Source organism: Bradyrhizobium sp. USDA 3650 (genome assembly GCF_054057395.1).
This window is the reverse complement of the sequence record NZ_JBSRZG010000001.1, coordinates 508,279-623,621: the sequence shown is the minus strand read 5'-3', so window position 1 is coordinate 623,621 and position 115,343 is coordinate 508,279. Positions and strand designations below refer to the sequence as shown.

95 protein-coding genes, 4 tRNA genes and 5 pseudogenes (2 of these 104 only partly in view) are annotated in these 115,343 nt (G+C 64.7%); 71 read left to right on the top strand and 33 right to left on the bottom strand.

What is annotated here, in order from left to right; all coding sequences use genetic code 11:
* Positions 1-55: the 3' portion of a DUF192 domain-containing protein gene (locus tag ACVIN2_RS02980; protein ID WP_456764431.1), read on the top strand. Its footprint begins 431 nt before the window's first position; 55 of the gene's 486 nt are visible here — the last part of the coding sequence; its start codon lies beyond the left edge, outside the window; it ends in the stop codon at positions 53-55.
* Positions 56-168: 113 nt separating this feature from the next.
* Positions 169-245: transfer RNA gene (locus ACVIN2_RS02975), tRNA-Pro, on the top strand.
* A 366-nt stretch (positions 246-611) separates the two neighbouring features.
* On the opposite strand, the gene ACVIN2_RS02970 is transcribed toward ACVIN2_RS02975, so the two are convergent.
* Entirely contained in the window at positions 612-770 is a 159-nt protein-coding gene (locus ACVIN2_RS02970) for a hypothetical protein (protein WP_456764430.1), read from the bottom strand.
* Positions 771-1,077: 307 nt separating this feature from the next.
* On the opposite strand from ACVIN2_RS02970, the pseudogene ACVIN2_RS02965 reads away from it, so the two are divergent.
* Positions 1,078-1,274 (top strand): annotated as a pseudogene (locus ACVIN2_RS02965) (hypothetical protein).
* 41 nt (positions 1,275-1,315) lie between these two features.
* Here ACVIN2_RS02965 and ACVIN2_RS02960 read toward each other — a convergent pair.
* Positions 1,316-2,485 (bottom strand): OpgC domain-containing protein, encoded by a 1,170-nt coding sequence (locus ACVIN2_RS02960; protein ID WP_456764429.1) that lies wholly within the window; start codon positions 2,483-2,485, stop codon positions 1,316-1,318.
* A gap of 259 nt (positions 2,486-2,744) precedes the next feature.
* Here ACVIN2_RS02960 and ACVIN2_RS02955 point away from each other — a divergent pair, with 259 nt between their 5' ends.
* The 3 genes from ACVIN2_RS02955 (at position 2,745) to ACVIN2_RS02945 (ending at position 4,370) form a co-directional block, all read left to right on the top strand.
* Positions 2,745-3,050: an ETC complex I subunit gene (locus tag ACVIN2_RS02955; RefSeq protein WP_007591346.1), complete on the top strand. Its 306-nt coding sequence runs from the start codon at positions 2,745-2,747 to the stop codon at positions 3,048-3,050.
* Positions 3,051-3,311: 261 nt separating this feature from the next.
* Positions 3,312-3,797: an Lrp/AsnC family transcriptional regulator gene (locus ACVIN2_RS02950; protein WP_456769635.1), complete on the top strand. Its 486-nt coding sequence runs from the start codon at positions 3,312-3,314 to the stop codon at positions 3,795-3,797.
* A gap of 273 nt (positions 3,798-4,070) precedes the next feature.
* Entirely contained in the window at positions 4,071-4,370 is a 300-nt protein-coding gene (locus tag ACVIN2_RS02945) for a DUF3551 domain-containing protein (RefSeq protein ID WP_027569935.1), read from the top strand.
* A gap of 85 nt (positions 4,371-4,455) precedes the next feature.
* Here ACVIN2_RS02945 and ACVIN2_RS02940 read toward each other — a convergent pair whose 3' ends face one another.
* Positions 4,456-5,484 carry an AraC family transcriptional regulator gene (locus ACVIN2_RS02940; protein ID WP_456764428.1) on the bottom strand — a complete coding sequence of 343 codons (1,029 nt, stop codon included), beginning with the start codon at positions 5,482-5,484 and terminating at the stop codon, positions 4,456-4,458.
* A gap of 157 nt (positions 5,485-5,641) precedes the next feature.
* Here ACVIN2_RS02940 and ACVIN2_RS02935 point away from each other — a divergent pair, with 157 nt between their 5' ends.
* The 4 genes from ACVIN2_RS02935 to ACVIN2_RS02920 are packed head-to-tail and all read left to right on the top strand — an operon-like array spanning position 5,642 to position 11,319.
* A complete protein-coding gene (locus ACVIN2_RS02935; protein ID WP_456769634.1) occupies positions 5,642-6,769 on the top strand; it encodes an isovaleryl-CoA dehydrogenase in 1,128 nt (375 codons plus the stop codon).
* Between the two features lie 24 nt (positions 6,770-6,793).
* On the top strand, positions 6,794-8,398 hold the full coding sequence (locus ACVIN2_RS02930; RefSeq protein ID WP_027517803.1) for a carboxyl transferase domain-containing protein: 1,605 nt from the start codon (positions 6,794-6,796) through the stop codon (positions 8,396-8,398).
* Between the two features lie 4 nt (positions 8,399-8,402).
* Positions 8,403-10,406, top strand: a complete 2,004-nt coding sequence (locus tag ACVIN2_RS02925; protein WP_456764427.1) for an acetyl/propionyl/methylcrotonyl-CoA carboxylase subunit alpha — start codon at positions 8,403-8,405, stop codon at positions 10,404-10,406.
* Between the two features lies 1 nt (position 10,407).
* A complete protein-coding gene (locus tag ACVIN2_RS02920; protein WP_456764426.1) occupies positions 10,408-11,319 on the top strand; it encodes a hydroxymethylglutaryl-CoA lyase in 912 nt (303 codons plus the stop codon).
* A 113-nt stretch (positions 11,320-11,432) separates the two neighbouring features.
* On the opposite strand, the gene ACVIN2_RS02915 is transcribed toward ACVIN2_RS02920, so the two are convergent.
* The 4 genes from ACVIN2_RS02915 to ACVIN2_RS02900 form a co-directional block, all read right to left on the bottom strand.
* Positions 11,433-12,359: a dihydrodipicolinate synthase family protein gene (locus tag ACVIN2_RS02915; protein WP_456764425.1), complete on the bottom strand. Its 927-nt coding sequence runs from the start codon at positions 12,357-12,359 to the stop codon at positions 11,433-11,435.
* 73 nt (positions 12,360-12,432) lie between these two features.
* Complete coding sequence (locus tag ACVIN2_RS02910) at positions 12,433-13,416, bottom strand: TRAP transporter substrate-binding protein (RefSeq protein ID WP_456764424.1); 984 nt, start codon at positions 13,414-13,416, stop codon at positions 12,433-12,435.
* A gap of 23 nt (positions 13,417-13,439) precedes the next feature.
* Positions 13,440-14,705, bottom strand: coding sequence for a TRAP transporter large permease (locus ACVIN2_RS02905; RefSeq protein WP_456764423.1), 1,266 nt, complete (start codon positions 14,703-14,705; stop codon positions 13,440-13,442).
* A complete protein-coding gene (locus tag ACVIN2_RS02900) occupies positions 14,705-15,313 on the bottom strand; it encodes a TRAP transporter small permease (RefSeq protein ID WP_456769633.1) in 609 nt (202 codons plus the stop codon). The genes ACVIN2_RS02905 and ACVIN2_RS02900 overlap by 1 nt, the downstream gene beginning before the upstream one ends.
* 204 nt (positions 15,314-15,517) lie before the next feature.
* Between ACVIN2_RS02900 and ACVIN2_RS02895 the strand changes: the two genes are divergently transcribed.
* Positions 15,518-16,210 carry a GntR family transcriptional regulator gene (locus ACVIN2_RS02895; protein ID WP_456764422.1) on the top strand — a complete coding sequence of 231 codons (693 nt, stop codon included), beginning with the start codon at positions 15,518-15,520 and terminating at the stop codon, positions 16,208-16,210.
* Between the two features lie 119 nt (positions 16,211-16,329).
* Here ACVIN2_RS02895 and ACVIN2_RS02890 read toward each other — a convergent pair whose 3' ends face one another.
* From ACVIN2_RS02890 to ACVIN2_RS02880, 3 genes are read right to left on the bottom strand one after another with little or no spacing between them, the layout of a single operon-like run.
* Complete coding sequence (locus tag ACVIN2_RS02890; RefSeq protein WP_027517811.1) at positions 16,330-17,688, bottom strand: TRAP transporter large permease; 1,359 nt, start codon at positions 17,686-17,688, stop codon at positions 16,330-16,332.
* Positions 17,685-18,239: a TRAP transporter small permease gene (locus tag ACVIN2_RS02885; protein ID WP_027517812.1), complete on the bottom strand. Its 555-nt coding sequence runs from the start codon at positions 18,237-18,239 to the stop codon at positions 17,685-17,687. The genes ACVIN2_RS02890 and ACVIN2_RS02885 overlap by 4 nt, the downstream gene beginning before the upstream one ends.
* Positions 18,236-19,258, bottom strand: coding sequence for a TRAP transporter substrate-binding protein (locus ACVIN2_RS02880; RefSeq protein ID WP_247286133.1), 1,023 nt, complete (start codon positions 19,256-19,258; stop codon positions 18,236-18,238). The genes ACVIN2_RS02885 and ACVIN2_RS02880 overlap by 4 nt, the downstream gene beginning before the upstream one ends.
* Before the next feature lie 339 nt (positions 19,259-19,597).
* Here ACVIN2_RS02880 and ACVIN2_RS02875 point away from each other — a divergent pair.
* Positions 19,598-19,841: pseudogene (locus ACVIN2_RS02875) on the top strand (pentapeptide MXKDX repeat protein).
* A gap of 151 nt (positions 19,842-19,992) precedes the next feature.
* Here ACVIN2_RS02875 and ACVIN2_RS02870 read toward each other — a convergent pair.
* On the bottom strand, positions 19,993-20,340 hold the full coding sequence (locus tag ACVIN2_RS02870; protein WP_007591299.1) for a DUF6481 family protein: 348 nt from the start codon (positions 20,338-20,340) through the stop codon (positions 19,993-19,995).
* A 268-nt stretch (positions 20,341-20,608) separates the two neighbouring features.
* Between ACVIN2_RS02870 and ACVIN2_RS02865 the strand changes: the two genes are divergently transcribed.
* The 3 genes from ACVIN2_RS02865 (at position 20,609) to ACVIN2_RS02855 (ending at position 22,143) form a co-directional block, all read left to right on the top strand.
* Positions 20,609-20,845: a hypothetical protein gene (locus tag ACVIN2_RS02865; RefSeq protein ID WP_456764421.1), complete on the top strand. Its 237-nt coding sequence runs from the start codon at positions 20,609-20,611 to the stop codon at positions 20,843-20,845.
* A gap of 76 nt (positions 20,846-20,921) precedes the next feature.
* Positions 20,922-21,170, top strand: a complete 249-nt coding sequence (locus ACVIN2_RS02860) for a membrane protein (RefSeq protein ID WP_456764420.1) — start codon at positions 20,922-20,924, stop codon at positions 21,168-21,170.
* A gap of 184 nt (positions 21,171-21,354) precedes the next feature.
* Positions 21,355-22,143 (top strand): hypothetical protein, encoded by a 789-nt coding sequence (locus ACVIN2_RS02855; protein WP_456764419.1) that lies wholly within the window; start codon positions 21,355-21,357, stop codon positions 22,141-22,143.
* A gap of 106 nt (positions 22,144-22,249) precedes the next feature.
* Here the strand turns inward: ACVIN2_RS02855 and ACVIN2_RS02850 are convergent, their stop codons facing one another.
* Positions 22,250-22,411, bottom strand: coding sequence for a hypothetical protein (locus ACVIN2_RS02850; RefSeq protein ID WP_199198412.1), 162 nt, complete (start codon positions 22,409-22,411; stop codon positions 22,250-22,252).
* Positions 22,412-22,656: 245 nt separating this feature from the next.
* On the opposite strand from ACVIN2_RS02850, the gene ACVIN2_RS02845 reads away from it, so the two are divergent.
* Complete coding sequence (locus ACVIN2_RS02845) at positions 22,657-22,806, top strand: hypothetical protein (protein ID WP_197031201.1); 150 nt, start codon at positions 22,657-22,659, stop codon at positions 22,804-22,806.
* Between the two features lie 417 nt (positions 22,807-23,223).
* Here the strand turns inward: ACVIN2_RS02845 and ACVIN2_RS02840 are convergent, their stop codons facing one another.
* Positions 23,224-23,451: a DUF2171 domain-containing protein gene (locus ACVIN2_RS02840; RefSeq protein ID WP_063994351.1), complete on the bottom strand. Its 228-nt coding sequence runs from the start codon at positions 23,449-23,451 to the stop codon at positions 23,224-23,226.
* A gap of 148 nt (positions 23,452-23,599) precedes the next feature.
* On the opposite strand from ACVIN2_RS02840, the gene ACVIN2_RS02835 reads away from it, so the two are divergent.
* Together ACVIN2_RS02835 and ACVIN2_RS02830 are read left to right on the top strand one after the other, a co-directional pair.
* Positions 23,600-24,883, top strand: a complete 1,284-nt coding sequence (locus tag ACVIN2_RS02835) for a hypothetical protein (protein WP_456764418.1) — start codon at positions 23,600-23,602, stop codon at positions 24,881-24,883.
* 63 nt (positions 24,884-24,946) lie between these two features.
* Positions 24,947-25,264, top strand: a complete 318-nt coding sequence (locus ACVIN2_RS02830) for a hypothetical protein (RefSeq protein WP_231170941.1) — start codon at positions 24,947-24,949, stop codon at positions 25,262-25,264.
* A gap of 63 nt (positions 25,265-25,327) precedes the next feature.
* On the opposite strand, the gene ACVIN2_RS02825 is transcribed toward ACVIN2_RS02830, so the two are convergent.
* Together ACVIN2_RS02825 and ACVIN2_RS02820 are read right to left on the bottom strand one after the other, a co-directional pair.
* Positions 25,328-25,570, bottom strand: a complete 243-nt coding sequence (locus ACVIN2_RS02825; protein ID WP_456764417.1) for a hypothetical protein — start codon at positions 25,568-25,570, stop codon at positions 25,328-25,330.
* 154 nt (positions 25,571-25,724) lie between these two features.
* Positions 25,725-25,801 (bottom strand) — tRNA-Arg (locus ACVIN2_RS02820).
* 402 nt (positions 25,802-26,203) lie between these two features.
* On the opposite strand from ACVIN2_RS02820, the gene ACVIN2_RS02815 reads away from it, so the two are divergent.
* The 6 genes from ACVIN2_RS02815 to ACVIN2_RS02790 all read left to right on the top strand — a co-directional run bounded on the left by ACVIN2_RS02815 (position 26,204) and on the right by ACVIN2_RS02790 (position 37,388).
* The gene (locus ACVIN2_RS02815; RefSeq protein WP_456764416.1) at positions 26,204-31,408 is read left to right on the top strand and encodes an alpha-2-macroglobulin family protein; all 5,205 of its coding nucleotides are present in this window, start codon (positions 26,204-26,206) and stop codon (positions 31,406-31,408) included.
* A gap of 86 nt (positions 31,409-31,494) precedes the next feature.
* Positions 31,495-33,603, top strand: coding sequence for a penicillin-binding protein 1C (gene pbpC / locus ACVIN2_RS02810; protein WP_456764415.1), 2,109 nt, complete (start codon positions 31,495-31,497; stop codon positions 33,601-33,603).
* A 50-nt stretch (positions 33,604-33,653) separates the two neighbouring features.
* Positions 33,654-35,396, top strand: a complete 1,743-nt coding sequence (locus ACVIN2_RS02805) for an ArnT family glycosyltransferase (RefSeq protein ID WP_456764414.1) — start codon at positions 33,654-33,656, stop codon at positions 35,394-35,396.
* A gap of 1 nt (position 35,397) precedes the next feature.
* Entirely contained in the window at positions 35,398-36,243 is an 846-nt protein-coding gene (locus ACVIN2_RS02800; protein WP_456764413.1) for a phosphatase PAP2 family protein, read from the top strand.
* Between the two features lie 63 nt (positions 36,244-36,306).
* Positions 36,307-37,053, top strand: coding sequence for a glycosyltransferase family 2 protein (locus ACVIN2_RS02795; RefSeq protein WP_456764412.1), 747 nt, complete (start codon positions 36,307-36,309; stop codon positions 37,051-37,053).
* Positions 37,050-37,388: a lipid-A-disaccharide synthase N-terminal domain-containing protein gene (locus tag ACVIN2_RS02790; protein WP_027517911.1), complete on the top strand. Its 339-nt coding sequence runs from the start codon at positions 37,050-37,052 to the stop codon at positions 37,386-37,388. The genes ACVIN2_RS02795 and ACVIN2_RS02790 overlap by 4 nt, the downstream gene beginning before the upstream one ends.
* Positions 37,389-37,394: 6 nt before the next feature.
* On the opposite strand, the gene ACVIN2_RS02785 is transcribed toward ACVIN2_RS02790, so the two are convergent.
* On the bottom strand, positions 37,395-39,086 hold the full coding sequence (locus tag ACVIN2_RS02785) for a Na/Pi cotransporter family protein (RefSeq protein ID WP_456764411.1): 1,692 nt from the start codon (positions 39,084-39,086) through the stop codon (positions 37,395-37,397).
* Positions 39,087-39,241: 155 nt separating this feature from the next.
* The gene (metC, locus tag ACVIN2_RS02780; protein ID WP_456764410.1) at positions 39,242-40,426 is read right to left on the bottom strand and encodes a cystathionine beta-lyase; all 1,185 of its coding nucleotides are present in this window, start codon (positions 40,424-40,426) and stop codon (positions 39,242-39,244) included.
* A 393-nt stretch (positions 40,427-40,819) separates the two neighbouring features.
* On the opposite strand from metC, the gene ACVIN2_RS02775 reads away from it, so the two are divergent.
* The 8 genes from ACVIN2_RS02775 (at position 40,820) to ACVIN2_RS02740 (ending at position 53,067) form a co-directional block, all read left to right on the top strand.
* Positions 40,820-41,836 carry an amino acid ABC transporter substrate-binding protein gene (locus ACVIN2_RS02775; protein WP_027517914.1) on the top strand — a complete coding sequence of 339 codons (1,017 nt, stop codon included), beginning with the start codon at positions 40,820-40,822 and terminating at the stop codon, positions 41,834-41,836.
* 25 nt (positions 41,837-41,861) lie between these two features.
* Positions 41,862-43,067: an amino acid ABC transporter permease gene (locus ACVIN2_RS02770; protein ID WP_456764409.1), complete on the top strand. Its 1,206-nt coding sequence runs from the start codon at positions 41,862-41,864 to the stop codon at positions 43,065-43,067.
* Positions 43,064-44,584 carry an amino acid ABC transporter permease gene (locus ACVIN2_RS02765; RefSeq protein ID WP_456764408.1) on the top strand — a complete coding sequence of 507 codons (1,521 nt, stop codon included), beginning with the start codon at positions 43,064-43,066 and terminating at the stop codon, positions 44,582-44,584. Before ACVIN2_RS02770 ends, ACVIN2_RS02765 begins: the two co-directional genes overlap by 4 nt.
* An 11-nt stretch (positions 44,585-44,595) precedes the next feature.
* A complete protein-coding gene (locus tag ACVIN2_RS02760) occupies positions 44,596-45,333 on the top strand; it encodes an amino acid ABC transporter ATP-binding protein (protein ID WP_247286117.1) in 738 nt (245 codons plus the stop codon).
* A 100-nt stretch (positions 45,334-45,433) separates the two neighbouring features.
* A complete protein-coding gene (locus ACVIN2_RS02755; RefSeq protein WP_456764407.1) occupies positions 45,434-47,674 on the top strand; it encodes a tetratricopeptide repeat protein in 2,241 nt (746 codons plus the stop codon).
* Positions 47,675-47,798: 124 nt separating this feature from the next.
* On the top strand, positions 47,799-50,042 hold the full coding sequence (locus ACVIN2_RS02750) for an O-linked N-acetylglucosamine transferase, SPINDLY family protein (RefSeq protein ID WP_456764406.1): 2,244 nt from the start codon (positions 47,799-47,801) through the stop codon (positions 50,040-50,042).
* A gap of 171 nt (positions 50,043-50,213) precedes the next feature.
* On the top strand, positions 50,214-52,397 hold the full coding sequence (locus tag ACVIN2_RS02745) for a tetratricopeptide repeat protein (RefSeq protein ID WP_456764405.1): 2,184 nt from the start codon (positions 50,214-50,216) through the stop codon (positions 52,395-52,397).
* 136 nt (positions 52,398-52,533) lie between these two features.
* Positions 52,534-53,067 carry a DUF805 domain-containing protein gene (locus ACVIN2_RS02740; RefSeq protein WP_456764404.1) on the top strand — a complete coding sequence of 178 codons (534 nt, stop codon included), beginning with the start codon at positions 52,534-52,536 and terminating at the stop codon, positions 53,065-53,067.
* On the opposite strand, the gene ACVIN2_RS02735 is transcribed toward ACVIN2_RS02740, so the two are convergent.
* On the bottom strand, positions 53,064-54,098 hold the full coding sequence (locus ACVIN2_RS02735) for a cysteine synthase A (RefSeq protein ID WP_027566889.1): 1,035 nt from the start codon (positions 54,096-54,098) through the stop codon (positions 53,064-53,066). The genes ACVIN2_RS02740 and ACVIN2_RS02735 overlap by 4 nt on opposite strands.
* A 692-nt stretch (positions 54,099-54,790) precedes the next feature.
* Here ACVIN2_RS02735 and ACVIN2_RS02730 point away from each other — a divergent pair.
* The 9 genes and pseudogenes from ACVIN2_RS02730 to ACVIN2_RS02690 all read left to right on the top strand — a co-directional run bounded on the left by ACVIN2_RS02730 (position 54,791) and on the right by ACVIN2_RS02690 (position 66,884).
* Positions 54,791-56,275 (top strand): efflux transporter outer membrane subunit, encoded by a 1,485-nt coding sequence (locus ACVIN2_RS02730; RefSeq protein WP_456764403.1) that lies wholly within the window; start codon positions 54,791-54,793, stop codon positions 56,273-56,275.
* Positions 56,265-57,674 (top strand): efflux RND transporter periplasmic adaptor subunit, encoded by a 1,410-nt coding sequence (locus ACVIN2_RS02725; RefSeq protein WP_456764402.1) that lies wholly within the window; start codon positions 56,265-56,267, stop codon positions 57,672-57,674. The genes ACVIN2_RS02730 and ACVIN2_RS02725 overlap by 11 nt, the downstream gene beginning before the upstream one ends.
* A 36-nt stretch (positions 57,675-57,710) precedes the next feature.
* Positions 57,711-60,860: an efflux RND transporter permease subunit gene (locus ACVIN2_RS02720; protein ID WP_456764401.1), complete on the top strand. Its 3,150-nt coding sequence runs from the start codon at positions 57,711-57,713 to the stop codon at positions 60,858-60,860.
* On the top strand, positions 60,860-63,964 hold the full coding sequence (locus ACVIN2_RS02715; RefSeq protein ID WP_456764400.1) for an efflux RND transporter permease subunit: 3,105 nt from the start codon (positions 60,860-60,862) through the stop codon (positions 63,962-63,964). The genes ACVIN2_RS02720 and ACVIN2_RS02715 overlap by 1 nt, the downstream gene beginning before the upstream one ends.
* 41 nt (positions 63,965-64,005) lie before the next feature.
* Positions 64,006-64,740 carry a tRNA-uridine aminocarboxypropyltransferase gene (locus ACVIN2_RS02710; protein WP_456764399.1) on the top strand — a complete coding sequence of 245 codons (735 nt, stop codon included), beginning with the start codon at positions 64,006-64,008 and terminating at the stop codon, positions 64,738-64,740.
* A gap of 198 nt (positions 64,741-64,938) precedes the next feature.
* Entirely contained in the window at positions 64,939-65,655 is a 717-nt protein-coding gene (locus ACVIN2_RS02705) for an ABC transporter permease (protein ID WP_456764398.1), read from the top strand.
* Between the two features lie 166 nt (positions 65,656-65,821).
* Positions 65,822-66,418 (top strand): annotated as a pseudogene (locus tag ACVIN2_RS02700) (ABC transporter ATP-binding protein); the annotation flags it as partial.
* A gap of 57 nt (positions 66,419-66,475) precedes the next feature.
* Positions 66,476-66,549, top strand: a tRNA-Cys gene (locus ACVIN2_RS02695).
* A gap of 188 nt (positions 66,550-66,737) precedes the next feature.
* Complete coding sequence (locus ACVIN2_RS02690) at positions 66,738-66,884, top strand: hypothetical protein (RefSeq protein ID WP_007610232.1); 147 nt, start codon at positions 66,738-66,740, stop codon at positions 66,882-66,884.
* A gap of 86 nt (positions 66,885-66,970) precedes the next feature.
* Here the strand turns inward: ACVIN2_RS02690 and ACVIN2_RS02685 are convergent, their stop codons facing one another.
* The gene (locus ACVIN2_RS02685) at positions 66,971-67,183 is read right to left on the bottom strand and encodes a hypothetical protein (protein WP_007610233.1); all 213 of its coding nucleotides are present in this window, start codon (positions 67,181-67,183) and stop codon (positions 66,971-66,973) included.
* Between the two features lie 254 nt (positions 67,184-67,437).
* Here ACVIN2_RS02685 and ACVIN2_RS02680 point away from each other — a divergent pair, with 254 nt between their 5' ends.
* The 13 genes and pseudogenes from ACVIN2_RS02680 to ACVIN2_RS02620 all read left to right on the top strand — a co-directional run bounded on the left by ACVIN2_RS02680 (position 67,438) and on the right by ACVIN2_RS02620 (position 83,282).
* The gene (locus ACVIN2_RS02680) at positions 67,438-67,701 is read left to right on the top strand and encodes a hypothetical protein (protein WP_456764397.1); all 264 of its coding nucleotides are present in this window, start codon (positions 67,438-67,440) and stop codon (positions 67,699-67,701) included.
* 430 nt (positions 67,702-68,131) lie between these two features.
* A pseudogene (locus ACVIN2_RS02675) lies at positions 68,132-69,051 on the top strand (ABC transporter substrate-binding protein).
* Positions 69,051-70,673 (top strand): amino acid ABC transporter permease/ATP-binding protein, encoded by a 1,623-nt coding sequence (locus ACVIN2_RS02670; protein ID WP_456764396.1) that lies wholly within the window; start codon positions 69,051-69,053, stop codon positions 70,671-70,673. Before ACVIN2_RS02675 ends, ACVIN2_RS02670 begins: the two are co-directional and overlap by 1 nt.
* A 49-nt stretch (positions 70,674-70,722) precedes the next feature.
* Positions 70,723-71,964 carry an acetamidase/formamidase family protein gene (locus ACVIN2_RS02665; RefSeq protein ID WP_456764395.1) on the top strand — a complete coding sequence of 414 codons (1,242 nt, stop codon included), beginning with the start codon at positions 70,723-70,725 and terminating at the stop codon, positions 71,962-71,964.
* A gap of 133 nt (positions 71,965-72,097) precedes the next feature.
* Complete coding sequence (locus ACVIN2_RS02660) at positions 72,098-74,461, top strand: acetamidase/formamidase family protein (protein ID WP_456764394.1); 2,364 nt, start codon at positions 72,098-72,100, stop codon at positions 74,459-74,461.
* Between the two features lie 12 nt (positions 74,462-74,473).
* A complete protein-coding gene (locus tag ACVIN2_RS02655; protein ID WP_106943561.1) occupies positions 74,474-74,857 on the top strand; it encodes a RidA family protein in 384 nt (127 codons plus the stop codon).
* A 965-nt stretch (positions 74,858-75,822) separates the two neighbouring features.
* Positions 75,823-76,191, top strand: a complete 369-nt coding sequence (locus ACVIN2_RS02650; protein ID WP_456764393.1) for a hypothetical protein — start codon at positions 75,823-75,825, stop codon at positions 76,189-76,191.
* A gap of 134 nt (positions 76,192-76,325) precedes the next feature.
* Positions 76,326-76,400 (top strand) — tRNA-Asn (locus ACVIN2_RS02645).
* Positions 76,401-76,576: 176 nt separating this feature from the next.
* Positions 76,577-76,756 (top strand): hypothetical protein, encoded by a 180-nt coding sequence (locus ACVIN2_RS02640; RefSeq protein WP_007591158.1) that lies wholly within the window; start codon positions 76,577-76,579, stop codon positions 76,754-76,756.
* Positions 76,757-76,894: 138 nt separating this feature from the next.
* The gene (locus tag ACVIN2_RS02635; protein WP_456764392.1) at positions 76,895-77,557 is read left to right on the top strand and encodes a protein-L-isoaspartate O-methyltransferase family protein; all 663 of its coding nucleotides are present in this window, start codon (positions 76,895-76,897) and stop codon (positions 77,555-77,557) included.
* A gap of 214 nt (positions 77,558-77,771) precedes the next feature.
* The gene (locus tag ACVIN2_RS02630; protein ID WP_456764391.1) at positions 77,772-79,172 is read left to right on the top strand and encodes a TolC family outer membrane protein; all 1,401 of its coding nucleotides are present in this window, start codon (positions 77,772-77,774) and stop codon (positions 79,170-79,172) included.
* 305 nt (positions 79,173-79,477) lie between these two features.
* Positions 79,478-80,251, top strand: a complete 774-nt coding sequence (locus tag ACVIN2_RS02625; protein ID WP_456764390.1) for a PopZ family protein — start codon at positions 79,478-79,480, stop codon at positions 80,249-80,251.
* Positions 80,252-80,404: 153 nt separating this feature from the next.
* Positions 80,405-83,282 (top strand): annotated as a pseudogene (locus tag ACVIN2_RS02620) (valine--tRNA ligase).
* A gap of 2 nt (positions 83,283-83,284) precedes the next feature.
* Here the strand turns inward: ACVIN2_RS02620 and ACVIN2_RS02615 are convergent.
* On the bottom strand, positions 83,285-83,887 hold the full coding sequence (locus ACVIN2_RS02615; RefSeq protein ID WP_456764389.1) for a DNA-3-methyladenine glycosylase: 603 nt from the start codon (positions 83,885-83,887) through the stop codon (positions 83,285-83,287).
* A gap of 130 nt (positions 83,888-84,017) precedes the next feature.
* Here ACVIN2_RS02615 and lipA point away from each other — a divergent pair, with 130 nt between their 5' ends.
* Together lipA and ACVIN2_RS02605 are read left to right on the top strand one after the other, a co-directional pair.
* Positions 84,018-84,974, top strand: a complete 957-nt coding sequence (gene lipA, locus ACVIN2_RS02610; protein WP_456764388.1) for a lipoyl synthase — start codon at positions 84,018-84,020, stop codon at positions 84,972-84,974.
* Positions 84,975-84,980: 6 nt separating this feature from the next.
* Entirely contained in the window at positions 84,981-85,451 is a 471-nt protein-coding gene (locus ACVIN2_RS02605) for a type II toxin-antitoxin system RatA family toxin (protein ID WP_007591145.1), read from the top strand.
* Positions 85,452-85,470: 19 nt separating this feature from the next.
* Here the strand turns inward: ACVIN2_RS02605 and ACVIN2_RS02600 are convergent, their stop codons facing one another.
* The 6 genes from ACVIN2_RS02600 to ACVIN2_RS02575 are packed head-to-tail and all read right to left on the bottom strand — an operon-like array spanning position 85,471 to position 90,629.
* The gene (locus tag ACVIN2_RS02600) at positions 85,471-86,286 is read right to left on the bottom strand and encodes a c-type cytochrome (protein ID WP_456764387.1); all 816 of its coding nucleotides are present in this window, start codon (positions 86,284-86,286) and stop codon (positions 85,471-85,473) included.
* The gene (locus ACVIN2_RS02595) at positions 86,286-87,908 is read right to left on the bottom strand and encodes a b(o/a)3-type cytochrome-c oxidase subunit 1 (RefSeq protein ID WP_456764386.1); all 1,623 of its coding nucleotides are present in this window, start codon (positions 87,906-87,908) and stop codon (positions 86,286-86,288) included. Before ACVIN2_RS02595 ends, ACVIN2_RS02600 begins: the two co-directional genes overlap by 1 nt.
* The gene (locus tag ACVIN2_RS02590) at positions 87,895-88,470 is read right to left on the bottom strand and encodes a cytochrome C oxidase subunit II (RefSeq protein ID WP_456764385.1); all 576 of its coding nucleotides are present in this window, start codon (positions 88,468-88,470) and stop codon (positions 87,895-87,897) included. The genes ACVIN2_RS02595 and ACVIN2_RS02590 overlap by 14 nt, the downstream gene beginning before the upstream one ends.
* Positions 88,467-88,643: a hypothetical protein gene (locus ACVIN2_RS02585; protein ID WP_275172584.1), complete on the bottom strand. Its 177-nt coding sequence runs from the start codon at positions 88,641-88,643 to the stop codon at positions 88,467-88,469. Before ACVIN2_RS02585 ends, ACVIN2_RS02590 begins: the two co-directional genes overlap by 4 nt.
* A gap of 7 nt (positions 88,644-88,650) precedes the next feature.
* Entirely contained in the window at positions 88,651-89,910 is a 1,260-nt protein-coding gene (locus tag ACVIN2_RS02580) for a cytochrome c (protein ID WP_456769632.1), read from the bottom strand.
* Positions 89,911-89,921: 11 nt separating this feature from the next.
* Positions 89,922-90,629, bottom strand: coding sequence for a c-type cytochrome (locus tag ACVIN2_RS02575; RefSeq protein WP_456764384.1), 708 nt, complete (start codon positions 90,627-90,629; stop codon positions 89,922-89,924).
* A 949-nt stretch (positions 90,630-91,578) separates the two neighbouring features.
* Here ACVIN2_RS02575 and ACVIN2_RS02570 point away from each other — a divergent pair.
* Positions 91,579-92,004, top strand: a complete 426-nt coding sequence (locus ACVIN2_RS02570) for a GFA family protein (protein ID WP_456769631.1) — start codon at positions 91,579-91,581, stop codon at positions 92,002-92,004.
* Positions 92,005-92,022: 18 nt separating this feature from the next.
* Here the strand turns inward: ACVIN2_RS02570 and ACVIN2_RS02565 are convergent, their stop codons facing one another.
* Positions 92,023-92,631 (bottom strand): CinA family protein, encoded by a 609-nt coding sequence (locus ACVIN2_RS02565; RefSeq protein ID WP_456764383.1) that lies wholly within the window; start codon positions 92,629-92,631, stop codon positions 92,023-92,025.
* A gap of 3 nt (positions 92,632-92,634) precedes the next feature.
* The gene (locus tag ACVIN2_RS02560; RefSeq protein ID WP_456764382.1) at positions 92,635-93,831 is read right to left on the bottom strand and encodes a bifunctional 2-C-methyl-D-erythritol 4-phosphate cytidylyltransferase/2-C-methyl-D-erythritol 2,4-cyclodiphosphate synthase; all 1,197 of its coding nucleotides are present in this window, start codon (positions 93,829-93,831) and stop codon (positions 92,635-92,637) included.
* Positions 93,832-94,112: 281 nt separating this feature from the next.
* Between ACVIN2_RS02560 and dusB the strand changes: the two genes are divergently transcribed.
* Genes dusB through ntrC form a run of 3 tightly spaced genes read left to right on the top strand, consistent with a single transcriptional unit; the run spans position 94,113 to position 97,738 of the window.
* On the top strand, positions 94,113-95,114 hold the full coding sequence (gene dusB, locus ACVIN2_RS02555; RefSeq protein ID WP_456764381.1) for a tRNA dihydrouridine synthase DusB: 1,002 nt from the start codon (positions 94,113-94,115) through the stop codon (positions 95,112-95,114).
* Positions 95,111-96,286, top strand: coding sequence for a two-component system sensor histidine kinase NtrB (locus tag ACVIN2_RS02550; RefSeq protein ID WP_456764380.1), 1,176 nt, complete (start codon positions 95,111-95,113; stop codon positions 96,284-96,286). The genes dusB and ACVIN2_RS02550 overlap by 4 nt, the downstream gene beginning before the upstream one ends.
* Positions 96,287-96,295: 9 nt before the next feature.
* Complete coding sequence (gene ntrC / locus ACVIN2_RS02545; RefSeq protein WP_027566921.1) at positions 96,296-97,738, top strand: nitrogen regulation protein NR(I); 1,443 nt, start codon at positions 96,296-96,298, stop codon at positions 97,736-97,738.
* Between the two features lie 167 nt (positions 97,739-97,905).
* On the opposite strand, the gene ACVIN2_RS02540 is transcribed toward ntrC, so the two are convergent.
* Positions 97,906-98,052, bottom strand: coding sequence for a hypothetical protein (locus ACVIN2_RS02540; protein WP_368508035.1), 147 nt, complete (start codon positions 98,050-98,052; stop codon positions 97,906-97,908).
* 174 nt (positions 98,053-98,226) lie between these two features.
* Here ACVIN2_RS02540 and ACVIN2_RS02535 point away from each other — a divergent pair, with 174 nt between their 5' ends.
* From ACVIN2_RS02535 to hflX, 4 genes are all read left to right on the top strand, one after another.
* The gene (locus ACVIN2_RS02535) at positions 98,227-100,620 is read left to right on the top strand and encodes an ATP-binding protein (protein ID WP_456764379.1); all 2,394 of its coding nucleotides are present in this window, start codon (positions 98,227-98,229) and stop codon (positions 100,618-100,620) included.
* A 15-nt stretch (positions 100,621-100,635) separates the two neighbouring features.
* Positions 100,636-102,006 (top strand): nitrogen assimilation response regulator NtrX, encoded by a 1,371-nt coding sequence (ntrX, locus tag ACVIN2_RS02530; RefSeq protein WP_007591127.1) that lies wholly within the window; start codon positions 100,636-100,638, stop codon positions 102,004-102,006.
* 238 nt (positions 102,007-102,244) lie between these two features.
* The gene (gene hfq, locus ACVIN2_RS02525) at positions 102,245-102,493 is read left to right on the top strand and encodes an RNA chaperone Hfq (protein ID WP_007591126.1); all 249 of its coding nucleotides are present in this window, start codon (positions 102,245-102,247) and stop codon (positions 102,491-102,493) included.
* Between the two features lie 11 nt (positions 102,494-102,504).
* A complete protein-coding gene (gene hflX / locus ACVIN2_RS02520; protein WP_456764378.1) occupies positions 102,505-103,887 on the top strand; it encodes a GTPase HflX in 1,383 nt (460 codons plus the stop codon).
* A gap of 170 nt (positions 103,888-104,057) precedes the next feature.
* Here the strand turns inward: hflX and mazG are convergent, their stop codons facing one another.
* A complete protein-coding gene (gene mazG, locus ACVIN2_RS02515) occupies positions 104,058-104,918 on the bottom strand; it encodes a nucleoside triphosphate pyrophosphohydrolase (RefSeq protein ID WP_456764377.1) in 861 nt (286 codons plus the stop codon).
* Positions 104,919-105,057: 139 nt separating this feature from the next.
* Between mazG and queC the strand changes: the two genes are divergently transcribed.
* Positions 105,058-105,771 carry a 7-cyano-7-deazaguanine synthase QueC gene (gene queC, locus ACVIN2_RS02510; protein ID WP_456764376.1) on the top strand — a complete coding sequence of 238 codons (714 nt, stop codon included), beginning with the start codon at positions 105,058-105,060 and terminating at the stop codon, positions 105,769-105,771.
* Between the two features lie 118 nt (positions 105,772-105,889).
* Here the strand turns inward: queC and ACVIN2_RS02505 are convergent, their stop codons facing one another.
* From ACVIN2_RS02505 to nthA, 3 genes are read right to left on the bottom strand one after another with little or no spacing between them, the layout of a single operon-like run.
* Positions 105,890-106,267, bottom strand: coding sequence for a nitrile hydratase accessory protein (locus tag ACVIN2_RS02505; RefSeq protein ID WP_456764375.1), 378 nt, complete (start codon positions 106,265-106,267; stop codon positions 105,890-105,892).
* Complete coding sequence (gene nthB, locus ACVIN2_RS02500; RefSeq protein ID WP_456764374.1) at positions 106,267-106,926, bottom strand: nitrile hydratase subunit beta; 660 nt, start codon at positions 106,924-106,926, stop codon at positions 106,267-106,269. The genes ACVIN2_RS02505 and nthB overlap by 1 nt, the downstream gene beginning before the upstream one ends.
* Positions 106,923-107,549 (bottom strand): nitrile hydratase subunit alpha, encoded by a 627-nt coding sequence (nthA, locus tag ACVIN2_RS02495; protein WP_456764373.1) that lies wholly within the window; start codon positions 107,547-107,549, stop codon positions 106,923-106,925. Before nthA ends, nthB begins: the two co-directional genes overlap by 4 nt.
* A gap of 62 nt (positions 107,550-107,611) precedes the next feature.
* Here nthA and ACVIN2_RS02490 point away from each other — a divergent pair, with 62 nt between their 5' ends.
* The 6 genes from ACVIN2_RS02490 to ACVIN2_RS02465 all read left to right on the top strand — a co-directional run.
* Positions 107,612-108,370 (top strand): hypothetical protein, encoded by a 759-nt coding sequence (locus tag ACVIN2_RS02490; RefSeq protein ID WP_456764372.1) that lies wholly within the window; start codon positions 107,612-107,614, stop codon positions 108,368-108,370.
* Between the two features lie 34 nt (positions 108,371-108,404).
* The gene (locus ACVIN2_RS02485; protein ID WP_456764371.1) at positions 108,405-109,211 is read left to right on the top strand and encodes an enoyl-CoA hydratase/isomerase family protein; all 807 of its coding nucleotides are present in this window, start codon (positions 108,405-108,407) and stop codon (positions 109,209-109,211) included.
* A gap of 114 nt (positions 109,212-109,325) precedes the next feature.
* Complete coding sequence (locus tag ACVIN2_RS02480; RefSeq protein ID WP_456764370.1) at positions 109,326-110,798, top strand: DASS family sodium-coupled anion symporter; 1,473 nt, start codon at positions 109,326-109,328, stop codon at positions 110,796-110,798.
* A 232-nt stretch (positions 110,799-111,030) separates the two neighbouring features.
* A complete protein-coding gene (locus ACVIN2_RS02475) occupies positions 111,031-112,197 on the top strand; it encodes a methionine ABC transporter ATP-binding protein (RefSeq protein WP_456764369.1) in 1,167 nt (388 codons plus the stop codon).
* Positions 112,187-112,852: a methionine ABC transporter permease gene (locus ACVIN2_RS02470; RefSeq protein ID WP_106943594.1), complete on the top strand. Its 666-nt coding sequence runs from the start codon at positions 112,187-112,189 to the stop codon at positions 112,850-112,852. Before ACVIN2_RS02475 ends, ACVIN2_RS02470 begins: the two co-directional genes overlap by 11 nt.
* Before the next feature lie 518 nt (positions 112,853-113,370).
* Positions 113,371-115,343, top strand: partial view of a TonB-dependent siderophore receptor gene (locus tag ACVIN2_RS02465; protein ID WP_456764368.1) — the 5' portion only. The gene runs 16 nt beyond the window's last position; the window shows 1,973 of its 1,989 coding nt (coding positions 1-1,973); it begins with the start codon at positions 113,371-113,373; its stop codon lies beyond the right edge, outside the window.

The following is a 115,343-nucleotide window of genomic DNA, read 5'->3' as shown; positions in this document are numbered from 1 at the left end:
ATACGGCATCCGCCCCGGCGATCGTGTTGGCCACCCGCTGTTCGGCAGCAAGTAGGCGGAAGGGGCTTATTGCCCCCGTCCTGACGGTCTTTTGGGAAGCTTGCTGGTACCTCTGGAAGGCTTGCTGGCGCTTTGGGAAGCGTGTATCGACGGGGCTCGCCGGACATTCGGGGTATAGCGCAGCCTGGTAGCGCGGCAGTTTTGGGTACTGCAGGTCGTTGGTTCGAATCCAGCTGCCCCGACCAGTCCGGAGGTGGGTCGGAACCGCACCTCAGAACAACAGCCAATCGGCGAGGCGACAGGCGATCCAGGCGAGCGCAGCTCCAGCCGAGCATGGCGATCCCGGCCAAGCCGACACGGCGCGTTCCGTGCCGACGCCCGGAGCTGCCAAAGCCTTCCTAAACCCTCGGCGCTCATTCCCCGCGCAACGCGACTTCTGCGCGATTTTTCAAGGCATTGGGCGGGTCGGACGGGGGGAAATCGTAAAACTTTGTCGAACCTTTAGGCGTCGTTCTAGACATATAGGTGTTGGGGGATTTCAGCGCCCAATGCCTAACGGACGCCGCCAAGCGATGATATTCCGCTTGCGCGGCGTTACGCTTTTCCGACCATCAGTTCGTCGCGTACCAGCCGAACGGAAACGGCAGGAACGGCCAGGCCAGCTGATTGTCGTTGGCGGCTTTCCGGGACTCTTGCTCCGGCGTCTTCGCCGGCAGAGCAGGCGGCGTCGATCGCAGCGCCAGGCGCAGACATGCACATTGCAAATTCATCGTGGTGGCCCCCGCCCGTCAATCGTTTTCAAAAATTCGCGTCAGCCTGGAAATAACCGCGCGTCCTCAAAACGACGCGCTCATTCTCAAATCGCACACAGTCTAGGAAAATCGGCGACCGCTTTCAACCGGTCTTACCGTGCGCTCACAGGAAGTAAGGTTGATCGGTTAGGTTAAGGGCGAGCGGTTGTTGCGGCCGCCTTCGTGACTGTTATCAGATCGATCCGGCTTGCGATGGCTGCCTGAAATTCGTGCTCACACGGCATCACAGTTCGTCGCAGCGCTCGTATCCCGTGAGTACTGCATCATGTCTTTCGATCGCAACGTCCGAACCATCGGTCCGCAGGCGAGCTGGACCGATATCTGGCACCTCTGGACCGTGTTCGTGCCGCGCCGCGCTCGATCAACGGGCAGCTGGTTTACGGCAAGGTCTGGCGCCGCCACGACGGCCGTGACTGGATCTACAAGAAGTTCACCGAGTACGACAGCGAAGCGGCGGCCTGACGCGGCGTCGCTGGGATCCGGCGCGGTATCGCTGCTGCCCTTCAAGCGGCCTTTGCGGCCGCAGGCTTGGGCGGCGGCGGCTTCAGCGGCTTGTCCTGCTTCTTCGACCAGGAGATGTAATAGGCCACCGTCGTCATGATCGCGATGCCGGCGACGCTGACGAAGATCTGCGCGAACAGCGAGCCCGAGCTCATCGACAGCTCGAAATGACCGACGAAGGACAGGAACACGCCGACGCAGAACACGGCGAGCGACTGCTGGCCGCACACGATGATGGGGTCGAACCCTTTCCATTCCAGGCCCGGCCAGTCCTTCGGCACGAAGCGGATCACCAGGATCACGATCACGACGAAATGGATGAAGCGGTAGGGCGCGAGGTTGGTCTTGTCGTTCGGGTTGAACGCCGAGAATAGCCATTCCGGGAACATGCCGCCGATGGTTGGGAAACGACCAGCCATGGTCATGACCAGCGCGAACAGCATGTAACCGAGACAGAGCCAGAGCGTGACCGGCGCATTGATCAGCGCCATCGAGCGCCGCGCGCCGCCCAGGGCGCACCAGGCGCCGAACACGAACAGCACCTGCCAGGCATACGGGTTGAAGTACCACTGTCCGGCCGGATAGGCGTTCAGGTTCAAACCGAAATGGCGCGCCGTCAGCCACAGCACGATGGACAGTGCCATCGTCAGGTCCGGCTTGCGCAGCATGAACCAGAGCACCGGCGGAAACAGTCCCATCAACACGATATAGAGTGGCAGCACGTCGAGATTGAGTGGCTTAAAGCGCAGGAACAGGCCCTGGCGCAGCGTCTCGGTGGCGTTATCGACCAGGCCGGCGACGTTGAACTCGTTGATCATCTCTGAATCGCCGAAGCGCAGCGCCAGATAGCTGATCGAGGCGATGTAGATCACGAACAGGATGATGTGGGCGACGTAGAGCTGCCAGACCCGCTTGGTCAGCCTCGTGGCGCCGACCAGGAAGCCGCGCTCGAGCATCATCCGCGCATAGACGAAGGAGGCGGTGTAGCCGGAGATGAAGACGAACAGATCGGCGGCGTCGGAAAAGCCGTAATTGCGGGTGGTGATCCAGTTCACCACGTTGTCGGGGATATGGTCGAGGAAGATCGCCCAGTTCGCAATGCCGCGAAACAGGTCGAGCCTGAGGTCACGGCCCTTCTCGGGGAGCGTGGCGTTGATGTTCAGGAAGGACATGCGACGGGAGCTTTCGGAGGGGACGGACAGGGAGATGTCAACGAAGCAGGGCCGCCGGGCGAGACCCCGGCGCGGAAGGCGGGTACGCAATTGTCACGATGCAGCATAATGATTATACCCATCGGCGAGCCATCCCGGGGGCCGGAATCACCGATCAGTTCCCAAAAGGTGTCTCTATACTATGCCCGCGGTTTCCACCAACTGCTACCGTGACGCATCGAAATCGAACGAAAAGACGAACAAGAGGCCCGGACGATCCATGACCGCACGCATTTTCAAGCCCGCCAAGAACGCGATGCAATCCGGCCGGTCCAAGACCAAGGAATGGCAGCTCGACTATGAGCCCGAGCAGCCGCGCGCGGTCGAGCCGCTGATGGGCTGGACCTCGTCCGGCGACATGAAGCAGCAGATCACGCTGCACTTCCACAGCAAGGAAGAGGCGGTCGCCTATTGCGAGCGCAAGGGCATCGCCTACCAGGTCATCGAGCCGAAGGAATCGGTGCGCCGTCCGGTCGCCTATGCGGACAATTTCTCGTTCCGCCGCGGCGAGCCCTGGACGCATTGAGGGCGGGCCACGCGTCGAGACTCTCGTCGTGCCCGGGCTTGCCGTCTTCGCTGAAGCTCCGCCGGCCCACACCGAATGCCCGGCGAAAGCCTTGGCGGAGCCGGGTCCCGGGCATCTACGTTTTAACCTGCGCGTAAAGGCCCGTGGATGGCCGGGACAAGCTCGGCCATCCACGCGGATACCGCTTATCGTCCTGCCCTTGGCAGCCATTCCGCCCCGTGCTTCGCTGCCTCGCATGATGCGACCATGACGAGGTGGGCTATGGCCGGGCGTGACCAGCTCGACGGCGTCGATCTGAAAATACTCTCCGAATTGCAGCAGGACGGGCGGGTTCGCAACAACGAGCTGGCGCTGCGCGTCGGGGTGTCCGGGCCCAACTGCGTGAGGCGGCTGAAATCGCTGTTCAGCCGCGGCGTGATCCGGGCGGTGCGCGCCGTCATCGACGAGCGGCTGCTCGGCTACGAGGTGGTGTCGTTCGTCTCGATCCAGCTCGGCAGCCAGGCCCAGCCGGTGCTGGCGGCGTTCGAGAGCTCGATCGCCGCAATCCCGCGCATCCAGCAGTGCTGGCGGATTTCGGGCGACACCGACTATCTTCTCAAATGCGTGGCGCCGAGCGTCGAGAGCATGCGCCAGCAGCTCCTGCATTTCGCAGCGATGCCGAACGTGAAGAACGTCCGCAGCTTCCCGGTGTTGGGCGTGGCGAAGGACGTGCCGCTGCCGTTGCAGGAGATCGTGGCGGCAGGATAGTTCGGCGGGGATGGGTCCGAAAGCGTGGCTCGCATCGCGACATCCAAAAATCCGAAGGCGCGGAGTTGATTCCCTTACCGGGATACAGGTTCGGATAAGACGGATAATAAGCTAAGTAACTCACCTAACTGTGACATGTGATTTGGGAAGTTCTGCAATGCGCCGAGCCGTGATTGCCGGTTCCTGGCGCCGGCCTACATGCGAGCTGTGAACCTCAGCCTGCGTCGCATGCCGAGGCCTCTTTTGTGGGACCCTGAAGCAGGAAAAGACAACATGACCCCGACCTCGAAGACGTTCGTCGCATCCGCTGCGACGCTGTTTGCATCTGCCTTTCTCATGATGACCGCGCCGGCTGCCCAGGCAGAAGACTACTGCATCACCAATGGCGCCCAGGCCGCACACGGCTGCGGCTATCCGACGATGGAGGCCTGCCGGGCCGCGGCCGGCGGCATCGGCGGCTCGTGCTCGCAGAGCGGCGGCGCGAAGACGTCGACCGACGCGCTTGCCTTCCAGCCGAAGCAGACGCAGTCGCGCACCAAGCTTCGCCCGGGTGGGCAGACCAACTCGAACTGATCGAGACCGGTTTCGAAATGTTGCGGCCTCCGAGTTGGATATCGGAGGCCGCAACAGCATGACAGCCCGCGTGTCAGCCATACCGTCAGCGGTACCTGCCGCGAAACTCGCGCGGTGAGGCGCCGGCCCAGGTGCGGAAGGCACGGGAAAAGCTCTTCTCGTTGCGGAAGCCCGCGATCTCGGCGATCCGCTTGATCGGGTTACGACCGCGCATCAGCTCCTGCTTGGCGAGCTCGAATTTTGCCTCTTCCTTGAGATCGCGCAGCGAGGTCGCTTCGTCGCGCAGGCGCCGATGCATGGTGCGGGTGGAGAGTGCCAGCTCGCTGGCGACATCCTCGGCTCCGAGACTGCGTCCGCGCGCATTGCGGAGCACGCGGCGAACGCGCTCGACCAGGAGCCGGTCGCGCCGATAGGGCAGCACGGTCAGCTGCAGCGCGCCCTTGAGCATGTTGTCGAGGTCCGCCGCGCTCCGGGTGAGCGGCAGCGACAGATAATGCTTGTCGAAGGTGATCGAAGCGCGGTCCGCATCGAAGCGGATGTTTCGACAAAAGATGGTCGGATAGACCGAGACATGGCCGGGCTCGGGATGCGGAAATTCCGCGGTGCGGAGCGCGATCCTGGAATCCACGGCCCAGCAGGAAAAGCCGAGAACATAGCGGAGCAGGGTGACCAGGCAGAATTCGCGTAGAGGTCCGAGGTCGCGCAGCTCGCGGATGGACACGACCGCGGTTTCCTCGACGACGGCGAGATCGAGCAGCACGTCCTCGGTGAGGAGACGATGGTGCCGGCACCAGCGCTTGAGCGCGACCTCCAGCGTCGGGGCCGTGATCGAGGCGCGGCACAGCATGCCGTAGGTGCCGAAGGGCAGCCGCCGCGCGAACCAGCCGAGCGCCTCGTCATCGAGTTCGCGCATGGCGTGGCCCGCCAGCGCTTCGAACTGGGCGGCCGTAACCCGCCCATCCGGAGAATTGACAAGGTCTGGCGTTACCTGACCCCGGCTCAGCGCCTCGGTCGGATCGCGGCCGTAGCGTTCGTAAGCGGCAACGACGCCGCGGACGAAGGCGGCGGGGGTCACGGCACGGCGCGGGACCGCGGTTGCGACTTGAAAAGGCATCGGACATCCTCTGGAAAAATCCTCGCCAAGTTTGGCCGAAAATGCAACCTTTTCGACCGCAGAAGGGCCCCGATGCCGCTAGGTTCGGTCCCCAAAAGACGGAGGAATCGCCTTGAATATCCCGAGCATCGATTTCGATCTGGGCGAAGACATCAGCATGCTGCGCGATACGCTGCGCGCCTTCGTGGAGGCGGAGATCGCCCCGCGTGCCGCCGATATCGAGAAAGCCAATCTGTTCCCGGCGGACCTCTGGAAGCGCTTCGGCGACCTCGGCCTGCTCGGCATGACGGCGCCGGAGCAATATGGCGGCTCCAACATGGGCTATCTCGCCCATATCGTCGCGATGGAGGAGATCTCGCGCGGCTCGGCCGCGGTCGGGCTCTCCTACGGCGCGCACTCCAACCTCTGCGTCAACCAGATCCGCCGCAACGGCAATGATGCGCAGCGCGAGCGCTATCTGCCAAAGCTGATCTCCGGCGAGTTTGTCGGCGCGCTCGCGATGTCCGAGCCCGGCGCCGGCTCAGACGTCGTCTCGATGAAGCTGCGCGCCGACAAGCGCGGCGACCGCTATGTGCTCAACGGCTCGAAGATGTGGATCACCAATGGCGGCGATGCCGACGTGCTGGTGGTCTATGCCAAGACCGATCCGGAAGCGGGCCCGCGCGGCATGACCGCCTTCCTGGTCGAGAAGGGGGCCAAGGGCTTCAGCCACGGCCAGCATCTCGACAAGCTCGGCATGCGCGGCTCCAACACCTATCCGCTGTTCTTCGACGAATGCGAGGTGCCCGAGGAGAACGTGCTTGGCAAGGTCGGCGAGGGCGTCAGGGTGCTGATGTCCGGCCTCGACTATGAGCGCACGGTCCTCTCTGGCGGGCCACTCGGGATCATGGCGGCCTGCATGGATGCGGTGGTGCCCTACATGCACGAGCGCAAGCAGTTCGGGCAGCCGATCGGCGACTTCCAGCTCATGCAGGGCAAGCTTGCCGACATGTACGCGACCTGGCAGGCCACGCGCGCCTATGTCTATGCCGTGGGGCGTGCCTGCGACCGCGCCGATCACGCGCGCAGCTTGCGCAAGGACGCCGCCGCTGCGATCCTCTATTCCGCCGAGAAGGCGACGTGGATGGCGGGTGAGGCGATTCAGGCGCTGGGCGGGGTCGGCTACACCTCCGAATTTCCGGTCGGACGCCTGTGGCGCGATGCAAAGCTCTACGAGATCGGCGCCGGCACCTCGGAGGTCCGGCGCATGCTGATCGGTCGCGAATTGATGGCTGAGACGGCTTAAAACCTTCACGCGATTGGAATCAACATGCCGCTCCATTCCAGCATCGATACGTCTTCATCGGACTTTGCGCGCAATTCCGAGGCCATGCGCACCCTCGTCGCGGACCTGCGCGAAAAGCTGAGCCAGGTCGCCGGCGGCGGCGGCGAGGTCTCGCGCAACCGCCACACCTCGCGCGGCAAGATGCTGGCGCGCGAGCGCGTCGACCTGCTGGTCGATCCCGGCACCGCCTTCATGGAGCTGTCGCCGCTCGCGGCCTATGGCCTCTATGGCGGCGACGTGCATTCGGCGAGCGTCGTCACCGGCGTCGGGCGCATCGCGGGCCGCGAATGCGTGATCGTCGCCAACGACGCCACCATCAAGGGCGGCACCTATTACCCCATGACCGTGAAGAAGCATCTGCGCGCGCAGGACGTGGCGCGGCAGAACAATCTTCCCTGCGTCTACATGGTCGATTCCGGCGGCGCCTTCCTGCCGCTGCAGGACGAGATCTTTCCGGACGAGCGTCACTTTGGCCGTATCTTCTACAACCAGGCCCAGATGTCCTCGCAAGGCATCCCGCAGATTGCCATCGTGATGGGCTCCTGCACGGCCGGCGGCGCCTATGTCCCGGCGATGTCGGACGAGAGCATCATCGTGCGCAACCAGGGCACGATCTTCCTCGGCGGGCCGCCGCTGGTGAAGGCGGCGACGGGCGAAGTGGTGACCGCCGAAGAGCTCGGTGGTGCCGACGTGCATTCGCGGCAGTCGGGCGTGACCGATCATTACGCCCAGAACGACGCGCACGCGATCGGCATCGCCCGCCGTATTGTCGGCACGCTGAAGCCATCAGTGCGGCCGAACCTCAACATGCATCCGCCGCGTGATCCCTTGTTTGCGGCCGAGGAGATCTACGGCGTGGTGCCCGTGGACGGTAGAAAACCGTTCGACGTGCGCGACATCATTGCGCGCGTGGTCGACGGCTCCGAGTTCGACGAGTTCAAGAAGCTCTACGGCACGACGCTGGTGTGCGGCTTCGCCCACATCTGGGGTTTTCCGGTCGGCATCATCGCCAACAACGGCATTCTCTTCAGTGAAAGTTCGCTGAAGGGGGCGCATTTCATCGAACTGTGCTGCCAACGGGGCATTCCGCTGGTGTTCCTGCAGAACATCACGGGCTTCATGGTCGGCAAGAAATACGAGGCCGGCGGCATCGCGCGGGATGGCGCCAAGCTGGTGACGGCCGTGGCGACCGCGTCGGTGCCGAAATTCACCGTGGTGATCGGCGGGTCCTACGGCGCCGGCAATTACGGTATGTGCGGACGCGCCTACTCACCACGCTTCCTGTGGATGTGGCCGAACGCGCGCATCTCGGTGATGGGCGGCGAGCAGGCCTCGATGGTGCTGAGCCAGGTCCGCCGCGACAATATCGAGGCCAAGGGCGACAGCTGGTCGAAAGAAGACGAAGATAAATTCCGCGAGCCGATCCGCGCGCAATATGAGAGCCAGGGGCACCCGTATTACGCGACCGCGCGTCTCTGGGACGACGGCGTGATCGACCCGGCCGATACAAGGCTGGTGCTCGGCCTCGGCCTCTCGGCGGCGTCGAATGCGCCGATCGAGCCGACGAAATTCGGCCTGTTCAGGATGTGATGCGATGGACCGCTCAAAGCTCTACCGCCGTTTTCGCACCCTCCTGATCGCGAACCGTGGCGAGATCGCCTGCCGCGTCATCCGCACCGCGCGCACCATGGGCCTGCGCACGGTCGCGGTCTATTCCGAGGCGGACCGTGACGCGATGCATGTCGCGCTCGCCGACGAGGCCGTGTTGCTCGGGCCCGCACGCGCCCGCGACAGCTATCTCAACATCGAGCGGCTGATCGAGGCCGCGCGCAAGACCGGCGCGGAGGCGATCCATCCCGGCTACGGCTTCCTGTCGGAGAATGCCGAGTTTGCGCAGGCCTGCTTCGATGCGGGCCTGGTCTTCGTCGGCCCGACCGCCGCGATGATGACGGCGATGGGCTCGAAGTCCGGCTCCAAGGCGCTGATGGAGAAGGCCGGCGTACCGCTGGTGCCCGGCTATCACGGCGAGGCCCAGGACGATGCGACACTGGCGAAGGCCGCCGAGAAGGTCGGTTTCCCCATTCTGGTGAAGGCATCCGCCGGCGGCGGCGGCCGCGGTATGCGCATCGTTCGCTCGGCGGATGAACTCGCGCCTGCAATCGTTAGCGCGAAGCGGGAAGCAAAAGCCGCGTTCGGCGACGACCGTATGCTGATCGAAAAATACGTCGATAACCCCAGGCATATCGAGGTGCAGGTGATCGGCGACAGCCACGGCAATCTGCTGTCGCTGTTCGAGCGCGAATGCACACTGCAGCGCCGCCACCAGAAGGTGATCGAGGAGGCGCCGTCGCCGACCCTCAATCCAGCCCAGCGCGAGACGGTCTGCGCCGCTGCGCGAAAAGCAGCGGGCGCGGTGAACTATGTCGGCGCCGGCACCATCGAGTTCGTCTCCGACGGCAAGGACGTGTTCTTCATCGAGATGAACACCCGTCTCCAGGTCGAGCATCCCGTGACCGAGCTGATCACCGGGATCGACCTCGTCGAGTGGCAGCTCCGCGTCGCCTTCGGCGAAGCGCTGCCGCTCAAACAAGATCAGATCAAGCTCAACGGACATGCCGTCGAGGCTCGGGTCTACGCGGAGAACCCGACCAAGAACTTCATGCCGTCCGTCGGAAAGATCTCGACCTGGCGCCTGCCGGCGGAAACCGGGGGGCTGCGCATCGACTCTGGCTATCGGGAGGGCGATACGGTCTCGCCGTACTATGATGCGATGCTAGCGAAGATGATCGCCTGGGCGCCGACGCGGGATGTCGCGATCGAGCGGCTGAACCGCGGGCTTGAGGATTCAGACGTTCGCGGCATCGTTACCAACATCCCGTTCCTCTCCGCCCTCATCACGCATCCGAAGGTACGGGCGAATGCGATCGATACCGGCTTCATCGAGCGCGAGCTGCCGGTCCTGACGCAGGCGCCGCCGGCGCCGGGCGAACTCGAGCTCTGTGCCGCGGTGGCCGCTGTCATCAATGACGAGCGGCAGGCCGCGCAAGGCGAGGCGAGCTCGCCCTGGCAGACCTTTGGCTGGATGCCGGTCGGCCGCCGCCAGCGCAGCTTTGCGTTCCGCGTTGGCCACGGGCCGGAGCAGAAGGTTAGGCTGAACTACGGCAGCGGCCCGTCCACACTGGTGATCGGCGAGCGCGAGCTGGCGTTCACGATCGTGGCGAAGGACGGCGGCTTCGATCTGACGCTCGACGGCGTCAAAACGTCGGTCGCGGCCGTGATCGACGGCCATGAGCTGTATTTGCGCACGCGCAACGGGCGATTCGACCTGCATTGGGTTGATCCGTTCGGCGGCGAGATGGAGGAGCAGGCCGGCGCGGACAAGATCGCGGCGCCCTTGCCGGGCACCGTCGTCGCGGTGCTGGCGGAGGAGGGGGCCAAGCTCGAGAAGGGCGCGCCGATCCTGACGCTGGAAGTGATGAAGATGGAGCAGACGCTGCGCGCGCCCTATGCCGGCGTGCTGAAGTCCATCAAATGCAAGGTCGGCGACATCGTCCAGGAGGGCGTCGAGCTCGCGGTGGTCGAGCCTTCCGGAGAATGAGATGAGCGATCAGGTCCGCATCATCGAAATGGGGCCACGCGACGGCCTGCAGAACGAGAAGACGGCGGTCAGCGTCGAGGCCCGGATCGCCTTTATCGAGGCGCTGGTCGCGGCCGGGCTGACGACGGTCGAGGTCGGCGCCTTCGTCTCGCCCAAGGCGATCCCGCAGATGGCGAGCTCGGACGCCGTGCTGCGCGGCGTTGCCCATGTCAAGGACGCCGAATTCCACGTCCTGGTGCCGAACGAGAAGGGCTATGACGCCGCGCGCGCGGCCGGCGCCAAGATCGTCTCGGTGTTCGCCGCTGCCTCCGAGGGCTTTTCGCGGGCCAACATCAATTGCACGGTCGCGGAATCCATCGAACGGTTCAAGCCGGTGCTGGCGCGCGCCAAGGCCGATGACGTCAAGGTGCGCGGCTATATCTCCTGCGTGCTCGGCTGTCCGTTCGACGGCGAGATCAAGCCGAAAGCCGTCGCCGATCTCGCCACCACGCTGCGGGAGCTCGGCTGCTACGAGATCTCGCTCGGCGACACCATCGGGGTCGGCACGCCCGAAAAGGCCAAGGAGATGCTGCGCGCGGTCAGCGCCAGCATCCCTCCCGCCAATCTCGCGATGCATTTCCACGACACCTACGGCCAGGCGCTCGCCAATCTCTATGCGGGGATGGAGCAGGGCGTCCGCGTCATCGACGCCGCCGCCGGCGGCCTCGGCGGCTGTCCCTACGCGCCGGGTGCGACCGGCAACGTCGCGACCGAGGATGTCGTCTACATGCTCGAGGGCATGGGCGTCAGGACCGGCGTTAATATGGACCGGCTGCTGGCGGCGACGAACAAGATGAGCGGCGTGCTGGGCAAGCCGCCTGTCAGCCGTGTGGCATCCGCGCTGAACGCGAAGAAGAGGCGCGCCAGTTCCTAGTTCTCCGTCATTGCGAGCGCAGCGAAGCAATCCAGAGTCCCTCCGCGGGAAAAGTCTGGATTGCTTCGTCGCAAGGGCTCCTCGCAATGACGGCTAAGAGAGCTTTCGTGGGATCAGGCTGCCTTCAGCCCGACATCCGGCAGGCGCGGCCGGCTCTTGAGGGCCTTCGCCATCATCGCCTCGACCTCGGCCTTCTCCCGCGGCAGCAGCGCGAGGCGCGGCGGGCGCGTCAGCGCGGTGCCGCGGCCCATGATGTGCTCGCACAGCTTGATGCACTGGACGAGGTCCGGACGCGCGTCGAGATGCAAGAGCGGCATGAACCATTCGTAGAGCGGCATCGCCTCGGCAAAGCGCCCCGCCTTGGCCAGGCGAAACAGCGTCTCGCCTTCGCGTGGGAAGGCGTTGGACATGCCGGAGACCCACCCTACGGCGCCCATGGCGATGCTCTCGACGATGACGTCGTCGAGGCCGGCGAACAGCACGAAGCGATCGCCGACCATGTTCCTGGTGTCGATGAAGCGCCTTGTGTCGCCAGAGGAATCCTTGAAGCAGACGACGGTCTCGACGTCGGCGAGCGTGGCCAGGATGTCGGGAGTGACGTCGTTCTTGTAGATCGGCGGATTGTTGTAGAGCATCACCGGCAGGTCCGTCGCGCTGGCGACGGCACGGAAATGCGCGGCGGTCTCGTGCGGCTTGGACGAATAGACCAGGGCCGGCATCACCATCACGCCGTCGATGCCGACGCGCGCGGCCTCCTTCGCAGTTTCAACGGCGAAGGCCGTGGTGAATTCGGCGATACCGCACAGCACGGGCACACGGCCGGCCGCGACGGACTTCGCCGTCTCCATGATCGCGACCTTCTCCTTGCGCTCCAGCGAGGTGTTCTCGCCGACCGAGCCGCAGACGATCAGGCCGGAAACGCCGTCGCGGATCAGCCCGTCCATGACCTTCGCGGTCGCGTCGATGTCGAGCGAGAGATCGTCGTGGAATTGCGTGGTGACGGCCGGGAAGACGCCTTCCCAGGAAACGCGGCGGCTCATGGTTTGACTCCGAGTGGATTTTGCCGGCGGGGGCTGGATCCGCCGGGTGTTTTGAACGGGATGGCGGGTGAGATCAGAGCGTGGCGCCGACCTTGCGCAGCTCGGCGAGGACAGGTGCCTTGGGCAGCCAGATCTTGTCGAACTCGGCAATGACAGCTTCGGTATCGCCGGCCGGCACCTGGCGGATCGGGATCGGGGCGTTGCGGAAATTCTCGATCAGCGCGGGCTCGTTGGAGGCCAACTCGTCGATCTGCGCATCCAGCGTCGACTTCACGGTCTTGGCGATCAGCTCGCGGTCGGCGGCGGGGAGCGACTGCCAGACCCGGCCCGAGACCACTGCGGCCATCGGCATGAAGACGGCGTTCATCTGCAGGATCACCTTCGACACCTTGTCGAAGCGCTGGTTCCAGGAGAATTCGAGGTCCGCCTCGAGGCCGTCGACCTGACCGTTGGCCATCGCATCGAATACCTGCGGCGTCGGGATCGGCGTTGGCGCGGCGCCGAGCGAGGAATAGAAATCGCGATAGACCGGGGTCGGATTGATGCGCAGCTTCATGCCCTTGATGTCGGCGAGCGAACTCAGGTCCTTGGAGGAGAATACGGCGCGCATGCCGGTGATGCCCCAGCCGAGCCCGATCGTTCCGGTCTCCTGCGGCAGCACCTCGAACAGTTTGACGGCCGCTGGATGCCGCACGAATTTCGCGACCGCGGGCGTCGAGCGGACGATGTAGGGCGCGTTGATCGCTGCGATGTGCGGCACACGCGAGCCGAGCTCCGCAGCCTGGATGAAGCCCATGTCGAGCGCGCCGGACTGCAACTGTTGCATCATCGCGGGCTCGTTGCCGAGTTGGCCGGAGTGGAACACGGTCAGGGTCAGGCGGCCGTTGGTAGCGGCCTTGACATCTTCACCGAATTTGAGCGCAGCCTTGTTCCAGGAATGGCCATTGGGCGTGATCAGGCCGAGACGGAATTCCTTGGCCTGGGCGAGCGCCAGCGACGGCGCAAACACCGATGCGGCGGCGCTGGCTGCGAGAAAGCGGCGGCGTGAAAGCGGCATGGTCGGGCTTCCTTTTGGACGGCCTATTTGATGAGGATCAGCGAGAGCGACGGATAGAGCGAGAGCAGCACCAGCAGGACGCAGGAGATGACGAAGAACGGCAGCGTCACCATGAACATCTTGCCGGGCTTGGCGCCGGTGACGGCGGCCGCGACGAAGAAGCAGAGCCCGACCGGCGGCGACAGCAGGCCGAGCACGAGGTTGATCACCACCACGACGCCGAAATGCCTGGGATCGATGTGATAGACGTCGGTTGCAACCGGCAGCAGGATCGGTACCGTCATGATCAGCCCGGGAATGCCGTCGATCACCGTGCCGATTACCAGCAGGATCACATTGCAGATCAGCATGAAGCTGATCGGATCCTTGGCGGCCGTCTGGATCCAGGCGGCGGTTTCCTGCGGCACCTTGCCGAAGATCAGCACCCAGGAGAACACCGCCGCGGCGGCCACCAGGAACAGCACGATCGCCGCATAGATCGCGCTTCGCAGCATCATCTGCGGCAGCTGCGAGAATTCGAATTCCCTGGTCCAGTATTTTCCGACCAGGACCGCGGCGACTGCGCCCACAGCGGCGGATTCCGTCGCGTTGGCGAGGCCGCCCAAGATGGTGCCGACGATGACGATCGGGATAAGCAGCGTCGGCGAGGTCCGCAGGATCGTCATGACGCGCTGGCGCGGCGTCTGATAGTCGGCGCGCGGATAGTTGTAGACGTATCCCATCAGCGCGATGACGACGCAGAACATCACGGTGAGGATGACGCCCGGCACGATGCCGGCGATCAGCATGTCGCTGACCGAGACCTGCGCCAGCACGCTGTAGACCACGAACATCACCGAGGGCGGAATGATCGGACCGAGCATGCCGCCATAAGCGGTCAAGCCTGCCGCGAAGGTCTTGTCGTAGCCCTTCTTCTCCATCTCCGGGACCATGATCTGGGCCATGATCGCAACCTGTGCGGTCGCAGATCCCAGGATCGAGGAGATGAACATGTTGGCGAGGATGTTGACGTAGGCGAGCCCGCCCTTGAGCGAGCCGACGAAGGCCATCGCCATGTCGACGATGCGCCGCGTGATGCCGCCGCCGTTCATGATCTCGCCGATCAGGATGAAGAGCGGGATGGCGATCAAGCCGTAGCTGTCGACGCCGCCGAACAGCTGCAGCGGATAGGACTGGAACAGCACCGGATTGCCTGATGCCGCGATATAGACCAGCCCGGCGAGACACAGGCAGAGGCCGATCGGCACGCCGACCAGCATGATGGCGAGGAAGGCTGCCGACGTGATCATCAGTTGACCCCGTCGAGCTCGGAGAGCGCAAAGCCCTTCGGCGCCGAGCGCGGGACCAGTTCGAGATCTTCCAGCAAATTGGCGAGACCGTGCACGGTCATCGACACCGCGAAAATCGGCAGCGTCAGATAGAGCACCCAGGTCGGCCAGTTCAGCGTCTGGGTATGCTCCGTGTAGAGGAAATTGAAGGTCTGGGCCGCCAGCTTGCGCCCGTCGAAGCCGGCGCGGGCGAGGCCAATCGGGTCCATCCAGAGCACGCAGGTGACGATCAGGGCGAGGCCGAACACCACGACGAGGCCGGTCGAGATCACCTTCGCGATCTTCTGGGCGCGGGGCGACAGACGTTCCGTCAGCATCGTTACCGCGAAATCGAGCCGCAGCCGCGTCATCGCGGAGGCGCCGACGAATGTCAGCCAGACCACGCAATAGACCGCGGACTCGTCGATCCAGTAGATCGGGAAATGCGAGTAGCGGGTGACGACGTTGACCAGGATCAGGGCGGTGAGCAGGTACATCAGGCCCATCAATGCGATGCGCTCGACGGCGAGCAGGGCGCTGGAAGCGCGGACGACCATGCGTCGAAAGCTGAGCGCGCGCGTAGCCGGCATCGTCTGCTCGATCATGAAGAGGCCCCATTGCCCGCAAGATTTGTCGTGCGATAGCCGAATGTATAATTTATACATTTTAGCTGTCAAATGGAATTGCGGGCTGCGTCGAAGGCGTGCCCGCACTTTTTGCGGGGACGAGATGACCTCAACATGCAAGACAGGGACCGTTCCGGCCGGCCGAGTCGGAGAGGGACGGAAGATCGGATGAAAGTGCCTCTGAAGCATCGCACCCTGTCGGCTGCGATCGTCGACCAGCTCCGGCAGGCGATCCTCGACGGCAGCTATCCGGCCGGATCGCAGCTGCGGCAGGATGCGCTTGGTGAGACCTATGGCGTCAGCCGCATACCGGTGCGCGAGGCGCTGTTCCAGCTCGAGGCCGAGGGGCTGGTGCGGATCGTGCCGCAGAAGGGCGCCATCGTCTCCGAGCTGTCGCTGGACGAGATCAACGACGTATTCGACCTGCGCCGCATCCTGGAGCCGCGCCTCCTGGCGCAGTCGGCGCCGCATTTCTCCGCGGACGATTTCGACGCGCTCGATGACATCCACAGGCAATTCGAGAAGGCCATCAAGGCCAAGAATGTCAGCGACTGGGGCCAGCTCAACGCCGACTTCCATCTGGCGCTTTATATGCATGCCCCGCAGCCACGCACCCGCGCGATCGTGCTGTCATTGCTCCAGACCAGCGACCGCTACACGCGCCTTCAGCTCTCCAACACCAAGGCGATGGGGACCGCCGAGAAGGAGCACGCCCATCTGATCGCGCTCTGTCGCGCGCAGAAGGTCGAGGAGGCCTGCCGCTTCCTGGAGCGGCACATCGAAGCCGTGCGCAAGGATCTGTTGCAGGTGGTGGGTGGCGGCGCGATCACGCCGAAGGGGAGGCGGAAGCGCGAGCCGTAGTCGATGCGCTCGTAGGGTGGGCAAAGCGGAGCGTGCCCACCACCTTTAGCGGAAACACTGAGAGACGGTGGGCACGGCGCTGCGCGCCTTTGCCCACCCTACAGCACTTGCGCTTGCCGTCACCTGCTCCCGTCCGGCCCCATCACCAGGTCCGGCAGCCCGGTCGAGATGCCCGGCACAAAGCACAGCAGCAGCACGGCGAGCATCATCAAGAGCACGAAAGGAAGCGTGCCCCAGATCACCTCGCGCAGGGGAATGTCCGGCGCGACGTTGCGAATGACGAAGATGTTGAGGCCGACGGGTGGATGGATCAGCCCCATCTCCATCACGATGGTCATGACGACGCCGAACCAGATGATATCGAAGTTCGCGGCGCGGAGCGGCGGCAGGATGATCGGCGCGGTCATGAGAATGATCGAGACCGGCGGCAGGAAGAAGCCGAGCACGACGACCATGACGAGGATCGCGAACAAGAGGCCCCAGCGCGGCAGGTGCATCGCGACGACGGATTCGGCGGCCGATTGCGAGATGTGGAGATAGCTCATCACGTAGGAGTAGAGCAGCGACATGCCGATGATCATCATCAGCATGGTCGATTCCCGGATCGTCGATTTCAGGATCGGAGCGAGGTCACTCGGCCGCCACACGCTGTAGATCGCCGCGATCAATGCCAGCGCCAAGAGGCCGCCGAGGCCGGCAGTCTCCGACGGCGTGGCGTAGCCGCCATAGAGCGCGATCATGACGCCGGTGAGCAGCAGCACGAAGGGGATCACGCGCGGCAGCACGCTGAAGCGTTCCGCGAGCGTGTATTCGTCACGGGCGAGGATCGCAGCTTCCGGGCCGCCGTTCTTGTAGATCGCTTCAGCCGCGGCATATTCCTGGCGGAAGCGGATCACGGCGTAGACGCCGAACAGCGAGACCAGCAGCAGGCCGGGTCCGATGCCGGCGAGGAACAGCCGTCCCAGTGATTTTTCGGCGGCGACCGCAAACAGGATCATGGTGATCGACGGCGGCAGCAGAATGCCGAGCGTGCCGCCGGCGGCGATGATCCCGGCGGCAAAACCACCGGAATAGCCGCGCTTGCGCATCTCGGGGATGCCGGCCGAGCCGATCGCCGAGCAGGTCGCGGGCGAGGAGCCCGCCATCGCCGCAAACAACGCGCAGGCGAACACGTTGGCGACCCCGAGGCCGCCGGGGACGCGGTGCAGCCAGGCGTGCAGAGCCGAGTAGAGATCCTGGCCCGCGCGCGACTTGCCGATCGCGGCGCCCTTCAGGATGAAGAGCGGAATCGACAGCAGCGTGATCGAGGCCATTTCCTCGTAGACGTTCTGCGTCACCGTATCGAGAGAGGCGGCGGGCATGTAGATGCCCATGAACACGACCGCGACTGCGCCGAGCGCGAACGCAATCGGCATGCCCGAAAACATCACGACCAACGTCGCAATTCCGTACGCGAGGCCGATACCGAAAACGCTCATGAACGCCTGGCTCCAGCGAAAGGCAGCGCAAGCTGCACGAGAATCTGGACGCAGAGCAGGCTCATGCCGAACGCCATCAGCGAATAGGGGATGGCCAGCGGCGGCGACCACATCGAGTTCGAGACCTGGCCATCGACATAGGCTTCATGCGCCAGCGTCCAGGACTTCCAGGCGAAGAAAGCGCAGAACAGAAGCGTCACGGCGTCGACCAGCCAGAGCCTGATCCGGTTCGCCAGCGGTGAGAGCAGGCCGACGAACGCCTCGATGCCGATGTGACCGCGGTTCTGCTGCACGTAGGCGGCCGTCATGAAGGTGGCGCCGACCAGCAGGAACACCGCGGCCTCGTCCTGCCAGTAATTGGCAGCCTTGAACAAGGCGCGGCTCAGCACGCTGTAGCTCAGGATGGCGCAGGCGGCGATCAGTGCAATCGCGGCGAACACGACGATGATGTTGTTGAGGATGGCGAGACCGCGATCGATCGCCGCCGCAAGACCGGTCCTTGCGGCAGCGTTGGCCTGGTCGTCACGATCCGGAAGCGGACCGTGGCTCATGCGGCGACGTCGGTCGCAAGCTTGAGCAGGTTGGCCGAGGTCGCGGTCTTGGCGCCGTAGTCCTTCCAGGCGGTGTCGCGGGCGATGTCACGCCACTTGCCGACGGTCGCGGCATCGAGCACCGAGACCTTGGCGCCGGCCTTTTCGTAGACCTTGGCGACCTCGACGTCGTCGTCCTGCGCGCCCTTGCGGCCGAAGGCTTCGAGCTCGGTGCCGACCGCGAGCAGGACGTCCTGCTGGTTCTTCGGCAGCTTGTCGAAGATCGCCTTCGACATCATCAGCGGCTCGAGCATGAACCAGTAGGACGCGCCTGCGCCCGAGGTCAGCGATTTCGCGACCTCTTCGAGGCGGAACGAGATCAGGCTGGTCGAGGAGGTGATGCCGGCATCGCAGGCCCCCGTCTGCATCGCTGCGTAGATTTCGTTCGAGGGCACCGACAGCACCGAGGCGCCGGCGGTCTGCAGCACCATGTCCATCTCGCGCGAGCCGCCGCGCACCTTGAGACCCTTGGCATCTTCGGGGGCCACGATCGGCTTGGAGCGGCTGGCGACGCCGCCGGCCTGCCACACCCAGCTGAGCAGGATGATGCCCTTGTCGGCGAGGAAGTCGGTCAAGGCCTTGCCGACCGGCTCCTTCTTCCAGCGCATGCCCTGGTCGTAGGTGGTGACGAGGCCCGGCATCAGGCCGATATTGGTTTCCGGCAATTCGCCGCCGGCGTAGGGCATCGGGTAGAGGCTGATGTCGAGCGCGCCCTTGCGCATCGCGGAGAACTGCGCGTTGGTCTTGATCAGGGAGGAGTTCGGATAGATTTCGGCGGCGATGTCGCCGTTGCTGCGCTTGGCGACTTCGGCGGCGAACATGCGGCAGAGCCGGTCGCGGAAGTCGCCCTTGTCGACGGTGCCGCCGGGGAATTGATGCGAGATCTTCAGCGTGGTCGCGGCATGCGCGGTGCCGGTGCCGAAACGGAGAATGGCGGGTGCGGCGACGGCGGTCGCAATCAGGTGGCGGCGCGTGAGCATGGCGTGATTCCCTTGGACGGTTTCTTGGACGGTTTTTTGGACGGTTCTTTGGGTCTTGTTTGCCGTGATTTTGGGCTGGTCTTCGAGACCGCGCTGAGGCTCATCCTAGCCGGTCTTTCAGACAATGTTCTCTAGTCTGATAGTTCGAGACCGAATGCCGCGGCAAGTGTCGGTCATGCTGCGTTGCACACTCTTGATCTCCTACATCCGCAGAACCAAGGATGGCGGCGGGCCGCAGAAATTTATCAGCGGGCGCGTAACAACGCCCCGTGGCAATCCGTCGAGATCAGATAGCGGCGTCCGTCGCTGACAAACATCATCTCGAAGGGAAGACCAGTCATGACCATTCGTACCCGCATCGCGCTCGGCGTTTCGGCGGCCGTTCTCTCGCTCGGCCTCGCGCTGTCGCCGGGCCGCCTTTGCTCAGGACAAGATGGGCAAGGATGACGGCATGATGAAAAAGGACACGATGTCCAAGGACGGCATGAAGAAGGACACCATGTCCAAGGACGACGGCATGAAGAAGGACACGATGTCGAAGGACGGGATGAAGAAAGACGACGGGATGATGAAGAAGCACTGATCTTCCCTCGTCGAGGAGGCGCTTGCGCCAGGCAGGCGCGCGCCAAAATCCGGGGGCGGTCACGTAGACCGCCCCCGGATATTGTTTCAGTCCAAATTCAATTGAACGTGACTTGCGAGCGCTAGACTTGCGAGCGTCAGACTTGCGAACGTTACTTGCGCTTCGCCTTGCGGGCGGCGTAGCGGGCGTCTCGCTTGGCCTTTTGATCGGCCTCGGCTTCGGCCGCCTTCGCGACGGCTTCTTCGGCTTCGCGGGCGATCCGCGCGGCCTCGAGCGCGGCAGCCTCTTCTTGAAGGCGCTTCTGCTCGGCCTTTTCCGTCTCGCGCGCAGCCTTTGCCTCGGCGCGCTTGGCCGCAAGGGCCTCGCGCTCCGCACGCTTCGCCACAACCGCGGGATCATCCGGCCCCGGCTGCGACTTGAATTTGTTCAAAAGGTTTTTGCGTGCTTCCTGTGCCGCCTTTTGTCGGTCGGAGAAGCCTGGTTCCCTAAATCCACTCATCGGCGAACCTTGTCATCCTCGCTTTCGATCCTACATCACTGCCTGTTGGTACGTCGGCTGGGCATAGCGGGCGCCGCGCGACGCAGATGCGTGTACATCGGCGCGCGTCGTGATGCCACCTATAATCGCAGCCGATCAGGTAGACGAAAATCGCCGCCCCCGACGATCTCTCGTAGCCCCGAAAAACTGCCGAATTGTGATGTCCCTCATAAGGGGGCACCAGGGCGGTGCCTAGCGTCCGCCCGGCTATGAGACGCGGAGCACGGGTATGACGATCTCAAGACTGAGCCTGAAGGCGCTCGCAATCGCCGTCGCGGTAGCAGCCCTGGCCGGTGCCACGCTGCTCCTCGCTGGCCCGCAGCCGATCGAAAGTGCCGTCCTGGGTGCAGATTGGGAATGCACCCAGACCGCGTTTGTACTTACGACCTGCGCACCGCGGGTCCAGCAGGCGATCCCCGCGGTCGAAACCTCGCGCAAGGAAGCGATCCGGCCGACCCGAGGCTAACCGGGAGAAGCTTGGGCAGGATGTGACGCCACGCCGCAGAGGTGATAAAGCCCGCTCGCCCCGTGATCGGTCAGCCATGTCCAAGTCCGAAGCCAATTCCGAGCCTAAGTCCGAAGCTAAGCGCGAACCGGGAGCTAAGCTCAAATCCCCTCCAAAACCTCAATCCGGCGACAACCGCCGCGGCGCCATCGCCGGCTTGATCATCGCGATCGTGATCCTCGGCGTCGGCTGGTGGCTCGCCCGCGATCTCACCTCCGCGAGCAAGATGCAGGACTGCCTGATGTCCGGGCGAAGCAACTGCAATGTGATCGAACCGGCCCGCTAGAGGCACTCCAGAGCGGGCCGCGCGGACGAAAAAATGTCGTGATCTTAATCATTTGTAACGGGACTTGGGCGACCAAAGCAGGTCAGTCATGTCAGCCGGCATCAGCTCAGCGCGAGCCGAATCGTCTATCGCGCCAAGCATCACGGCCATTGACGGCAATCGAGAGAGTAGGGGGCAAGCACGCATGAGTGCGTCCAGTCGCATCAAGATCATCATTCCCTTGGTTTCGGCCATGGCATTGCTCGCCGTCCCGGCGCAAGCTCAGGACGCTAGGCCGCCGAGAGACGCCGCCCAGCCATCGGCCGGGCCAGGCGCCGGCGCGCCGCCTCAGAACATGCGCAAGGGTCCGCCGCCGCAGCAGGCTGTCCGGCCCGCGTCGCAGGCCGGCCAGCCCCACGCTGGCGGTCCGGGTCATGCAGGTCCAGGTCCAGGTGCAGGTCCTGCGCCGCGCAATGCCGGCGGTCCGCCGCCCGGACGCAATTACGCCAGGGGTCCCGCTCCGGCGCGCGATTGGGGCGGACACGCCTATCGCGGCCATCTCGCCTGGGATGGCGGACGCTGGCGCCACGAAGTCCACAACGGCCGCTCCGGCTGGTGGTGGGATGTGGGCGGCGCGCGGTATTATTATCCGCAGCGGATGGAGGGCCCCCCGGCCTACATTTCGGAGGATTATTACGACGACGTGCCGGTAGCCTACGCGCCGCCCGTCGCCTACGAACCGCCGCCGCCTCCACCGCCAGCCGACCCCGGCGCCAGCGCCCTTGGCGGTGCCATCGTCGGCGGCGTGCTGGGCGGCCTGATCTCGGGCAACGCCTCAGGTGCGGCAGCAGGCGCCGTGATCGGCGGTGCCACCGGCGCGATCGCCGGCGCGACCGCTGCTTCGCGCCCCGGCTACTATATGGCCCAGGGCAATTGCTACTACCGCTATCCGAGCGGCCAGTATGTGCAGGCCGATCCCCGAGCGTGTTACTGAGCACCCCGGGCGAGACCTGAAGCGAAGAGGCGGGCCAAGAGCCCGCCTCATTTCGTTTTGGCGCTGGCCGTCAGCCGGCGCGGATAGAACGGGGATCGCCCCCGCGTCAGGACACCAGCCAGCCGAAGAACGCGATCGCCGCCCAGACCAGGCCTGCGATCCAGGCCAGCATTACGATGCCGATGGTCGCAAGATATGCGATGCCGAGCGGGTCGGATCGTTCGCGCCGCGTCGGGACGGCAATTTCGGCTGCGGCTTCTTGCGTCATGACGGGAATATCTCCCAAGCCTTCTCGCTCTCTGGGAGCGCTGAAGACTGTTTAGCGGAGACGGCGGGCGCCGGCTGTGACGCACTTCACAGATCGGTGGGCATCAAGCCCACAATGGTTGCCGCTCGTTCGACAGATGCGTGAGTCGGATCGCGTCGCAAATCCACGACGACGGCATTAACCCCGCAATCATACGGACGAAATTGCCACGCGCTTGTCCAGATCGTCCGGCTAGAATTGGCTTCATGTGTACCAAGTACGATCCACAGCATGAAGCCGAGGCGGCGATGAAGCGCGCCGTGGCGGCCGAAGGTCCTGACCGGCAACGTCTCATCGAGCTGGCCCTGGCCTGGCATCAACTCGCCCGCGACCGGCGCGAAGAGCGGACGGACTGAGGCCACGCTCTTACGACAATACCCGTATTCACAGAAAAACCCCGTGCTCGGGGGGACAAGCACGGGGTTCTCGAGAGCCGATCGGGGCTGGCAAATCGGCACCACTGGATTTCGAACGTGCCGATCGCAGGTTCGTTCCGCGCCCCCTTCAATTCTTTTCGCGCGAGATCAGGATGGGCGACCGGGGGAGGAGGCGCGTGCAGGTGGAACGTCGGTTCCCCGGCGACGTTGAGCCGCTATGACCGATCTCGAGTTGCGCGCACAGTCGTGCTCGTGACGCTCGACGCCTGACGCGAGCCGCCGAAACGCTACGTTAAGACTCGTTCGGACGACGATTTTCCGATCGCGATTCGTTTCGGGGAACGAAGCGGAGCAGGACCGTGAACAAACAAAAGGTCCCCGAAGGGCTGCACTGTGTCAGGCAGCTTCCGACTTCGGCACCGCGTCGGCATTCACCGAGAGCTTGACGACATCGCCTTCGACGGCACCCACATATTTCGTGTCGATGTAATGATGATGGTCCTTGTGACCTTCCGGGCTGTCCTTCCGCGTCAGCTTGATGCGGTTGCCCTCGACGCGGTCGACAGTGCCGACAGGTGCGCCGTCCTTGCCGATGATCTTCATGTGCTCTCTGATCTCGCTCATGCTGTTCTCCCTATGAAGTGTCAACGGCGAGGACCGGTCTTTGTTGCAAGGATGAGCGGACCCTGCTGTTGGAGCCAATGCGTTCGCCGAACGTTGAAAGGCAGTCGCAATTGCCAAGATCCGCATCAAGACGCTCGTCAAGATTCGCATGGAGACCACCGAGGCCTATCTCGAACGAAAGCACAGGGAAATCGGGCTGCTGAACGATTGCCTGAGGAGCCCGCTGCATTTGGCTCGGCCGCAATCGGTCGAGGAGGTCGTGGACTGCAAATTTCAGCTCGCCGCCGCGCTGCGCGCGGAGCATGCGCTGCAGGACTGGAAGGCGACGGAGACGGCCTGGTCGCACGCGGCGTCTCCCAGCAGCGGTCCGTTCACGTTCAGCTACGATTATCAGCGCGCGGACCTCAAGGTGTGCGGTCCCTCGTTTTATGAACTCGAGCGGGGCTGCAGGAGCGAGGCGATCTATACCGCCTCCGGCATGGCCGCGATTTCCGCGCTGCTGCTCGCGACGGCACGGATCATCGGCAAGGCAGACGTCGTGGTGCTGGAGGGCACCTACGGCGAGACACTGGAGCTGATCGAGAGCCTCGTTCCCCATTTACGGCTTGTGACCGCCAGGCTGCCGTTGGGCGAAGCGTTTGCTGCGGCGGCCGTGCCACGGCTTCTGCTGCTGGATTCATGCGCTCCTGCCGGGGCGTTCGAGGCGGCTCTGCGCTGCGACGGTTCGGGGCTCGATCTGCTGATTTTCGACACGACATGTTTCGCCGGCAGATCGGGGCGCATCCGGCGCGTCCTGAGATGGGCGGCGCGATGGGACATTCCAGTCGTGTTGGTGCGAAGCCACAACAAGCTGGATTCGCTCGGGGTGGAATACGGCCGGCTCGGCTCTGCCGTGTTCGTGCATTGGAGCCGGAAGGACCTCAAGGCAGGCCAACTGCTGTCTGAAAGCCTGGCGACGGAAACCCGCAATGCCGTCCGGCTCCTCGGTGGCGCGGCGTTGCCGGCGCACTTTCCGCCGTTCGTGGGCTCAGCGGCCTATTGGGCCCTGACGAAAAGGCGGGTCGCGGCAATTCTGCGCAACGGTCGCCACACGGCGCGATATTTCGCCTCCGAACTCGCTTCGCTCTCGGCCGAGCTGCATTTCACCCATGGCCTCTATGTCACGCTTCGCGGCAGGCGCGCCCTCGATGAGGCGACAGCGCGGGAGGCGGCCAAGGACATGAGCCGCGACCTGAGCGGCAAAGGCTTCCCCATTCGCCACGCCGGCAGTTTTGGTTTTGATTTCGCGGCGACCGAGTGGTTTCACGACGCGACCACGGATCGGTACAGCGTCCGGGTCGCCGTGCCGGATTTGCCGACCGGGTTGTGGAAGAATCTTGCGGCGGCGATCGCCGAGTGGTGGGCGCGACATCAGGGCGACCGTGAAGGGTGAGTACGGTGCAAGGCCATGACAGAGCGACCGAAAGCGTTTCCTTACAGGGAATGCACGTGGCATGTGTCAGACGAACAGTCCCAGCAATGGCTTGCGGTGCTTGAAAAGACGGGTGCAGCCAACGTCCGAGCGCGCCTAGCCCAGACCGACGCGGCATCCGCAGGAGCGATTGCGATCGGAACCGCGCCCGTCATGACGATCGGGTTCGCCCAGGAATGGCTGAACTGGAAAGATAATCAAAAATCCGAGGCGGATATCGAACGGCACGAGCGGCAGATCTGGTGGACTCGGACCGCGGCAATCGCCGCATCGGTCGCCGCCTTGAGCGCATTGTTCGGCTGGATTTGGACGATCTTCATCCGGGGGAATAACGGCCTGTAACAAACATGATTGTTGCGTTGCGCATACATCCGCGAGACGAGAGCGGCGACAAACTGCGCTGTTTCAATCGATCGCCAGGCATTCTTCCACGGCCGGCTTCTGGTGGCCGCGACGTGCCCACGCCTGAACGGCGAAGGCGAGTTGGTGCTGACTGGCGGCCGCGTCCGCGATGGAGGCCCGCGCCGTCGCGATGGGCTTCGTGACCACACCGGGGTTCACGACTCCCGCGTCAACTGCCAGGAACGATATTGCCACAATCGCCACCGCAGATGCGATAGCCATTCTCGTCAAGTCGGATAGTGGCATCGAAGTCCTTATCGGGCGCATGTCGCTTGGCGCATAGATAGCGCTCGTTTGCCCGGATCAAAGGCCCGAGCGAGGCGACCCACGCGTTCGTGAAGGGCGGATTCTGCAGGTGCGCGCCGTAGATCGGGACCACGATCAACGTTTGAGACTGAAATGGCGATCCCGGCAGGAATCGAACCTGCAACCCTCAGAGTAGAAATCTGATGCTCTATCCAGTTGAGCTACGGGACCGTCTTGAGCCGCCCTGGTTGGGGCCGGCTGTTCATCTACCATGCCATTATGAAAAATATCGTCTTTCGCCAAGCCTGAACCGAACCGTTTTCCGCGAAGCCGCGACAAAGCGGAACGGTGGGGTGTCAGGGTGCCGGGTTGAGCGGCAGCGGACTGGACGATGGATCACATCGCCGGGAACGCTGACCAGCTTCCGGGACACGGCCGCCGGACGACTGGTCGGGTATTGCTGCGCCATCAGGACGGCGTGCGCGGCGGTAGCTTGATCGGTCTCCTCTGGGCGTGCCTTGTCATGGCGAATGCGACGGTTTGCAGCTTTGGTTCCATCGCCTTGAGTCCGTCACCTTTCCGCGCATTTCATGCGACAAGCGGCGTTCGTCCGCGATTTCCGGGAGTCCATCCATGATCGGTCTTGTTCGCGCCGTCACACTCTGCGCCACGCTGGCGTTCGGCCTTAGCGTAGCGCAGGCCGCCGACAAAGCCTTCAAGCGTGACGACCTCGCCGATTCCGCGATCAAGCTGGAGGCGCAGATCAAGGGCGAGGCGGGGCCGGTCGCCAAGTCCGGCGCAAGTTTACGCACCGACGCCGATGCTGCCTTCCGGCGCAACGACTATCGCACCGGCCTGTCGGTGCTCGGCCAGATCGCGGCGACCACACCGGAGGACGCCGGCAACTGGCTGCGGCTGGCAAAGGTCATCTTCCAGATATCGCCGAAGAGCTCGAGCGAGCAGACGTTCCTGCTGGAGCGCGCCTCGACCGCCGCCTACATCGCCTACCAGCGCGCCGGGAATGCGGGCGAGGAGGCCGACGCGCTCGCGGTGCTCGGCAAGTCGCTGTCCGAACGCAAGCTGTGGCGGCCGGCGCTGGATGCGCTGCGGCTGTCGCTCGACATGAGGGAGGTCGCCGATGTCCGCGGCCAATATGAGAAGATGCGCGACGAGCACGGGTTTCGGCTGCTCGACTACACCGTAGATTCGGACTCCGCTAGTCCACGCGCTTGCTTCCAGTTCTCGGAGGAGCTGGCAAAACGCACCGATTTCGCGCCGTACCTCGCGCTGGCGGGCCAGGACAAGCCGGCCCTGTCGGCCGAGGGCAAGCAGCTCTGCGTCGACGGGCTCAAGCATGGCGAGCGCTACAACATCAATCTGCGCGCCGGCCTGCCGTCCACCGTGAAGGAGGGCCTGCCGAAATCGGCCGAGTTCAACGTCTATGTGCGCGACCGCAAGCCCTTCGTGCGCTTCAACAGCCGCGCCTATGTGCTGCCGAGGACCGGCCAGCGCGGCATTCCCGTCGTCAGCGTCAACACGCCAGCCGTCAACATCAACGTTTTCCGGATCGGCGACCGCAATTTGATCAACACGGTCGTCGACAGCGATTTCCAGAAGACGCTGTCGAAATACCAGCTCAGTGATCTCGGCGGCGAGCGCGGCGTGAAAGTCTGGACCGGCGAGCTTGCGACCGCGATGACGCTGAACCAGGACGTCACCACCGCATTCCCGGTCGATCAGGCGCTCGGCGAGCTCCAGCCCGGCGTTTACGTGATGACGGCCGCGGCCAAGGGGCCGGGTTCGGACGACGACTACCAGCTCGCCACCCAATGGTTCATCGTCTCCGATCTCGGCGTCACGGCCTATTCCGGCAATGACGGCATCCATGTCTTCGTGAATTCGCTGGCGTCGACCGATCCGGTCGGCAAGGCCGAGGTGAGGCTGGTCGCGCGCAACAACGAGATCCTGGCCACCCGCAAGACCGATGACAGCGGCCATTTGCTGTTCGAGGCAGGGCTTGCGCGCGGCGAGGGCGGCCTGTCGCCGGCGATGCTCACCGTGACCGGTGAGAAGGCCGACTATGCCTTCCTCAGCCTCAAGTCCTCCGCCTTCGACCTGTCCGACCGTGGCGTTTCGGGCAGGGCCGTGCCTGCCGGCGCCGACGCCTTCGTCTATGCCGAGCGCGGCGTCTACCGCTCCAGCGAGACCGTCTATCTGACCGCGCTGTTGCGCGACGGGCAGGGCAATGCCGTCACCGGCGGGCCGATGACCCTGGTGATCGAACGTCCCGACGGCGTCGAATACCGTCGCGCCGTGCTGTCCGACCAGGGCGCCGGCGGGCGCACCCTGTCCGTGCCGCTCAACTCAGCCGTCCCGACCGGGACCTGGCGGGTGCGCGCCTTCACCGATCCGAAGGGCTCGTCGGTCGGCGAAACTACATTCATGGTCGAGGACTACGTCCCTGATCGGATCGAATTCGACTTGTCTGCCAAGGACAAGCTGATCAAAGCTAACGCTCCAGTGGAGCTTAAGGCAGACGGTCATTTCCTCTATGGCGCGCCAGCCTCGGGCCTGGCGCTTGAAGGCGACATGCTGGTCGCGCCCGCATCCGAGCGGCCGGGCTTTGCCGGCTACCAGTTCGGCGTCGCCGATGAGGAGACCACCTCGAACGAGCGCACGCCGCTGGAGAACCTGCCGGAAGCTGACGCCAACGGCGTTGCGACCTTCCCGGTCACGCTCGACAAGCAGCCGGCCTCGACGCGGCCGCAGGAGGCGCAGATCTTCGTCCGCATGGTCGAGACTGGCGGCCGCGCCGTCGAACGCAAGATCGTGCTGCCGGTCGCGCCTACTGCCGCCATGATCGGCATCAAGCCGCTGTTCGGCGACAAGAACGTCGCCGAGGGCGACAAGGCCGAGTTCGATGTCGTGTTCGTCTCGCCCGAGGGCGAGAGGCTTCGCCGCGACGGCCTGCGCTACGAGCTCCTGAAGATGGAATCGCGCTACCAATGGTATCGCCAGAGCAATTACTGGGAGTACGAGCCGGTCAAATCGACATCGCGCGTCTCTGACGGCGACGTGACCGTTGCCGCGGACAAGCCGTCGCGGATTTCGCTCACCCCACGGCCCGGCCGCTACCGGTTGGATGTGAAGTCGAACGACGCCGACGGCCCGGTGACCTCGGTACAGTTCGACGTCGGCTGGTATTCCGACGGCAGCGCCGACACGCCGGACCTCCTGGAGACCTCGATCGACAAGCCACAATACGCCTCGGGCGATACGATGACCGTGTCGGTCAACGTCCGCAGCGCCGGCAAGCTGACGGTCAACGTGCTCGGCGATCGCCTGCTGACGACGCAGACCATCGACGTCAAGGAAGGCACCGCCCAGGTGAAGCTCCCGGTCGGCAAGGACTGGGGCACCGGCGCCTATGTGGTGGCGACGCTGCGCCGTCCGCTCGATGCGGCCGCGCAACGCATGCCGGGCCGTGCCATCGGCCTCAAATGGTTCGGCATCGACAAGCAGACCCGCACGTTGCAAGTGAAGCTGACGCCGTCGGCATTGATCCGGCCGAATGCGATGTTGAAGATCCCGGTCAAGCTCGACGGGCTCAATCCGGGCGAGGACGCCAAGATCGTCATCGCCGCGGTCGACGTCGGCATCCTCAATCTCACCAATTACAAGCCGCCGGCGCCGGACGACTATTATCTCGGTCAGCGCCGCCTGAGCGCGGAGATCCGCGATCTCTATGGGCAACTGATCGACGGCATGTCGGGCACGCGCGGGCAGATCAAGTCCGGCGGCGACGCCGGTGCCGCCGAGCTCCAGGGCTCGCCGCCCGCGCAAAAGCCGCTCGCGCTCTATTCGGGCATCGTCACCGTTGCCGCCGACGGCACGGCAGAAGTGAGCTTCGACATTCCGGAGTTCGCCGGCACCGCGCGCGTGATGGCGGTGGCGTGGACCGCGACAAAGCTCGGTCGCGCCAACACGGATGTGGTGATCCGCGATCCCGTCGTGCTGACCACGACCTTGCCGCGCTTCCTGCTCAACGGCGACCACGGCACGGTTAATCTCGAGATCGACAATGTCGAAGGGCAGGCCGGCGACTACGTCATCAACGTGAAGACGGGCGGGCCAGTGAAGATGACCGGCAATCCCGCGACCACGGTCAAGCTCGCCGCCAAGCAGCGCAACTCCTTCTCGCTCGCTATCGACGCGACGGCGGCGGGGCAGGCCACGCTCGACGTCGACATCAAGGGGCCGAATGGCCTGGCGCTGGCGCGCCATTATGCGCTCGACGTCAAAGCGGCGACGCAAGTCCTGGCGCGGCGCTCGATCCGGACGCTGGCGAAGGGTGAGAGCCTGACGTTGACCTCGGATATGTTCGCCGATCTCGTGCCGCGCACCGGCAGCGTCTCGGTCTCGGCCAGCCTGTCGACTGCGCTTGATGCGGCGACGATCCTCAAGGCGCTCGATCGCTATCCCTATGGCTGCTCGGAGCAGATCACCAGCCGGGCGATGCCGTTGCTCTATGTCAACGATCTCGCGGCCGGCGCGCATCTGGCCATGGACACCGAGGTCGACCAGCGGATCCGCGACGCGATTGAGCGGCTTTTGGCCCGTCAGGGCTCCAATGGCTCGTTCGGACTGTGGTCGGCGGGCGGCGACGATGCGTGGCTCGACGCGTACGTGACCGACTTCCTGACCCGCGCACGCGAAAAGGGCTTTGTGGTCCCGGATGTGCTGTTCAAGACCGCGCTGGATCGTATCCGCAACTCGGTCGTCAACGGCAACGAGCCGGAGAAGGACGGCGGCCGCGATCTCGCTTACGGCCTCTACGTGCTGGCGCGCAACGGTGCAGCGCCGATCGGCGACCTCCGCTATCTCGCCGACACCAAGCTCTCCAACCTCGCAACTCCCATCGCGAAGTCGCAGCTCGCCGCGGCGCTCGCGCTGGTCGGCGACCGCAACCGTGCGGAGCGGGTCTATGGCGCAGCGCTCGACAGTCTGGCGCCAAAACCGGTGCTGGAGTTCGGCCGCACCGACTACGGCTCGCAGCTCCGCGATGCCGCAGCGCTGGTGTCGCTTGCCAGCGAAGGCAACGCGCCGAAGGCGACGCTGACGCAGGCGGTGTCGCGGGTCGAGACCGCGCGCGGGCTAACGCCCTACACCTCCACGCAGGAGAATGCGTGGCTGGTGCTGGCGGCGCGCGCGCTCGCCAAGGAGAATCTGTCGATGGAGGTGGACGGCCAGCCGGTCAAGACCGCGCTGTACCGCAGCTACAAGGCTGTGACGCTGGAGGGCAAGCCGCTGAAGATCACCAACACCGGAGATGCGCCGGTGCAGGCGGTGGTCTCTGTATCGGGTTCGCCGGTGACGCCGGAGCCCGCGGCATCGAACGGCTTCAAGATCGAGCGCAGTTTCTTCACGCTCGACGGCAAGCCTGCCGATATCAGCAAGGTGAAGCAGAACGACCGCTTCGCTGTGGTGCTGAAGATCACCGAGGCCAAGCCCGAGTACGGCCACATCATGGTGTCCGACTATCTGCCGGCGGGCCTTGAGATCGACAATCCAAAACTGGTGTCCTCGGGTGACAGCGGCACGCTGGGCTGGATCGAGGATGGCGAAGAGCCTGAGGATACCGAGTTCCGCGACGACCGCTTCACGGCGGCCGTCGACCGAGCCTCGGATTCCAAGGCGGTGTTCACGGTGGCCTATGTCGTGCGCGTGGTCTCGCCAGGCAAGTACGTCCTGCCGCAGGCCTATGTCGAGGACATGTACAATCCCTCGCGCTACGGCCGCACCGGGACAGGCACGGTCGAGGTGCGGGCGGCGAAGTGAGTGAAATGAAAGCCGAGCCACATACTCAGTCGTCATGCCCGGGCTTGTCCCGGGCATCCACGGACTTAGGTGCTATTGGCAAGAACGTGGATGGCCGGGACGAGCCCGGCCATGACGGAGCGCGGGGCTGGGGCCGTCGCGTTTTGTCGATAGCCGCCTTCGCGTTTATCCTTACCATCGTCGGCTTCGTCGCATGGGTTTACTCCCTCGGCCCGCTGCCTTTCGACGAAGCACGCCAGGTCTCCACCACCATCGTCGATCGCAACGGCAAGCTGCTGCGCGCCTATGCGATGGCGGACGGGCGCTGGCGGCTACCGGTCGAGACAAAAGCGAACGTCGATCCGACCTACCTCAAGCTGCTGCTCGCTTATGAGGATCAGCGCTTTTACGCACATGACGGTATCGACCCGCTGGCACTGGGGCGCGCTGCGTTTCAGCTTGCCACGCGCGGCCACATCGTCTCGGGCGGCTCGACCATCTCGATGCAGCTCGCGCGGCTGATGGAGCCGCGGCGGCAGCGCTCGCTCTATGCAAAACTGCGGCAGATGGTGCGTGCGATCGAGATCGAGCGCAGCTTGAGCAAGGAGCAGATCCTCGACCTCTATCTGGCGCTCGCGCCGTACGGCGGCAACCTCGAAGGCATTCGCGCCGCCTCGATCGCCTATCTCGGCAAGGAGCCGAAGCGGTTGTCGCTGGCTGAAGCCGCGTTGCTGGTGGCGCTGCCACAATCGCCGGAGACCCGCAGGCTCGATCGCTATCCCGATGCGGCGCGCAAAGCGCGTGACCGCGTGCTCGACCGCATGGTCGAGGAGCAACAGATCAGCCTCGACGATGCCAAGCAGGCCAAGGCCGTTCCCGTGCCGAAGCTGCGCAAGCCGATGCCGATCCTGGCGCCGCATGCTTCCGATGCGGCGCTTGCGACGGTCAAGGACGCGCCCGTCATCAAGCTGACGCTGGATGCCAACCTGCAGAAGGTGCTGGAGCCGCTGGCGCGCGACCGTGCCATTGCGCTGGGACCGAACATCTCGGTCGGCATCATCGTGGTCGACAATGAGAGCGGCGACGTGCTCGCGCGCGTCGGCTCGGCGGATTATTTCGATGATCGCCGGGCGGGGCAGGTCGACATGACCCGCGCGGTGCGCTCACCGGGCTCGACGCTGAAGCCTTTCATTTACGGGCTCGCCTTCGAGGACGGCTTCGTCCACCCCGACAGTCTGATCGACGATCGGCCCGTGCGCTTCGGCTCCTACGCGCCGGAAAATTTCGACATGACGTTCCAGGGCACCGTGCCGGTGAAGAAGGCGCTGCAGCTGTCGTTGAACGTGCCTGCGATCGTCCTGCTCGACCGCGTCGGCGCGAGCCGGCTGGCCTCGCGGCTTCGCCAGGCCGGTGGCAATCTGGTTCTGCCCAAGGACGAGGCGCCGGGACTTGCCATGGGCCTTGGCGGCGTCGGCGTGACGCTGCAGGACCTCGCCCAGCTCTATGCGGGCTTCGCCCGGCTCGGCACCACCAGGCCGTTGCGCGAGATCATGAGCGACAGGGACGACCGCGAGCCGCTTCGGCTGCTCGATCAGGTCGCGGCCTGGCAGGTCGGCAATGTGCTGCTCGGCACCCCGCCGCCGGAGAACGCGGCTCACAACCGCATCGCCTTCAAGACCGGCACCTCCTACGGCTACCGCGACGCCTGGTCGATGGGCTTCGACGGGCGCATGACCATTGGCATCTGGGTCGGCCGGCCCGACGGCGCTCCGGTTCCAGGCCTGATCGGGCGCGTCGCCGCCGCGCCGATCCTGTTCGACGCCTTCGCCCGCACCGGCAAGACGTTCCTGCCGTTGCCGAAGCCACCGAAGGGGACCTTGGTCGCCAGCAACGCCAAGCTGCCGTTGCCCTTGAGGCGGTTCCGCCCGGTCGGGGATCTGGTGCGGACCGGGGGCGAGCAGGCCCTGCACATCCAGTTTCCGCTGAACGGCGCGCGGATCGACGTCGATCGCTCAGGTGGTGAGGCGGGCGCAGCCATGCCGGTCAAGGTCGCCGGCGGCGTCCTGCCCATGACCGTCATGGTTAACGGAACGGCGCTGGGCGAGATCGACGGACGGCGCCAGCGGCTGATCGATCCGCCCGGTCCGGGCTTTGCGCGGCTGACTGTCATCGATGCCACGGGCGCCGCGGACACAGTTGTCATTCGAATTCAATGACCCTGCCTCAAGCGGTTGTGGCGATGGCGGTTTCAGCGTAAGCGGAACCGATGGCCGAGACCTACGCAGCACCCCGTTTTGGAGCTCCCCGCGAGCCGAAATCCCCGGTGAATCCGGGCAGCCGGCTCGTGTCCATGTTCGACATCGCCACGGCCAGCCACGTCCGCGCGGTGAGTTTCCTGCTGCTGTGCGCGCTGCTGCTATTCCTGCCGGGCTTCTTCACGATTCCGCCGGTTGACCGTGACGAGGCGCGCTTTGCGCAGGCCACCAAGCAGATGGTCGAGAGCGGCGATTATGTTGACATCCGCTTCCAGGAGGACGTCCGCTACAAGAAGCCGGTCGGGATCTACTGGCTGCAATCGGCCGCGGTCGAGACGGCATCGGCGCTCGGTCTGCCGAAGGCCGAATTGCGCATCTGGGTCTACCGGCTGCCGTCGCTGATCGGCGCGATCGGTGCCGTGCTGATGACCTATTGGACGGCGCTCGGCTTCGTCACGCGGCGCGCCGCGGTGCTTGCAGCACTCCTGATGTGCGCCTCCGTGCTGCTCGGCGTCGAGGCGCGGCTTGCGAAGACCGACGCGATGTTGCTGTTCTGCGTGGTCGCCGCGATGGGCGCGATGGCGCGGGCGTATCTGTCGTGGCAGCGCGCCGAGGACGAGACGCATCCGCCCTGGAGCTGGCCCGCGATCTTCTGGACGGCTCTCGCTGTCGGCATCCTGATCAAGGGCCCGCTGATCCTGATGTTCGCAGGCCTGACCATCGTCGCGCTCGCGATCCAGGACCGCGATGCCTCCTGGCTATGGAAGCTGCGCCCGCTCTGGGGCCTGATGTGGATGCTGGTGCTGGTGCTGCCCTGGTTCGTCGCGATCTTCTGGCGCGCGGGTGATGCCTTCTTCGCCGATTCCGTCGGCGGCGACATGTTGAGCAAGTTGGGCGCGCAGGAATCCCATGGCGCGCCGCCCGGACTGTATCTGGCGCTGTTCTGGATCACGTTCTGGCCCGGCGCGCCGCTTGCGGCAATGGCCGCGCCCGCGGTCTGGCGCGCGCGGCGCGAGCCCGGCGCGCAATTCCTGCTGGCCTGGCTGGTCCCGTCCTGGATCGTGTTCGAGGTGGTGTTGACCAAGCTGCCGCATTACGTGCTGCCGCTGTACCCTGCGATCGCGATCCTCACCGCGGGCGCGCTGGAGCGGCGCGTGCTGTCCTGGTCCTGGCTGATGCGCGGCTCCGCCTGGTGGTTCGCAATCCCCGTGGGCGGCTCGATCATCGCCGTTGTCGGCGCCGTGATGCTGACGCGGCAACCTGCCTTCGTGGCCTGGCCGTTCATCGCGGCCTCGCTGATCTTCGGCCTGTTCGCCTGGTGGCTTCACGACAACAACCACGCCGAGCGCTCGCTGCTCAACGCGCTGGTCGCAGCCCTGATGCTGGCGGTTGTGGTTTACGGCATCGTGCTGCCGTCGCTGACGCCGGTGTTTCCCAGCATCGAGATCGCACGCGCGCTTCGCAACGTCACCTGCGTCGGCCCGAAGGCGGCCGCGGCCGGCTATCACGAGCCAAGCCTCGTCTTCCTGACGGGTACGCAGACGGTGCTCACCGACGGTTCGGGCGCGGCGGATTTCCTGCGGCAGGGGAGCTGCCGGTTCGCGCTGATCGAGCAGCGTTCGGAGCGCGGCTTCGTGCAGCGCGCCGAGGCGATCGGGCTGCGCTACAAGGTTGGTACGCGCATCGACGGCTACAATTTCTCCCAAGGGCGTGCGATCTCGATCTCGATCTTCCGCTCGGAAGGCACCGAGTAGGATGTCGGCACCAACCGACATCGCGCCGCGCGCGAGCTATCCCGCGCAATTGCTTGCCCTGACGGGGCGCGCTTTGGCGCAGCTCGTGCGTACGCCCTCGCATTCGCGCCGCGCCGAGGCCGCGCGGAAGCTGGCGCGGCATTCGCTGTGGCTCAGTGCGGCGGGCGCAGCCCTGGTCATCGCGCTGATGGTCGTGTTCGACCTGACCGAGATCCAGCTGATGCCGGCGCGTGGCACGCCCGGTCTGTGGCCGATCCGCATCCTCACAGATTTCGGCAAGGACGAGTATGTGCTCTCGGCGCTCGGGGGCGGGCTGGTGGTGCTGGCGCTGGTTGCGGCGGGATTGCGCGGCACAAGCCGCGCATTGCTGCTCGGCCTCGGCACGCGGCTGCAGTTCATGTTTCTGTCTGTTGCCGTGCCGATATTCGTCGCCGAGATCCTGAAATATCTCATCGGCCGCGGACGTCCGTTCGTCGGCGGCAAGGCCAATCCGTTCAACTTCATCCCTTTCGAGGGAACGGGGGCCTATGCCAGCCTGCCGTCGGGTCATGCGGTGACGGCGTTCGCGCTGGCGTTTGCGGTCTCGGCGCTATGGCCGCGCCTGCGCGTATTCATGTTCACTTACGCGATCGTGATCCTGCTGACACGACTGGTGCTGCTCGCGCACCATCCGAGCGATGTGGTGGCCGGCGCCCTGGTCGGCATGGTCGGGGCCATGGCGGTGCGCTACTGGTTCGCGGCCCGCAGGCTCGGCTTTGCCATCCGTGCCGACGGCACCATTGTGCCTCTTGCGGGGGCGGTCTCGGGCCGCCTCAAAAGGGTTGCCCACGGGGCATCCGCCCCATAAAAGCGGCTGCCTGCCGGGACCGCCGGTTCCCGAGCCAAGCCAATTCCAACCACGAGCTTCGATTTGTCGTCCCAGCCTTCGGTGTCCCAGCCCTCGGTTTCCATCGTCGTTCCCGTGCGCAACGAAGCCGACAACATTGTGCCGCTGATCGAGGAGATCGGCGCGGCGCTCGACGGCCGCTGGGCCTATGAGATCATCTACGTCAATGACGGTTCGACCGACGCAACCGGCGAACGGCTCGGCGCGGTCATGAGGCAGCGGGACAATCTGCGCCAACTGCGCCATGCCAAATCAGGCGGCCAATCCGCGGCCGTGCGCAGCGGCGTGCGTGCGGCACGCGGCGCGATCGTGGCGACGCTCGACGGCGACGGCCAGAACAATCCGGCCTTCCTGCCGGACCTGATCGCGGCTGTCGAGAACGGAAGCAAGGTCGGACTTGCCGCCGGACAACGCGTCGGCCGCAAGGATACCGGCTTCAAGAAATTCCAGTCGCGCGTCGCCAACGGCGTCCGCAACGCGATCCTGAAGGACGGTACGCGCGACACCGGCTGCGGCCTGAAGGCGTTCCGGCGCGAGGTGTTCCTGATGATGCCCTATTTCGACGGGCTGCATCGCTTTTTGCCGGCGCTGGTGCGCCGCGAGGGCTACGAGATCGCCTATGTCGACGTGATCGACCGCCCGCGACATTCCGGCGTGTCAAACTACGGTTTCTTCGACCGGCTGTGGATCGGCATCATGGATCTCGTGGGCGTGTGGTGGCTGATCCGCCGCAAGAAGCCGACGCCGGATGTGACTGAGGTGAAGGCATGATCATCCAATACGGTCAGGCACTGAGCAACTATTTCTACGACGTCTTCGTGGCCAAGTTCGACTTCTGGCTCGCGTTCGGCCTCGTCGCGCAGCTGTTCTTTACCGCGCGCTTCCTGGTGCAGTGGATCGCGAGCGAGCGCGCCGGCAACAGCGTGGTGCCGATGGCGTTCTGGTTCTGCTCCATGGGCGGCGGGCTGATGACGCTGGTCTATGGCGTCGTCAAGCGCGAGCCCGTCATCATCCTCGGCCAGGCGCTGGCGACCGTCATCTATATTCGCAATATCATGCTGATCGTGAAGAACCGCGGCCGGGCGTCAAAGACGCTGGAGCGCTGATCCACGCTAGCGCGGCACCGCTGACGCCGCGCCTGAGGCGGGCAGGGCGGCCGTCTCCGTCTCGGTCCTGCGATGGGGCTCGCCGGCCGCGTCGAGCACGGGATAGGCGACCGAGCAGATATGCGAGTGGATGCGGCGCAGGTCCCGCAGCACGTCGAGATGCAGCGACGTGGTTTCGATGGTCTCGGGGCGGCCCTCGCGCAGGCGGTCGAGGTGGCGCTCGACGGCGGCAAGCTCGGTATTGCGCAGCGCCGTCTTCTCCACCAGTAGCTTGCGTGCCTCGTTGGCGTCGCCCGACATGAAGACGCCGAAGGCGATGCGCAGCGAATCCATCGTGCGCTTGTGGAAGGCAGCGAGCTCCTCGGCGCCCTCGGGCGAGAACTGAAAGCGGCGCTTGATCTTCTTGGTCGCGAGCTCGCTCAGGCTCTTGTCGATGATGTCGCCGATATGTTCCAGATTGATGGCGAAGGAGATGATCTCCATGGCGCGCCGGCCCTCGCTCTCGTCGAGGCTGCCCCGCATGAGTTTCGTCACGTAGAGCTTGATGGCTTCGTCGAGGCCGTCGACGATGTTGTCCATTTTCGAGACCTGGTCGACCAGCGCGCGGTCGCCGCTCATCATCGCCGCCATCACCTTGCGCAGCATGATCTCGACGAGATCGCCCATGCGCAGGGTTTCGCGGCCGGCATCGGCCAGTGCCAGCGACGGCGATTCCAGCGCGGTTTCATCGAGATAGCGCGGCCGGGCCGGATCGGCCTCCTGCACGCGATCGGGCAGGAGCCGGGTCAACAAGCGTGACATGGTGTCGAGCAGGCCGATGAAGATCACGGCCGTGCCGACGTTGAAGGCGATATGAAACGCCGCCGTCATCCTGGCGAGATCCGGCTGCCAGGCGTGCATGTGCTCGGCGATCGGGCCCAGGAAGGGCAGGACGAGCGCGATCCCGATCACGCGGTTGACGAGATTGCCCACCGGCAGGCGATAGCTGGCGGGATCGTCACGCTTGGCGCCTTCGAACACAGGATTGATGGCACTGCCGAGATTGGCGCCAAGCACCAGTGCAAGCGCGGCGTAAGGCGAGATGAACTGCGAATAGGCGAGTGACATGATCAGCAGCACGCTGGCGACGCTCGAATGCACCGCCCAGGTGACGAGCGCTGCGATCACGATGCACAGAACGGGATCCCCCGTGATGGAGGACATCACGACGCGGACGCCCGGCGCGTTCTCGGCCGGCGCCAGCGTGTCCAGCAGGATGTGCAGCGACAGCAGCATCAGTCCGAGACCGATCAAGACACGGCCGACATCCTTGATCCGCGAGCGAGGACCCACGCGGAAGGCGACCAGTCCGAGCACGAACAGGACCGGCGCGACGGCGGCGATGTTGAAAGACAGCACCTGCACGATCAACGTCGTGCCGACATTGGCGCCGAGCATGATGGCGAGCGCGGTGACCAGGCTGAGCAGGCCCTCGGCTGCGAACGAGCTCGTGAGCAGCGCGGTCGCGGTGCTGCTCTGGAGCAGCGCCGTCAGCCCGAGACCGGCGGCGAACGCGTTGAAGCGGTTGCCAAGAGCCTTGCCGAGCAGTCGTCGCAGGTCCGGGCCAAAGGCGCGCAGTATCCCGCTGTGGACCATGTGCAGGCCCCACAGCAACAGCGCCACGCCGCCCATCAGATCGAGCAGTACCAACGTTCCCATGCTCCGAGTCCGGATTGGAGTCGATTGGTGAGGCTAGCGCCAAATGCTTGAGGTTCAAACCTTTTCTTGGCGCAGGGGCGTCAACGTTTGCAGCGGCCACGCGTTCCTGCGGCGCGCGTTGGCGCGTCCGCAGGCGCGATGCCTTGTGAGCAGGCTCACATTGCTGCCTTGAGGGCAGCGAAGCCGCGATCGAGGTCGGCCTTGAGGTCGTCGACGCTTTCGAGCCCGATATGCAGGCGCAGGGTGGGGCCGCCCGGCGCCCACTTGGTCGCGGTGCGATAGGCGTCGCAATCGAAGGGAATCACCAGGCTCTCGAAGCCGCCCCAGGAAAAGCCCATGCCGAACAGTTTGAGCGTATCGAGCATGGTGTCGACCGCTTTCTGCGGCGCCGGCTTCAGGACGATGCTGAACAGGCCCGACGCGCCCGTGAAGTCGCGCTTCCAGATCGCATGGCCGGGATCGCTCTCGAGCGCCGGATGCAGCACGCGCGCGACCTCGGGACGGCTCGCAAGCCAGCGCGCCATGTCGAGCCCGGAGCGATGATGCTGCGCCAGCCGTACCGACAGCGTCCGCAGGCCGCGCAGTGCCAGGAAGACGTCATCGGGACCGGCGCAAACGCCGAGCAGGCGGATGCCTTCGGCGATCTGCGGCCAGGCCTTGGCATTGGCCGAGATGGTGCCGAACATGATGTCGGAATGGCCGCCGATATATTTGGTGGCGGCCTGCATGCTGATGTCGACGCCCTGTTCGAGCGAGCGGTGATAGAGCGGCGTCGCCCATGTGTTGTCGTCGATGACGAGCGCGCCCCGCGCATGCGCGACCTCGGCGATGGCGCGGATGTCCGGCATCTCGAACGACTGCGAGCCGGGCGCCTCGACCAGCACGGCGCTTGTGTTGGGCTTGAACAGCTTGTCGATGCCGGCGCCGAGCATCGGATCGAAGTAGGTGGTCTCGACGCCGTAGCGGGTGAGCATGCCGTTGCAGAAATTGCGCGAGGGGCGATAGACGTTGTCGCAGACCAGGAGGTGGTCGCCGGCCTTCAGCACCGACAGCAGGGTGGTCGAGATCGCCGACAGCCCGGACGGTACGATGCCGACGCCGGCGCATTGCGGCCCCTCCAGCGCCATCAGGGTCTCCTGGAACGCACGGGTCGTCGGCGTGCCGTGCCTGCCGTACTGGAACTCGCCGCGATGGGCGTGCAGGTCCTCGGCGGTCGGATAGAGCACGGTCGAGCCGTGGAAGACGGGCGGGTTGACGAACCCCTTCTGCGCCTTGGTGTCGCGGCCGGAGGTGACCAGTCGGGTCTCGGCGTGCTGTTCGGAGGGGTGTGAGGAATCCATGCGTCTGCTTTCAAAAGCGCGTTTCCACCAGGCGCGCTGCGCCCGCGGGCTGGCCGAAAGGCCGCTGTCGTTAATAACAGAACACAGAAGAGTCCCGTCAACCCCTTGACCCGGCACGCCAGTCGTTCTGTTATCGCGGGTGCTATTCAGTCGCCGCATGTTGAGGGGCCTGCCGCGACCTTCGATCCATCGCCTGACCGGACCAAGCGCCACAGCCGTAACGGCGGGCGCCTTCGGCGGGGATTAAGGTAGGGCCTCCCGGGATCGGCGGGTGATCGGCAAGGTTTCCAGCATGACTCTTGCAGGGCTGGTGTTGATACGGCTAGCCCTGGCAGAGACGATCGCAAAGACAACGTTCCTGACCTTGAGACGACTTTGAAAGGCCCAAAGCCCATGAAACGCGTAACCCTGGCTCTCACTCTCGCTCTCGCCGCCGGCCTGACTGCCCAAGCCGCCGATGCGCAAACGCTCAAGACCGTCAAGGACCGGGGCATGCTGTCCTGCGGTGTCAGTCAGGGTCTGCCCGGGTTCTCCTCGCCGGACGACAAGGGCAACTGGACCGGGCTTGACGTCGACGTCTGCCGCGCGATCGCCGGGGCGATCTTCAACGATCCGACCAAGGTCAAGTACGTGCCGCTCTCCGCCAAGGACCGCTTCACGGCGCTGCAGTCCGGCGAAGTCGACGTGCTGTCGCGCAACACCACCTGGACCATCTCGCGCGACACCTCGCTCGGCGCCAACTTCACCGGCGTAACCTATTATGACGGGCAGGGCTTCATGGTGAAAAAGTCGCTCAAGGTGAACTCGGCGCTCGAGCTCAACAGCGCCTCGGTCTGCGTCCAGACCGGCACCACCACCGAACAGAATCTCGCCGACTACTTCAAGGCCAACAACATGAAGTACGAGGTGATCGCGTTCGGCACCAACGACGAAACGGTCAAGGCCTACGAGGCCGGACGCTGCGACGTCTTCACCACCGACCAGTCGGGCCTGTACGCCAACCGCCTGAAGCTTGCCAATCCCGGTGATCACATGGTGCTGCCGGAAATCATCTCGAAGGAGCCGCTCGGACCAATGGTGCGCCACGGCGACGACCAATGGTTCGACATCGTGAAATGGACGCTGTTTGCCATGATCACCGCCGAAGAGCTCGGCGTGACCGCGAAGAACGTCGACGAGAAGACGAAACAGGAAAATCCGGAGTTGAAGCGCGTCCTGGGTACCGACGGCAATTTCGGTGAACAGCTCGGCCTGAGCAAGGACTGGGTGGTGCGCATCGTGAAGGCCGTCGGCAATTACGGCGAGGTGTTCGACCGCAACGTCGGCGCAGGCTCGCCGCTCGGTATCAATCGGGGTCTCAACAATCTCTGGAACAAGGGCGGTCTCCAGTACGCGCCGCCGATCCGCTGACCCCGCCTGATCCGCGCTCGCGGCGATGAGCATCGAGGCTCGCAAACCCCCGCCCCAGATCGCGCTGAAGATCAGGCGCGTGCTGGGAGGCAAGACAGGCTGGAACGGCATCGCCGTCCAGTTTGCCTTCGCTGCGGTCCTGGGCTGGATTGCCTATGAAATCGTCTCCAACGCCCGCGCCAACCTCGAGAACCAGCACATTGCCGCGGGCTTCGGTTTCCTCGCGAACAACGCCGGTTTCGACGTCAATCAGACGCTGATCTCGTATACCGGCTCGGACACGTTCCTGCGCGTGTTCCTGGTCGGGCTCCTCAATACGCTCGTGGTCTCGGTGGTGGGCATCGTGTTTGCCACCGTGATCGGCTTCATCGTTGCGCTGTGCCGGCTGTCGCCCAACTGGCTGCTCGCGCGCATTGGCGAAATCTATGTCGAGATCATCCGCAACCTGCCGGTGCTGTTCCAGATCCTGTTCTGGTACCTGGCGGTGCTCGCGGCCTTGCCCAATCCACGACAGAGCATTTCGCTGCTCGGCATCGCCTTCGTCAGCAATCGCGGTCTCGTCATTCCCCGCCCGATCGGCGAGAGCGGCTTCGAGGCGTTTCTTGCGGTGCTGGCGTTCGGCATCGTGGCTTCGCTGGCGCTGCGCATCCACGCGCGCCGGGCGCTATTCCAGCGGGGGCAAATGATCCGGATCTGGCCCTATGTGCTGGGCCTGCTGTTCGGACTGCCGCTTGTCACCATGCTGGTAGCGGGTCTGCCCTTCAGCTTCGAGCTGCCGCAGCTCAAGGGCTTCAATTTCGCCGGTGGCTCGCGGATCATCCCGGAGTTCGTGGCCCTCACATTGGCCTTGTCGACCTATACGGCCGCCTTCATCGCCGAGATCGTGCGCGCGGGCATCCTCTCCGTCCATAGCGGGCAGATGGAGGCGGGATCGTCACTGGGCCTGAGCCGCGGCACCACGCTGCGCCTGGTCGTCGTGCCACAGGCGATGCGCGTTATCGTTCCGCCGCTGACCAACCAGTACCTCAACCTCACCAAGAATTCGTCGCTGGCCGTCGCGATCGGCTATCCTGACCTCGTCTCCGTGTTCGCCGGCACGTCGCTGAGCCAGACCGGGCAGGCCATCGAGATCATCGCCATGACGATGGGTGTCTATCTCCTGATCTCGCTGATCACCAGCGCCATCATGAGCGTCTACGGTTGGCGCGTCAGCCGGAGTCTCGGCGCATGAGCGATATCACTTCGTCCAGCTTCGTTCGCCAGGACCTTCTCGACGAGCGTCCCGCGCCGGTGAAGACCACGGGCTTCGTCGGCTTGGTGCGGACGCGCCTGTTCAACTCGCCGACCAACATCCTGCTCACGATCGTCGGCGCCTTGCTGCTCTGGTTCACCGTCATTCCCTCCGTCAAATTCCTGATGGTCGATGCAGTCTGGACCGGCAAGGATCGCACGGCCTGCCTCTCCGAGAACGCCGGATTTGCGGTCGGCGCCTGCTGGCCCTACATCCAGGCCAAGCTGCCGCAACTGATCTACGGCTTCTACCCCGAGGCCGAACGCTGGCGGGTCAACCTCACGCTCACCCTGTCAGTCGTCCTGTTGGTGCCGTTGCTCATTCCGCGGCTGCCGTCGAAAGGATTGAACGCAGGCCTGTTCTTCTTTGCGTTTCCGGTGGTTGCATTCTTTCTGCTGCATGGCGGCGGCATCAAGGGATTTGGCCTGAGCTGGACCGCTGACCTGCTGCAATTGTTCGACGACAGCATCATCGGCGCCGGGCAGGCTCTGCTCGGTCTCGGCAAGACGTCGTCTGCCGCACCGCTGTTGTGGGTCGTCGGCAATGTCATCGTGCTCGTGGGTAACCTGATCTACTGGCTGACCTTTCCGCTGACCTGGCTGCGAGATCAGCTGCAGGGGACGGGCCAGTCGGTCTGGGCCGATTTCGCCATCACCGCCGCGATCGTCTCCCTGATCGCCTTCGTTCTCGGCGGCGGCGTTCGCACCGGCGGGCGGGCCCTGACATCCAGCATCGCCACCTTCGCCGCCATCGCACTCGTGATCAAGCTGATGGGGCTCGATCATGGCGGATTGCCGATCGTGCAGACGAACCTGTGGGGCGGACTTCTGGTGACGCTGGTGGTCTCCGTCACCGGCATCGTCACCTCCCTGCCGATCGGCATTGCGCTGGCGCTTGGCCGTCGCTCGACCATTCCGCTGATCCGGATCTTCTCGATCGCCTTCATCGAGTTCTGGCGCGGCGTGCCGCTGATCACCGTGCTGTTCTTCGCCACCTACATGCTGCCGCTGTTTCTCCCGGGCAATTTCACGGTCGACGGGTTGGTACGTGCGCTGATTGGAATTTCGCTGTTTACGGGCGCCTATCAGGCCGAGAACGTCCGCGGCGGGCTGGCTGCGATCCCGCGCGGGCAGGGCGAGGCGGCCGCGGCATTGGGGCTGTCCTGGTGGAAGACGACCTCGCTGATCGTGCTGCCGCAGGCGCTGCGCCACGTCATTCCGAACCTCGTCAACAGCTTCATCTCGCTGTTCAAGGACACTTCCCTGGTCTCGATCGTGGCGCTGTTCGATCTCCTGGGCTCGCTGCGGGCGTCGTTCTCGGATCCGAAATGGTCGTCGCCGTCGACCGCCTTCACCGGGTTCGCCTTCGCCGGGATCATCTACTTCATCTTCTGCTTTGGAATGTCGCGCTACTCGCTCTTCGTCGAGCACCGCCTCAACGCTCACCGCCGCAACTGATCGAGGTCACCATGTCCGACCCCATCGTCAAGATATCCGGCCTGAACAAATGGTACGGCGAGTTCCACGTGCTGCGCGACATCGACCTTGCGGTCGAAAAGGGCGAGCGCATCGTGATCTGCGGCCCCTCCGGCTCGGGCAAGTCGACGCTGATCCGTTGTATCAACGCGCTCGAGGAGTTTCAGGAAGGCGAGATCGTCGTTGATGGCATCGAGCTCGGGCCGAACTTGAAGCACGTCGACGCGGTGCGGCGCGAAGTCGGCATGGTGTTCCAGAGCTTCAACCTGTTTCCGCACCTCTCCGTGCTGGACAATTGCACGCTGGCGCCGATCTGGGTGCGCAACATTCCCAAGAAGGACGCCGAGGCGGCGGCGATGAAGTTTCTGGAGCGGGTCAAGATCCCGCACCAGGCCAACAAGTTTCCGGGACAGATGTCCGGCGGTCAGCAGCAGCGCGTCGCGATCGCCCGCGCGCTGACGATGAACCCGAAGGTGATGCTGTTCGACGAGCCGACCTCGGCGCTCGACCCCGAAATGGTCAAGGAGGTGCTGGACACCATGGTCGACCTCGCCGAGGAGGGCATGACCATGCTGGTGGTCACCCACGAGATGGGCTTTGCCCGCGAGGTCGCCAACCGCGTGGTATTCATGGACGCGGGCCAGATCATCGAAGCCAACACGCCCAAAGAGTTCTTCGCGGCCCCGCAGCACGCTCGCACCAAACTGTTTCTGAGCCAGATCCTGCGCTGAGCACCAGCAATCCGGTGGTGCCGCGGGTCTAACCGGCCCGCCAGCTTGGCACCATGCGAATCGGCCAGCCTCTTTTCGGGCTATCCTCCGGAGAGAGACTTTGCAGAGCAGCGCCGGCGCGCGCGCATTCCAGAACGCGCGATTGCAAAAGAAATTGAAGAAGCAGGCCGACGCGCTCATGTCCGCCGCGGTTCAGGCGCTCGGGCAGGGCCGACACGCGGAGGTCGAGACACTCTGCCGCCGGATTTTGACGGAGGTTCCGGATCATTTCGACGCCGCGCACCTGCTCGGCCTGCGCGCGTATGATGGCGGGCGGCTCGAGGAGGCGCAACAATTGCTCGAGCGCGCGACGGCGCTCGATCCGCGTTCGCCCGATGCCCATGGTAATCTCGGGGCAGTGTATTTCACCCTCCAGAAGTTTCAGGACGCTCGCGCATGCCAGGAGAAGGCGATTGCGCTGAAGCCGAATTCTCCGATCGCCTTGACCAATCTCGGCAATACGCTGCTGCACATGGGCCTCGCCGAGCAGGCTATCGAGCTGCACGATCGCGCTATCAGGCTGAAGCCGGACTATGCCGATGCATTTTGCAATCGGGGCATGGCGGAGCTGATCGAAGGCCAGTTCCAGCGCGCCAAGGGCAGTTTCGATCGCGCCCTCGCTTTTCAGCCGCGCCACGCGGAAGCGATCGCGGGCAAGGGCATGGTATGCATCGAGCTCCGGCACTACGAAGAGGCGGCCGCAGCGATCGCGGCAGGGCTCGCGATCAAGCCGGATTCACCGAAGATTCTGGCGCAGCGCGGACGGCTCAATCTCGATCTGTCGCGGCTGGAGCAGGCGCTCGCGGACTTCGATGCGGCACTGGCGCTTTCACCAAGGCTCGAAGTCGCCTTGCAGGGAAAGGCGCAAGTCAACATTCTCAAGGGCAACACGGCCGAGGCGATTGCGGCGGTCAAGACATTGCTCGAGGAAAGTCCGCGGTCCGACATCGGAATTGCGCTTCTGGCTTCCTGCTATGCCAGTCAGGGAGACATCGCGACGGCGCTCGAACATCTCGATGCGGGGTTGGCAATTGCGCCTGATTATGCGGACTTGATCGGGCGCAAGATATTCTTTCTGGATTATCTCCCCGAGGCGGATTTTGCAGTCCAGCAGGCTGCGCGAAAACATTGGTGGAAAGCGATCGGCGCCAAATTACCGCAAAGGGCGTTGTCGCCCCGCACGTTCGATCCGGACAGGCGGATCTTGATCGGGTATGTCGCTTCCGAATTCAGGAACCACTCGGCAGCGTTCGCTCTGTTGCCGGTGCTGCGCCATCATGATCACGCCAGGTTTGAGATCGTCTGCTATTCGTGCTCGCCGGTACGGGATGAGATAACGGACGAATTCAAGTCGATGGCGGATGTCTGGGTCGACGCCTGGCAGATGTCGGACGACGAGTTGGCCGATCATATCCAGGCCGACAAGGTCGATATCCTGATCGACGTCTCCGGGCACACGACCGGCAACAGGCTCCACGTCTTCGCTCGCAAGCCGGCCCCGATCCAGGTCTCGGGGTTTGGTCACGCCACGGGCACGGGCCTTCAGACCATGGACTACGTGCTCGCGGATCCCGTCTTCATTCCGCAATCGGCGCGCCATCTGCTGGCTGAAAAGGTCTACGACCTGCCGTGCCTGATCACGATCGATCCTATTTTGGATGTGCCGCCTTCGGAGCCTCCCATGCTTCGCAACGGCCATGTCACCTTCGGCGTATTCAACCGCATCTACAAGATCTCGGACGAGGCCATCCGGGTCTGGTCGAAAGTGATGCGCGAGGTGAGGGGTTCGAAGATCATCATCAAGCATACCCTGCTTGACGATCCCATGCTGCGCGACAATTTGGTCGCGCGGTTCGTGGCACAGGGCATTGCCGAGAAGAATGTCACCTGCCTGGGCTCGTCGCCGCGCCACGAGCACCTGCGGGCGTTTGCGAACGTCGACATATCGCTCGACACGTTCCCGCAAAACGGCGGCGTCAGCACCTGGGAATCGCTCTATGCGGGCGTTCCGGTCGTGGCCAAGCTCGGCAACGGCGCCTCGTCGCGCGCCGGCGGGTCGATCGTGGCTGCTGTCGGTCTCGACGACTGGGTCGCCAAGGATGACGAGGGCTATGCCGCAATCGCCTGCAAATATGCGGCTCAGCCTGATTATCTGGCGAAGTTGCGCGCGGATTTGCCGGCCCGGATCGCAGCGTCCCCCGCCGGCAATGTCGAAATCTACGCGGCCAGGGTCGAAGCGGGTTACCGTCAGTTCTGGCGCGACTATTGTGCCGCGGCTGCCGAAGGCAGCGACGTTGCGTAAGGGACCAGCAATCCCGGGCCGCTGAGCCCCGGGAAATCCCGGGATACCACGGCACCAGCTGACCAGACGGCCGGGCTTGCGAATCAGTTAGACTCTGCCGCGGGCCATCTTCCGGAGAGACACCTTGCAGAGCAGCGGCGGCGGCGCGCGCGCGTTCCAGAACGCGCGATTGCAGAAGAAATTGATGAAGCAGGCGGACGCCGTCCTCTCCGCCGCGGCTACCGCCTATGGCCAGGGCCGATATGCCGAGACCGAAGCACTCTGCCGGGATATCCTGAAAGCGCTGCCGGATCATGTCGATGCGATGCATCTGCTCGGCATGTGCGCGCATGACGGCCGGCGGCTGGAGGAGGCGCAACAGCTGCTCGAGCGCGTGATTGCACTCGATCCGCGCTTGCACGATGCGCACAACAATCTCGCCACCGTGCATTTCGACCTCGGCAACTACGAGGCGGCGCGGCGGTGCCAGGAGAGGGCCATCGCGCTAAAGCCGAATTTTGCGGTCGCGCTGACCAACCTCGGCAACACGCTGATGCATCAGGGGGAGTACGAACAGGCGCTCGAGCTGCATGAGCGCGCCATCAAGATCAAGCCGGATTATGCCGATGCATTCTGCAATCGCGGCATGGTCGAAATTGTGCTTGGACAGACCATGCGCGCCAAGGAAAGCTTCGAGCGCGCCCTGCTGTTTCAACCCCGTCACGCCGAGGCCATCGTCGGCATCGGCATGGTCAGCATCGAGCTGCGGCACCACGACGAGGCGGCGGCCAAGCTTGCCATCGCGCTTGCGATCAAGCCCGGCTCGCCGAGGATCCTGGCGCAACGCGGGCGGCTCAGTTACGAACTGCAGCGCCTGGAGCCGGCGCTTGCGGATTTTGAGGCGGCGCTTGCGATCTCGCCCAAGCTCGAGCTGGCGCTGCGGGGCAAGGCCCAGACCTGCCTCGTCATGGGAAAAACCGCGCAGGCGATGGCAGCTGCAGCGGCCCTGATCGAGCAAAATCCGCGCTCCGAGATGGGGCTGGCGCTGATGGGCTTCTCGTATTCGAACCAGGGCGACATGGACGCCGCGATCGAATATCTCGATCGCGCGCTGGCGCTCCGGCCGGACTATGGGGATGCGATCAGAGGAAAGATCTTCCTGGAGGACTACCGCGCCGAGGCCGATTTCGTGGTCCAGCAGGCAGTGCGAAAATCCTGGTGGGACCAGATCGGCTCCAAGCAGCCGCGAAGGGAGCTGCCGAAGCGGCCGCTGGATCCGGAAAAGCGGATCGTGGTCGGCTATGTCGCTGCCGAATTCCGGCAGCACTCTGCGGGGCTCACGCTGCTGCCGGTGCTGCGCCATCATGATCACACCAGATTTGAAATCATCTGCTACTATTCCTGGCCGGGCGCGGACGAGTACACCGCCATGTTCAAATCATTGGCCGACGTCTGGGTCGATGCCTGGGGGCTTTCGGATGACGAGCTCGCCGATCGTATCCAGGCTGACAAAGTCGATATTCTGATCGACGTTTCGGGGCACACGACCGGAAACAGGCTGCTGGCTTTCGCTCGGAAGCCGGCCCCGATCCAGGCCACTGGCTTCGGACACGCGACAGGCACGGGCATGCCGACCATGGACTACGTGCTCGCGGATCCCATTTTCATTCCGCCATCGGTCCGGCATTTGTTTGCCGAGAAAATCCACGATCTGCCGTGCCTGATCACGATTGAACCCGTCTCGGATCTGCAGCCTTCAGAGCTGCCGATGCTCCGCAACGGCTATGTCACCTTCGGCGTGTTCAACCGCATCTACAAGATCTCGGATGATGCGATCCGTGTGTGGTCGCGCATCATGCGGGAGCTGCCGGGATCGAAGATCGTCCTCAAGCATGGTCTGCTCGACGATCCCCTGCTGCGCGATAGCCTGGTCGCGCGCTTCCTGGCGCAGGGCGTTACCGAGGAGAACATCACCTGCCTCGGCACCACCTCGCGCGACGACCACCTGGCGGCTTTCGCCCAGGTCGATATGTCCCTCGACACGTTCCCGCAAAATGGCGGCATCAGCACCTGGGAATCTCTCTACAAGGGCGTTCCCGTCGTGGCCAAGCTCGGCATCGGGGCCTCCTCGCGTGCCGGCGCCTCTATCGTGACTGCCGTCGGCCTCGGCGACTGGGTGGCCGAAGATGACGATGGCTATGTCGAGATCGCTCGCAGGTTTGCGTCACAGCCCGATTATCTGGCGAAATTGCGCGCGGATTTGCCGGCCCGGATCGCGGCTTCGCCCGCCGGCAATGTCGAGACCTACACGCGGGAGCTCGAAGCCGGTTACCGCCAGTTCTGGCGCGACTATTGTGCCGCTGCTGCGGATAACGACGGCGTTGCGTAAGCGAGGGTCGCGTCGAGCACCGGCATCTTCCGGAGATTGCCGGGCCGCCTAAACCGGCCGGCCCTGGCCGCGAATCAGCTAGAATCCTCCCGGGCATCCTCCGGAGAGAATCCTTGCAGAGCAGCGGCGGCCGGCGCGCGCGCGTTCCAGAACGCGCGGTTACAGAAAAAATTGAAGAAGCAGGCGGACGCGATCATTTCGACCGCGAATGCGGCCTATGGCCAGGGCCGGTATGCGGAGACCGAGACACTCTGCCGCCAGATCCTGAATGAACTTCCGGAGCATTTCGGCGCCTTGCATCTGCTTGGCTTGGGCGCGTTCGCGAGCCGACACTTCGAGGCCGCGAAACAGGCACTCAAATATGCCGTGACGGTCGACCCACGCTCAGCACAGGCTTTTTCCGATTTGGGAGCCACGCATTTCGCACTTGGGGAATATGAGGACGCGCGTACATCCCTGGAGCGGGCCATCGCGTTGAAGCCGAGCTTCCCCATGGCCTTGGCTAACCTCGGCAATACCTTGTTGCATCTAAACCGCGTCGAGCAAGCTATCGAACTGTACGATCGCGCGATCGGGCTGAAGCCCGATCATGCCGATGCGCTCTGCAATCGTGGCCTGGCAGAGCTCGCGCTGCGGCAGCTTGATCGCGCCAAACAGAGCTTCGAGCGCGCACTGTTGTTTCAGCCGCGAAACGTCGAGGCGCTCGTCGGCAAAGGTTTGGTCAATATCGAGCTCAAGAACTTCGACGAGGCTAAAGGCGCGCTGGAGGCGGCGCTCGCGATCAGGCCAGGCTCGGCAAAGATCCTGGCGAACCGTGGACGGCTCAATCTTGAGACGTCGAGATTGGAACAGGCGGCGGCGGATTTTGACGCGGCCCTTGCGCTTGCGCCCAAGCTCGAGGTGGCCTTGCAGGGGAAGGCACAAGTCGCGCTCGCCATGGGAAACACGGCGCAAGCGATTATGGCCTGCACCATGTTGCTGGAGGAATATCCACGCTCCGCGATCGCGATGGCGCTGTTGAGCGCTTGTTTTGCCAACCAGGGAGAGATCGCATCGGCGATCGAGCTACTCGATGCGGCGCTGGCCATTGTACCGGATGCCTCCTTGATCGGGCGGAAGATATTCTTCCTCGACTATCTCTCCGACGCCGATTTCGCGGTTCAGCAGGCCGCACGAAAGCAGTGGTGGGACGCGATCGGCGCGAAGTTGCCGCGAAGGGCTCTTGCCCCCCGGCAGCTTGATCCCGACAGGCGGATCGTGGTTGGCTATGTTGCTGCCGAGTTTTGGCATCACTCGGCAGCGTTCGCTCTGTTACCGGTGCTGCGCCATCATGATCACGCCAGGTTCGAGATCGTCTGCTATTCGTGCTCGCCGGTAAGAGATGAGATGACCGCCGCATTCCGGTCCTCGGCGGATGTCTGGGTCGACGCCTGGCAGATGTCGGATGACGAGTTGGCCGATCGTATCCAGGCCGACAAGGTCGATATCCTGATCGACGTGTCCGGGCACACGACCGGCAACAGGCTCCATGTCTTCGCTCGCAAGCCGGCCCCGATCCAGGTCTCCGGGTTCGGTCACGCCACGGGCACGGGCCTTCAGACCATGGACTACGTGCTCGCGGATCCCGTCTTCATTCCGCAATCGGCGCGCCATCTGCTGGCTGAAAAGGTCTACGACCTGCCGTGCCTGATCACGATCGATCCTATTTTGGATGTGCCGCCTTCGGAGCCGCCGATGCTCCGCAACGGCCATGTCACCTTTGGGGTGTTCAACCGCATCTACAAGATCTCGGACGAAGCCATCCGAGTCTGGTCTAGAGTGATGCGCGAGGTGACGGGTTCGAAGATCATCATCAAGCATACCCTGCTCGACGATCCCATGCTGCGCGACAATTTGGTCGCGCGGTTCGTGGCACAGGGCGTTGCCGAGGAGAATGTCACCTGCCTGGGCTCGTCGCCGCGCCACGAGCACCTGCGGGCGTTTGCGAACGTCGACATATCGCTCGACACGTTCCCGCAAAACGGCGGCGTCAGCACCTGGGAATCGCTCTATGCGGGCGTTCCGGTCGTGGCCAAGCTCGGCAACGGCGCCTCATCGCGCGCCGGCGGGTCGATCGTGGCTGCGGTCGGCCTCGACGACTGGGTCGCCGCGGACGACGAGGGCTATGCCGCGATCGCCTGCAAATCTGCGTCACAGCCTGATTACCTGGCGAAGTTGCGTGCGGAGTTGCCCGCCCGGATTGCAGCGTCCCCCGCCGGCAATGTCGAAACCTACACGGCCAGGCTCGAGGCGGGTTACCGAAAGTTCTGGCGCGACTATTGTGCTGCGGCCTCGGAAGGCGGCGAGGGCGCCTGACCATGCCGGGTGGGGCGAAGCCTCGAATTGCGCCGGCCACCTTAGTCCTCCGGAAACCATGCGGCGCTGCGCGACTGTGCCGGTTCATGGCTCCGAAAGCAATCTCTGGGCATGTGGCGCCAAAAAGGGTGCGCCAATGCTCGGTTTCGTCTTCGGCCTGAACGCCCGGCTCGGGCGACTGCATTTCTTCCTCGCCACGGTCGCGCTTGCGATCGTGATGACGGCGATCTGCTTTGCAATCGCAATGGCCGTGCTGAACAACACCTCGCCCGGCGCGATCCGACCCGAAGACCTCACCAAGAGCTGGGCGATGATCGCCGCGATCGTGTTCTTCGGAGTTGCGACCTTCACGCTGCAATCCATGCGCATCCGCGACATCGGCTGGGATCCGGTCTGCGTGGTGCCTGCCTGGTTCGCGCTCATGATCGTCGACTATGTCGTCGCGGGCCGGTTTCCGGCCTGGGCGATCGGGCAGGAGCACCAGGCAACGGCGGTCGGCGCGCTCGTCAACCTCGCGCTGATGCTCGCGCTTATGTTCTGGCCGAGCGGCGACAGCGAGGGCTCCTACGGCGCTCCCCTCCCGCCGCGCACACGCGCGAACAAGCCTTCGCTGTCGAACGAGCGCCTCGCGCGGGTGTCGCAGGGATCGTCGCGGCCGACTTGGGGCTAGACGAACGGCAGCTTGATGTTGCTGCGCTTCTCCAGCCATTCCGGCACCGGAAGGCTCTTGGCGCGCATGAAGTCCGCATTGAACAGCTTCGACTGGTAACGGCTGCCGGAATCGCAAAGCACGGTGACGATCGTCTTGCCGGGCCCGAGCTGTTTCGCGAGACGCATCGCGCCGGCAACGTTGATGCCGGTCGAGCCGCCGAGGCACAGGCCTTCGTGCTGGAGCAGTTCGTAGATCACCGTGACTGCTTCCGCATCGGGAATGAGATAGGCGTCATCGACCTTTGCGCTCTCGACGATTGCGGTCGCCCGGTTGAGGCCGATGCCCTCGGTGATCGAGCCGCCCGGCGTCGCCTTGGCATCGCCCGTTCTGAAATATTCATACATGCCGGCGCCGTGCGGGTCGGCGCAGGCGATCCTGACGTCCTTGCTCTTCTCTTTCAGGAAGCGGCTGGTGCCCGCGAGCGTGCCGCCGCTGCCGACGGAGCAGACGAAACCGTCGATCTTGCCGCCGGTCTGCTCCCAGATCTCAGGACCTGTGGACTCGTAATGCGCCTTCGCATTGTCGAGGTTGTTCCACTGGTCGGCGAACAGCACGCCGTTCGGCTCCGTCTTGCGCAGCTCGTCAGCAAGACGGCGGCCGACATGCTGGTAGTTGTTCGGATTGGAATAGGGCAGGGCCGGCGATTCCAGCAGCTCGGCGCCGCACAGCTTCAGAAAATCCTTCTTCTCCTGGCTCTGCGTCTCCGGGATCACGATCAGCGTGCGGTAACCGCGCGCGCTGGCCACGACCGCAAGGCCGATGCCGGTATTGCCGGCGGTCGATTCCACGACGAGACCGCCGGGCTTGAGCTCGCCGCGCTTCTCGGCCTCCAGAATCATCCATTTGCCGGCGCGATCCTTCACCGACTGGCCGGGATTCATGAACTCGGCCTTGCCCAGGATGGTGCAGCCGGTCAGTTCGGAAGCGCGCTTGAGCTTGATCAGCGGGGTGTTGCCGATGGCTTCGACAACGTCGTTGTTGATGGTCATGTCTGGGCAAATCACTGGCAAAGGGGTTGATCAGGTTGGCCAGAACCTAGTGCTTGGGAGGCGAAAGGGGAAGGCTTTTGCGCTGCGGCGAAACCGGCGGAAGTGCCCGTCGAAGCAGTGAAATTCTTGCGAGGAGCGATGGCCGATGATGCTGGGCTACGCGGCGCGACAACGGTAGGAAGATCGGGTCGGCCTCTGCCGAAACATGGAAGATTACGGCTGTCGTCAGCGCACTCGCGACACGCCTGGATACCCTGCAGACATATCGGCACGACGAATGCCTATTGATTTTCGACGCTAAACGACCTCGTGGACCGGCTCGGCCCGGCTTCGCGACCAGCTCTGAAGCCGGATTGCGAGCGGTACGGACGAATTCAAGCCACTCGCGTTGGTGTGGCGGCAATATCACATGAAATGTTGGTAAGCTTGAATGCGCTTCGGAACGGCTTCGAGATTCAAGAACGCACTGCAGGACAGTGACTTTTTGCAATTTTTTCGCCGTGGGATCGTCGCACTTTGGCGGCCATCTCGCAACTGCGGGACTGTCCCGCTGTTCCGCACCCGGCTAGTATGGCCGTTAGGTTCCGCAGAAAGCATCACCTTGTGAACGAGTTGTCCAAAGCCCCCCGACTGTGCCGCCGCGAATCGGTTACTCCGGCAGCGCGGTGGCGGCTCGATCTGCCCGGCGGGGGGTGTGTGTGACACAGAATGTTCCTGCGATCGCTGTGCGGCGGTCTCCAGGCGCCACGTCCCGGACGCGACGTGCGGCGCGCTGGCTTGCGGTCGCTTGCCTCGCCGCCGGTTCGGGCGCGTGCGTGCTGACACAGGATCTTCCTGATCCCGCACTCGACGTTCCCACGCAGTACAAATACGCGGGCAAGGCGGATGCGCCGCCGTCGCTGGATTGGTGGCGCAGCTTCCGCTCGGCGGAGCTGACACAGCTGATGGAGGAGGCGCAGACCGTCAATCTCGACATCGCCGCCGCCGTGTCGCGTATCGTCCAGGCCGACGCCCAGGCGCGGCAGGCAGGTGCGGCGCTGCTGCCGAGCCTCTCCGGCACGGGGCAGGAGGCCTATTCGCGCACCTCGGGCTCCTCCGCCTCGGGGCTCACCAATGGCGGCCGTGAGGTCGTCAACTACCAGGCTTCGCTGAGCGCGAGCTACCAGCTCGATTTCTGGGGCCAGAACCGAGACGCCCTGCAAACAGCCGAAGAAACGGCCAATGCCAACCGCTTCGATCGCGACGTCGTTGGGCTGACGACGCTTGCCGGCGTCGCCAACGCCTATTTCCAGGTGCTGGCCTCGCAGGATCGCATCCGGACCTCACAGCGGAACATCGCGAGCGCACAGCGCATCCTCGATGCCGTCAGGGAACGGCGCAAGGCCGGCACCGGCACCGACCTCGACGTCGCCCAGCAGGAGAGCGTGCTCGCAAACCAGAAAGCACTGGTGCCGCCGCTGCGCCAGACGCTCGACCAGAACGTCAATGCGCTTGCAGTCCTGGTGTCGCGGCCGCCGGAGAGCGTGCGCGTGCTCGGCGGCTCGCTGAACCGGATCGCTATACCCCGCGTGACGCCCGGCCTGCCGTCGGAGCTCCTGACGCAGCGGCCCGACATTCGCCGGCAGGAGGCCCAGCTCGCCTCCGCCACCGCGAATATCGGCAATGCCCGCGCGCAATTCTTCCCGACCATCCAGCTCACCGGCAATGGCGGCTATCAGAGCTCGGCCCTGGTCTCGCTGTTCCAGCCGCATGCGGCCTTCTTCCAGCTCGTCGGCAGCGCGACGCAGCCGATCTTCGACGGTGGCAAGATCCTCGGCAATTTCGAATTTGCCAAGGCGCGGCAGGACGAATTGCTGCAGACCTACCGCAAGACCATCATCCAGTCGTTTGCCGACGTCGACAATGCGCTGTTCTCGATCAAGCAGACCACGATCAAGCTGCAATTGCAGCGTGATGTCCTGACCGCCTCGCGCCGCGCCTTCGATCTCTCCGAGCAGCAATTGCGCGCCGGCACCGCCGACATCGTCACCGTGCTCAACACCCAACTGACCCTGTTCCAGGCGGAAGACGCGCTGTCACAGGCGCAACTTGCCCGCCTTCTTGCTATCGTCAGCCTGTATCAGGCGCTCGGCGGCGGCTGGGAGCCGAGGATGGAGAAACCGGTCAATGCTCTTTAAGCCGGATACCAAGCAAGGCGCGAAGGAGGGGAAGGCGAAGACGTCGCGCGGGCGCGGCTTCGTCATGACCCTGATCACGCTGGCGATCCTCAGTGGGCTCGGCTACTACGGCTGGACCACCTGGCATCAGCAGCCGCAGCAGGCGAACGGCCGCAATCAGCGGCCCGACCTGCCGGTGCCGGTGCTGGCGGCGACGCCCCGCACCCAGGACGTTCCCGTCTATCTCGACGGCGTCGGCGCGATCCGCGCACTCAACACCGTGACCGTCCGCTCGCAGGTCGACGGCAAGCTGATCGCGGTCAATTTCACCGAAGGACAGGACGTCAAGAAGGGTGACGTGGTCGGTGAGATCGACCCGGCGCTCTATCAGGCGACGTACGATCAGGCCGTCGCCAAGAAGGCGCAGGACCAGGCCCAGCTCGCCAACCAGCGTATCGACCTCACGCGCTACGAGCAGCTCGCCGCATCCAATGCCGGATCCAAGCAGCAGGCCGACACCCAGCGTGCGCTGGTCGCGCAGACGGAGGCGCTGGTCAAGGCCGATCAGGCCGCGATCGACAATGCGGCGGCGACGCTGAGCTACACCAAGATCGTGGCGCCGATCTCGGGCCGCGCCGGCCTGCGCCAGGTCGATCAGGGCAACATCATCCATGCTTCCGACACCACCGGTCTCGTGGTGATCACGCAATTGCAGCCGATCGCGGTGTGGTTCAGCCTGCCGCAGCAGCAGATCATGCGGGTCAACGCCGCGGCGGCGAAGGGCGCGCTCGCGGTCGACGTGTTCGGCAATGACGGCCTCACCGTAATCGACACCGGCAAGCTCACCGGCATCGACAACCAGGTGGACCAGACCACGGGAACGCTCAGGCTCAAGGCCGAATTCCCCAACGCCAATTACCAGCTCTGGCCCGGCCAGTTCGTCAATGTCCGCCTCAAGGTCGAGACCTTGACGCAGGCGCTGGTGGTGCCGACCTCGGCCGTGCAGCGCGGACCGATCGGCACGTTCAGCTATGTCATCGGCGAGGACAACGTGGTTGCGGCCAAGCCGGTGACGGTGACGCAGCAGAACGAGCATGACGCCGTGATCGCCAGCGGCCTCTCGGCGACGGACAAGGTCGTGACGACGGGCTTTGCCAATCTGTCCGATGGCTCCAAGGTGGTCATCGGCCGCGACGACCAGACGCCGTCGGCCGATCTCGCGCCGCGCAAGCGCTCGCGCGGGCCGGATGGTCAGAAGAAGGATGGCGCCAAAGACGGCCAGAAGGACGGGCAAGATAAGGACGGCGAGTTCCGCGCCAAGCGCAAGAGCAGCGAAGGCGACCAGAAGGGCCAGACCGGACCGGCACCAGGGCCTCCGTCAAGTCCTGGAGCATCGGGAAGTGGAGCTAAGCAGCCATGATCCCGACAACAGCCGCCTGAGCGGCAGGCGCATCCCATGGGCGTCTCCGAACCCTTCATCCGCCGTCCCATCGCGACCTCGTTGCTCGGCATCGCGCTTCTGATCGGCGGGCTGCTCGGCTATTTCGCGCTGCCGGTGTCCGCGCTGCCGCAGGTCGATTTCCCGACCGTGCAGGTGACGACGCAATTGCCCGGCGCGAGTCCCGACGTGATCGCCTCGCTGATCACCGCGCCGCTGGAGCGGCAACTCGGCCAGATCCCGTCGCTGTCGGCGATGAACTCGACGAGCTCGTTCGGCGTCAGCCAGATCTCGCTCCAGTTCGATCTCAACCGCGATATCGACGGCGCCACCCAGGACGTCCAGGCCGCGATCAACGCGGCGGCCGGCGTGCTGCCCAAGACGCTGCCTTATCCGCCGACCTACGCCAAGGTGAACCCGGCCGATGCGCCGGTGATGACGTTGGCGCTGCGCTCCGACACGATCTCGTTGCGGGCGATGAGCGACATCGCCGACACCCTTCTGGCGCAGCGGCTGAGCCAGATTTCCGGCGTCGGGCGCGTCTCTGTGCTCGGCGGACTGAAGCCAGCCGTCCGCATCCAGGCGGATCTCGCGCGGCTCGCTGCCTATGGCATCGCCATGGAAGACCTGCGCACCGCGATTGCCAATGCCAACGTGTCGGGGCCGAAAGGCTCGCTCGACGGCGCCCAGCAATCCTACATCATCGCCGCCAACGACCAGATCGCCGCCGCCGACGCCTACAAGCCTGTCATCATCGCCTACCGCAACGGCTCCCCCGTCACCATCGCCGACGTCGCGCAGATCGTCGATGGCCTCGAGAACGACCGCACCGGCGGCTGGTATCAAGGCTCGCCCGCCGTCATCATCGACATCCAGCGTCAGCCCGGCGCCAATGTGATCGACGTTGTCAGCCAGATCCGCGCGGAAATCCCCAAGGTCCAGCGCGCTATTCCGGCCGGTGTGAACCTCACCATCGTCTCCGACCGCACCGTCACCATCCGTGCCTCGGTCCGCGACGTGCAGTTCACGCTGATCCTGAGCGTCGTGCTCGTGACGCTTGTGGTGCTGCTGTTCCTGCGTTCGCTACGCGCCACGCTGATCGCCGGCGTGGCATTGCCGCTGTCGCTGATCACGAGCTTCGGCATCATGTATTTCGCCGGCTTCAGCCTCGACAATCTGTCGCTGATGGCGCTCACCATCGGCACCGGCTTCGTCGTCGACGACGCCATCGTGATGATCGAGAACATCGTCCGCCACATGGAAAACGGCGACAGCGCGATGGAGGCTTCGCTGAAGGGCGCCAGCGAGATCGGCTTCACCGTGATCTCGCTGACGGTGTCGCTGATTGCGGTGTTCATCCCGCTGTTGTTCATGTCGGGCCTTGTGGGCCGCATGTTCCGCGAATTCGCGCTGACGCTGACGATCGCGGTCGTGACCTCCGCCGTGGTGTCGCTGACGCTGACGCCGATGATGTGCTCGCGCCTGCTGAAGCATGCCCATGAAGAGCTGGCAGTGCCGGGACTTGCCGCGGTCAGCCGCTTCATCGACCGTACCGTCGGGTTCTATCACCGCACGCTGCTCTGGGTGCTGGAGCGCCAGCGCGCGACGCTGGTCGTGACCTTCGCCACGCTGATCGCCACCCTGGCGCTCTATGTCGTCGCACCAAAGGGCTTCCTGCCGCTGCAGGACACCGCCTCGATCACGGCGGTGACGGAGGCCGGTCCGGACGTGTCGTTCGCGGAGATGCAGAAGCGGCAGGCCGACGCGGCCGACGCCATCAAGGCCGACCCTGATGTAACAGGCGTGGTCTCGGTGATCGGTGCAGGCTCGGTCAATCCGACCACCAATGTCGGCCGTCTTGTCATGACGCTGAAACCTCGCGGCGAGCGGCGCGACGATGTCAGCGTCGTCATCACCCGGCTGAAGGAGCGGGTGGCCGCCATCCCCGGCATGACCGTCTACTTCCAGCCGGTGCAGGACGTGCAGATCTCGACCCAGTCGAGCCGCTCGCAATACCAGTACACACTGACCGGCACCGACGCCGCCCTGGTGTCGGAATGGGCGCGCAAGCTGGGGGCCGAGATGCGGCGCGATCCGCTGTTCCGCGACGTCTCCTCGGAGGCGCAGGAAGGCGGCCTGCGGGCGCAGCTCACGGTCGATCGCACCCGCGCCGGCCAGCTTGGCGTCAGCCTCCAGGGCATCACCGACACGCTCAACGACGCCTTCGCGCAGCGCCAGATCTCGACCATCTACGGCCAGGCCAACCAGTACCGCGTGGTGCTGGAAGCGCTGCCGATGTACCAGCGCGATCCCTCGATCCTGTCGAAGCTCTATCTGCCGGGCGCGGCGAGCGCGACCGCCGGCGCGCCCAACGCACAGGTGCCGCTCTCCGCCGTGGCGACGCTGACCCGCACCACCGCGCCGCTCGCGATTTCGCACCAGGCGCAATTCCCGTCGATCTCGCTCAGCTTCAACCTCGCGCCGGGCGCGGCGCTCGGCGACGCCGTCGAGGCCGTGAAGACCATCGAGACCCGGATCGAGATGCCCAACAGCATCGTCGGCGTCTATGCCGGCGACGCCGCCGAATTCGCCAAGGCGCTGGCGGGCCAGCCCTGGCTGCTGCTGGCCGCCGTGATCACGATCTACATCGTGCTCGGCGTGCTCTACGAGAGCTACATCCACCCGATCACGATCCTCTCGACGCTGCCCTCGGCCGGCGTCGGCGCGATCCTGGCGCTGATGCTGTGCGGGCAGGACCTCTCGGTGATCGGGTTGATCGGCATCATCCTGTTGATGGGCATCGTCAAGAAGAACGCGATCATGATGATCGACTTCGCGCTCGAGGCCGAGCGCGGGCAGGGGATGCCGGCGCAGGAGGCGATCGTGCAGGCCTGCCTGCTGCGCTTCCGCCCGATCATGATGACGACGCTGGCCGCGCTGTTCGGCGCGCTGCCGCTGGCGATCGAGAGCGGCACCGGCGCCGAGCTGCGCTTTCCGCTCGGCATCTCCATCATCGGCGGCCTGCTGCTCAGCCAATTGCTCACGCTCTACACCACCCCGGTGATCTACCTCGCACTCGACCGCATCAACCGCCGCCTCGAGCAGGCGCTGCCGCCTGCGGAGTCCGGCGGGCCGCCGGTCGCGGGCGCAACCGAGGGGATGCAGTGATGGCATCGATCTCGGAGCCCTTCATCCGCCGCCCGGTCGCGACCACGCTGCTGTCGATCGGGTTGTTCCTGCTGGGTATCGTGGCCTACGAGTTCCTCCCGGTCGCCTCGGTCCCGAACATCGATTTTCCCGCAATCTTCGTCTCGGCGAGCCGGCCGGGGGCCGATCCGTCGGTGATGGCGGCGACGGTGGCGTCGCCGCTGGAGCGCCGGCTCGGCGAGATCGCGGGCATCAACCAGATCACCTCGACCTCGTCGCTCGGCGTCTCCAACATCCAGCTCCAGTTCGACATCGGCCGCAACATCGACAAGGCCGCGCGCGACGTGCAGGCCGCGATCAACGCCGCGCTGGTCGATCTGCCCAGCGATCTGCCGACGCTGCCGCGCTTCCGCAAGGCCAATACCGCAGGCGCGCCGGTCTTCGTGCTGGCGCTGACCTCGAAGACCCTTGCTGCGAGCGCGATCTACGACGTGGCCGACACCGTGCTGGCCCAGCGCATCTCGCAGGTGCCGGGCGTCGGCAACGTGACGATCAGCGGCGCGGACCAACCGGCGGTACGCATTCAGCTCAATCCCGTGGCGCTGTCCAACGCCGGCATCGCCACCGACGACGTGCGGACTGCGATCATCAGCGCCAACCCGCTCGGTCCGGTCGGCATCTTCAACGGCGAGCGCCAGAGCGAAACGCTGTCGCTCAACAGGCAGATGCGCACGGCGAAAGAGTTCCGCGATATCGTCATCAAAAGCTCGAACGGCAATTTCGTCCGGCTGGCCGACGTCGCCGACATCGAGGACTCCGTCCGTAACGCCCGTTCCATCGCCTGGTTCAACAAGCAGCCGGCGGTGCTGATCCAGATCACCAAGCAGGGCGATGCCAATGTCATCGACACCGTGGACAGGGTCAAGGCGCTGATCCCGGACCTGAAGCAGTGGATTCCGGCCGGCGTGGATGTTTCCACCCTGGTCGACCGCACCAGCACGATCCGCGCCAGCGTGCTGGACATGCAATGGACGCTGCTGGCGACCGCCATTCTCGTGATGGTCGTCGTGTTCGTATTCCTGCGACGGCTCACGCCGACGATCGCGGCCGGAATCTCCGTGCCGCTGGCGCTGGCCGGGACCTGCGCCGGCATGTGGGTGGCGGGCTTCTCGATCGACAATCTGTCGCTGATGGCGCTGGCGATCTCGGTCGGCTTCGTGGTCGACGACGCCATCGTCATGATCGAGAACATGTACCGCAATCTCGAGCACGGCATGCGGCCGCTCCAGGCGGCGCTCGAAGGCGCCCGGCAGATCGGCTTCACCGTGGTGTCGATCAGCCTGTCGCTGATCGCCGCCTTCACGCCCTTGATCTTCATGGACGGCATCGTCGGCCGTCTGCTGCGCGAATTCTCGTTGACGCTGACCTTCGCGATCCTGGTCTCGACGCTGGTGTCGCTGACGGTCACGCCGATGATCTGCGCCCACTATATCAGGCAGACCACGTCGGGATCCGCCACGCTGTTCGATCGCGTCATCGAGGGCTCGCTGACCCGCGTCGTCGCCTTCTACACCCGCACCCTGCGCACCGTGCTGGAGTTTCCACTGCTGACGCTTTTGGTGTTCTTTGCCACCATCGGCCTCACCGTGGTGCTCTACATCAAGGTCCCCAAGGGCTATTTCCCGACCGACGATTCCGGTTTCGTCATCGGGGCGACGCGCGCCTCGGCCGACATCTCGTTCCAGTCGATGCTGAGCCTCCAGCAGCGGCTCGCCGATATCGTGATGCAGGATCCGGCGGTGGCCGGCATCGGCTCGATGGTGGGCGGCGGCGGGGGCCCGGGCGCTCCGACCTCGAACCGCGGCACCATGTTCATCAGCCTGAAGCCGCCGGAGGAGCGCGACCACGTCTCGACCCAGGTGGTGATCGACCGTCTCAGGCGGGCGTTGTACCCGGTGCCCGGCATCCGCCTGTTCATGTTCGCTGCCCAGGATGTGCGCGCCGGCGGACGGCAGAGCGATTCCGACTACCAGTACACGCTAACCAGCACCGACCTCGGCCTGTTGCAGAAGTGGGCGCCGATCGTGGCCAAGCGCATGGAGAGCGTCGAAGGCATCACCGACGTATCGAGCGATCGCGACCCCGGCGGGCTTCAACTGACCTTGTCGATCGACCGCCAGAAGGCCTCGGCGCTCGGCGTCCGCGTCCAGGATATCGACAACGCGCTCAACAACGCGTTCTCGCAGAGGCAGATCGGGATCATCTACACCCAGCGCAACCAGTACATGACCGTGCTGGAGATCGACCCCAAATTCCAGGTCGACCCGTCCAACCTCGAACGCATCTATGTCGCCGGCGCGGGCGACGCGCAGGTGCCGCTGTCGGCCGTGGTGCATGCGACGCGCGGGCTGGCCGCGCTCGCGGTCTATCATTCGCAGTCGTTCCCCTCGACCACCGTGTCGTTCAACCTGTTGCCGGACGTGCAGATCCAGGCTGCAACGCAGAACATCCAGCGCGCCGTCGAGGAACTGCACATGCCGGAGGGCATTCGCGGCAGTTTTGACGGCAATGCCGGGGACTTCGCCAAGACCAGCGGCCGCCAGCCGCTCCTGATCCTCGGCGCGCTGGTGGCGATGTATATCGTGCTCGGCGTGCTTTATGAGAGCCTCGCCCATCCGCTCACGATCATCTCGACGCTGCCCTCGGCGGGGCTCGGCGCGCTGCTGGCCTTGCAGCTCACTAACACGCCGCTGACGGTGATCGCCTTCGTCGGCATCATCCTGTTGATCGGGATCGTCAAGAAGAACGGCATCATGATGGTGGATTTCGCGCTCGATGCCGAGCGCCAGCGCGGGCTGTCGTCGGCGGAGGCGATCTTCGAGGCCTGCCAGGCGCGCTTCCGGCCGATCCTGATGACGACGATGGCGGCGCTGTTCGCCGGCATTCCGCTGGTGGTCGCGACCGGGCCCGGCACGGAGCTCCGTCGACCTCTCGGCATCACCATCATCGGCGGGCTGTTCGTGTCGCAGATCCTGACGCTCTACACCACGCCCGTGATCTACCTGCTGATCGACCGCCTGCGCCGACGCCGCGAGCCGCGCCCGGTGCCTGCGCCGGCGGAATAGGCGGGTTGTTGAACCGCCTTGCAGAGCGTATAGCGGCGACCATGTCGAACCCCACCGCCGCCGCGCCGGCCGATCCGATCCCCGAATGCCCGCACTGCCAGAAGCCGATGCCGCTGTGCATCTGCGACAGCGTCACGCCGCTTAAAAACCGCCTTGGACTCCTGATCCTTCAGCATCCGCAGGAACAGGACAGGGCGCTCGGCACCGCCCGGCTGCTTGCGAAGCATTTCGCCGGTGCCACGCTGCGGGTCGGCCTGTCCTGGCCGAGCCTGTCCAAGGCGCTGGGGCAGCCGATCGAGAACGCCTCGCACTGGGCTGTGCTCTATCTCGGCTCGGCGCACGCCGCCGACCTCGAGGCCGAGGGCGAAATCCTGGCCCTCAACCGCAAGGGCGAGGTCGCGGACAACCAGCGCGCGCGCCTCGGCAAGCTCGAAGGTGTGGTGCTGCTCGACGGCACCTGGAGCCAAGCCAAGGCCCTCTGGTGGCGCAACCCCTGGATGCTGAAATGCCAGCGCGTCATCCTCAACCCGGCCGCGCCATCGCGCTACGGGCGCCTGCGCAAGGAGCCTCGGAAGGACGGACTGTCGACCATCGAGGCCGCAGCGACGATCCTCTCCACTCTGGAGAAGCGCCCGGACATCGCTGAGACGCTGAATGCCTGTTTCGAACGGATGTTAACCCGCTACCGTGAGGTTCAGACCGAGATGCCCGAATTGGCGCCAAAGCCGCCGGTCAAGGACCGCCGGCGCGGTGTCCGGCGGGGCAAGCGAGCCTGAGTCCGGTCCGGATCATCCGTACGGCCGATTGTCCCGCGAGAGGCGGGCGGATAGAGACCATCGGCCAACAGGCCGCGATCTGCTATCCTGTCGCACCATCGGAACGCCGGAAACGGAAGGGGCCGTCGCATTCAGCTTGCAGCCAAGGAGATCCTTGCCCAGGCGGCGCGGTTCGATCGTTGGGGCACGCTTGCCCTGATGGACATTTCGCTGCGCTACCGGCGCACCGTGATCGGCCCGCTCTGGATCACCCTGACGCTCGCTGCGACCATTGCCAGCGTCGGCACGGTCTATGCGGCACTGTTCAGGCAGGACATCGCGAGCTTTCTGCCGCCCTTTGCCGTCGGCCTGATCGTCTGGACGCTGATCGCGACGACGCTCCAGGAAGGTTCCAACATCTTCGTGGCATCAGGCCATCTGATCAAGGCCGTGCCGGCGCCGCTGATCGTGCATGTGCTCCAGATGATCGCGCGCAACGTCCTCATCTTTGCGCATCATCTGGTGATCGTCGTCCTGCTCTATGTCGTGATGCCGTGGCCGCTGCATGGGAGCATGCTGCTCGTGGTACCGGGCTTCGCGATCCTGCTCACTGTGCTACTGGGCGGCTCGGTTGCGCTCGGCATGCTCTGCGCGCGGTTTCGTGACATCGGCTCGGCGATCGTCAGCGGCCTGCAATTCGTATTCTTCCTGACGCCGATCATCTGGACCGAGGACACCGTACGCGGCACCGCGTTTTATTGGCTGATCCGCGCCAATCCGATCGCGACGCTGCTCGATCTGGTGCGCAGGCCGCTATTGTCGCAGCCGACCGATACGGCGCAATGGCTGCTCGGGATCATCTATGCGACCGTCGTCGCCGTCATCAGCCTCGGCTGCTACGCAAAATACCGCCATCGCGTGGCCTATTGGCTGTGAGGCGCGAGATATGACCCGCGCAGCTCATATCGCGCTTCGCAACGTCTCGGTGAGGTTTCCGGTGCTGTCGTTCCGAGACCGCTCGCTGCGCAGCCGGTTTGTCAGCGCGGTGACACTGCGGCGGAACACGGCGACCCCGCACATCATCTCCGCGTTGAACGACGTCAGCCTCGACATCCGTGCCGGCGACCGCGTCGCCATCATCGGCGCCAATGGCGCCGGCAAGACCACGCTGCTGCGGGTCCTCGCCGGCATCTACCATCCGACGTCGGGCAGCGTGGACGTGCTGGGCCGCTGCCTGCCGCTGTTCGATCTCTCGGCCGGATTCGACGAGGAGGCGACCGGCTATGAGAACATCGTGCGGCGTGGTCTCGTGATCGGCGCACGGCGCTCGGAGATCGACGCCAAGCGCGCGGAGATCGCCGCGTTCACCGAGCTCGGCGACCGGCTCGACCTGCCGCTGCGCACCTATTCCAGCGGCATGATGCTGCGCCTGATCTTTGCGGTCGCAACCGCCGTCGAGGGCGAGATCGTGCTGCTCGACGAATGGATCGGCGTCGGCGACCAGCAGTTCCGCAAGAAGGCGCGGCAGCGGCTCAACGAGATCGTCGTGCGCGCCGGCATTCTGGTGCTCGCCTCGCACGACATCGAGCTGATCAAGAGCAGCTGCAACCGCGCGATCCTGCTGGAGGAGGGGCGGATCGTGGCGGCCGGCGCAACCGATGAGATTCTCGGCCAATATCTCGGCGGCGCGAAGGCGTAGCTGCCCGGTCGGGGTTGCCTAAACCCGTGATCCCCTATATTGCTCCGCCCTCGTTGGGGCCACGTGGCGGAGTGGTTACGCGCCGGTCTGCAAAACCGTTTACTCGGGTTCGAGTCCCGACGTGGCCTCCATCACAACCTCCTGATATCTCAGCAATATTCGATCGCATCGCGGCTGCCATCAGCCTGCGGCGGCAATGCGTGGTGGCCGCGCACACCGGGTTTGCCCGGGGCCCGGCGGAAACCCGCCATTCAGCCTGCTGGCATAGTCTTCGCATCTGCGAAGTGATGCATCCCAACGATCGAGCGCTGGAGAGCACGTGAGCGAAATCGTCCGATTTGTCCCTAAATCCGAGCTGGAGCGGGCTCGCCTCATTCGCGAGGCCCGCGCGATCTATGACAGCATCTTTCCGCCGGCCGCACCCGACCAGGCGCCGCAGGACGGCGGAGAGCGCGTCAAGACCTGATCGCGGGCACGCCGAATCTCGCGGCGTAGGGCCCATAGCAAAACGCCCGCAGAGCGCGGGCGCATCGGCTCACGGTGAAATTGGCCTTAGCAGGCCGCGTACCAGCCGTCCGGAAACGGCAGCAGGGGCCAGGCGCCCTCGTTGTCATTGGCGGCCTTCGGTTTCGCGGAGGCGTTGGGCTTCGCGTAATAGGTCCACGAGCGCGGCACGAAATCCTCCCCCGGCACGAACGCCAGATCGTCATGGACCATGGCGTCCTGGACGGCATCCAGCAGCAAGTTGAATTCGGCTTCGCTCATCACACCCTCCGGACCGCGGATGGCGCAATGTCGCAAAGCCGATTTGTTTCCCGGTTGAGCCGATCGTTCGCATTTTAACGATCGGCCAATCGGGTCCCGATTGGTTAGCGATTGATGAAATCCCGTTGGGAAACTTAGGTTCCTGCCGGGTGCCCCCAGTGTGAAGGAGGTCACATCTTCGGCTGTTTATTTCTCCTATCCCTTCGCCCACCGGCCAAAACAGGCCGGCGGGCAAGGCAGACGGGAGACTGGTCATGAAGGCGAGGTTCTTGCGGTTTGCGGGTGTGAAAAGCCGGGCGCGTCGCGCCTCGACGGTCGGGCTGTTCCTGACGCTGTTTGCCTCCGCCGCCCATGCGCAGCAGGGAACGCCCGAGCAGCGCCGGGCCTGTACCCCCGACGTCTACCGGCTCTGCGCCGGCGAAATCCCCAACGTTCGCGCCATCACGGCCTGCCTGCGCCGTAACAGGCCAAGCTTGAGTGAGGCTTGCCGCGCCGTGTTCGATCAGGCCGGCGGCTGACATACCGGCCCTGTGGGTTTGTGCGCAGCAAGTGGCTCGCGCGCGCTCGCGAATCCGGCATAGTCGGCCTGTGGATAGGCTGTGGGTATGCTGCGGACAGGCTGTGGGAAGGCAGTGATGTGCTTCGGACGCCGCCCGCAGATGCGTCCTTCGATTGTCATATCTCTGTCAAATGACCTCACCGAATGATTCGCTGATCGCGCAGATCGCGGCGTAGCGCAGGATCATACGGTTCTTCCGAATTCGGAATTGCGCGCTGCGGCGTCCGCATTCACGAACAGTTTTTGTGCAGCCGCCTGCCCAAATGGCGGGCTCCTTCCATCCAATTTTTTGTACGCCCGCGGACAAGCTTTCCGGTCCGCTCTCCTCCTAGGCTCGCTTCCGCGATCTGGAACATGGCCATTGCCATGACAATTCGAAGGAGCTGGAGATGGAGAGACCGGTATTGCCCCAGGCGCGGGGGAACGCGCGTGCATCGCTGTCTTGGCGCAAGGCCGCGCTCGGCGCCGCGGTCACTTTCGGCGCGCTGGCAGCTGCGCCCCTGAGCGCGCAGGCTGCGGCGCCTGCGGCCTGCGCTGCGCTCCAGGACAAATATCCGGACTGGAAGGGCAAGACCCTCGTCAACGCCATCAACCCGCACACGCCGGGCTACGAGACCATCGATCCGAAGGATCCGAGCAAATATATCGGCTTCGACATCGATCTCGGCGAAGCCATCGGCGAATGCCTCGGCTTCAAGCTGACCTACAAGCCGGTGACGTTCGCGGCGCTCCTGACCACGTTGGCCGCGGGACAAGCCGACATCGTGATTTCCGATATCTACGCCACCAAGGAGCGCGCCAAGGCCGCCGACTTCATCACCTATTCGAAAGTGTTCGACGGCGTGCTGGTGGCCAAGGGCAATCCGAAGGGCATCAACGGCATCAACATGTCGATGTGCGGCGCCGCTGCCGCTGAAAACACGGGCTATATGTCGAGGTGCCCCTGATCCAGGCGCTGATGCCCGAGTGCAAGAAGGCGGGCAAGGCCGAGCCCACCGTCCAGCTCTACGACAATAACGCCAACTGCATCCAGGCGATCCTCGCCGGTCGTGCCGACACCTATGTCAACGATGTCAACACCGTCGACAGCGCCGTCAAGGCCTATCCGGACAAGCTGGAGAAGGCGACAGCGGTGACGATCCCGTATTCGGTCGGCATCGCCGTTCCCAAGGACAAGCCGAAATTCCGCGACGCCGTGCTCGCAGCCCTGATCGAGGTCCAGAAGGCCGGCACGCATATGGAGCTTCTGAAGAAGCATGGGCTCGACGTGAACAACTTCAAGGAGCCTGACATTCTGACGGCCGACTGATGTCGCTGTTCCTCCATTACCTGAACATGCCGTATCTGCTCGAGGGCATCGAGCTCACCCTGGAGGTGACTGCCCTCGGGCTCGGCGGCGGATTGATCCTCGGATTGATCCTCGCCGGCATGCAGCTTTCCCGCTTCTGGCTGCTGGCGGCGATCGCCAGGGCCTACACCGTGATCTTCCGCGGCACGCCGCTGATCCTGCAGATGGTGTTCGCCTACGACGCGTTGCCGCATATCGGCATCAAGCTGCCGGCGGTGCTGGCCGCCGGGCTTGCGCTGGCCTGCAACGAGGCGCCGTTCATCGCCGAGATGCTGCGTGCCGGCGTGCTCGGCGTCGATCGCGGGCAGGTGACGGCCGGCCAGGCGCTCGGCATGACGCCGCGGATCCTGATGTGGCGGGTGATCGCGCCCCAGGCGATCCGCACCATGATCCCGGCCTTCGGCAACGAGGCCGTGAGTGCGCTGAAGAATTCGTCGCTCGCCTCCGTGGTCGCGGTCCAGGAGCTGACCTTGCGCTCGACCCAGCTTGCGTCCTCGACCTTCGACTTCTTCTCGATCTTCTTCGCCTCGGGCTTGCTGTATCTCGTGCTGACCTTTGCCATCAGCATCATCCAGCTTTTTGTCGAATGGCTGCTCGATCTCGACCGCGCCAAAGGTCGCCAGCGCAAGCTCGCCGATTATCTGCCCTGGCGCCGCGTCGATCTCGCCACCAAGCTCGAACTTGCCGCAGCGCCCGTCGACGTCCAAGTGCCTGCACAGGCTGAGCTCACCCACACGCCGCCGCTGGCCTTGACCCGCGAGGAACGCACCCGGCGTGCGGCAACGATCTCGCGCAACAACATCGCGGTCGAGACCAAGGACCTCACCAAGAGCTACGGCGCGCAAAAGGTGCTTGGCGGCCTCGATTTTACGGTGCGCGTCGGCGAGGTCGTCGCACTGCTCGGGCCCAGCGGCTCCGGCAAGAGCACGCTGCTCCGCTGCATCAATCATCTCGAAAGCTGGGACGGGGGCACGGTGCGCGTGGGGGGACGCCGTCTCGGTTTCGACGACAACGGCAAGCTGCTGCCGCCCCGCGCGATCGCCAATGAGCGGGCAAGCGTGGGCGTCGGGATGGTGTTCCAGCAATTCAACCTGTTCGCCCATCTCTCGGCGAAGGAGAACATTGCCGGTCCCTTGCGCTGGGTGCACGGCATGACCCGCATCGATGCCGATCGCCGCGCCGCCGAGCTGCTCGACCGGGTCGGGCTGTCGCACCGCGCCGACGCGCTGCCGCGGCATCTCTCCGGCGGTCAGCAGCAGCGCGTCGCGATCGCCCGAGCGCTCGCACCGAACCCCAGCGTGCTGCTCCTGGACGAGCCGACCTCGGCGCTCGATCCCGAGCTCGTCAGCGAGGTCCTGGAGGTGATCCGGCGGCTCGCCATCGATGATGGCCTCACCATGATCATCTCGACGCACCAGATCCGCTTCGCGGACGAGGTCGCCGACCGTGTCGCTTTCCTGAGCGGCGGCACGATCATCGAGGAGGGGCCCGCGCATGAGGTTCTCTCCAGCCCCCGCAATCCGCTGACTGCGCGTTTCCTCAGCGTGATGGAAACCGACAAGACTCCGGAGGCGGTGCGATGAGAGCCGCACCCGCAACGTTCAAGACCGCGTTTCCAGAAGAGGCCACCTCATGAAGCATTTCACGCTGCCGGTTTCGCCGAAAACCGTCCACTGGGGCTATTTCTCCAAGAAGGTCGCGCCGGCCCTGACGCTGCGCTCGGGCGATCGCGCCACCATCGAGACGCTGACCCACCACGCCAACGACGATTACGAGCGCATGATCCAGGGCGATCCCGGCGCCGAGAGCGTGTTCCAGTGGACGCGCGAGCACAAGGCAGTCGCGCGGCGCGGCTCGGGTCCTGTCGAAGGCCCATTCATTCGTGGCGCAGGCGAGGGGATCGGCGTGCATCTCCTCACCGGTCCCGTCGCGATCGATGGCGCCGAGCCCGGCGATATCCTCGAAGTGCGCATCCTCGATATCAGGCCGCGGCCGAGCTGCAGCGCCTGTCATGCCGGGCGCTGCTTCGGCTCCAACGTCGCCGCGAATTGGGGGTTTCACTATCACGATCTGATCGAGGAGCCGAAGCCGCGCGAGGTCGTCACCATCTTCGAGCTCGACACCTCCGGCGAGCCCTGCGCCAAGGCGGTCTACAACTATGTCTGGACGCCGCAGACTGATCCTGACGGCATCGTGCATCCGACCATCGATTATCCCGGCGTGCGCGTCGATCACGCCACCATCAAGAAGCGGGAGAACATCCTCGCGAGCGTCAAGGTGCCGGCACGGCTGCATTTCGGCACCATGGGGCTTGCGCCGTCGGAGGCCGATTTCGTCAGCTCGATCCCGCCGAGCTATACCGGCGGCAACATCGACGACTGGCGCATCGGCAAGGGCGCGCGAATGTTCTATCCCGTCGCGATCCCCGGCGCCTATTTCTCGGTCGGCGATCCCCACGCCGCGCAAGGTGACAGCGAGCTTGGCGGCACTGCGATCGAGACCTCGCTGACCGGCGATTTCGAGTTCGTCCTGCACAAGAAGGCCGATCTCGCCGGCACCAGCCTCGAGGGTCTCGACCATCCGATGCTGGAGACCGATCAGGCCTGGTCGTTCTACGGCTTCACCTATCCGAACTATCTCGCCGCACTCGGCGCTGACGCACAAACCGAGATTGCCAATCACTCGAGTCTCGACCGTGCGATGCGTGACGCGTTCCGCAAGCTTAGGAGGTTCCTGATGACCGTGCACGGCATGAGCGAGGACGAGGCGATCTCGCTGCTATCGGTCGGCGCCGATTTTGGCGTCACCCAGGTGGTCGACGCTAATTGGGGCGTTCACGGCACGATCCGCAAGAACATCTTCCGGTGCGACTAATGCATTGAAGCACATTCCATTTCGGGCTGCGGACGTGACCAAAGACCGTCATTTACGGCCCGTCGCTGCGACGGATGACCGCGTGCGTCTGGCACAGAGGTTGCTTCGATCCACTGCAATCTGGGTCGATCCAATGAGCTTCCGTCCCTTCACCAGCGAGTCCTACGCGCAAGACGACCGCCCCGAAGCCTGGCGGGACGTGCTGGCTGCAGTGGGCCTGCAACCTGCTACCGGTCAGTCCTTCTTCGACGGGCATGCGACCGCGTCGCACCGTCAAGCCGCAGGTGTTGCGCTCACACGCATGGCCGCCGGCGCACAGACGATCGGACCGCTCGCGCAATCCAACGACGACGTTCCGATCGCGCTGATGCCGGTCGAAGACGGCATGGTGCTCAAGAGCGCCGCCGGCCATCGTATCGTTCCGGTCGGCCATCTCGTGCTGCTGCCGCGGAGCGGGGACTGGAGCATCGTATTCCAGCGCGACATGCGCGCCGTCGTGCTGTCGGTGACGTCGGAGGCGCAGCACGGACGGCGCTCGGGCAGGCCGCGGCTCGGCGAACCCCGGGTCGTTCCGCCCAGCGGCTTTGCCGACGTCTTCGCGCGCTTGATGGATGCGACCGCGCGCACGCTCGACATGCTGAGCGATGCCGAATGGAATGCGGTCGCGCAGTCGCTCGTGGATCTCCTGCTGACACTCGCCCATCAATTGGCCGCTTCGACGTCCGACGCCGGTTCGAGCGCGACGCAGTCGGCCCTCCTGCACCGGATCTGCCAGACCATCGAACGCCGCCTCGACGATCCCGAACTGGTGCCCGCGCGCGTCGCGCAGGCCGAAGGAATTTCCGAGCGCTATCTGCAAAAGCTGTTCGAGAGCGTCAGCGACAACTTTACTCACTACGTGCGCGAGCGGCGGCTGCAGCGCGCCTGGGCCGATCTGTCCAATCCGTCCGAGGCGCATCGCTCGATCTCGGAGATCGCCTACGCCTATGGTTTTGGCGATTCCGCGCATTTCAGCCGTGCCTTCCGCCATCGCTTCGGACTGCCGCCGCGCGAGTTTCGCCAGCAGGAGGCGGAGCGGGCGACGACGCAGCATGGGATAACCGGTCAGCGCGGCTGGCCGCAGGATGCGCTGGCGCAGCTTCGCGTGCACCAGGCGAGTGCCGAGGCGCGCGGCAATCTCGCCCGTACCGACATCGATGAGCCGAGAACGGCCGAACGCAAGCATCATCATCTTCCGATCGAAGCGAACCGCGTTCATTGGGGATATTTCAGTCGCTCGTTACAGCCGCAGCTCGAGATCGCCTCGGGTGATACCATCACCATCGAAACGCTGACGCAGCACGCCTCCGACGATCCTGAGCTGATGATCGCGGGCGACACCGCCGCCGAAAGCGTATTCGGCTGGACCAAGGCGAGGAAGAACGTGGATCGGCGCGGCGCGGGTCCGATGGATGCCAGCATATTCGGACGCGGCGCCGGCGAAGGCTTTGGCGTGCACATCTGTACAGGGCCCGTGTCGGTGAAGGACGCCCAGCCCGGCGACGTGCTGGAAGTGCGGATCCTCGACATCGTACCGCGCGCAAGTCGTCATCCGAAACATTCAGGGCGCGTGTTCGGCTCCTCGGTCGCGGCTTGGTGGGGCTATCATTACGACGAATTTCTTTCAGGGCCGAAGCCGCGCGAGGTCGTGACGATCTACGAGATCTTCGACGACGCCGACGCGCCGCATGCCCGGGCGCTGTATTCCTACCGCTGGGAGCCGCAGACCGACCCGTTTGGCGTGGTGCACGCCACCTACGACTATCCCGGCGTTCCGGTATTGCCCGGCACGGTGAAGCGCCGCCACGCCGTGCTCGACGGCATCCGCATTCCCTTGCGCCCGCATTTCGGGGTGATCGCGGTGGCGCCGCGTGAGGTCGATTTCATCGACTCCGTGCCGCCGTCCTATTTCGGCGGCAATCTCGACAATTGGCGCCTCGGGAAGGGGGCGACCGTCTATCTTCCGGTCTCCGTTCCCGGCGCATTGTTGTCGGTCGGCGATCCCCATGCCACGCAAGGTGACGGCGAATTGAGCGGCACCGCGATTGAATGCTCAATGACCGGAACCTTCGAGGTGATCCTGCACAAGAAGGCCGACCTCGCCGGTCAGCCCTTCGCCGATCTGTCTTATCCCCTGATCGAGACCGAGTCCGATTGGGTCCTGACCGGATTCAGCCATCCCAACTACCTCGCCGAGTTCGGCGCTCAGGGCCAGAGCGAAGTCTACGCAAAGTCCTCGCTCGACCTTGCCATGAAAGATGCGTTCCGCAAGATGCGACGCTTCCTGATGAACGTGAAGGGGCTGAGCGAGGACGAGGCGATCGCGCTGATGTCGGCCGCCGTCGATTTCGGCGTCACGCAGGTGGTCGACGGCAATTGGGGCGTGCACGCGATCATCAGCAAGCGATTGTTCCAAACCTACCCCCAGACAAGCCTTCCCTTGAAAGAAGCGCCGTAACAAGGAACCCCAGTGAAATTCCACATGATCAGCGGCGGACCGAAGCCGGTCGCGCCCTTCAGCCACGCGGTGGAGACCGACGGTTTTGTCTTCGTCACCGGCCAGATGCCGGACACGCCGCAAACACCGGGCGTGTTGCCCGACGGCATCGTCGCGCAGACGAGGGCGGTGATGGAGAATTTGAAGGTAGTATTGGCGGGCGTCGATCTCGGTCTCGAACACGTCGTGATGACACGCATTTATCTCACACGTTTCAAGGAAGACTACACCGCAATGAACGAGACTTATCGCGGGTTCTTTCCGCCCGACCGCCTGCCGGCCCGCACCTGCGTCGGTGTCACCGGGCTTGCCTACGACGCGCTGATCGAGATTGACATGGTCTGCCGCCGGCCGTGAGTTCGGCTTTTCGTAGCCCGGATGAGCGCAGCGATATCCGGGACTGCCGCGCGAACGAGTCCCGGATGTCGCTTCGCTCATCCGGGCTACAATCCCTTGCGTTGCCGACGTGCAAAACACCCAAACGACAGGTCAATCCGCTCGCACGAAAAGATTCCGCTTTACCGAAATTGGCTTTGGCGTATTCCTTCGCCACCTCATCCCTGTCAGAGGGGCGTATCGCGATCGTCACGAACGCGGGGTGAGCTGCGGTGGACGCTAGTCACATCGGCGCGAAGGGCTTCGCAGGGCCGGAAACCGTGAGCGAGGGCATCGCGCACACGACCGATGCTATTAGCGTACGGCAAAACCGTGTCGTCCTGACGCCCGGGGTCTGTGCGTCAAGTCTTGTGGTGATGTGGGCTGCTCGACCGGGCATTCGCATCAGCCATCCGCAAGGCGACGGGGGCAATAGTGCATCGCTCCCCGGGGAGAGCTCGGCATAAGCCGTCAAACCACTGCGCAGGGAAGGCCGTGTGTTGGGCTTCACCTGTATGCCGCTGTGCAGCCTCTTGTAGTGCAACCTTCGCACAGTGGACCGTGGGTGCCAGCCGGCACCCGGTCTTCCCTGCGCCCTCTGACGAGGAGGGTGGACGAGACGAAGCAAAGCTCGGGCGAGCCAAGCCGCGAGGGCGCGAAGCTGTGCCTGCGACGAAAATCACATTCCGCACGCGGCGCCCGCGCCGGAGACAGCAAGCCGCGCCGATCTATGAATGCCGGTTCATTGCTGCGGAGAATTCGAATCGGTAAGAATTGGCTCGTTGCGCGTCTCGCTTCGTGCAACGCGCCGGAGGCGGATCGATCGCGTCTTGAACCTTTCGATTGCGCCTCCGACGAATCCTTCGAGGCAACGCCATTGGTTGCCGCGGCGCCTGCGCCGATCGACGTCAGGCACCGAAAGCCCGTTTCGATCGGGGGAATTTCATATGAAGTATTTTCTGTCTGCACTGATCGCGGTCGGTCTATCGATGGCCGCCGCGCCGTCTTTCGCGGCCGACGCGCGCAACGTCACTGTCGTCAACGAGACCGGCTATGCGATCAAATTCCTGGGCTTCAACGCCCCGGACGATGGCATGGACGAATGGGACAACGAGCTGGACAAGGTTTTGCAGAACCAGGCGAGCACCTATGTCGAGTTCGACGATGACGACGAAGGATGCGTCTGGAACGTCCGCGTCGACTGGCAGAACTATGACGAGACCGTGCTCTGGAAGAACGTCAACCTCTGCAAGTTCACCGCGCTTCGGCTGCGCTACGATTCCGGCACCAAGACCACTTCGTTCGTCGCCGAGTAACTTGACCTGAGGCCAGGCGGAGGAGGGGCCACGCGCCCTTCCTCGCCGCAATGTGCGAGATGGCGAATTCGTCCTTTGCAAGCGCAAGCGGCTTTGTTATACGCAGCCGCGCGCGAACGACGGGTTCGCCCTTTTCCTCGGTAGCTCAGCGGTAGAGCATCCGACTGTTAATCGGATGGTCGCTGGTTCGAATCCAGCCCGGGGAGCCAAATTCCGCTTCATCTTCAATGGTTTGCGTCAAGACTCTGATCTGGCGTGCGATCTCGTTGCGGCAAATTCTCAATTAGATGTGTACCGTGACGAGCCCGTATCCTCCGCGGCGACGCCAAAACGACTCAATTGAAATCGAGCTTCCGGAGGCCGGTCCTTTACGGAGCTGATTCCCATGCGAGACATCCAGGTCGACCGTTCCCCGCTGGCTCCCTCCATTCTGCCGGCGGACATCCCCGAACTGAGCGACGACGAATGCCTCGCCTGTCTGGCGCGCGCGGTCGAGACCCACGATTCGGCACGGCTGGATGAAGTCGCCGCCTTGATCGGCCGCCTCGCCGTCACGATCGAATAGGCCGGCTCAGCCTGGACATTGCGAGATGCGGAAAGGCCCGGTTTGCGGGGCCAAAGCCATGTTGCGTTTTCGCAGGGCCTGTTCCAAAGATGCCGCCAACTTTCGTCCGCGGCATCGTCCGCCTTGCAGGGTCCGCAAATGTCCGTTTTCTCGACGGCGCGCCTAAAAATGGTCGATGGCCAGGTGCGCACCAGTGACGTCACCGATCGTCGTGTTCTCGACGCCATGCTCATGGTTCCGCGCGAGGCCTTCGTGCCGGCCAGCCGGCAGGCATTGGCGTATCTCGACCTCGATCTCGACGTCAGCGAGGGCGGCGCCAAGCGGTTCCTGATCAAGCCGCAGCTGACCGGCAAGCTGCTCCAGGCCGCCGAGATCGGCGAGGACGACAACGTGCTGGTCGTCGGCTGCGCCACGGGCTATCTCGCTGCGCTGACCGCCAAGCTCGCGCGCCAGGTCACCGCGACGGAATGCGATTCGGCGCTGGCCAAGAAGGCCAATGACGCCTTCGCCGCCCTCGGGCTTGCCAACGTGACCTGCAAGGCCGCGGCCTGCACCGAGGGTGATGCTGCTGCTGGCCCCTATGATGTGATCGTCCTCAACGGCGCCACCGAGGTGACCCCGGCAGGGCTGCTCGGGCAGCTCAAGGAGGGTGGGCGCCTGTTGGGGGTTTCGGCCGAATCCAGGCCGCCGCGCGCCATGATCGTGACCCATACCCACGGCGAATTCGGCCATCGGGCGCTGTTCGATGCCGCGGCCCCGGTCCTTCCCGGGCTGGAACGGGCCGCCGCCTTCGTCTTCTGACGGCCCGATAGCGGCTTTAGCCCGTTAAAATCCCGTTCTGAATCAGAAGTGTGGCCGGGATGCTGCACGTGAAGAGTTTCCACTGAGAACCACCCTCAGGTAGTTCCGTCGCGCTTGACCGCGTCCTATGTTGCGGCGGGGCAACGACTCCACTCGTAGACGGTAACCCAGCTCGCGGGCACGAGCCGGGCGTTAGAATGAACGGAATTTTTGGATGCATGGGGTGAAGCTCTTCACCGGAGCAGCGGTTTCGGTCCTGCTGCTGGCGCTTGTCGCGCCGACGCCTGCCTTGGCGGATACGATCGAGGCTGCGCTGGTGCGCGCCTATCAGAACAATCCGCAGCTGAACGCGCAGCGCGCCCAGGTGCGCTCGACTGACGAGAACGTGCCGCAGGCGCTGTCGGGTTATCGGCCCAAGGTCAATATGACCCTCGGCAGCGGGTATCAATATCAGGACGTCCAGGCGACGCAGAATGTCGTCCCCCCCACCCCCAAGTCGATCTCCGGCTTGCTTCAGCCCAACAGCGCCAGCGTGAGCGTCAGCCAGACACTCTACAACGGCAATCAGACCGCCAATAGGACGCGCGCGGCGGAGAGCCAGGTCTCGGGATCCCGCGAGGCGTTGCGCGTGCTCGAGCAGACGGTCCTGTTGCAGGCTGCCACGACCTACATGGACTACCTGCGTGATTCGGCGACTCTCGAAGTTCAGCGCAGCAACGTGCGCGTGCTCGAACAAACGCTCAAGCAAACCCGCGATCGCTTCAACGTCGGCGAGGTGACGCGTACGGACGTGGCGCAATCCGAAGCGCAGCTGGCTGCCGGCAGGACCCAGGCCCTGACCGCCGAATCGAATCTCACGACGACGCGCGCGAACTTCCGCCGGATCATCGGCAACGAGCCGGCGGCCCTCGCCCCCGGCTCGCCAGTCGATCGCTTCCTTCCTGCGACGATCGCCTCCGCCGTTGGTCTCAGCCTTGTCGAGAATCCCAACGTTACGGCTGCCATGTATGGCATCGACGTCAACTACCTGCAGGTCAAGATCAACGAAGGCGCTTTGCTGCCGACGGTCACGGTCGCGGCTACTGCCAGCACAGCCTACCAGCAGCAGCTAACCCTCTTCCGAACGAGTTCCGCGTCCGCCCTCGCGACAGTCGCTGTGCCGATCTATCAGGGCGGCACTGAATATGCGCTCATCCGCCAATCGAAAGAGAACCTGGCGCAGCAGCGCCTGAATCTCGAAACCACACGCGATCAGACCCGCGCCAACGTCGTGCAGGCCTGGGGTCAGTTGGAAGCCGGCAAGGCGCAGGTGCAGTCTGCGCAGGCGCAGGTCACCGCCTCCGAGATCGCGCTGAACGGCGTGCGCGAGGAAGCCAAGGCCGGCCAGCGCACCACGCTCGACGTGCTCAACGCGCAGCAGGCGCTGGTGAACGCACGCGTTGCGCTCGTCACTGCCCAGCATGACCGCGTGGTGGCGTCCTATTCGGTGCTCAATGCGGTCGGCCGTCTCGCGCCGCAGGTCCTTGGCCTCAACACCACGGTCTACGATCCCAGCGTCCACTACCACCAGGTCCGCGACAGTTGGGCCGGCGTGCGCACGCCTGACGGACGCTAGAGTCCCGTAGTCATCCGGTCGGCCTCGCAAATAGCCGAGGCCGACCGGTGCTTTGCTTGCAATCAGCAAAATCCCTGACATAGCCTTGCCAAGAAGGTGCGGGTCGATTCGCTCTGCATCCGATGCCGTGTGCGTAAAGCATGAGTGCCGAGGGCAGGGACGCACCGCTGCACGTTGAGCCGTCATCTGGGGACAAGTCGGGCTGCCGTGACGAAAATGTCGGGCCACCCATCCGGAACCGGCCAATCCTGTTGTGCTTGGTGTAAAACAACGCATGCGAGGGCGTTGATGATGTGGAGTCGGAGATGACGCAGCCTGCAAAGGTCACAGAACCCTCGATGGAGGAGATTCTGGCCTCGATCCGGCGCATCATTGCCGACGATGAGGCCAAGCCGCCGCCGGCGGATGCTGCCAAGCCCGACAAAGCTGCCGCCCCCGCCGCGCCACCGAAGCCGCAGGCGATCAACGATATTCCGCCATCCAAGGTCGCGCCGCCCAAACCGGCCGCCGAAAAGCCCGCACCGGCTCCGGCAGGAAAGCCGGCAGCGCCGCCGGCCCCGGCACCCGAGGCGGATGCATCCAACAATCAGGACGATATCGACGCGCTGCTGGCGGGCCTCGACACGGCCACCGCTGCGCCGGAAATCCGTGCTCCCGAGCCGGAGCCCGAACCTGAGCCCGACGTGCTGGAATTGACCGACGATATGGCGCTGGCGATGGAGCCGACGCCGGCTCCGCCGCCGCCGAGCTTCCGCAAGGTCGAGCCGCGCGACGATCTCGAATTCGCCGAATCGCCGCCGCCGCGTCCGACGCCGGCATCCTATGCACCGGTGGACTTCGATGCGCCGCCACTGCCGCCCCAACAGCCGATCCTGGCGCAATCGACGGTCTCCGCGGTCGAATCCGCCTTCAATTCCCTGGCCCACACGGTGCTCAGCAGCAATGCACGAACCCTGGAGGATCTGGTCAAGGAGATGCTGCGTCCGATGCTGAAATCCTGGCTGGACGACAATTTGCCCGGCCTCGTCGAACGCATCGTGAAGGCCGAAATCGAGCGGGTATCGCGCGGCGGCAGGTAGATCGGGCCACAGAGCCCTCATAAAGCCCTGCTTGTGCGTCATATTCGGTCTCCCGACCGGACCGGAAAGCCCTGTTGCCGCCTGGCTTTCCTTCGACCTTTCCGTTGACTTGTCCGTTGACTTGGACCCCGTGCGCGGCTTTCTAACAGCGCCATGATCGAGAAAAATTACCAGCCCGCCGATATCGAAGCCCGCATGTCCGTCGTGTGGGAGGACAGCCTTGCCTTCAAGGCCGGCCGCCCGGACCGCCGCGACGCAGTGCCCTTTACCATCGTGATCCCGCCGCCGAACGTGACGGGCTCGCTGCACATGGGCCACGCCCTCAACAACACGCTCCAGGACATCCTGTGCCGGTTCGAGCGCATGCGCGGGCCGCGACGTGCTGTGGCAGCCCGGCACCGACCATGCCGGCATCGCCACCCAGATGGTGGTGGAGCGGCAGCTGATGGAGCGCCAGCAGCCCAGCCGTCGCGAGATGGGCCGCGAGAAGTTTCTGGAGCGGGTCTGGCAGTGGAAGGCCGAGAGCGGCGACACCATCATCAACCAGCTCAAGCGGCTCGGCGCCTCCTGCGACTGGTCGCGCGAACGCTTCACCATGGACGAAGGGCTGTCCAAGGCCGTGGTCAAGGTGTTCGTCGAGCTGCACCGCGACGGCCTGATCTACAAGGACAAGCGGCTGGTGAACTGGGACACCAAGCTGCTCACCGCGATCTCCGATCTCGAAGTGCAGCAGACCGAGGTCAAGGGCAGCCTCTGGTATCTGCGCTATCCGATCGAGGGCAAGACTTTCAGCCCCGAGGATCCCTCGAGCTTCATCGTCGTTGCCACCACGCGCCCGGAGACCATGCTCGGCGATACCGGCGTCGCCGTGCATCCCGAAGACGAGCGCTATCAGAAGCTGGTCGGCAAGAACGTGATCCTGCCGCTGGTCGGCCGCAAGATCCGGATCGTCGCCGACGATTATTCCGATCCGGAGAAGGGCTCGGGCGCGGTCAAGGTGACCCCGGCGCACGATTTCAACGACTTCGAGGTCGGCAATCGCCACGGCCTCGCCCGGATCAGCGTCATCGACAAGGAAGGTTGCCTCGATCTCCTCGACAACGAGGATTATCTGCGCGACCTGCCGGAAGGTGCCTCGCAATTCGCCGAGGAGTTCAACAAGCTCGACCGCTTTGCAGCCCGCAAGCGCATCGTCGAGCGGCTGGAATCGTTCGGGTTCGTCGAGCGGATCGAGCCCCATACCCACATGGTGCCGCATGGCGACCGCTCCGGCACGGTGATCGAGCCCTATCTCACCGACCAGTGGTATGTCGACGCCAAGACGCTGGCGAAGCCCGCGATGGCCGCCGTGCGTTCGGGCGAAACCACCTTCGTGCCGAAGAACTGGGAAAAGACCTATTTCGAGTGGATGGAGAACATCCAGCCCTGGTGCATCTCGCGCCAGCTCTGGTGGGGCCACCAGATCCCGGCCTGGTACGGACCTGACGGCAAGGTGTTCGTCGCCGAGACTGAAGAGGAGGCCGTCAGCCACGCCCTCGGCTATTACGTCGAGCAGGAAGTCATCACGGTCGAGCAGGGCCGCGAGATGGCACTCGACCGCAACAAGCGTGACGGCTTCATCACGCGCGACGAGGACGTGCTCGACACCTGGTTCTCCTCGGCACTGTGGCCGTTCTCGACCCTCGGCTGGCCCGCGGACGCGCCGGAAGTGCAGCGCTACTACCCGACCAACGCGCTGGTGACGGGCTTCGACATCATCTTCTTCTGGGTCGCCCGCATGATGATGATGGGCCTGCACTTCATGAAGGAGGTGCCGTTCTCGACGATCTACATCCACGCCCTCGTCCGCGACGAGAAGGGCGCCAAGATGTCGAAGTCGAAGGGCAACGTCATCGATCCGCTCAGCCTGATCGACCAGTATGGCGCCGACGCGCTGCGCTTCACGCTGGCCGCGATGGCCGCGCAGGGCCGCGACATCAAGCTCGCCACCAGCCGTGTCGAGGGCTATCGCAATTTCGCGACCAAGCTCTGGAATGCGTCGCGCTTTGCGGAGATGAACCATTGCGCCGTGCCCGAGGGTTTCGAGCCGGCGAAGGTCAAGGAGACGCTCAACCGTTGGATTGCGCATGAGAGCGCGCACACCACGCGCGAGGTGACCGAGGCGATCGAGGCCTATCGCTTCAATGACGCCGCCGGCAGCATCTACCGCTTCGTCTGGAACGTCTATTGCGACTGGTATCTCGAGCTCGCAAAACCCGTGCTGCTCGGCCCCGACAGCCCTGCCAAGGCCGAGACCCGCGCCATGGTGGCATGGGCGCGCGACGAGATCCTGAAACTGCTGCACCCCTTCATGCCCTTCATCACCGAGGAGCTGTGGGAGGTGACGGCCAAGCGCGACGGTCTGCTCGCGCTGGCACCGTGGCCGCTGAAGCCGGCCGGGCCGACGCCGGAGCAGCTTGCGATGCTCGCGGCGACGACGGGGCCGACCGACGCGCTCGTCTCGCCGGTTTGGGTGCTGCCGATCTTCGACCATGCCGACTTCACCGATCCCGCGGCCGAGGCCGAGATCGGCTGGGTGATCGATCTCGTCACGCAGATCCGTTCGGTGCGCGCCGAGATGAACATTCCGCCGGCGACCCTGACGGCGCTGGTGCTCGCGGGCGCCTTGGCCGAGACGAAGGAGCGCGTGCCGCGCTGGAGCGACGTCATCAAGCGCATGGCGCGGCTGTCGGATATCTCCTTCGCCGACCGTGCGCCCGACGGCGCGGTCCAGCTCCTGGTGCGAGGCGAGGTGGCTGCGCTGCCGCTGAAGGGCGTGATCGACGTCGCCGCCGAGCGCACGCGTCTCGACAAGGAGATCGCGAAGGCCGATTCCGATATCAAGCGCGCGGAGTCCAAGCTGGCGAACGAGAAATTCGTCGCCAACGCGGCCGAGGAGGTCGTCGAGGAGGAGCGCGAAAAGCGTGAGGCAGCACTCGCCCGCAAGGCCAAGCTGCTCGAGGCGCTGGAGCGGCTCAAGCAGGCGTCGTAGGCTTATTTCGGAAACGGCTTGCTGAGGAATTTTGAACCCCTGATGCCATAGCGCCAGGGCAGCTCGACCGCCTTGGTGATGCCGATTCGGATGCCGGCCACCACCTCGACGTCCTCCGACCGCGCATGCAGCGCGATCGGCGGACGGTCCAGGGGCAAGGCATTGTGCGCGATGGTGATGCCGAGCGCTTCGGTCAGCTTGCCCGGGCCCGAGCACAACGCGTGCAAATCCTGGAGATGGCGGCGGCGGCGCATCGCAGCCAAGCCGTGGGTCGGCTCCAACGCGCGGATCAGCACGGCGCTGGCCGAGCCTTCTTCCTCGCAGACGAAGTTCACGCACCAATGGATGCCGTAGGAGCGGTAGACATAGGCAAATCCGGGCGGGCCGAACATCACCTGGTTCCGCGGCGTGGGGCCATTGTAGGAGTGCGCCGCCGGCTCGGTATGATGATAGGCCTCGACCTCGACGATGATCCCGCCGACGCCGTCGACAAGCATGGTCGCACCGATCAAGTCGGGCGCGACCTCGTGGACGCTGCGCGCGAAAAAGGCACGCTTCAGGGCTTTGCCGAGCCGGGGTGTGGAAGGTTTCGAGACTGGAGCCATTCGAGGTGAGAATCGCCAGAGAACAGAGCAGGATATTGCCCATATCTGCCATGTTCCCTGAAGCGGGGCGAGCCGGGTTGCGATGCCCGGCCAGACCGACTAGGTAGGACTTGGTCAGACCGGACACCCCATGGTCGTTATTGTCGATACCATCTCGAACCCGCTGCGCCCACGTCACCCCGAAAAGGTGAATCGGCCCGATTCCGCTTCGCCGCCGAAGCCGGACTGGATCCGCGTACGCGCGCCCAACACCCGCGGCTATGCCGACACCCGCAACATCGTGCGCGCCAACGGCCTGCATACGGTGTGCGAGGAGGCGGGCTGCCCGAATATCGGCGAGTGCTGGGACAAGAAGCACGCGACCTTCATGATCATGGGCGACACCTGCACCCGCGCCTGTGCCTTCTGCAACGTCAAGACCGGCATGCCGAATGCGCTCGACGCGGCCGAGCCGCAGAACGTCGGCGAGGCCGTGGCCAAGCTCGGGCTTGCCCATGTCGTCATCACCTCCGTCGACCGCGACGATCTCGCTGACGGCGGCGCCGAGCATTTTGCCCAGACCATCCGCGCGATCCGCGCCGCGTGCCCCTCGACCACGATCGAGATCCTGACACCCGATTTCCTGCGCAAGGAGGGAGCGCTGGAGGTCGTCGTCGCCGCGAAGCCCGACGTGTTCAACCACAACCTCGAGACCGTGCCGTCGTGCTATCTCACGGTGCGGCCGGGCGCGCGCTATTTCCATTCGATCCGGCTGCTGCAGCGGGTCAAGGAGCTCGATCCCACCATCTTCACCAAGTCCGGCATCATGGTCGGCCTCGGCGAGGAGCGCCACGAGGTGCAGCAGGTGATGGACGATCTGCGTTCCGCCGACGTCGATTTCCTGACCATCGGGCAATATCTCCAGCCGACCCGCAAGCATCACGCCGTGATGCGCTACGTGCCGCCGGACGAGTTTTCGTCCTACGAGAAGGTCGCCTACACCAAGGGCTTCCTGATGGTGTCGGCGAGCCCGCTCACCCGTTCGTCGCATCATGCCGGCGAGGATTTTGCGAAACTGAAGGCCGCGCGGGCAGCAAGCGCCCGCTGAATCGCCATGCCCAATTTTTCGAGCAAGCGCCGTGTCGATCACAGCGCGTCCGAGATGTTTGATCTGGTCGCCGACGTCGAGCGCTACCCGGAATTCGTGCCGCTGTGCAGCGCGCTGAAGGTCCGTCAGCGCATGGCGAAGCCCGACGGCACCGAGGTGCTGGTCGCGGACATGACGGTGTCGTTCAAGCTGGTCAGGGAATCCTTCACCAGCCGCGTGACGCTCGACCGCGCCAATTTGAAGATCCTGGTCGAATATCTGCAAGGTCCTTTCAGCAATCTGGAAAACCGCTGGACGTTCGAGCCCAAAGGCGAGAGCGTTTGCGATGTCGGCTTCTTCCTCGCCTACGAGTTCAAGAGCCGCATGCTCGCGCTCCTGATGGGCTCGATGTTCGACGCCGCGTTCGCGCGATTTTCCATCGCGTTCGAGAAGCGGGCGGATGCGATCTACGGACGGCGGAAGCTGGCGTCGTCGTAGTGGGGCTACGAGCCCGTCTTCAATCCACCGCCTTCACGACATCCGGCGGCTGCGAGGCATAATACGCCGCGGCCTGCTCGATCTCCTGCGGCGTCATCGCACGCGCGATGTTGCGCATTTGCTGACTGATATCGTTGCGGCGCTCGCCTGAGGCGAAGGCCTGCAGCTGCGCCTTCATGTAGGCTTCGGACTGGCCTTCGAGCCACGGGCTACCCGTCTTGTTGTCGAGGCTGCCGTGGCAGGCGCCGCAGGGCGCGATGCCGCGCATCGGTGCGCCGTAGATCACGATGTTTGGCTTGGGCAGTTGCGGCGTCGGGTGATAGGCCGGCAGCCGCGGCAGGTAGGCGTAATAGTTCGAGAGATCTGCGATCTCCTGGTCCGTCAAATTGACGGCGAATGGCGACATCACGGCATTGGTGCGCGCGCCGGTGCGGAAATCGTGCAGCTCCTTGTAGATCACGGCCGCGTACTGGCCGGCGAGATTGGGCGAATCCGCGCGGCTGACACCGGTCGGACCGTGACAAATCGCGCAACGCTGCGCCAGCGTGGCGCCGCGGCCGATCGCCTCCTGGCTCGGGCGCGACAGCGTGTTCGACGTCAGCACGACTCCCGACAGGCGCTTGGTCTGCTCCGGCGCCGTGACGCTCGCCGCGCGTTGCGGCACACCGGCAGCGCTGCAGATCGCGTCCCAGACGTTGGCGAATTGTACCCAGGGCTGTGCGAAGGGCAGCACGACGAAGCCTGCAATCGCCGTGACGATCAGGATCGCGGCGGTGATGACCACACTCGCCTTGAAGTGACGATTGGTGAGGGTGAAGAGGTCGCGCGTGCTCATCACTGCGCTCCCACATAAACGGCTGGCACAGAGGTGCCCTCGGTCAGCGCCAGATTCAGGATCGGATAGCCGTAATTGGTGAGGGTGAGCGCGATCATCAGCGCCACCCACAGCGCGTGGGTGTTGAGCGCGACCGGGACCGTTGTGGGCTGGTGCACCGCCAGCGCGAAGCGATAGGGGCCGGCGTCGACCAGCGGCGCGCGCATGCCGCGAGCCAGGACAACGATGAACATGATGCCGGACGCCAACAAGATGAAGCCGCCGATAGCCGAGAGGGTGACTGAGAGGGCCTGCGGCGCTATCGCGGGATCGCCGAAGTCGAAATAGGCCATGCGGCGCGGCATGCCGAGAATGCCGACCCAGTGCCAGGGAAAGGTCGTGACGATCATGCCGATGAACCACAGCCAGAGCTGGGTGCGGATCAGGCGGACGTCGATCAGCTCGCGCCCGGTCAGATGCGGCCACAGATCATAGGCGATCGCAAAATACATGATCACGATGGCGCCGCCGAAGATCAGGTGGAAATGGCCGGTGATCCACTGCGTGTTGTGGATCGAGGCATCGAGCTGATAGCTCATATTGATGAGGCCGCCGGCGCCGCCGAAGCCGAGCATGACGAAGGAAAAGGCCAGCGCCAGCATCATCGGGTTGTCCCAGGGCAGGGCCCTGATCCAGCCGAACACGCCGCGGCCGCCGCGCAGGCGCGCCGCGATCTCAACGGAGGCGCAGATCGTGAACACGGTCAGCAGCGTCGGCAGCGCGACCAGCGCCGTGAAAGCCGAATGGATGAACTTGAAGCCGGCGCCAACCTGCGGATCCGCGAAGGTGTGGTGCATGCCGATCGGCATCGCGACCACCAGGAACAGGATGAAGGAGATCCGCGCCATGCTGTCGGAATAGACGCGGCCGCCGATCGCGCGCGGCACGATGGTGTAATAGGCGATGTAGGTCGGCATCAGCCAGAAATAGACGATGGCGTGCAGCGTCCAGGAGAAGAACACGCGCGCGAGGCCGGCGTCGATGGTGGCCTTCAGCCCGGCCGCGACCGGAATGATCTGCAGCAGCAGCTCGAGCGCAGCACCGACCGCGGTCCAGGCCCACAGATACGAGCCCGCGACATTGGCGAACATCGCCAGCGGCACCGGCGCGCCGGGATGGGTCTTGCGCCAGACGCGCAGATTGAGCGACATCAGCGCGACCCAGATCCAGGAGCCGACCACGACCAGCACGACGCCGAGGTAGTAGAAGACGTTTCCGATCAGCGGCGGGTAGAACGTGTAGAGCACCGAGGCGCGGCCGAGCCCGACCGGGACCATCGCCATGATCGCGCCGACCACAATCAGCCAGAATCCGGCCCAGGCCCAGCGCACGCCGACCAGCCGCTGCTCCAGCGCGGACTCGCTGATGGCGTAGCCAAAGCCCATCGCGACCAGGGTCGGGAAGACATAGCCCATCACCGTGCCGTGCGCGGTCAGCGAGCGGTAATAGAGCTCAGGATTGGACAGCCAGGTGCCGATCGGGCTGCGGATGAACATCTGCCAGGCGCCGAGCGTGAGCGCGATGCCGAACACGGCGAAGGCCAGCCAGAAATGGGCGAGGATGAGCTTTCTATTGACCAACACAGCTCAGCCTCCCGCCACCCTTCGCGCGGTTTGCGAAGTCCATCTTGTCGATCACCTTGACCTTGCCCCACATGCCCTCGTGGCCGAAGGAGCAAAACTCCTGGCAGGGCATCAGATAGTCGCCGCTCTTCGTAAAGCGCATGAGCTGTTCGGAGATGTAGCCTGGCACCAGCATGGTGTTGACGTTGGTGCCCTGGATCAGGATGCCGTGGACGACGTCGGCGCTGGTGGCGCGCAGCGTGATCGGCGTGTCCACGGGCACCACGATGCAGGCCGGCGTGAACGAATATTGCTGGCCGATCGCGCGCACGGTCACATTGCCGTTGGCCTCCAGCACGCTGCCGAGATTGCTTTCGACGAACTCGCCGCTCAGATGCAGCCGCGAGGGATCGGTGGTCTCGACGCGCGGTTGCGGCATGGTCGCGCGATGGATGCCGGCGAATGCCGCCAGCAGCGCCATCATCACGACGATGATCACGGCGATGGTGGCCCAGCGCCGCTCGACGCGGGCCGCGACCTCGGCGCTGGCGCTGGCGCTGCCGTGGGATCCCTCGACGCTCATTGCAGCGATCCGCGCGGCAGGAACACGAACAGATAGAAAGCGAACCACATCGCGACCACGCAGGCCGTGGCGATGCCGGCGACCACGATCGCACCGGACGGGCCCTGCGCCACGACTTCCTCGATAGCCTGGTCGGCGGCGGCTGGGCTGGTCGGCGGATCGGAATTGAACATGGGGCCCTCAGTTCAGCGGTGCCGAGCGCAGCTCGTTGGCCTCGCGCGCCGAGACCGGCGTGCCGCGATTGCCCCAGGCGGTGCGGATGTAGGAGACGACGGCGGCGACCTCGTTGTCGGAGAGGAGGCCGGCGAAGGGCGGCATGCCGTAGGGCATCGGATTGCCCTTGGTGCCCGGCGGATAGCCGCCATTGAGCACCATGCGGATCGGGTTGACCGCCGACTGCATCTCGATCGATTGGTTGTTGGCAAGCGGCGGCCAGTGCGGCGGCTTGCCCTCGCCCTGGGTGCCATGACAGCTCGCGCAATTCTTGTCGTAGACGGTCTTGCCGAGGCTGAACAGAAGGCTGCTCTCGGTGGTCGGCAGCGCCGAACTTGCGGCCGGCGGAGGCGAGGGCTCCGCGATGCCCTTGAGGTACACCGCCATCGCCCTGGTGTCCGCGTCATCGAGATATTGCAGGCTGTTGTGCACGACCTCGGCCATTGGGCCGTAGACCACGCCACGCATGGAGACGCCGGTCTGGAGCAGATCCGTGATGTCCTTGATGCTCCAGTCGCCGAGCCCGGCCTCACGGTTTGACGTCAGCGAAGGCGCGTACCAGTTCTGCATCGGGATCAGGCCGCCCTTGAACGCGTCCGATTGCGAGGTGCCGCCGAGCGCGTTGATCGGCGAATGGCACATGCCGCAATGGCCGAGGCCCTCGACCAGATAGGCGCCGCGATTCCATTCCGCCGATTTTTTCGGATCAGGCTTGAACTCGCCCTCGCTGAAGAACAGCGTGCGCCAGCCGAGGATGAGTTGGCGGTTGTCGTACGGGAAACGCAATTCGTGCGGCTTGTTCTTCTGATTCACCGGCGCGATCGAGCGCAGATAGGCGAAGATCGCGTCGCTGTCCGCGCGCGTGACCTTGGTGTAGGACGCAAACGGCATCGCGGGGTAGATCAGTCCGCCATCGGGAAAGCGGCCGCTGTGCATGGTCTTGTAGAAGTCGTCGGCACTCCACTTGCCGATGCCGGTCTCCGGATCGGGCGTGATGTTGGAGGTGTAGAGCGTGCCGAACGGGGTCGGCATGGCACGGCCGCCGGCAAACAGACGGCCTTCCGGTGCGGTGTGGCAGGCGGTGCAGTCGCCGGCACGGGCCAGATATTCCCCGCGCGCGATGATGTCGCCGGTCTTGTCCTTGTCCTGCGCCGCTGCTGCCGTGGTGAACGCAGCGAGGGTGAGCAACTTGATGGACAGGAGCTTGATCGACAATTTGAAGCCCATCATCCGCCTCGTCAGTTGGGCTGGCTGCCGCAGCCGAAGGGCAGCGCGTAGGTGCCCTTCGGTACGGGAGCCGGATTCGCTGGCGCCGCCCGCGTCGCGAGCCAGGCCGCGACAGCGGTGACGTCGGCCTCGGTCAGATGACCGGCAACGAGCTGCATGCAGTCGGGCGACTTCGCGGTGCGGGTGCCATAACGCCAGCCGCCGAGCTGGGCGCTGATGTAATTGGCGCGCAAGCCGAGCAGGCCGGGGATGCCGGGCTGCATACCCGTCAGTCCAGGGCCATGGCAGCTCACGCAAGCCGGAATGTTGCGGCCGGCATCGCCGCTGGTGGCGAGCAGCTCACCGTGCGCGAGGACGTCCTTGCTGACTTCGCTCGGCGCCGGCTGCGGCAGCGGCGGGTGCTCGCTGGCAAAATATTCCGCCATCGCCTCCAGATAGGGATCGGGCAAAAACTCCAGCAGATAGTTCATCGGCGGGTATTTGCGCCGGCCGCTGCGGAAAGCGAGCAGCTGGTTGTAGAGATAACCGGCCGGCTTGCCTGCGAGGCGCGGGAAGTAGACGTCGCTGGTGCCTTCGCCCTTGTTGCCATGACACGGCGTGCAGGCCTCCACCCGCGCCGCCATCGTATCCGGCGGCTGGTTAGCGGTTTGTGCGGCCGCACCATCAAAGGCGCTCAGGATGGCAATGGCGATTGCCGGAGCAGTGAAGCGAGCGAACACGCCGTCGCCCTCCAGAAAACAGGACCGGGTTGATTCCCGGCCGCAACGTAGCGGATCATTATTGCGCCAATAATTTTCCCACGCCAAGTTCAGACAGAAGCCACGACGTTTGGCCGCGGTTGATATCCGCGATCCCGATCGGATTCGACAAAGTTTGCGTGCTTTTTGAAAACTGGACATAGCGCGGCGGCCTCGTGACAGTTTCTGCCCGAGTCTGCGTGTGCGTACGTCCTCCTCCGTCAGAGGGCGCAGGGAAGACCGGGTGCCGGCTGGCACCCACGGTCCACTGTGCGAAGGTTGCACTACAAGAGGCTGCACAGCGGCATACAGGTGAAGCCCAACACACGGCCTTCCCTGCGCAGTGGTTGACGGCTTATGCCGAGCTCTCCCCGGGGAGCGATGCACTATTGCCCCCGTCGCCTTGCGGATGGCTGATGCGGATGCCCGGTCGGGCCGCCCACATCACCACAAGACTTGACGCACAGACCCCGGGCGTCAGGACGACACGGTTTTGCCGTACGCTAATAGCACCGGTCGTGTGCGCGACGCCCTCGCTCGCGGTTTCCCGCCCTGCGAAGCCCTTCGCGCCGATGCTGCCAGCGTCCACCGCAGCTCACCCCGCGTTTCGTGACGATCGCGATACGCCCCTCTGACCGGGATGAGGTGGCGACAAGATGCGATAAATCAGAATTTCTGTAAAGGCGAATGTTTTCGCGCGAGCGGATTGACCTGTCGTTTGGGTGTTTTGCCCGTCGGGCGAAGCAAGGTCTTGTAGCCCGGATGGAGCGAAGCGTAATCCGGGCCCATACCCGCGGAACGAATCCCGGATTGCGCTTCGCTCCATCCGGGCTACGGGACTCGCGGCGGCGTGATGAGGGCTTGGTGATCCTGCGCGGGAGATCGTAGAAGCGATCCGAACAGGAGAGTCTAAACAGGAGACTTGGGCGTGATGGTGGGCGACACGAACGTTCTGGCTGGCCAGTGCCATTGCGGCACCGTGCGTTTCGAGGCGACGCTCAGCGACGGCTTCAATTCGATCCGCCGCTGCACCTGCTCCTACTGCCGCATGCGCGGCGCCGTCGTCGTCATGGCGGCAATGGGCGGGATCAAGTTCCTCCAGGGCGAGGATGCGCTCACAAGCTACCGCTTCCATACCGGATCAGCGCAGCACTTCTTCTGTTCCCGCTGCGGAATCTACACGCACCATCAGCGACGATCCGACCAATCTCTCTATGCCGTCAACGTCGCCTGCCTGGATGGGGTAAGCCCGTTCGATTTCACTGAGGTGCCGGTCATGGACGGCATCAACCACACCAACGACACCGGCCAGCCGACGCGGCGGGCCGGCACGCTCCGCTTCATTCCGGCTGACTGAGGGGCGGGGTTGCCTGGCTCAGCCGCGCGGCGACCGCGGCGGCCTGCGCTTCGCCACATGTCGGCGCGGCGAGCGTGTCACGCGGGGGCGCAGGCGGGTTACCGCGGCTTCACGGCGCGGCTTGGTCTGGACTGGGCCGCGGGCGAGATCCATCAGCATGCGCAACGCCTCGACCACCGAGCGCTGACGCACGGCGGTGCGGCCGATGGCGCCAAAGCGATGCTCGCGGTGAACGATACGTCCGTCGCGCGCGGCGGCAGCGAAGTGGACGAGGCCCACCGGCTTGCCCGGCGTGGCGCCGCCGGGTCCGGCAATGCCGGTGATGGCGACCGCAAGATCGACGCCGGCACGCTCCAGCGCCCCGACCGCCATGGCTGTTGCGGTCTCCCTGCTGACGGCGCCGAAATTCGCAAGCGTGCCGGCCTCGACGCCGAGCATCGCGCGCTTGGCGTCGTTGGAATAGGTGACGAAGCCCCGATCGATCACGTCGGAGGAGCCGGGAATGTCGGTCAGCGCGCCCGCGACGAGGCCGCCGGTGCAGGACTCCGCGGTCGCGATCGTCAGCTTGCGCATCCGGCACAGATCGAGCAGCGAGCGGGAGAGGGCGCGTGCGTCGCTGCCGGCCATGGCCTAGACACTCCAAATCTTCTCGTTAAACGGCAGACGGATGGTGGCGCTCGCGGTGGCCGCGATGCCTTCCTCGCGGCCGGTGAAGCCGAGCCGCTCGCTGGTGGTCGCCTTGACCGCGACCCGGGAGATGTCGACGCCGGAGATCTCGGCGATGCGCGCGCGCATGGTGTCGCGCAAAGGGCCGATCTTCGGCCGCTCGCAGATCATGGTGACCTCGAGATTGGCGATGCGGCCGCCGCGCTGGGTGACGCGCTCGATGGCGTATTTCAAGAACTGGTCGGAGGAGGCGCCTTTCCACTTCGCGTCGCTGGGCGGAAAGTGCGAGCCGATGTCGCCGTCGGCGAGCGCGCCGAGGATGGCATCGACCAGCGCGTGCAGGCCGACATCGCCGTCGGAATGGGCCAGGAAACCTTTGGTATGCGGCACGCGCACGCCGCAGAGCATGAGATGGTCGCCTTCGCCGAAGGCGTGCACGTCGTAGCCCGTGCCGGTCCTGATGTCGCCGAGCAGGCTGGCCAGCCGCGCTTCCTCGCGCACGAAATCCTCGGGGGTGGTGAGCTTCATATTGGCAACATCGCCTTCAAAGGTTGCAACCGTCAATCCCGCCCATTCGGCAATCGCGGCATCGTCGGTGAAATCGCTGCGCCGGTCCTTGGCCGCGCGACGATGCGCTTCGAGGATGACGTCGAAGCGAAAGGATTGCGGCGTCTGTGCGATCCGCAACCGCGCCCGGTCCGGCGTGTCCTCGACATTGCCGTTCTCGCCGGTGACCTTGATGGTGTCGGTGACGGGAACAACGGGGATCGCGGCGCCGGTGCGGCTGGCCGCATCGATCGCGCGGGTAATCACGCCTTCCGAAACGAAAGGGCGGGCGGCGTCGTGGATCAGCACGATGTCGGGCTTGTGCCTGGCGAGCGCTTCGAGACCCGCGAGCACCGAGGCCTGCCGGGTTGCGCCGCCATTGACCGGCGCCTCGTGGCTGAGCCCTGCGACCGCTGCCGTGAACATGGCGCCGTCGTCGGGGTTCACGACCGGCTGAACCGCGAACACGTCCGCATGGCGGCTGAAGGCCTCCATGGCGCGATAGATCACCGGCACGCCGCCGATCTCGCGATATTGCTTGGGGCCACCGGCGCCTGCGCGCAGGCCGCGTCCGGCCGCGACGAGAACGACTGCGGTGCGCTGTGATTTCGCCATAGGACTCAAATACTCATTTGATGATGAAGAGAGTCGGGGGTGGGGTGATTGCCGCATGCCTCTAGCACGGCAGGCCCGCAAAAAAAGGGGGTTTCCCCGGATTGTGGGAAACAGCATTTTGCTGCACTGCACTTGAAAGATTTGCAGAACTGTCTAAACTGTAGGCATGACGCTTGACTGCACAAGAATTGTGCGCAAGATAGGTCATGGCAGGCGCGATGAGGCGCTGCCAACGCAACGAGACCCCTGTGACCGGCTCGGCAGTATCAGGCTCTAAGCCATTGAAGATAGGCGATATTGACGTCGCCACCCCGGTCTTCCTGGCGCCGATGTCGGGGGTGACTGACTCGCCCGTCCGCCGGCTGGCCGCGGAGTTGGGGGCCGGTCTGGTGGTGTCCGAAATGACGGCCAGCGACGAACTCGCCAATGGCCATCATATGTCCCGGTTGCGCTGCGAAGCCACGGGGATCGGTCCGCACGTGGTCCAGCTCGCCGGTTGCGAGACGCATTGGATGGCGGAGGGGGCCCGGATTGCCGAAGCCGACGGCGCCGACATCATCGACATCAACATGGGCTGTCCGGCCCGTCACGTCACAGGCGGCCAGTCCGGTTCCGCCTTGATGCGCGACCTCGACCACGCCGTCAGCCTGATCGAAGCGACGATCGCGGCGGTGAAGGTGCCGGTAACGCTGAAGACGCGGCTTGGCTGGGACGACCGCACCCGCAACGCGCCGGAACTGGCGCGTCGCGCGCAGGCGTCAGGCATCAAGCTCGTCACCGTGCACGGCCGCACCCGCTGCCAGTTCTACAAGGGCGAGGCCGATTGGGACGCGATCCGCGCCGTACGCGAGGCCATCTCCATTCCGCTCGTCGTCAATGGCGACATCACCACTTTCGAGAAGGCGCTCGCGGCGTTAGAGGCCTCCGGCGCCGACGCCGTGATGATCGGCCGCGGCGCGCAGGGCCAGCCCTGGCTGCCCGGCCAGATCGGCCGCCGCCTCAAGGGCGGGGCGGCGGAAGCCACGCCGTCGCTCGAGACGCAGCTGCATTACGTCCGCACGCTTTATGAGGGCGTCTGCGCGCTCTACGGCCTGCGCATCGGTCTGCGGCACGCGCGAAAACATCTGGGCTGGGCGCTCGACGTCGCGGCCGATGTGAGCCGCGCGCCGGCCGAGAAGCTGAAATCCTGGCGCCAGAAAATCCTCACCTCGGAGGATCCGCGCCTCGTCCACCGATCACTGCAAGATGCCTTCGACGACTTCGCATGGAGCGCCGCTGCATGAGCTCAGCCGCTGAACATCGTCGGCCCGTTGCGTCCGACAGCGATGCCATCCTGGACGCACTGCCCAATCCCATGCTCATGATCGGGCCGGACGGCAAGATCGTCGCCGCCAACATCGCAACCGAAGCCTTCTTCGATATCTCGACGCAGTTCTTGAAGCGGCAGTCGCTGAAAGAGCTGGTGCCGTTCGGCAGCCCCTTGCTGGCGCTGATCGACCAGGTGCGTTCGTCGAACGCGCCGGTCAACGAATACAAGGTCGATCTGGGCACGCCGCGCATGGGCGGGGACCGCCAGGTCGATCTGCACGTTGCTCCGGTCACGGAACGGCCCGGCCATATCGTGGTGATGCTGCAGGAGCGCTCCATCGCCGATAAGATGGACCGCCAGCTCACCCATCGCAGCGCCGCGCGCTCGGTGATCGCGCTCGCCGCGATGCTGGCCCACGAGATTAAGAACCCGCTCTCCGGCATCCGCGGCGCGGCGCAGCTCCTGGAGCAGCAGGCCTCCTCGGAAGACCGCATGCTGACGCGGCTGATCTGCGACGAGGCCGACCGCATCGTGACGCTGGTCGACCGCATGGAGGTGTTCGGCGACGAGCGCCCCGTGGTGCGCGGCCCCGTCAACATTCATTCGGTGCTTGATCACGTCAAACGGCTGGCGCAGTCCGGCTTTGCCCGCAACATCCGCTTCGTCGAGGACTACGATCCCTCGCTGCCGCCGGTGCTGGCGAACCAGGACCAGCTCATCCAGGTGTTCCTCAACCTGGTGAAGAATGCCGCCGAAGCGCTGATCGACGTTCCCGATGGCGAAATCCAGCTCACCACCGCATTTCGTCCCGGCGTGCGCCTGTCAGTCCCCGGTCAAAAATCCCGTGTATCCCTGCCGCTCGAATTCTGCGTGAAGGACAACGGACCAGGCGTGCCGGACGATCTTCTGCCCAACCTGTTCGATCCCTTTGTCACCACCAAGCAGACCGGCTCGGGTCTGGGCCTTGCGCTGGTCGCAAAGATCATCGGGGATCACGGGGGCATCATCGAATGCGCATCTCAGCCGCGGAAGACCACCTTCCGCGTGCTGATGCCGATGTATTCCACATCGGTGAAACATGCCGATCAAAGCAGTCGCGACGGCTCTGCCGGGAAGTCGTCGTCTGCGTCACAGGGGGCAAAATGAGGATTAACGATGCCCGCAGGTAGCATTCTCGTTGCTGATGACGACACCGCCATCCGCACCGTTCTCAATCAGGCACTATCGCGCGCCGGCTACGAAGTGCGGCTGACCGGCAATGCCGCGACGCTGTGGCGATGGGTCAGCCAGGGGGAGGGCGATCTCGTCATCACCGACGTGGTGATGCCCGACGAGAACGCGTTCGACCTGTTGCCGCGGATCAAGAAGATGCGGCCGAATTTGCCTGTCATCGTCATGAGCGCGCAAAACACCTTCATGACGGCGATCCGCGCCTCCGAGCGCGGCGCCTATGAATATCTGCCGAAGCCCTTCGACCTGAAGGAGCTGATCGCCATCGTCGGCCGCGCGCTGGCCGAGCCGAAGGAGCGGGTCTCGACGCCGAACGAGGACGCCGAGATGGAGGCGATCCCGCTGGTCGGCCGCTCGCCGGCGATGCAGGAAATCTATCGCGTGCTGGCGCGGTTGATGCAGACCGACCTCACGGTGATGATCACGGGCGAGTCCGGTACCGGCAAGGAGCTGGTGGCGCGCGCGCTGCACGACTACGGCAAACGCCGCAACGGCCCGTTCGTCGCGGTCAACATGGCGGCAATCCCGCGCGACCTGATCGAGTCCGAACTGTTCGGCCACGAGCGCGGCGCCTTCACCGGCGCCAACACCCGCGCCTCCGGCCGCTTCGAGCAGGCCGAGGGCGGCACGCTGTTCCTGGACGAGATCGGCGACATGCCGATGGAGGCGCAGACCCGTCTGCTGCGCGTGCTTCAGCAGGGCGAATACACCACGGTCGGCGGCCGCACCCCGATCAAGACCGACGTGCGCATCGTCGCGGCCTCCAACAAGGATCTGCGCGTCCTGATCCAGCAGGGCCTGTTCCGCGAAGATCTGTTCTTCCGTCTCAACGTCGTGCCGCTGCGGCTGCCGCCGTTGCGCGAGCGCATCGAGGATCTGCCGGATCTCATCCGTCATTTCTTCGCGCTGGCCGAGAAGGACGGACTGCCGCCGAAGAAGCTCGACGCGCTGGCGCTGGAGCGGATGAAGCAGCATCGCTGGCCGGGCAACGTGCGCGAGCTCGAGAACCTCGCCCGTCGCCTCGCGGCGCTCTATCCGCAGGACGTGATCACGGGCTCGGTCATCGACGGCGAGTTGGCGCCACCCACGGTCAGCCCGGGTGCCGCAGTCCAGCATGGCGTCGACAATCTCGGCGGCGCCGTGGAAGCGTATCTCTCCTCGCACTTCCAGGGCTTCCCGAACGGCGTGCCGCCGCCGGGCCTCTATCACCGCATCCTGAAGGAGATCGAGGTGCCGCTGCTTACGGCCGCGCTCGCCGCCACCCGCGGCAACCAGATCCGCGCGGCCGATCTGCTCGGCCTCAACCGCAACACGCTGCGGAAGAAGATCCGGGATCTCGATATCCAGGTGTATCGGAGCGGGGGCTAGCCTTCCCGCAACCGACGGTGGCTCAGCTCCCCTATCAAGCGGAGCTGAGCCTGTCCGGTTCGCGTTGGCCGTTGTGGCTGACGCGGTGAGCAGAAGTCCCGATGGGACCGAAACGTTCCTCCGGAACATTCATATGGTGATTTCTGCCGCGGGACCCGGCCTCATACCTATCTGACAAACCGGCCTGAGACCTGTATCGCGCTGGCGACGTTCGCATTGGGCTCCTGCACCCCGAGACCATTGACCAGCAGGTCCGCCGCCACGATCAGCAGCAGCACGGCCGACACCATCATTGCGAGAAAGAATTTGTGCATGCCGGTCAAGCCGCCGGGGCCGGATTCCGTTCCCGCCCTCCGGCATGTCGCTGTGGATGCGCGGGTCGGTCGCGACGGGGGCGCCGCGGAATTGTCGCAATTCGGCAACAATGTGGTACGAATACATCAGTATCCGCCCCGCCGCGGACCCCGTTTTCAGCACCCATTGCCGGAATGACCAGCGCAGACACCTCGGCCGCATCCTTTGACACGGCCCCAGCTGAAGAGCCCCGGCGTTGGTCGGCGCGACGCTGGCTGGCGCCGTTCGCCGTGGCCCTGGCCCTGCTGTCGGCCTGCCTGACGTTCCTGGTCCTGACCGGCCTCACGTCAATCGAGCCGACCCCTGCGGTTGTCCGCTCGTTCTATCTGATCAATGCGGGCACGATCCTGCTGCTGGTCGGCATCATCATCCGCGAGCTCTGGCAGCTGATCCTGGCGCGACGGCGGGGCAGGGCGGCGGCGCGCCTCCATGTCCAGATCGTCAGCCTGTTCTCGATCGTGGCGGTGCTGCCGGCGGTGCTGGTCGCCGTCGTCGCCAACGTCACCATCGAGCGGGGCCTCGACCGGCTGTTCTCCGGCCCGACCAAGGAGGTGATCCAGAATTCGCTGACGATCGCGCGGGCCTACATGCAGGACCACGCGCAGCTGATCCGGGGCGACATTCTCGGCATGGCCAACGACATCGCCCACGCACGGCCGCTCTACGACCAGGATCGCCGCTCTTTTCGCGAATTGCTGACGTCCAGCGCCGCCTCGCGCAATTTGCCGGGCGCGATGATCATCGACAAGAACACCAACATTCTCGAATCCGCCGATACCGGCATGCGGCTGGCCTATTCGCCGCCGGCGCCGGACTTCCTCAGCAACGTCAACGAATCCGAGCCCGAGATCGCGGTGCTGCCCGATGCGAGCTTCGTCGCCGCGGTGGTCCGCTTGCGCGCCTTCAGCGACACCTTCCTGTATGTCGCACGCCCGCTCGATCCCAACGTGGTCCAGCAGCTCAAGCAGACCGAGGTCAGCGTCGCCGAATACGCCCAGATCGAGTCGCGCCGGCTCGGCATCCAGGTCGCGTTCGCGCTGATGTTCGCGGTGATCGCGCTGACCATCCTGATGGCCTCGGTGCTGATCGGCCTCAACTTCGCCAACTCGCTGGTCTCGCCGATCCGGCGGCTGATGAACGCGGCCCAGACGGTCTCGACCGGCGATCTCCATGTGAAAGTGCCGGTGCACCAGTCGGAAGGCGACCTCGCCCAGCTGGGTGAGACCTTCAACAAGATGACGGAGGAGTTGCGCAGCCAGCGCGACGAGCTCGTCAACGCCAGCGACCTCATCGACAGCCGCCGCCGCTTCATCGAGGCGGTGCTGTCGTCGGCGAGCGCCGGCATCATCGGAGTGGATAATTCAGGCAGCGTCGGCATTCTCAACCGTTCCGCCGAAAAGCTGATCGGGCACTCCGAAGCCGAGACGCTCGGCCACCCGCTCTCCGACGTGCTGCCCGAGCTCGAGGAGATGATGAAGACGGCGCGGGAAGGGACCCAGCGCCTGGTGCAGGGGCAGATCACGATCACGCGGGACGGGCAGGAACGCAATCTGTCGGTCCGCGTCAGCGCCGAGAAGACCAGCCAGCCCCACGACAGCTACATCATCACGCTCGACGACATCACCGAGCTGGTCTCGGCGCAGCGCACCTCGGCCTGGGGCGACGTCGCGCGCCGCATCGCGCATGAGATCAAGAACCCGCTGACTCCGATCCAGCTCTCCGCCGAGCGCATTCGCCGCAAATTCGGCAAGGACATCACCGAGGGCAAGGACAAGCAGATCTTCGAACAGTGCACCGACACCATCGTGCGTCAGGTCGACGATATCCGCCGCATGGTCGACGAGTTCTCGCGCTTTGCGCGGATGCCGAAGCCGGTGATGGAGGGTGAGGACGTCGCCGACGCAGTGCGGCAGGCGGTGTTCCTGATGAAGGTCGCCCATCCCGAGATCGATATCGAGGCCGAGTTCAGGGAAGACCCGCTGCGCGCGCAGTTCGACCGGCGGTTGATCTCGCAGGCCGTCACCAACATCGTCAAGAACGCCACCGAGGCGATCGAGCAGGTCCCCCTGGAGGAGCTCGGCAAAGGCAGAATCGACGTCGTGGTCTCGCGCGAGGGCGAGGACGTGCTGATCGACGTTGTCGACAACGGCATCGGGCTGCCCAAGGTGGCGCGCTCGCGCCTGCTCGAGCCCTATGTGACGACACGCGCCAAGGGCACCGGCCTTGGGCTCGCGATCGTCGGTCGCGTGCTGGAAGACCATGGCGGGCGCATCGAACTGAAGGATGCCTCGGACTTCCGCGAGGGCCAACGCGGCGCCTGGATGCGGATGCGTTTTGCGATCTCCGGCGCTCCCGCGAAAAGCGAGGGGGCCGAACCGGCGGGCGGGGCAACGACCAAGCCGGAAAGCGGTGAAACGGCCACGCAATCCGTCAAGGATCCGGAAACAAAAGAGGCGGCCGCCGAAACCAAAGAGCCGGCTGAAAAGACCAATGATTCAACGAAGATCAAAGCCTCAACAGGCAGCTGAGAAAACAGGCGACCCATGGCAAGTGAAATTCTGATTGTCGATGATGAGGCCGATATTCGGGATCTCGTTGCGGGCATCCTCGAAGACGAGGGCTTCGTGACCCGGACCGCGCGCGACAGCGATACGGCGCTCGCCGAGATCGCCAACCGCAGGCCGCATCTGGTGTTCCTCGACATCTGGTTGCAGGGCTCCAAGCTCGACGGCTTGCAGCTCCTGGAGCAGGTCAAGAAGGACAACCCCGATCTGCCGGTCGTGATGATCTCCGGCCACGGCAACATCGAGACCGCGGTCGCCGCGATCAAGCGTGGCGCCTACGATTTCATCGAGAAGCCGTTCAAGACCGACCGGCTGATCCTGGTCGCGAACCGTGCACTGGAGAACTCCCGGCTCAAGCGCGAGGTCAAGGAGCTGAAGCAGCTCGCGCCGAGCGCAAGCTCGCTGGTCGGCCGCTCGCCCAGCATGAACCAGCTGCGCCAGACCATCGAGCGTGCGGCCAAGGCCAACAGCCGCATCCTGATCGTCGGCCCCGCCGGCGCCGGCAAGGAACTGACCGCCCGCACGTTGCACACGGCCTCGGGCCGCGCCGACGGTCCCTTCGTCGTCATCAACGCCGCTGCGATCACGCCCGAGCGGATGGAGCACGAGCTGTTCGGCATCGAGCAGTCCAACGGCGAGCACGCGCGCAAGCCCGGCGCGCTCGAAGAGGCCCATGGCGGCACGCTGTTCATCGACGAGATCGCGGACATGCCGCGCGAGACACAGAACAAGATCTTGCGCGTGCTGGTCGAGCAGTCGTTCCAGCGCGTCGGCGGCAACGGCAAGGTCCAGGTCGACGTCCGCATCATCTCCTCCACCGCGCGCAACCTCGAAGAGGAGATCGCGGCCGGCCATTTCCGCGAGGACCTCTATCATCGACTGTCGGTGGTGCCGATCCGCGTGCCCGCGCTATCAGAGCGGCGTGAGGACATCCCGGAATTGATCGATTACTTCATGGAGCAGATTTCCGCGGGCAGCGGCCTGCCCAAGCGGCAGATCGGCCAGGACGCGATGGCGGTGCTGCAGTCGCATGTCTGGCCGGGCAATGTGCGCCAGCTCCGGAACAACGTTGAGAGAGTCATGATTCTGGCCGCAGGCGGGCCTGAAGTCATCATCACGGCCGACATGCTGCCGCAGGACGTCGGCTCCATGGTGCCGGCGATGCCGACCAGCAACAATGGCGAGCACATCATGGGCCTGCCGCTGCGCGAAGCGCGCGAAGTATTCGAGCGCGACTATTTGATTGCACAGATCAGCCGTTTCTCAGGAAATATTTCTCGCACGGCCGAGTTTGTTGGCATGGAACGGTCGGCACTGCACCGGAAGTTGAAGGCGCTCGGCGTCGGCTAGCGCTGCGACGTCGTTGGAATAGGCGAGGAAAATCATCGATTTCCGTAGTTTTTCGGGGCAATACGGCATGGGCTGCCGCGTGAAGCGGCTTGCCTAATAAGCCTACCTGTCCTCTAATTGAACCGCTGTTCCTCCGAGGGGGATCTCATGAGGGACGGCAACCGGACGAGGACCCCCAATTTTCAAAAGAGGGCCGCAACCGGCGCAATAAAAAGAAACTCAAAGCGAGAAAAAAACAATGGCGGCAGACCGCGCACAAAACCTGCAGGACACCTTCCTTAATCACGTTCGCAAAACCAAAACGCCACTGACGATCTTTCTGGTCAACGGAGTGAAGCTCCAGGGCATCGTGACCTGGTTCGACAATTTCTGTTTGCTGCTTCGGCGCGACGGTCACTCGCAGCTCGTCTACAAGCATGCGATCTCGACCATCATGCCGGGCGCTCCGATCCAGTTGTTCGAAGGCGGCGAGGACCAGCCGGCTTGAGAGTGATCTGATTGGAACCCCGGAATTTCGACGGGGATGCCGACCGTCCGCGGTCGGCAGGGGATAAGCAGACGGGGCGGGTGCTTGTCATCGGTCCCTATTTGCGAGTGCGCGCAGGCAATGCCGACGCGCAATCGGAAGCTCATGTCCTGCGTGACGCGGAAGCCCGGCTCGACGAAGCTGCCGGCCTCGCGCGCGCGATCGATCTCGTCGTTGCCGATGCCATCATCGCGCCGATCAACCAGATCCGCCCCGCGACCTATATCGGCAAGGGCAAGGTCGAGGAGATCGCTGCGCTCGCCAAGAGCCTCGACGTTGAGCTCGTGGTGATGGATTGCGCGCTTGCGCCGATCCAGCAGCGCAATCTCGAGAAGGAGTTGCAGGCAAAGGTGCTCGACCGCACCGGTCTCATCCTGGAAATCTTCGGCCGCCGCGCCAAGACCAAGGAAGGCTCGCTCCAGGTCGAGCTCGCGCATCTCAACTACCAACGTTCGCGCCTGGTGCGCTCATGGACCCATCTCGAACGCCAGCGCGGCGGCTTTGGATTCATGGGCGGTCCCGGCGAGACGCAGATCGAAGCCGACCGCCGCCTGATCCAGGAGCGCATCTCCAAGCTCGAGGGCGAGCTGAAGAAGGTGCAGGCCACGCGCCGCCTGCATCGCGCAGGCCGCCAGCGCGTGCCGTACCGCGTCGTGGCGCTGGTCGGCTACACCAATGCCGGCAAATCGACGCTGTTCAACCGCCTGACCCGCGCCGACGTGCAGGCCGCCGACATGCTGTTCGCCACGCTGGATCCGACCCTGCGTGCGCTCACCCTGCCGCATGGCGGCAAGGCGATGCTGTCGGACACCGTCGGTTTCATCTCCAATTTGCCGACGCAGCTCGTCGCCGCCTTCCGCGCCACGCTGGAGGAGGTGCTGGAAGCCGACGTCATCTTGCATGTGCGCGATATCTCGCACGACGACGCCGAGGCGCAGCAGAGCGACGTCGACGCCGTGCTGCGCCAGCTCGGCATCAATCCCGATGATTCAGGCCGGATCATCGAGGTCTGGAACAAGATCGACCGTTATGGTCCCGAACAGCGCGAAGAACTTTTGAACATCGCCGCGCGCAGGCCGGAGGATCATCCGGCGATGCTGGTGTCCGCCGTGTCGGGCGAGGGGGTCGACGCGCTGCTCGCCGCGATCGAGGAGCGCTTGGCCGCCAAACGCATCACGCTCGACCTCTCCATCGATGCCTCCGACGGCGCCGGCATCAGCTGGCTGCATCGGAATGCCGAGGTGCTGGCGAAAGAGCTGCACGACGGCCGCTTCGACATGACGGTGCGGGTGGACGAGACCAAGCGGGACATCGTGGTCAACAGGTTCGACGCGGTGCCGCGACTGTCGGCATAACAGGTGTCGTCCCGGCCTAGTGCGCAATTGCGCACGGGGGGCCGGGACCCATACCGCGTGATCCATCGAGGCAGGGCGGTCTTCATACCGATGAACATTTTCACTCCAAGCCTTCGCCCAACTCCTCCCTGTGGTTATGGGTCCCGGCCTTCGCCGGGACGACGACAGAGTTAGCCGCTCGCCTGGTTACTTCTCTCGGCCGGCGCTGCGCTCTGCTCCTCACTCTTCGCCGCGTTCCACAAGGCGTCCATCTCCGCCAGCGACGCCTGCTCCAGCGTCCGCCCCTGTGCTTCCAGCGCCCGCTCGATATAGGCAAAGCGCCGCTCGAACTTCGCGTTGGTCGCGCGCAGCGCGGCTTCCGGATCGGCATCGACATGGCGGGCAAGGTTGACCAGCGCGAACATCAGGTCGCCGGTCTCCTCCGCCAATCCCTTGCTGTCGTTGCGATCAAGCGCGGCCTCGATCTCGTCGGCTTCCTCGCGGATTTTGGCCAGCACCGCGCGCGGATCGTTCCAGTCGAAGCCGACAGTGGAGGCCTTGCGCTGCAGCTCCATGGCGCGCGTCAGCGCGGGCTGGCCGGCCTTCACGCCCGACAGCAGCGATTTGTGGGACGGCACTTCCTGCGGCGGCCGGCGCGCGGCGCGCTCGGCTTTCTCCTCGGCCTTGATGCGGTCCCAGACTTCCTTGACGTGGGAGGAGGCGAGATTGCCGTCCTTGTCGGCGAAGACGTGAGGATGGCGCCGGATCATTTTTCGCGTGATGGCCTCGACGACATCTCCAAACGCGAACGCGTTCTGCTCCGACGCCATCTGGGCGTGGAACACCACCTGCAGCAGGAGGTCGCCGAGCTCCTCGCAGAGGTCGTCGAGGTCGCCGCGGCTGATGGCCTCGACCACCTCATAGGCTTCCTCGATCGTATAGGGCGCGATCGTTGCAAAATTCTGTTCGAGGTCCCAGGGACAGCCGGTCACCGGCGTGCGCAGCGCCGCCATGATCTCGATCAGGCGGGAAATGTCGCGGGATGGGGTCATTGCGGGGCAGTCTCCTGGCTCCCAAGCCTTATGCCAAAAGCGAGCGCCCGTTCCCAGCGCAGCGCGGCGGAAGAGGGTGATTTCCACCGGTTGGCGGGCCGGATTGGCGAGCCGCGTGCGCAATGCTAAAGCGCGGGCCATGAGCGACGTATTTTCATCCGAAACCGCATTGGTGCTGTTCTCCGGCGGCCAGGATTCCACCACCTGCCTCGCGTGGGCGCTGAACCGTTTTGCGCGCGTGGAGACACTGGGGTTCGATTACGGCCAGCGCCACGCCATCGAGCTTGCCTGCCGTGACCGGCTGTTCGACGGCCTCAAGGGGCTGCGCACGGACTGGGCTTCCAGGCTCGGCGAGAGCCACACGCTGTCGATCCCGACGCTGGCAGCTGTGTCCGAGACGGCGCTGACGCGTGACGTCGCGATTGCGATGGGCGCCGACGGCCTGCCGAACACGTTCGTGCCCGGCCGCAATCTGGTGTTTCTGACTTTCGCCGCGGCGCTGGCCTACCGGCGCGGCATCAGTCACATCGTCGGCGGCATGTGCGAGACCGACTATTCCGGTTATCCCGATTGCCGCGACGACACCATCCGCGCCATGCAGGCCGCACTGTCGCTCGGCATGGCCCGCAAGTTCGAGCTGCACACACCGCTGATGTGGATCGACAAGGCCGCGACGTGGAAGCTCGCCCATGAGCTCGGCGGCGACGGGCTGGTCGATCTCATCCGCGAGCAGTCGCACACCTGCTATCTCGGCGAACGCGGCGCGCAGCATGATTGGGGATACGGTTGCGGCGAGTGCCCGGCGTGCAGCCTGCGCGCGAAGGGATGGCGGGAGTATGTGGCGGGGCGGTGACACGCCTCACCCGCCGTCATTGCGAGGAGCTCTTGCGACGAAGCAATCCAGACCGCCTCTGCGGAGGGATTCTGGATTGCTTCGCTTCGCTCGCAATGACGGAATATGTGGAAGCAGCTTACCGAAAATCCTCCGGCGTCAGCTCGATCGGCTTGCCGTGCGGCGTGCGATCCGCCGCGTGGTCCCAGGCATCGCGATAGCGATGCAGCGTCTCCGTCGAGGCAACGCCCTTGCGTGCGACGAGGCCCTCCAGCGTGGCGAGCCAATGGAGATAGTAGGTCTCGCCGGTATCGGGATCGCCGGCCGCCTGCGCGCGCTTGATCTCGGAGGCCAGGGCTGCCGCCCATTCGGGCCAGGTGAACACGCCGCGCTCGTGCAGGGTCAGCGCCATCGCGAAGGCGTGCGCCTCCCAGGGCGCGCGAAACACCGGGCCGTCATCGTCGCGTGGAATGCTCGGGATCGCTGCCGTCGCGGCAGCAGCAGCCGTGCTGCTCATCACGCCGGGTCCAGATACGGCTCGAACGCGTCGATCGAGACTTTCGAGGTCGGATCGCCGTCCGCGCCCCAGAGATCGCGGCCCTCGAATACCACCGTGTAGAGCCATTGCGGATTCTCGCCGAGCTCCATCGCCGTCGAGTCCGGAAACACGTGACAGCCATGGTTCAGCTCGACGATTCCGACATGGCCGCGCACGTAGCGCGGCAGCCGCGTGTGGGTCGCCGGATGAATGTTCTTCGCACGGACCTTGTCGCCGATCTTGAATTTCGCCGGTGCCGGGGCAGGGCGAGCGAACTTGCCGCGCACCATGATGCGCTCGACCTGGCCGAGATCGAACTTGCCGTGCTTGAGCGCCTTGGCCGGCTGCATTGCGTGGCCGGCGGCGACTTCCTCCCGGGTGAGATAGCCTTTCTCGATCAGCATCTCCTCGAGCCCGAGAAACCATTTCTTGTAATAGGAGCTCGACAGGTACACGTGCGGCGGGATCGTCTCGCGATAGAAGCGCGAGGTGTCGATGTTGAAGGCGCCGGCCGCGCCCATCGCGCGCACCATGGCGAGAACACGCGATTCCCATTCCTCGTGGAACACCGGCTCGTTCAGCTCGGGCTCGACCTTGCCGAAGCCGTCCATGCCGCCCATGTCGTGCACGCCGTTCATGACGGCGCTCCGGGCACCTTAGGAAAGCCGGTGCCGATCATGGAATCGCGCGTGACCAGCTCGGCGAGCTGCTCCTCGCTCCAGCCATCGGTCCCCGCGGGGCGCATCGGCAGCACAAGAAAGCGCGTTTCGGCGGTCGAATCCCAGACCCGGATTTCAACGTCCTTGGCGACCTCCACACCGAAATCGGCGAGCACGCCGCGCGGGTCCTTCACCGCGCGGGAGCGATAGGGCGCGGCCTTGTACCAGACCGGCGGCAGCCCCAGCATTTCCCAGGGGTAGCAGGAGCACAGCGTGCACACGACCATGTTGTGACGCTGCGGCGTGTTCTCGACCACGACGAGGTGGTCGCCGACGCGGCTGACATGGCCGAGCGTGCCGATCGCCTTCGAGCCGTCCTCCAGCAGTGCCGTCTTGAAGGCGGGATCGCTCCAGGCCTTGGCGACGACGCGCGCGCCGTTATGGGGACCAATCCGGGTCTCATAGGCCTGGATGATGGCGTCGAGCGCGGCCGGCTCGACATAGCCTTTTTCGGTCAGGATCGTCTCGAGCGCGCGCACGCGCAGCTCTGTCTCCGACAGCTCGGAATGGTCGTGATCGTGGTGATGATGATGCTCGCTCATGGGGCGAAGATAGTCCCAGAATCCGGGCGTTGTCGAGGCGAAGACTCTGCTAACATCGCACTATGGGCTGGGCTGCAAGAACCGGAATAACCGCCGCAATCGCGGCTCTTGGCGCATTCGCGGCGCAGGATGCGCGCGCCGCGAATGGCGCCTATGCGGTCGATGCCGCCGACATTTCCGAGGTCGGCTCCTGCAAGGTGGAGAGCTGGCTGTCGACGGCTTCCAACACGGATTTTTCGGCGGTCGCCAATCCCTCCTGCGTCGTCGATCCCTTCAGGCCGATCGAGCTGAGCCTGCAGACCATCCGGGCCCGGAGCGACGGCGGCTGGAGCACGACGGTCGCGCCAAAAGCCAAGACGAATTTCGTCCCGACCGGGATCGGCCGGTGGGGATTGTCGGCCTATGGCGGCGGATCGTTCGACGCGGCGACCGGCGAGGCGCTATCCGCCTTTGCCGTGATCCCCGCGACCTTCCGACTGTCCGAGACCATGCGCATTAACGTCAATGGCGGCTGGCTCTGGGATCGCACGGTGGATCGCCACTACCTGACCTACGGCATCGGCTTCGATTGGAAATTCACCGACACCTTGCAATGGACGATCGAGGCTTACGGGCAGGCCGGCGCCTCCGAGATCGCGAGCATCGTGCAGCCGCGTTTCCAGACCGGTGTGCGCTACCGTCCGAACGAGATCTTCTCCGTCGATGTGATCTACGGCCGCAACATCACAGGCGAAAATGCCAACTGGATCACCATCGGGACCACGGTCCGGTTTCCGGTCCATGGAAGCGAACCCGAACATCGGCGTACCGGGCATCTGTGAGCGCCAGGAAGACCCAAGAACAAGGGAGTTTGCGTTGCGTGACTATGTGAAGATCGAGAAGGGCCTCGGACCGGAGGGGCGGATTGCGGTGGTGCGGTTCGACCGCGGCGATGGCATCAACGCGCTGTCGCCCGAGGCGCTGCGCCAGCTCACCGCGGCCGCGCGCAGTTTTGAGGATGATTCCGCAACCTCTGTCGTGGTGCTCACAGGCAGCGCGGCTGCGTTCAGCGCCGGCTTCGACCTCAAGGATGCTGAAGGCCGCGCGCGCAAGGACATGGACCTCGGCACGCTGCGGCGGCATCTCAAGCTCGGACCGCGCCTGACTCACGCCTGGCAGGAGATGGAGCAGATCACGATCGCCGCCATCGAGGGCTTTTGCGTCGGCGGCGGCGTGGCGCTCGCCGTCGCGCTCGACTTCCGCGTCATGGGACGCGATGCCCATCTACGGGTACCCGAGATCGGGCTCGGCATGAACATGAGCTGGCAGAGCATTCCGCGCATGTTGCATCTGATCGGTCCGGCTCGCACCAAGCAGGCGGTGATCCTGGCCGATCAGCGCATCAGCGCGGATGAAGCCTATGAGTGGGGCCTGGTCGAGCAGGTGGTCGATCCCGGCCATGCGTTCGATGCCGCGATGGAGCTTGCGCGCAAGGTGGCAGCGCAGCCGCCGCTCTCCGTTGCCATGACGAAACTCACGGTCAACCGGCTGGCGCATGCGCTGGATAATCTCGCCAGCCACATGGACGTCGACCAGTTCGCCCTGGCAAGCCTCAGCGAGGACCACAAGGAGGGCGTCGAGGCGTTCCTGACGCGACGCAAACCGAAGTTCAGAGGGCGGTAGAAGCAGGCTCGGGCCATTGATTGCGCCGCGGACTATCCGTATACGCGGCGCTGGGACAAAATAGGCCCGATCAACGGGCCGGCAGACGACAATGACGATCGAGGGGGAGGGCCCATGACCGCTAGCTCGCAGGCGCCTGAGGCGAAAGGGTTTCGCTGGAAGCTGATCGCGCCGCTCGCGGTGTGGCTGGTGATCTATCTGTGGCCGGTGCCGGCGGGGCTCAACGTCAATCAGTGGCATTATTTTGCCGTCTTCGCGGCCGTCATCACCGGGCTCATCCTGGAATCGATGCCGGTCGGCGCGGTCGGCCTGATCGGGCTGACGGTTGCGGGCGTCGGCGGTTATATCGATCCCGATCCGACCAAGTCGCTGCGCTGGATGCTGGCGGGCTTTGCCGAGAGCACGGTCTGGCTGATCGTCGGCGCCTTCGTGTTCTCGATCGGGTACCGCAAGAGCCAGCTGGGCCGGCGTATTGCGCTCGTGCTGGTGCAAAAGCTCGGCACTAACACGCTCGGTCTCGGCTATGCGGTGGCGATGTCGGACTTCTTGCTGGCGCCGGCGACGCCCTCCAACACCGCGCGCAGCGGCGGCATCGTCTATCCCATCATCAGCAACATCCCGCGCATCTACGGCTCCGAGCCGGGACCGACCGCCGGCAAGATCGGCACCTACGTGATGTGGACCGCGTTCGCGTCGACCGCCGTCACCAGCTCATTGTTTTTCACCGCGCTCGCGCCCAACGCAGCGGCGCTCGCCATCGCCAAGAAGACCGTCGGAATCGACGTCAGCTGGGCGCAGTGGTTTATGGGCTTTGCGCCGCTCGGCCTCCTCCTGATGGTGCTGGTCCCGCTGCTCAGCTACGCGGTCTGCCGTCCCGAGGTGAAGAGCAGCCCGGAAATTTCCGAATGGGCATCGAAGGAGCTCGCGGAGATGGGCCCGATGTCGCGCAACGAATGGATCATGCTGGCGCTGATCCTGCTCGCGATGTTCCTGTGGATCGCGGGCTCGAGCCCGGACATCCGCGTGCCGCTTCTGGGCTCGAATTTCGTCAACGCCACCACCGTCGTATTCATCGTGATTTCGCTGATGCTGGTGACGGGCGTGATCGAGTTTGCCGACATCGTCGCCGAGAAGGGCGCTTGGGAGGTGTTCTTCTATTTCACCTCGCTGCTGACGCTGGCCTCGGGCCTCAACGAGATCGGCTTCATCAAATGGTTCGCGACCGAATATGCAAAGCCGCTCGCCGGGCTGTCGCCGTCGACCGCGATGCTCCTGCTGGTCGCACTGTTCTTCTGGATCCACTATTTCTTCTCGAGCATCACCTCGCATGCCGCCGCCGTGCTGCCCGTGGTGCTCGCGGTCGGATCCGGCATCCCCGACCTGCCGGTCACGACACTCGCCATGCTCTGCATGTATTCGCTCGGCCTGATGGGCGTGATCTCGCCTTACGCGACCGGGCCGGCGCCGATGTATTTCGGCAGCGGCTATATCGGCAAGGGTCAGTTCTGGGGTTTTGGGCTGATCTTCGGGTTGCTCTATTTCGCAGGGCTCCTGCTGATCGTATGGCCCTGGTTGCGGGTCACCTGAGCCGGGGCGAGGGCCAAGACGGCGGCAGATGAATTTTCTTCAGTGGGGAGAAATTTGGAAAACTTCGTCCAACTCCCCACAAATATCTGACATTGCCAGAGCGACCCGAAACGGCAATGGTGCCTGCCGCGGTGCAGCGCGCGCTGCAGCCGATTCCTCATCGCGATTTCACTCTCCGTCGCTTGATGCGACCGGTTCCCGGATGCCCCAGAGGCAAGCGGAACTATTGTGCATGAAGGCCGCCTCCATGAACGTCCACCCGTCGCTCGCGATCGGACAGCCGATCGAAACGCCTGACGCGATCTCACCTGCCGCGACTGCACCAGCCGCGACTAAGCCCGACGCGATGGTCCGCTTCGAAGGCATCTCGAAAATCTATCCGGCCTATCGCGGCAAGCCCGGCGTCAAGGCCCTGCAAAACATCGACTTCGCAATCCCGCGCGGTTCGATCACCGGCGTCATCGGCCGCTCCGGTGCCGGCAAATCGAGCCTGGTCCGGCTCATCAACGGGCTGGAGAGGCCGACCGCGGGCCGCGTCATCGTCGATAACAGAGATATCTCGGCGCTCTCGGGCCGCGACTTGCGGTTGGCGCAGCGCTCGATCGGCATGATCTTCCAGCACTTCAACCTGCTGTCCTCGCGCACCGCAGCCGCCAATATCGCGCTGCCGCTCGAGATCGCCGGCTGGACCAAAGCGGACATCAAAACCCGGGTCGCCGAGCTGCTAGCGCTCGTGGGCATCGCGGACAAGCACGACCGCTACCCGTCCGAACTCTCCGGCGGCCAGAAGCAGCGCGTCGGCATCGCGCGGGCCTTGGCGACGCGGCCGAGCGTGCTGCTGTCGGACGAGGCGACCTCGGCGCTCGATCCGCAGACCACGCGGGCGATCCTCGATCTGCTCGCGAACATCAACCGCGAACTGGGCGTGACCATCGTGCTGATCACCCACGAGATGTCCGTGGTGCGCCAGCTCGCCAAGGACGTCGTGGTGCTCGATGCCGGCCACGTCGTCGAGAGCGGCCATGTCGCGGACATCTTCACTCACCCACAGCATCCGATCACGCAATCCTTTCTGGCGGAAGTGATCGGAGACAGCCTGCCGGTGTCGCTGGCGAGCCGGATCGTTTCGCAGCCGCCTGCGGGCGGACAGGCCGTGATCCGCGTCCAGGTGCGCGGGGCAGGGGCCGGCGACACGATGGTGGCGCGGCTCGCGCGCGAGCTCGGCCTCGACGTGTCGCTGCTGTCGGCCCGCATCGACGAGATCGGCGGCCAGCATGTGGGTTCGTTGACGCTTGGTATCCCTTTCGGCATGTCTGGCGGCGAGGACGCGACGACGCGCGCGCTGGCCTGGCTTTCACAATATCAATTCCCCGCGGAGCGTCTCGGCTATGTCGCCTGAACTCATCAACCTGATCGTCCAGGCGACCGGCGAGAGCCTGTACATGGTCGGGCTCGCCGCTCTGATCGGCACCGCGTTTGGCCTGCCGCTCGGCGTCTTTCTCGCGACCAGCCGGAAAGGCGAGCTGTTCGCGGCGCCCGTCGTCAATCGTGTGCTCGGCATCGTCGTCAACGCGACGCGGTCCACGCCTTTCATCATCCTGGTCGTCGCCATCATCCCGTTCACGCGGCTGGTGGCCGGCACCTCGATCGGATCGACGGCCGCGATCGTGCCGTTGACGATCGCATCGGCACCGTTCATCGCGCGCCTGGTCGAGGCCGCGATCCGCGAGGTCGATGGTGGCCTGATCGAGACCGCATCCTCGTTCGGGGCCTCGCCGATGCAGATCGTGCTCAAGGTGCTGATCCCCGAAGCGTTGCCGGGTCTCCTGCTGGCGCTGACGCTCGCGGTGGTCAGCCTGCTCGGCTACTCCGCCATGGTCGGTGCCGTCGGAGGCGGGGGCCTGGGAGATCTCGGCATCCGCTACGGTTATCAGCGCTTCATGCCCGAGATGATGCTGGCCGTCGTCGTCGTGCTGATCGCGCTGGTGCAGCTGGTCCAGAGCGCCGGCGATTATCTGGCGCGCCGGGTCAATCGCCGGCTGCGACATCGCTGACGCCGTTCCAGACATTTCGAACAAGCAGGTTCTTGTCGATCTGGAAGCATTCCAAAGTTCGAGACACGACTGAGCGCATTCGTCGCACGCGTTGCGCACGCGTCTGGAGAAATTCTAACGCAGTTCCTATCGCACTCCGAAATCGCCTGCGTTAGGGCGAGGCATCAAAAACGATACCGGCGAAGCCGGCAGTGCGTGGGGCCTCGACAGACGTGACCGACTTCCAACTTGCTTCGCGTTCCGACACGCGTCGTCGACAGATACAGATTCTCTTCCTCGGAGCGGCCAGCACATTTGCTCTCGTCGTTCCCATCGGTGCCGTGGAGGCGCAGACGCAGATTCCTGCCGTCACCGTCGAAGCCCCGGCTCAGCGCGCCCGGCCTGCGGCGGTCGCCTCAACGCGACGCTCAGGGGCGACACGCACCGCACGCGCCAATCGTCGCTCTCCGGCGCAGCAAGTCGCGCCAACCCAGTCAGCATCATCAAACGGCGCCACAGGTGAACGCGCCAACGGTCCGGTGCGCGGTTTCGTTGCGACGCGCAGCGGCACCGCGACCAAGACGGATACGCCGCTGATCGAAACCCCGCAGTCCGTCTCCGTCGTCACGACCGACCAGGTCAGGAACCAGGGCGCGGTCTCGATCGGCGAGGCGCTGCGCTACACCGCCGGTGTCAGCGGCGACGTCAATGGCGGCTCCGACACCCGCTTCGGCGCCCTCCAGATCCGCGGCTTCGACACCACCATGTCGGGCCTCTACGTCGATGGCTTACGGATACCCTCCAGCAACTACGTGCACTTCAACGGCCTTGATCCCTACGGTGCCGAGCGCCTCGAGGTCCTCAAGGGCCCATCCTCGGCGATGTATGGCGGCAGCGGCACCGGCGGCATCCTCAACTACGTGACCAAGCTACCGACGGCGCAGCAGTTCGGCGAGGTCTCCATCTCTGGCGGCAGCTTCAATCGCTATCAGGGCCAGTTCGACATGGGTGGCCCGGCCAACAAGGACGGCACCGTGCTGTGGCGCCTGACCGGCGTGGTGCGCGACGGCGAGACCCAGGTCGACTTCACCAAGGACAACCGCGTCTTCATCGCGCCCGCCGTCACGTTCAAGCCGAACGAGGACACCACCATCACGATCCTCGCGAACTACCAGCGCGACCGGGCAGGGTGGGGTCTTCAGTTCCTGCCGGCCTCGGGCACGGTGTGGCCGAACACCGGCCGCACCATCCCGGTCTCGTTCTTCGCGGGCGTGCCGAGCTTCAACGCGTTCAACACCGAAATCGCGACCGCCGGCTACCAGCTCTCCCACAATTTCACCGACAACATCACGTTCCGGCAGAATTTGCGCTATGCCTATCAGCACAACGAGGAGAAGGTGTTTTTCGGCGGAGGCTATACCGACGAGGCCGCGGGACAGCTCGCGCGTTTCGGCAGCTACAGCAACTCGTACATCAACTCCTTCGCGGTGGACAATCAGCTCCAGGGCAAGTTCACCACGGGCTTCCTCAGCCACACCACGCTGGTCGGAATAGACTATCGCAACACCACATTCCGCGACACCGCCTTTAGCGTCACGACGTCCGCGCCTGAGATCAACGTCTTCAATCCGGTCTACAATTACGACTGGACCATGGGCGCCGTGAGCGACGACACCGGCGTCAAGCAATCGCAAGTCGGCCTCTACGCGCAGGACCAGATCAAGCTCGGCCGGCTCTCGTTCCAGCTCGGTGGCCGCCAGGATTTCGTCACGACGCAGGTGGACAGCGGCGTCTTCAACACGTCAGTCGCGAAGGATGCATCGGCCTTCACCGGCCGCGCCGCATTGATGTACAATTTCGACAACGGCATCGCGCCTTATTTCAGCTATTCGGAATCGTTCCTGCCGGTGCTCGCCACCGGCCCGGGCGGACAGCTGCTCAATCCCGAGACCGGCGTGCAGTACGAGGTGGGCGTCAAGTATCAGCCGATCGGCTGGAACGCGCTGTTCACCTTCGCCGCCTTCGACCTGACGCGCGACAACGTCGTTACCTTTGCGCCTCCGCTCAACATTGCCGAACAGACCGGGCAAGTAAAATCGCGCGGCCTTGAGCTCGAAGGCACGATGTCGCTCGCCGACGGCTGGAACCTGCGCGCGGCCTATGCCTATGTCGATGCCACGGTCACGCAGGATCCGGTCAATGTCGGCAAAGCGCCGGTCACCGTGCCGCTCAACCGCGCCTCGCTGTGGAACGACTACACGCTTCAGACCGGGCCGCTCGCGGGCCTGCAGTTCGGCGGCGGCGTCCGCTATGTCGGCGCGACCTGGGGCGATGACGCCAACACGTTCAAGGTCGGATCGTCGACCGTGCTGGACGCGCTACTCGCCTACAGCAGGGACAATTGGCGGCTATCGCTGAACGTCACCAACCTCGCCGACACCCGCTACGTCGCTGCCTGCTACAGCCTGTCGGGCTGCTTCTACGCGGAGGGACGCAAGGCCATCGGCAAGCT

Coding starts and splice junctions, on each gene's coding strand:
- ACVIN2_RS02925 (WP_456764427.1), top strand. CDS start 8,403: ATGGACCGCTCAAAGCTCTACCGCCGTTTTCGCACCCTCCTGATCGCG.
- ACVIN2_RS02565 (WP_456764383.1), bottom strand. CDS start 92,631: ATGGCCGGCAGCGACGCACGCGCCCTCTCCCGCTCGCTGCTCGATCTG.
- ACVIN2_RS02635 (WP_456764392.1), top strand. CDS start 76,895: ATGTCCGTTTTCTCGACGGCGCGCCTAAAAATGGTCGATGGCCAGGTG.
- metC (WP_456764410.1), bottom strand. CDS start 40,426: ATGGATTCCTCACACCCCTCCGAACAGCACGCCGAGACCCGACTGGTC.
- ACVIN2_RS02505 (WP_456764375.1), bottom strand. CDS start 106,267: ATGAGCAGCACGGCTGCTGCTGCCGCGACGGCAGCGATCCCGAGCATT.
- ACVIN2_RS02740 (WP_456764404.1), top strand. CDS start 52,534: ATGCTCGGTTTCGTCTTCGGCCTGAACGCCCGGCTCGGGCGACTGCAT.
- ACVIN2_RS02840 (WP_063994351.1), bottom strand. CDS start 23,451: ATGAGCGAGATCAGAGAGCACATGAAGATCATCGGCAAGGACGGCGCA.
- ACVIN2_RS02665 (WP_456764395.1), top strand. CDS start 70,723: ATGAAGCATTTCACGCTGCCGGTTTCGCCGAAAACCGTCCACTGGGGC.
- ACVIN2_RS02625 (WP_456764390.1), top strand. CDS start 79,478: ATGACGCAGCCTGCAAAGGTCACAGAACCCTCGATGGAGGAGATTCTG.
- ACVIN2_RS02775 (WP_027517914.1), top strand. CDS start 40,820: ATGAAACGCGTAACCCTGGCTCTCACTCTCGCTCTCGCCGCCGGCCTG.
- mazG (WP_456764377.1), bottom strand. CDS start 104,918: ATGACCCCATCCCGCGACATTTCCCGCCTGATCGAGATCATGGCGGCG.
- ACVIN2_RS02920 (WP_456764426.1), top strand. CDS start 10,408: ATGAGCGATCAGGTCCGCATCATCGAAATGGGGCCACGCGACGGCCTG.
- ACVIN2_RS02825 (WP_456764417.1), bottom strand. CDS start 25,570: ATGCCACTATCCGACTTGACGAGAATGGCTATCGCATCTGCGGTGGCG.
- ACVIN2_RS02770 (WP_456764409.1), top strand. CDS start 41,862: ATGAGCATCGAGGCTCGCAAACCCCCGCCCCAGATCGCGCTGAAGATC.
- ACVIN2_RS02930 (WP_027517803.1), top strand. CDS start 6,794: ATGCCGCTCCATTCCAGCATCGATACGTCTTCATCGGACTTTGCGCGC.
- ACVIN2_RS02760 (WP_247286117.1), top strand. CDS start 44,596: ATGTCCGACCCCATCGTCAAGATATCCGGCCTGAACAAATGGTACGGC.
- ACVIN2_RS02615 (WP_456764389.1), bottom strand. CDS start 83,887: ATGGCTCCAGTCTCGAAACCTTCCACACCCCGGCTCGGCAAAGCCCTG.
- ntrC (WP_027566921.1), top strand. CDS start 96,296: ATGCCCGCAGGTAGCATTCTCGTTGCTGATGACGACACCGCCATCCGC.
- ACVIN2_RS02950 (WP_456769635.1), top strand. CDS start 3,312: ATGGCCGGGCGTGACCAGCTCGACGGCGTCGATCTGAAAATACTCTCC.
- ACVIN2_RS02890 (WP_027517811.1), bottom strand. CDS start 17,688: ATGAGCGTTTTCGGTATCGGCCTCGCGTACGGAATTGCGACGTTGGTC.
- ACVIN2_RS02835 (WP_456764418.1), top strand. CDS start 23,600: ATGGAGACCACCGAGGCCTATCTCGAACGAAAGCACAGGGAAATCGGG.
- ACVIN2_RS02535 (WP_456764379.1), top strand. CDS start 98,227: ATGACCAGCGCAGACACCTCGGCCGCATCCTTTGACACGGCCCCAGCT.
- ACVIN2_RS02720 (WP_456764401.1), top strand. CDS start 57,711: ATGGGCGTCTCCGAACCCTTCATCCGCCGTCCCATCGCGACCTCGTTG.
- ACVIN2_RS02550 (WP_456764380.1), top strand. CDS start 95,111: ATGAGCTCAGCCGCTGAACATCGTCGGCCCGTTGCGTCCGACAGCGAT.
- ACVIN2_RS02865 (WP_456764421.1), top strand. CDS start 20,609: ATGACGATCTCAAGACTGAGCCTGAAGGCGCTCGCAATCGCCGTCGCG.
- nthB (WP_456764374.1), bottom strand. CDS start 106,926: ATGAACGGCGTGCACGACATGGGCGGCATGGACGGCTTCGGCAAGGTC.
- ACVIN2_RS02785 (WP_456764411.1), bottom strand. CDS start 39,086: ATGGGAACGTTGGTACTGCTCGATCTGATGGGCGGCGTGGCGCTGTTG.
- ACVIN2_RS02600 (WP_456764387.1), bottom strand. CDS start 86,286: ATGAGCACGCGCGACCTCTTCACCCTCACCAATCGTCACTTCAAGGCG.
- ACVIN2_RS02640 (WP_007591158.1), top strand. CDS start 76,577: ATGCGAGACATCCAGGTCGACCGTTCCCCGCTGGCTCCCTCCATTCTG.
- ACVIN2_RS02705 (WP_456764398.1), top strand. CDS start 64,939: ATGGACATTTCGCTGCGCTACCGGCGCACCGTGATCGGCCCGCTCTGG.
- ACVIN2_RS02580 (WP_456769632.1), bottom strand. CDS start 89,910: ATGGGCTTCAAATTGTCGATCAAGCTCCTGTCCATCAAGTTGCTCACC.
- ACVIN2_RS02470 (WP_106943594.1), top strand. CDS start 112,187: ATGTCGCCTGAACTCATCAACCTGATCGTCCAGGCGACCGGCGAGAGC.
- ACVIN2_RS02710 (WP_456764399.1), top strand. CDS start 64,006: ATGTCGAACCCCACCGCCGCCGCGCCGGCCGATCCGATCCCCGAATGC.
- ACVIN2_RS02935 (WP_456769634.1), top strand. CDS start 5,642: ATGCTGCGCGATACGCTGCGCGCCTTCGTGGAGGCGGAGATCGCCCCG.
- ACVIN2_RS02955 (WP_007591346.1), top strand. CDS start 2,745: ATGACCGCACGCATTTTCAAGCCCGCCAAGAACGCGATGCAATCCGGC.
- ACVIN2_RS02680 (WP_456764397.1), top strand. CDS start 67,438: ATGAAGGCGAGGTTCTTGCGGTTTGCGGGTGTGAAAAGCCGGGCGCGT.
- ACVIN2_RS02735 (WP_027566889.1), bottom strand. CDS start 54,098: ATGACCATCAACAACGACGTTGTCGAAGCCATCGGCAACACCCCGCTG.
- ACVIN2_RS02560 (WP_456764382.1), bottom strand. CDS start 93,831: ATGGCGAAATCACAGCGCACCGCAGTCGTTCTCGTCGCGGCCGGACGC.
- ACVIN2_RS02590 (WP_456764385.1), bottom strand. CDS start 88,470: ATGAGCGTCGAGGGATCCCACGGCAGCGCCAGCGCCAGCGCCGAGGTC.
- ACVIN2_RS02790 (WP_027517911.1), top strand. CDS start 37,050: ATGATCATCCAATACGGTCAGGCACTGAGCAACTATTTCTACGACGTC.
- ACVIN2_RS02915 (WP_456764425.1), bottom strand. CDS start 12,359: ATGAGCCGCCGCGTTTCCTGGGAAGGCGTCTTCCCGGCCGTCACCACG.
- ACVIN2_RS02905 (WP_456764423.1), bottom strand. CDS start 14,705: ATGATCACGTCGGCAGCCTTCCTCGCCATCATGCTGGTCGGCGTGCCG.
- ACVIN2_RS02900 (WP_456769633.1), bottom strand. CDS start 15,313: ATGCCGGCTACGCGCGCGCTCAGCTTTCGACGCATGGTCGTCCGCGCT.
- ACVIN2_RS02845 (WP_197031201.1), top strand. CDS start 22,657: ATGTGTACCAAGTACGATCCACAGCATGAAGCCGAGGCGGCGATGAAG.
- ntrX (WP_007591127.1), top strand. CDS start 100,636: ATGGCAAGTGAAATTCTGATTGTCGATGATGAGGCCGATATTCGGGAT.
- ACVIN2_RS02800 (WP_456764413.1), top strand. CDS start 35,398: ATGTCGGCACCAACCGACATCGCGCCGCGCGCGAGCTATCCCGCGCAA.
- ACVIN2_RS02880 (WP_247286133.1), bottom strand. CDS start 19,258: ATGCTCACGCGCCGCCACCTGATTGCGACCGCCGTCGCCGCACCCGCC.
- ACVIN2_RS02850 (WP_199198412.1), bottom strand. CDS start 22,411: ATGACGCAAGAAGCCGCAGCCGAAATTGCCGTCCCGACGCGGCGCGAA.
- ACVIN2_RS02940 (WP_456764428.1), bottom strand. CDS start 5,484: ATGCCTTTTCAAGTCGCAACCGCGGTCCCGCGCCGTGCCGTGACCCCC.
- lipA (WP_456764388.1), top strand. CDS start 84,018: ATGGTCGTTATTGTCGATACCATCTCGAACCCGCTGCGCCCACGTCAC.
- ACVIN2_RS02815 (WP_456764416.1), top strand. CDS start 26,204: ATGATCGGTCTTGTTCGCGCCGTCACACTCTGCGCCACGCTGGCGTTC.
- ACVIN2_RS02895 (WP_456764422.1), top strand. CDS start 15,518: ATGAAAGTGCCTCTGAAGCATCGCACCCTGTCGGCTGCGATCGTCGAC.
- ACVIN2_RS02885 (WP_027517812.1), bottom strand. CDS start 18,239: ATGAGCCACGGTCCGCTTCCGGATCGTGACGACCAGGCCAACGCTGCC.
- ACVIN2_RS02685 (WP_007610233.1), bottom strand. CDS start 67,183: ATGAGCGAAGCCGAATTCAACTTGCTGCTGGATGCCGTCCAGGACGCC.
- ACVIN2_RS02910 (WP_456764424.1), bottom strand. CDS start 13,416: ATGCCGCTTTCACGCCGCCGCTTTCTCGCAGCCAGCGCCGCCGCATCG.
- ACVIN2_RS02480 (WP_456764370.1), top strand. CDS start 109,326: ATGACCGCTAGCTCGCAGGCGCCTGAGGCGAAAGGGTTTCGCTGGAAG.
- ACVIN2_RS02630 (WP_456764391.1), top strand. CDS start 77,772: ATGCATGGGGTGAAGCTCTTCACCGGAGCAGCGGTTTCGGTCCTGCTG.
- ACVIN2_RS02765 (WP_456764408.1), top strand. CDS start 43,064: ATGAGCGATATCACTTCGTCCAGCTTCGTTCGCCAGGACCTTCTCGAC.
- nthA (WP_456764373.1), bottom strand. CDS start 107,549: ATGAGCGAGCATCATCATCACCACGATCACGACCATTCCGAGCTGTCG.
- ACVIN2_RS02960 (WP_456764429.1), bottom strand. CDS start 2,485: ATGTCCTTCCTGAACATCAACGCCACGCTCCCCGAGAAGGGCCGTGAC.
- hfq (WP_007591126.1), top strand. CDS start 102,245: ATGGCGGCAGACCGCGCACAAAACCTGCAGGACACCTTCCTTAATCAC.
- ACVIN2_RS02860 (WP_456764420.1), top strand. CDS start 20,922: ATGTCCAAGTCCGAAGCCAATTCCGAGCCTAAGTCCGAAGCTAAGCGC.
- ACVIN2_RS02660 (WP_456764394.1), top strand. CDS start 72,098: ATGAGCTTCCGTCCCTTCACCAGCGAGTCCTACGCGCAAGACGACCGC.
- ACVIN2_RS02570 (WP_456769631.1), top strand. CDS start 91,579: ATGGTGGGCGACACGAACGTTCTGGCTGGCCAGTGCCATTGCGGCACC.
- ACVIN2_RS02725 (WP_456764402.1), top strand. CDS start 56,265: ATGCTCTTTAAGCCGGATACCAAGCAAGGCGCGAAGGAGGGGAAGGCG.
- ACVIN2_RS02605 (WP_007591145.1), top strand. CDS start 84,981: ATGCCCAATTTTTCGAGCAAGCGCCGTGTCGATCACAGCGCGTCCGAG.
- ACVIN2_RS02670 (WP_456764396.1), top strand. CDS start 69,051: ATGTCGCTGTTCCTCCATTACCTGAACATGCCGTATCTGCTCGAGGGC.
- ACVIN2_RS02870 (WP_007591299.1), bottom strand. CDS start 20,340: ATGAGTGGATTTAGGGAACCAGGCTTCTCCGACCGACAAAAGGCGGCA.
- queC (WP_456764376.1), top strand. CDS start 105,058: ATGAGCGACGTATTTTCATCCGAAACCGCATTGGTGCTGTTCTCCGGC.
- ACVIN2_RS02540 (WP_368508035.1), bottom strand. CDS start 98,052: ATGCACAAATTCTTTCTCGCAATGATGGTGTCGGCCGTGCTGCTGCTG.
- ACVIN2_RS02970 (WP_456764430.1), bottom strand. CDS start 770: ATGAATTTGCAATGTGCATGTCTGCGCCTGGCGCTGCGATCGACGCCG.
- ACVIN2_RS02585 (WP_275172584.1), bottom strand. CDS start 88,643: ATGTTCAATTCCGATCCGCCGACCAGCCCAGCCGCCGCCGACCAGGCT.
- ACVIN2_RS02650 (WP_456764393.1), top strand. CDS start 75,823: ATGAAGTATTTTCTGTCTGCACTGATCGCGGTCGGTCTATCGATGGCC.
- ACVIN2_RS02490 (WP_456764372.1), top strand. CDS start 107,612: ATGGGCTGGGCTGCAAGAACCGGAATAACCGCCGCAATCGCGGCTCTT.
- ACVIN2_RS02475 (WP_456764369.1), top strand. CDS start 111,031: ATGAAGGCCGCCTCCATGAACGTCCACCCGTCGCTCGCGATCGGACAG.
- ACVIN2_RS02805 (WP_456764414.1), top strand. CDS start 33,654: ATGGCCGAGACCTACGCAGCACCCCGTTTTGGAGCTCCCCGCGAGCCG.
- ACVIN2_RS02855 (WP_456764419.1), top strand. CDS start 21,355: ATGAGTGCGTCCAGTCGCATCAAGATCATCATTCCCTTGGTTTCGGCC.
- ACVIN2_RS02945 (WP_027569935.1), top strand. CDS start 4,071: ATGACCCCGACCTCGAAGACGTTCGTCGCATCCGCTGCGACGCTGTTT.
- ACVIN2_RS02715 (WP_456764400.1), top strand. CDS start 60,860: ATGGCATCGATCTCGGAGCCCTTCATCCGCCGCCCGGTCGCGACCACG.